Annotated in this window: 98 protein-coding genes and 2 pseudogenes (1 of these 100 running past the window's edge); 43 read left to right on the top strand and 57 right to left on the bottom strand. The window is 71.0% G+C overall.

Going from position 1 to position 115,343, the window contains the following annotated elements; genetic code table 11:
• Together BXA11_RS32510 and BXA11_RS32515 are read left to right on the top strand one after the other, a co-directional pair.
• Window positions 1-361, top strand: a 361-nt coding sequence (locus BXA11_RS32510; RefSeq protein ID WP_425293414.1) for a hypothetical protein, incomplete at its 5' end; no start/stop codon positions are given.
• Window positions 362-494: 133 nt separating this feature from the next.
• Window positions 495-2,165 (top strand): immunoglobulin-like domain-containing protein, encoded by a 1,671-nt coding sequence (locus BXA11_RS32515; protein ID WP_143734658.1) that lies wholly within the window; start codon window positions 495-497, stop codon window positions 2,163-2,165.
• 123 nt (window positions 2,166-2,288) lie between these two features.
• On the opposite strand, the gene BXA11_RS32520 is transcribed toward BXA11_RS32515, so the two are convergent.
• Window positions 2,289-3,743, bottom strand: a complete 1,455-nt coding sequence (locus BXA11_RS32520; RefSeq protein WP_076440737.1) for an arabinofuranosidase catalytic domain-containing protein — start codon at window positions 3,741-3,743, stop codon at window positions 2,289-2,291.
• Between the two features lie 812 nt (window positions 3,744-4,555).
• Here BXA11_RS32520 and BXA11_RS44970 point away from each other — a divergent pair.
• From BXA11_RS44970 to BXA11_RS32540, 4 genes are all read left to right on the top strand, one after another.
• The gene (locus tag BXA11_RS44970; protein ID WP_083744746.1) at window positions 4,556-6,184 is read left to right on the top strand and encodes a cellulose binding domain-containing protein; all 1,629 of its coding nucleotides are present in this window, start codon (window positions 4,556-4,558) and stop codon (window positions 6,182-6,184) included.
• 55 nt (window positions 6,185-6,239) lie between these two features.
• Window positions 6,240-7,703, top strand: coding sequence for an arabinofuranosidase catalytic domain-containing protein (locus tag BXA11_RS44975; RefSeq protein ID WP_076440739.1), 1,464 nt, complete (start codon window positions 6,240-6,242; stop codon window positions 7,701-7,703).
• A 151-nt stretch (window positions 7,704-7,854) separates the two neighbouring features.
• Window positions 7,855-8,433, top strand: coding sequence for a riboflavin biosynthesis intermediates N-glycosidase (locus BXA11_RS32535; protein ID WP_030512579.1), 579 nt, complete (start codon window positions 7,855-7,857; stop codon window positions 8,431-8,433).
• Window positions 8,430-8,930, top strand: a complete 501-nt coding sequence (locus BXA11_RS32540) for a GNAT family N-acetyltransferase (protein WP_083744747.1) — start codon at window positions 8,430-8,432, stop codon at window positions 8,928-8,930. Before BXA11_RS32535 ends, BXA11_RS32540 begins: the two co-directional genes overlap by 4 nt.
• 49 nt (window positions 8,931-8,979) lie before the next feature.
• On the opposite strand, the gene BXA11_RS32545 is transcribed toward BXA11_RS32540, so the two are convergent.
• The gene (locus tag BXA11_RS32545) at window positions 8,980-11,313 is read right to left on the bottom strand and encodes a beta-L-arabinofuranosidase domain-containing protein (protein ID WP_076440743.1); all 2,334 of its coding nucleotides are present in this window, start codon (window positions 11,311-11,313) and stop codon (window positions 8,980-8,982) included.
• 569 nt (window positions 11,314-11,882) lie between these two features.
• Here BXA11_RS32545 and BXA11_RS32550 point away from each other — a divergent pair.
• The 3 genes from BXA11_RS32550 (at window position 11,883) to BXA11_RS32560 (ending at window position 16,704) form a co-directional block, all read left to right on the top strand.
• A complete protein-coding gene (locus BXA11_RS32550; RefSeq protein ID WP_076440744.1) occupies window positions 11,883-13,481 on the top strand; it encodes a lectin in 1,599 nt (532 codons plus the stop codon).
• A 126-nt stretch (window positions 13,482-13,607) separates the two neighbouring features.
• Window positions 13,608-14,279, top strand: a complete 672-nt coding sequence (locus BXA11_RS32555) for a FadR/GntR family transcriptional regulator (protein ID WP_030510179.1) — start codon at window positions 13,608-13,610, stop codon at window positions 14,277-14,279.
• A gap of 283 nt (window positions 14,280-14,562) precedes the next feature.
• Window positions 14,563-16,704, top strand: a complete 2,142-nt coding sequence (locus BXA11_RS32560; protein ID WP_204053802.1) for a glycoside hydrolase family 44 protein — start codon at window positions 14,563-14,565, stop codon at window positions 16,702-16,704.
• A 45-nt stretch (window positions 16,705-16,749) separates the two neighbouring features.
• Here the strand turns inward: BXA11_RS32560 and BXA11_RS32565 are convergent, their stop codons facing one another.
• Entirely contained in the window at window positions 16,750-17,238 is a 489-nt protein-coding gene (locus BXA11_RS32565) for a hypothetical protein (RefSeq protein ID WP_143734659.1), read from the bottom strand.
• A 191-nt stretch (window positions 17,239-17,429) separates the two neighbouring features.
• On the opposite strand from BXA11_RS32565, the gene BXA11_RS32570 reads away from it, so the two are divergent.
• Together BXA11_RS32570 and BXA11_RS32575 are read left to right on the top strand one after the other, a co-directional pair.
• Window positions 17,430-18,770, top strand: a complete 1,341-nt coding sequence (locus tag BXA11_RS32570) for a M1 family metallopeptidase (protein ID WP_083744748.1) — start codon at window positions 17,430-17,432, stop codon at window positions 18,768-18,770.
• A gap of 38 nt (window positions 18,771-18,808) precedes the next feature.
• Window positions 18,809-19,330 (top strand): YbhB/YbcL family Raf kinase inhibitor-like protein, encoded by a 522-nt coding sequence (locus BXA11_RS32575; protein WP_204053803.1) that lies wholly within the window; start codon window positions 18,809-18,811, stop codon window positions 19,328-19,330.
• Between the two features lie 86 nt (window positions 19,331-19,416).
• Here the strand turns inward: BXA11_RS32575 and BXA11_RS32580 are convergent, their stop codons facing one another.
• The 8 genes from BXA11_RS32580 to BXA11_RS32615 form a co-directional block, all read right to left on the bottom strand.
• Window positions 19,417-20,412: a PDR/VanB family oxidoreductase gene (locus BXA11_RS32580; RefSeq protein ID WP_076440748.1), complete on the bottom strand. Its 996-nt coding sequence runs from the start codon at window positions 20,410-20,412 to the stop codon at window positions 19,417-19,419.
• Window positions 20,413-20,448: 36 nt separating this feature from the next.
• Window positions 20,449-20,670, bottom strand: a complete 222-nt coding sequence (locus BXA11_RS32585; RefSeq protein ID WP_030510185.1) for a hypothetical protein — start codon at window positions 20,668-20,670, stop codon at window positions 20,449-20,451.
• Complete coding sequence (locus BXA11_RS32590) at window positions 20,667-21,731, bottom strand: aromatic ring-hydroxylating dioxygenase subunit alpha (RefSeq protein ID WP_204053804.1); 1,065 nt, start codon at window positions 21,729-21,731, stop codon at window positions 20,667-20,669. The genes BXA11_RS32585 and BXA11_RS32590 overlap by 4 nt, the downstream gene beginning before the upstream one ends.
• Window positions 21,732-21,734: 3 nt before the next feature.
• Complete coding sequence (locus BXA11_RS32595) at window positions 21,735-23,270, bottom strand: acyl-CoA synthetase (protein WP_030510187.1); 1,536 nt, start codon at window positions 23,268-23,270, stop codon at window positions 21,735-21,737.
• Between the two features lie 16 nt (window positions 23,271-23,286).
• Entirely contained in the window at window positions 23,287-24,636 is a 1,350-nt protein-coding gene (locus tag BXA11_RS32600; RefSeq protein ID WP_081903801.1) for an MFS transporter, read from the bottom strand.
• 75 nt (window positions 24,637-24,711) lie between these two features.
• Entirely contained in the window at window positions 24,712-25,245 is a 534-nt protein-coding gene (locus BXA11_RS32605) for a hypothetical protein (protein WP_076440750.1), read from the bottom strand.
• A 34-nt stretch (window positions 25,246-25,279) separates the two neighbouring features.
• On the bottom strand, window positions 25,280-25,588 hold the full coding sequence (locus BXA11_RS32610; RefSeq protein WP_076440752.1) for a hypothetical protein: 309 nt from the start codon (window positions 25,586-25,588) through the stop codon (window positions 25,280-25,282).
• 50 nt (window positions 25,589-25,638) lie between these two features.
• Window positions 25,639-27,348: a SpoIIE family protein phosphatase gene (locus tag BXA11_RS32615; RefSeq protein WP_076440754.1), complete on the bottom strand. Its 1,710-nt coding sequence runs from the start codon at window positions 27,346-27,348 to the stop codon at window positions 25,639-25,641.
• A 953-nt stretch (window positions 27,349-28,301) separates the two neighbouring features.
• Here BXA11_RS32615 and BXA11_RS44980 point away from each other — a divergent pair.
• Window positions 28,302-28,484: pseudogene (locus tag BXA11_RS44980) on the top strand (DUF6444 domain-containing protein); the annotation flags it as partial.
• A 103-nt stretch (window positions 28,485-28,587) separates the two neighbouring features.
• Here BXA11_RS44980 and BXA11_RS32620 read toward each other — a convergent pair.
• From BXA11_RS32620 to BXA11_RS43455, 4 genes and pseudogenes are all read right to left on the bottom strand, one after another.
• A complete protein-coding gene (locus BXA11_RS32620; RefSeq protein WP_143734660.1) occupies window positions 28,588-28,950 on the bottom strand; it encodes an uL4 family ribosomal protein in 363 nt (120 codons plus the stop codon).
• Window positions 28,951-28,973: 23 nt separating this feature from the next.
• A pseudogene (locus tag BXA11_RS45950) lies at window positions 28,974-29,300 on the bottom strand (DUF8175 domain-containg protein); the annotation flags it as partial.
• The gene (locus BXA11_RS45505; protein ID WP_275409725.1) at window positions 29,297-29,422 is read right to left on the bottom strand and encodes a hypothetical protein; all 126 of its coding nucleotides are present in this window, start codon (window positions 29,420-29,422) and stop codon (window positions 29,297-29,299) included. The pseudogene BXA11_RS45950 and the gene BXA11_RS45505, both read right to left, overlap by 4 nt.
• Window positions 29,423-29,460: 38 nt before the next feature.
• Entirely contained in the window at window positions 29,461-29,598 is a 138-nt protein-coding gene (locus tag BXA11_RS43455; RefSeq protein WP_159454879.1) for a hypothetical protein, read from the bottom strand.
• A gap of 220 nt (window positions 29,599-29,818) precedes the next feature.
• Here BXA11_RS43455 and BXA11_RS32625 point away from each other — a divergent pair, with 220 nt between their 5' ends.
• Window positions 29,819-30,652 carry a PaaX family transcriptional regulator gene (locus BXA11_RS32625; protein WP_030510190.1) on the top strand — a complete coding sequence of 278 codons (834 nt, stop codon included), beginning with the start codon at window positions 29,819-29,821 and terminating at the stop codon, window positions 30,650-30,652.
• Between the two features lie 51 nt (window positions 30,653-30,703).
• Here BXA11_RS32625 and BXA11_RS32630 read toward each other — a convergent pair whose 3' ends face one another.
• Entirely contained in the window at window positions 30,704-32,089 is a 1,386-nt protein-coding gene (locus BXA11_RS32630) for an extracellular catalytic domain type 1 short-chain-length polyhydroxyalkanoate depolymerase (RefSeq protein ID WP_076440758.1), read from the bottom strand.
• 257 nt (window positions 32,090-32,346) lie between these two features.
• Here BXA11_RS32630 and BXA11_RS32635 point away from each other — a divergent pair, with 257 nt between their 5' ends.
• Window positions 32,347-32,814, top strand: coding sequence for a MarR family winged helix-turn-helix transcriptional regulator (locus BXA11_RS32635; RefSeq protein WP_076440760.1), 468 nt, complete (start codon window positions 32,347-32,349; stop codon window positions 32,812-32,814).
• An 8-nt stretch (window positions 32,815-32,822) separates the two neighbouring features.
• On the opposite strand, the gene BXA11_RS32640 is transcribed toward BXA11_RS32635, so the two are convergent.
• The 8 genes from BXA11_RS32640 to BXA11_RS32675 all read right to left on the bottom strand — a co-directional run bounded on the left by BXA11_RS32640 (window position 32,823) and on the right by BXA11_RS32675 (window position 42,680).
• Window positions 32,823-33,278 (bottom strand): GNAT family N-acetyltransferase, encoded by a 456-nt coding sequence (locus BXA11_RS32640; RefSeq protein ID WP_076440762.1) that lies wholly within the window; start codon window positions 33,276-33,278, stop codon window positions 32,823-32,825.
• Window positions 33,279-33,367: 89 nt separating this feature from the next.
• Window positions 33,368-34,660, bottom strand: coding sequence for an SGNH/GDSL hydrolase family protein (locus tag BXA11_RS32645; protein ID WP_076440764.1), 1,293 nt, complete (start codon window positions 34,658-34,660; stop codon window positions 33,368-33,370).
• Window positions 34,657-36,708, bottom strand: coding sequence for an alpha-glucuronidase family glycosyl hydrolase (locus BXA11_RS32650; RefSeq protein WP_204053805.1), 2,052 nt, complete (start codon window positions 36,706-36,708; stop codon window positions 34,657-34,659). The genes BXA11_RS32645 and BXA11_RS32650 overlap by 4 nt, the downstream gene beginning before the upstream one ends.
• A complete protein-coding gene (locus tag BXA11_RS42630) occupies window positions 36,705-37,460 on the bottom strand; it encodes a hypothetical protein (RefSeq protein WP_204053806.1) in 756 nt (251 codons plus the stop codon). The genes BXA11_RS32650 and BXA11_RS42630 overlap by 4 nt, the downstream gene beginning before the upstream one ends.
• Complete coding sequence (locus BXA11_RS32660; RefSeq protein ID WP_076440886.1) at window positions 37,457-39,013, bottom strand: GH39 family glycosyl hydrolase; 1,557 nt, start codon at window positions 39,011-39,013, stop codon at window positions 37,457-37,459. Before BXA11_RS32660 ends, BXA11_RS42630 begins: the two co-directional genes overlap by 4 nt.
• Before the next feature lie 70 nt (window positions 39,014-39,083).
• Entirely contained in the window at window positions 39,084-40,742 is a 1,659-nt protein-coding gene (locus BXA11_RS32665; RefSeq protein WP_076440766.1) for an ABC transporter substrate-binding protein, read from the bottom strand.
• A 76-nt stretch (window positions 40,743-40,818) separates the two neighbouring features.
• Window positions 40,819-41,691 (bottom strand): carbohydrate ABC transporter permease, encoded by an 873-nt coding sequence (locus BXA11_RS32670; protein WP_208865588.1) that lies wholly within the window; start codon window positions 41,689-41,691, stop codon window positions 40,819-40,821.
• Complete coding sequence (locus tag BXA11_RS32675; RefSeq protein WP_076440770.1) at window positions 41,688-42,680, bottom strand: ABC transporter permease; 993 nt, start codon at window positions 42,678-42,680, stop codon at window positions 41,688-41,690. Before BXA11_RS32675 ends, BXA11_RS32670 begins: the two co-directional genes overlap by 4 nt.
• Window positions 42,681-42,971: 291 nt before the next feature.
• Here BXA11_RS32675 and BXA11_RS32680 point away from each other — a divergent pair, with 291 nt between their 5' ends.
• Window positions 42,972-44,060 carry a LacI family DNA-binding transcriptional regulator gene (locus BXA11_RS32680; RefSeq protein ID WP_076440773.1) on the top strand — a complete coding sequence of 363 codons (1,089 nt, stop codon included), beginning with the start codon at window positions 42,972-42,974 and terminating at the stop codon, window positions 44,058-44,060.
• Here the strand turns inward: BXA11_RS32680 and BXA11_RS32685 are convergent.
• Genes BXA11_RS32685 through BXA11_RS32700 form a run of 4 tightly spaced genes read right to left on the bottom strand, consistent with a single transcriptional unit; the run spans window position 44,008 to window position 49,536 of the window.
• Window positions 44,008-46,038 (bottom strand): beta-galactosidase, encoded by a 2,031-nt coding sequence (locus BXA11_RS32685; protein ID WP_076440775.1) that lies wholly within the window; start codon window positions 46,036-46,038, stop codon window positions 44,008-44,010. The two genes, BXA11_RS32680 and BXA11_RS32685, sit on opposite strands and share 53 nt — an antisense overlap.
• A gap of 17 nt (window positions 46,039-46,055) precedes the next feature.
• On the bottom strand, window positions 46,056-47,372 hold the full coding sequence (locus BXA11_RS32690) for an MFS transporter (protein ID WP_204053807.1): 1,317 nt from the start codon (window positions 47,370-47,372) through the stop codon (window positions 46,056-46,058).
• Window positions 47,369-48,289 (bottom strand): polysaccharide deacetylase family protein, encoded by a 921-nt coding sequence (locus BXA11_RS32695; RefSeq protein WP_076440777.1) that lies wholly within the window; start codon window positions 48,287-48,289, stop codon window positions 47,369-47,371. Before BXA11_RS32695 ends, BXA11_RS32690 begins: the two co-directional genes overlap by 4 nt.
• Window positions 48,286-49,536 carry an ROK family transcriptional regulator gene (locus BXA11_RS32700; protein ID WP_159454880.1) on the bottom strand — a complete coding sequence of 417 codons (1,251 nt, stop codon included), beginning with the start codon at window positions 49,534-49,536 and terminating at the stop codon, window positions 48,286-48,288. Before BXA11_RS32700 ends, BXA11_RS32695 begins: the two co-directional genes overlap by 4 nt.
• A 124-nt stretch (window positions 49,537-49,660) precedes the next feature.
• Between BXA11_RS32700 and BXA11_RS32705 the strand changes: the two genes are divergently transcribed.
• The 3 genes from BXA11_RS32705 (at window position 49,661) to BXA11_RS32715 (ending at window position 53,629) form a co-directional block, all read left to right on the top strand.
• Entirely contained in the window at window positions 49,661-50,755 is a 1,095-nt protein-coding gene (locus BXA11_RS32705) for an ADP-ribosylglycohydrolase family protein (protein WP_083744750.1), read from the top strand.
• A gap of 227 nt (window positions 50,756-50,982) precedes the next feature.
• Entirely contained in the window at window positions 50,983-52,803 is a 1,821-nt protein-coding gene (locus BXA11_RS32710) for a DUF2075 domain-containing protein (RefSeq protein ID WP_239105110.1), read from the top strand.
• 55 nt (window positions 52,804-52,858) lie between these two features.
• Window positions 52,859-53,629 (top strand): phosphotransferase, encoded by a 771-nt coding sequence (locus BXA11_RS32715; RefSeq protein WP_204053808.1) that lies wholly within the window; start codon window positions 52,859-52,861, stop codon window positions 53,627-53,629.
• 24 nt (window positions 53,630-53,653) lie between these two features.
• Here the strand turns inward: BXA11_RS32715 and BXA11_RS32720 are convergent, their stop codons facing one another.
• Window positions 53,654-54,073: a MarR family winged helix-turn-helix transcriptional regulator gene (locus BXA11_RS32720; RefSeq protein ID WP_076440783.1), complete on the bottom strand. Its 420-nt coding sequence runs from the start codon at window positions 54,071-54,073 to the stop codon at window positions 53,654-53,656.
• 109 nt (window positions 54,074-54,182) lie between these two features.
• Between BXA11_RS32720 and BXA11_RS32725 the strand changes: the two genes are divergently transcribed.
• Entirely contained in the window at window positions 54,183-55,628 is a 1,446-nt protein-coding gene (locus tag BXA11_RS32725; RefSeq protein WP_030510214.1) for an MFS transporter, read from the top strand.
• A gap of 4 nt (window positions 55,629-55,632) precedes the next feature.
• On the opposite strand, the gene BXA11_RS32730 is transcribed toward BXA11_RS32725, so the two are convergent.
• Window positions 55,633-56,256, bottom strand: a complete 624-nt coding sequence (locus BXA11_RS32730) for an O-methyltransferase (protein ID WP_076440785.1) — start codon at window positions 56,254-56,256, stop codon at window positions 55,633-55,635.
• Between the two features lie 114 nt (window positions 56,257-56,370).
• Here BXA11_RS32730 and BXA11_RS32735 point away from each other — a divergent pair, with 114 nt between their 5' ends.
• The 4 genes from BXA11_RS32735 to BXA11_RS32750 are packed head-to-tail and all read left to right on the top strand — an operon-like array spanning window position 56,371 to window position 59,700.
• Window positions 56,371-57,558, top strand: a complete 1,188-nt coding sequence (locus BXA11_RS32735; RefSeq protein ID WP_076440787.1) for a thiolase family protein — start codon at window positions 56,371-56,373, stop codon at window positions 57,556-57,558.
• The gene (locus tag BXA11_RS32740) at window positions 57,555-58,232 is read left to right on the top strand and encodes a 3-oxoacid CoA-transferase subunit A (protein ID WP_076440789.1); all 678 of its coding nucleotides are present in this window, start codon (window positions 57,555-57,557) and stop codon (window positions 58,230-58,232) included. Before BXA11_RS32735 ends, BXA11_RS32740 begins: the two co-directional genes overlap by 4 nt.
• On the top strand, window positions 58,229-58,924 hold the full coding sequence (locus BXA11_RS32745; protein WP_076440791.1) for a 3-oxoacid CoA-transferase subunit B: 696 nt from the start codon (window positions 58,229-58,231) through the stop codon (window positions 58,922-58,924). The genes BXA11_RS32740 and BXA11_RS32745 overlap by 4 nt, the downstream gene beginning before the upstream one ends.
• A 29-nt stretch (window positions 58,925-58,953) precedes the next feature.
• The gene (locus tag BXA11_RS32750) at window positions 58,954-59,700 is read left to right on the top strand and encodes an SDR family NAD(P)-dependent oxidoreductase (RefSeq protein ID WP_076440793.1); all 747 of its coding nucleotides are present in this window, start codon (window positions 58,954-58,956) and stop codon (window positions 59,698-59,700) included.
• Between the two features lie 10 nt (window positions 59,701-59,710).
• On the opposite strand, the gene BXA11_RS32755 is transcribed toward BXA11_RS32750, so the two are convergent.
• From BXA11_RS32755 to BXA11_RS32765, 3 genes are all read right to left on the bottom strand, one after another.
• The gene (locus BXA11_RS32755) at window positions 59,711-60,130 is read right to left on the bottom strand and encodes a hypothetical protein (RefSeq protein ID WP_076440795.1); all 420 of its coding nucleotides are present in this window, start codon (window positions 60,128-60,130) and stop codon (window positions 59,711-59,713) included.
• Window positions 60,131-60,507: 377 nt separating this feature from the next.
• Window positions 60,508-61,029 carry a pyridoxamine 5'-phosphate oxidase family protein gene (locus BXA11_RS32760; RefSeq protein WP_076440797.1) on the bottom strand — a complete coding sequence of 174 codons (522 nt, stop codon included), beginning with the start codon at window positions 61,027-61,029 and terminating at the stop codon, window positions 60,508-60,510.
• 81 nt (window positions 61,030-61,110) lie between these two features.
• The gene (locus BXA11_RS32765; RefSeq protein ID WP_076440799.1) at window positions 61,111-61,740 is read right to left on the bottom strand and encodes a DedA family protein; all 630 of its coding nucleotides are present in this window, start codon (window positions 61,738-61,740) and stop codon (window positions 61,111-61,113) included.
• Between the two features lie 268 nt (window positions 61,741-62,008).
• Between BXA11_RS32765 and BXA11_RS32770 the strand changes: the two genes are divergently transcribed.
• The 4 genes from BXA11_RS32770 to BXA11_RS32785 all read left to right on the top strand — a co-directional run bounded on the left by BXA11_RS32770 (window position 62,009) and on the right by BXA11_RS32785 (window position 67,582).
• The gene (locus BXA11_RS32770; protein ID WP_076440801.1) at window positions 62,009-63,220 is read left to right on the top strand and encodes a cytochrome P450; all 1,212 of its coding nucleotides are present in this window, start codon (window positions 62,009-62,011) and stop codon (window positions 63,218-63,220) included.
• Window positions 63,221-63,260: 40 nt separating this feature from the next.
• A complete protein-coding gene (locus BXA11_RS32775; RefSeq protein ID WP_030510224.1) occupies window positions 63,261-63,461 on the top strand; it encodes a ferredoxin in 201 nt (66 codons plus the stop codon).
• A gap of 437 nt (window positions 63,462-63,898) precedes the next feature.
• The gene (locus BXA11_RS32780) at window positions 63,899-65,938 is read left to right on the top strand and encodes a beta-galactosidase (protein ID WP_076440803.1); all 2,040 of its coding nucleotides are present in this window, start codon (window positions 63,899-63,901) and stop codon (window positions 65,936-65,938) included.
• 15 nt (window positions 65,939-65,953) lie between these two features.
• Window positions 65,954-67,582 carry an FAD-dependent monooxygenase gene (locus BXA11_RS32785; RefSeq protein WP_275409726.1) on the top strand — a complete coding sequence of 543 codons (1,629 nt, stop codon included), beginning with the start codon at window positions 65,954-65,956 and terminating at the stop codon, window positions 67,580-67,582.
• 95 nt (window positions 67,583-67,677) lie between these two features.
• Here BXA11_RS32785 and BXA11_RS32790 read toward each other — a convergent pair whose 3' ends face one another.
• Window positions 67,678-68,358, bottom strand: a complete 681-nt coding sequence (locus tag BXA11_RS32790) for a maltokinase N-terminal cap-like domain-containing protein (protein WP_076440807.1) — start codon at window positions 68,356-68,358, stop codon at window positions 67,678-67,680.
• 174 nt (window positions 68,359-68,532) lie between these two features.
• Between BXA11_RS32790 and BXA11_RS32795 the strand changes: the two genes are divergently transcribed.
• Window positions 68,533-69,528, top strand: coding sequence for a hypothetical protein (locus tag BXA11_RS32795; protein WP_204053809.1), 996 nt, complete (start codon window positions 68,533-68,535; stop codon window positions 69,526-69,528).
• A gap of 30 nt (window positions 69,529-69,558) precedes the next feature.
• Here the strand turns inward: BXA11_RS32795 and BXA11_RS32800 are convergent, their stop codons facing one another.
• The 3 genes from BXA11_RS32800 to BXA11_RS32810 form a co-directional block, all read right to left on the bottom strand.
• Window positions 69,559-70,395: an SDR family oxidoreductase gene (locus BXA11_RS32800; protein WP_076440808.1), complete on the bottom strand. Its 837-nt coding sequence runs from the start codon at window positions 70,393-70,395 to the stop codon at window positions 69,559-69,561.
• Between the two features lie 13 nt (window positions 70,396-70,408).
• Entirely contained in the window at window positions 70,409-70,828 is a 420-nt protein-coding gene (locus BXA11_RS32805) for a hypothetical protein (RefSeq protein WP_143734662.1), read from the bottom strand.
• A 199-nt stretch (window positions 70,829-71,027) separates the two neighbouring features.
• Window positions 71,028-72,119 carry a ChaN family lipoprotein gene (locus tag BXA11_RS32810; RefSeq protein WP_143734663.1) on the bottom strand — a complete coding sequence of 364 codons (1,092 nt, stop codon included), beginning with the start codon at window positions 72,117-72,119 and terminating at the stop codon, window positions 71,028-71,030.
• Between the two features lie 217 nt (window positions 72,120-72,336).
• On the opposite strand from BXA11_RS32810, the gene BXA11_RS32815 reads away from it, so the two are divergent.
• Together BXA11_RS32815 and BXA11_RS32820 are read left to right on the top strand one after the other, a co-directional pair.
• Window positions 72,337-73,002, top strand: coding sequence for a response regulator transcription factor (locus BXA11_RS32815; RefSeq protein WP_076440814.1), 666 nt, complete (start codon window positions 72,337-72,339; stop codon window positions 73,000-73,002).
• Complete coding sequence (locus tag BXA11_RS32820; RefSeq protein ID WP_076440816.1) at window positions 72,999-74,105, top strand: sensor histidine kinase; 1,107 nt, start codon at window positions 72,999-73,001, stop codon at window positions 74,103-74,105. The genes BXA11_RS32815 and BXA11_RS32820 overlap by 4 nt, the downstream gene beginning before the upstream one ends.
• Window positions 74,106-74,200: 95 nt before the next feature.
• Here the strand turns inward: BXA11_RS32820 and BXA11_RS32825 are convergent, their stop codons facing one another.
• Window positions 74,201-74,803, bottom strand: a complete 603-nt coding sequence (locus BXA11_RS32825) for a dihydrofolate reductase family protein (protein ID WP_030510234.1) — start codon at window positions 74,801-74,803, stop codon at window positions 74,201-74,203.
• 42 nt (window positions 74,804-74,845) lie between these two features.
• On the opposite strand from BXA11_RS32825, the gene BXA11_RS45510 reads away from it, so the two are divergent.
• The 4 genes from BXA11_RS45510 (at window position 74,846) to BXA11_RS43460 (ending at window position 88,704) form a co-directional block, all read left to right on the top strand.
• Window positions 74,846-77,491: a helix-turn-helix transcriptional regulator gene (locus BXA11_RS45510; protein WP_143734664.1), complete on the top strand. Its 2,646-nt coding sequence runs from the start codon at window positions 74,846-74,848 to the stop codon at window positions 77,489-77,491.
• A 368-nt stretch (window positions 77,492-77,859) separates the two neighbouring features.
• On the top strand, window positions 77,860-81,570 hold the full coding sequence (locus tag BXA11_RS32835) for a laminin G domain-containing protein (RefSeq protein WP_204053810.1): 3,711 nt from the start codon (window positions 77,860-77,862) through the stop codon (window positions 81,568-81,570).
• Between the two features lie 101 nt (window positions 81,571-81,671).
• Window positions 81,672-88,142, top strand: a complete 6,471-nt coding sequence (locus tag BXA11_RS45515; RefSeq protein ID WP_083744752.1) for an RHS repeat-associated core domain-containing protein — start codon at window positions 81,672-81,674, stop codon at window positions 88,140-88,142.
• 31 nt (window positions 88,143-88,173) lie between these two features.
• The gene (locus BXA11_RS43460; RefSeq protein ID WP_076440824.1) at window positions 88,174-88,704 is read left to right on the top strand and encodes a hypothetical protein; all 531 of its coding nucleotides are present in this window, start codon (window positions 88,174-88,176) and stop codon (window positions 88,702-88,704) included.
• A 9-nt stretch (window positions 88,705-88,713) separates the two neighbouring features.
• Here the strand turns inward: BXA11_RS43460 and BXA11_RS32850 are convergent, their stop codons facing one another.
• The gene (locus tag BXA11_RS32850) at window positions 88,714-89,181 is read right to left on the bottom strand and encodes a MarR family winged helix-turn-helix transcriptional regulator (RefSeq protein WP_030510239.1); all 468 of its coding nucleotides are present in this window, start codon (window positions 89,179-89,181) and stop codon (window positions 88,714-88,716) included.
• Between the two features lie 89 nt (window positions 89,182-89,270).
• Here BXA11_RS32850 and BXA11_RS32855 point away from each other — a divergent pair, with 89 nt between their 5' ends.
• Genes BXA11_RS32855 through BXA11_RS32865 form a run of 3 tightly spaced genes read left to right on the top strand, consistent with a single transcriptional unit; the run spans window position 89,271 to window position 91,504 of the window.
• Window positions 89,271-89,831, top strand: a complete 561-nt coding sequence (locus BXA11_RS32855; protein ID WP_030510240.1) for an NADPH-dependent FMN reductase — start codon at window positions 89,271-89,273, stop codon at window positions 89,829-89,831.
• A gap of 33 nt (window positions 89,832-89,864) precedes the next feature.
• Window positions 89,865-90,629, top strand: coding sequence for an SDR family NAD(P)-dependent oxidoreductase (locus BXA11_RS32860; protein WP_076440826.1), 765 nt, complete (start codon window positions 89,865-89,867; stop codon window positions 90,627-90,629).
• A 41-nt stretch (window positions 90,630-90,670) separates the two neighbouring features.
• Window positions 90,671-91,504: a hypothetical protein gene (locus tag BXA11_RS32865; protein WP_143734665.1), complete on the top strand. Its 834-nt coding sequence runs from the start codon at window positions 90,671-90,673 to the stop codon at window positions 91,502-91,504.
• Between the two features lie 144 nt (window positions 91,505-91,648).
• Here the strand turns inward: BXA11_RS32865 and BXA11_RS32870 are convergent, their stop codons facing one another.
• From BXA11_RS32870 to BXA11_RS32900, 7 genes are all read right to left on the bottom strand, one after another.
• Window positions 91,649-92,173: an NADPH-dependent FMN reductase gene (locus BXA11_RS32870; RefSeq protein ID WP_076440830.1), complete on the bottom strand. Its 525-nt coding sequence runs from the start codon at window positions 92,171-92,173 to the stop codon at window positions 91,649-91,651.
• A gap of 115 nt (window positions 92,174-92,288) precedes the next feature.
• The gene (locus tag BXA11_RS32875) at window positions 92,289-92,822 is read right to left on the bottom strand and encodes a flavin reductase family protein (RefSeq protein ID WP_036407998.1); all 534 of its coding nucleotides are present in this window, start codon (window positions 92,820-92,822) and stop codon (window positions 92,289-92,291) included.
• Window positions 92,823-93,226: 404 nt separating this feature from the next.
• A complete protein-coding gene (locus BXA11_RS32880) occupies window positions 93,227-93,448 on the bottom strand; it encodes a hypothetical protein (protein ID WP_143734666.1) in 222 nt (73 codons plus the stop codon).
• A 99-nt stretch (window positions 93,449-93,547) separates the two neighbouring features.
• Window positions 93,548-94,150, bottom strand: coding sequence for a hypothetical protein (locus BXA11_RS32885; RefSeq protein ID WP_076440832.1), 603 nt, complete (start codon window positions 94,148-94,150; stop codon window positions 93,548-93,550).
• A 222-nt stretch (window positions 94,151-94,372) separates the two neighbouring features.
• Window positions 94,373-94,801: a hypothetical protein gene (locus BXA11_RS32890; protein WP_076440834.1), complete on the bottom strand. Its 429-nt coding sequence runs from the start codon at window positions 94,799-94,801 to the stop codon at window positions 94,373-94,375.
• A gap of 84 nt (window positions 94,802-94,885) precedes the next feature.
• A complete protein-coding gene (locus BXA11_RS32895; protein WP_083744753.1) occupies window positions 94,886-96,034 on the bottom strand; it encodes a sulfite oxidase in 1,149 nt (382 codons plus the stop codon).
• 21 nt (window positions 96,035-96,055) lie between these two features.
• Entirely contained in the window at window positions 96,056-97,372 is a 1,317-nt protein-coding gene (locus BXA11_RS32900) for a lanthionine synthetase LanC family protein (RefSeq protein WP_076440836.1), read from the bottom strand.
• 137 nt (window positions 97,373-97,509) lie between these two features.
• On the opposite strand from BXA11_RS32900, the gene BXA11_RS43740 reads away from it, so the two are divergent.
• Window positions 97,510-97,647 carry a hypothetical protein gene (locus BXA11_RS43740; protein ID WP_167769290.1) on the top strand — a complete coding sequence of 46 codons (138 nt, stop codon included), beginning with the start codon at window positions 97,510-97,512 and terminating at the stop codon, window positions 97,645-97,647.
• The gene (locus BXA11_RS32905) at window positions 97,647-98,753 is read left to right on the top strand and encodes a YeiH family protein (protein ID WP_076440838.1); all 1,107 of its coding nucleotides are present in this window, start codon (window positions 97,647-97,649) and stop codon (window positions 98,751-98,753) included. Before BXA11_RS43740 ends, BXA11_RS32905 begins: the two co-directional genes overlap by 1 nt.
• Here BXA11_RS32905 and BXA11_RS43465 read toward each other — a convergent pair.
• From BXA11_RS43465 to BXA11_RS32940, 8 genes are all read right to left on the bottom strand, one after another.
• On the bottom strand, window positions 98,746-98,916 hold the full coding sequence (locus BXA11_RS43465) for a hypothetical protein (protein ID WP_159454882.1): 171 nt from the start codon (window positions 98,914-98,916) through the stop codon (window positions 98,746-98,748). The genes BXA11_RS32905 and BXA11_RS43465 overlap by 8 nt on opposite strands.
• Window positions 98,913-101,675, bottom strand: coding sequence for a fumarate reductase/succinate dehydrogenase flavoprotein subunit (locus BXA11_RS32910; RefSeq protein ID WP_076440840.1), 2,763 nt, complete (start codon window positions 101,673-101,675; stop codon window positions 98,913-98,915). Before BXA11_RS32910 ends, BXA11_RS43465 begins: the two co-directional genes overlap by 4 nt.
• Window positions 101,676-102,473 carry an ABC transporter ATP-binding protein gene (locus tag BXA11_RS32915; RefSeq protein ID WP_076440842.1) on the bottom strand — a complete coding sequence of 266 codons (798 nt, stop codon included), beginning with the start codon at window positions 102,471-102,473 and terminating at the stop codon, window positions 101,676-101,678.
• Complete coding sequence (locus BXA11_RS32920) at window positions 102,470-103,357, bottom strand: ABC transporter permease (RefSeq protein ID WP_076440843.1); 888 nt, start codon at window positions 103,355-103,357, stop codon at window positions 102,470-102,472. The genes BXA11_RS32915 and BXA11_RS32920 overlap by 4 nt, the downstream gene beginning before the upstream one ends.
• Window positions 103,354-104,808: an ABC transporter substrate-binding protein gene (locus tag BXA11_RS32925; RefSeq protein WP_076440845.1), complete on the bottom strand. Its 1,455-nt coding sequence runs from the start codon at window positions 104,806-104,808 to the stop codon at window positions 103,354-103,356. Before BXA11_RS32925 ends, BXA11_RS32920 begins: the two co-directional genes overlap by 4 nt.
• A gap of 13 nt (window positions 104,809-104,821) precedes the next feature.
• Window positions 104,822-105,049, bottom strand: coding sequence for a ferredoxin family protein (locus tag BXA11_RS32930; protein WP_030510254.1), 228 nt, complete (start codon window positions 105,047-105,049; stop codon window positions 104,822-104,824).
• Window positions 105,033-105,782: a GntR family transcriptional regulator gene (locus BXA11_RS32935; RefSeq protein WP_036408000.1), complete on the bottom strand. Its 750-nt coding sequence runs from the start codon at window positions 105,780-105,782 to the stop codon at window positions 105,033-105,035. Before BXA11_RS32935 ends, BXA11_RS32930 begins: the two co-directional genes overlap by 17 nt.
• 167 nt (window positions 105,783-105,949) lie before the next feature.
• The gene (locus BXA11_RS32940; RefSeq protein ID WP_076440847.1) at window positions 105,950-106,525 is read right to left on the bottom strand and encodes a TetR/AcrR family transcriptional regulator; all 576 of its coding nucleotides are present in this window, start codon (window positions 106,523-106,525) and stop codon (window positions 105,950-105,952) included.
• 110 nt (window positions 106,526-106,635) lie between these two features.
• On the opposite strand from BXA11_RS32940, the gene BXA11_RS32945 reads away from it, so the two are divergent.
• Complete coding sequence (locus BXA11_RS32945; RefSeq protein WP_076440849.1) at window positions 106,636-108,834, top strand: glycoside hydrolase family 3 protein; 2,199 nt, start codon at window positions 106,636-106,638, stop codon at window positions 108,832-108,834.
• Window positions 108,835-108,948: 114 nt separating this feature from the next.
• On the opposite strand, the gene BXA11_RS32950 is transcribed toward BXA11_RS32945, so the two are convergent.
• Window positions 108,949-110,607, bottom strand: a complete 1,659-nt coding sequence (locus BXA11_RS32950) for a TIGR03767 family metallophosphoesterase (protein ID WP_076440851.1) — start codon at window positions 110,605-110,607, stop codon at window positions 108,949-108,951.
• A gap of 322 nt (window positions 110,608-110,929) precedes the next feature.
• Here BXA11_RS32950 and BXA11_RS32955 point away from each other — a divergent pair, with 322 nt between their 5' ends.
• Window positions 110,930-111,796: a hypothetical protein gene (locus tag BXA11_RS32955; protein WP_143734667.1), complete on the top strand. Its 867-nt coding sequence runs from the start codon at window positions 110,930-110,932 to the stop codon at window positions 111,794-111,796.
• Window positions 111,797-111,908: 112 nt separating this feature from the next.
• Here the strand turns inward: BXA11_RS32955 and BXA11_RS32960 are convergent, their stop codons facing one another.
• A complete protein-coding gene (locus tag BXA11_RS32960; protein ID WP_076440855.1) occupies window positions 111,909-113,261 on the bottom strand; it encodes a family 43 glycosylhydrolase in 1,353 nt (450 codons plus the stop codon).
• A gap of 456 nt (window positions 113,262-113,717) precedes the next feature.
• On the opposite strand from BXA11_RS32960, the gene BXA11_RS32965 reads away from it, so the two are divergent.
• A complete protein-coding gene (locus BXA11_RS32965; RefSeq protein ID WP_076440898.1) occupies window positions 113,718-114,614 on the top strand; it encodes an aminoglycoside phosphotransferase family protein in 897 nt (298 codons plus the stop codon).
• 53 nt (window positions 114,615-114,667) lie between these two features.
• On the opposite strand, the gene BXA11_RS32970 is transcribed toward BXA11_RS32965, so the two are convergent.
• Entirely contained in the window at window positions 114,668-115,018 is a 351-nt protein-coding gene (locus BXA11_RS32970; RefSeq protein WP_143734668.1) for a hypothetical protein, read from the bottom strand.
• A 262-nt stretch (window positions 115,019-115,280) separates the two neighbouring features.
• Between BXA11_RS32970 and BXA11_RS32975 the strand changes: the two genes are divergently transcribed.
• A protein-coding gene (locus BXA11_RS32975; RefSeq protein WP_204053812.1) for a haloacid dehalogenase type II crosses the window boundary here: on the top strand, window positions 115,281-115,343 show its 5' end (the start). It continues 714 nt past the right edge of the window; the window shows 63 of its 777 coding nt (coding positions 1-63); its start codon is at window positions 115,281-115,283; the stop codon falls past the right edge of the window.

Below are 115,343 nucleotides of genomic sequence, written 5' to 3' on the forward strand. Positions count from 1 at the left end.
CCTCACCTCCACCTTCGCCGGCGAAAACGGCTGGGACGACACCTCCGAAGCCAAAGCCCGCGAAATCATGCCCGGCGGCAGCCGCACCTTCACCGCACGCGTGACCGGCACCTGGCCCCTGGGACCCATCGGCACCACGATCATGGCCATCCCCTCCCCCGCCGGCAAACCCCTGCCCGGCGTCACCGCCGAACGCGTCGCCATCGACACCACCGTCTGGGCCATCCCCTGGCCCCAGCTCACCCTCCTCCTCCTGCTCGTCATCGCCGTCCTCACCCTCCGCCTCACCAGCATCCGACGCCGCCGCCGCATCGAAAAACTGATCATCCTCAACAGCCGCGGCACCCCCCTCGGAACCTGAACATCCGCCTGCCCAGGCGGACGGCGCATCTTCCACGGAGACTGGCAGTGGTGACGACAGACCGGCGGCGACGGCATGCCGCGGCGCCGACGACGGCGCTCGCGGCCGTGAGCCTGTGAGGGGAGACGCTCAGGTGGCACACGTGGAGGGCGCCGCGGCGGCCGGGCGCGCGGAGCAGGCCCTGGCGCAGATCGCGATTCCCGACGCCGACGACGTACGGGGGAACGTGACCCTGCCGACGACCGTGGCGACGACGCCGGACGCGGTGGTGCGGTGGACCTCGTCGAACCCGGACATCGTCTCGGACCAAGCGGACGGTGCGATCGCGGCGGGCGTGGTGAAGCGCCCACCGGCCGGGGCCGGCCCGGCCACGGTGACCCTGACGGCGCGCGTCACCGTCGACGCCGTCGAGGCGCGCCGAGCGTTCCTCCTGACGGTGCGGCCCGCGGTGAAGCTCGCCCCGTTCTCGCGGTATGGGATGGTGAACTTCGCCAGGTCGAACAGCCGCGCGGGGCAGCAGATCTACATGGCCACGAGCGTCGGCGACGACCCGACCCGGTGGGTGGCGGTCGACAACGGGCAGATGGTCCTCCAGTCCACCAAGGGCATGCACGCCGTGCGCGACCCGTCGATCGTCCGGTCGCCCGAGGGGGACATGTTCTACCTCGTCGCCACCGATCTGAACGTCGACGGCACGGCGTACGGGTGGAAGGGCTGGGACTGGGCGCAGAGCGACGCCAGTCGCTGCATCGAAATCTGGGAGTCGCGTGACCTGCGGACCTGGTCGGAGCAGCGGCACGTCCGGGTGGCCCCGGACGAGGCGGGGATGGCGTTCGCTCCCGAGGCGATCTGGGACGAGACGATCGGGGCCTACGTCGTCTACTGGACGTCGTCCATGTATCCACCCGGGACGTACTACACGTCTGACCGCGACGACCCGAACGGCCGCTATCCGCTGACGAGGAACCAGACCCTCTACGCCACGACGCGCGACTTCGTGACGTTCACTCCGGCGAAGGTGATGAGTGGCAGGCCCGGCCACGGGACGCTCGACGCCGTCATCATCCGGGACGACGCGGACGGGTCGTACCACCGGTTCGTCACCGACCGCGTCTCCACCGGCGTCGGGGTCACCGCGTACGTAGCCGGATGCGCCTCTGAGGACATCTACCAGGAGCGGGCGGCGTCCGTGCTCGCGCCGCCGGAGGACTGGGAGCTCGTCAGGGGCTGCATCACCCGAGACGCGATGAACACCACGTACGCCGAGGCGCCGATGGTCGTCAAGGCGAACCCCGGCGACGTACGCGGGAAGGGCTACTACCTGTGGGCGGACCAGATGTGGGCCGGCGCACCCGCGGGGAACTACATGGAGGAGCAGCTCAGCCCTTACTGGGGCAAGGACCTCGCGTCCGGCGAGTGGACGCCCGTCACCTGGGAGACGCCGGGCTACGCCCTCGCGGACGGAGTGATCCGCCACGGGCACGTCTTCGCGCTGACCCAGGCGGAGCACGCCGCCCTGCGCGGCGCGGACCTGTCGTCGGTTTCGGTGAGGACGCCGCCGGCCACAACCGTCTACGCCGTCGGTCAGTCCCTCGATCTGACCGGCCTCGTGGTCACGGCGGACTACACCGACGGCGTGAACGACGAGGTCCTGGCGGAGGGGTACGGCGGATACTCCGTGTCCGGATACGACCCGGCCGTCCCCGGGACGCAAACCGTGACGGTCTCCTACACGGTGACAGGCACGAGGAAGACCGCCTCGTTCCAGGTCCACGTCGTGGAAGCGTCCGGCCCGAAGCCTTAGGCCGCCGCGTCATCCTCGAACCGGCCATCCGGTCACGACCGGCCGCTCACCCCGGCCGCTCACCCCGGCCGGCCGTGACCGGCCGGGGTCCGCCGACTGCTCGAGCACCGCCCCGTTCTCGGATCAGCGGTAGCCGGCGGAGGTGACGTCGGCCTGGACCGCGTTCTCGGTCGCATCGGACGGGTAACCCGAGACGATGGCTCCCTCGTAGAAGGTGCCCTGGCTCAGGTTGGTGTTGGTGGCACAGCAGTCGCCGCCGCTGCCCAGGATGATCGCGCCCTGCTTCCTCATCGGGCTGTAGCCGCGGGGAAGCGCGCCGTCCCACAGCGTGGTCATCGCGCCGGACTGCGCGTTGCCGCCCTTGATGGCGAAGCGCGACGTGCCGTTGTTCTTCAACATCGCGGTGACGAACTTGCTGGTGAACGCCCTCTGGTTGGGGTTCCACGACTGGCTGCCACCGGGGTAGAGACCATATTCGAGGTCGGCCTGCACCCACGGGCCGGAGCCGGAGCAGCCGCCGAACCAGCAGCTCGTGCCGAAGTAGATGGCGTCCATCGCGCCGGCCCCGTCGGCCTTCCTGGTCGTCTCGCTGTTGCCGTAGTCGAAGCAGCAGCCGCTGTTGACGTGGGTGCCGCTGGTGATCATGTACATGCCCTCGGGCGCGCTGCCGGTCGGCACGCCGGTCAGGTGGCCGTCCCGCCAGTAGCTGTTGCCGGGCTTGATGTAGAGCGAGTAGGCCTTCCCGCCGCCGACCGTCAGCGACTCGGATGTCGCCGTCGCGGGGGTGTCCCTGCCGCCGGCACCGCCGGGTCCCTGGTAGGCGACGTCGTTGCCGTGCCCGGACTGGTCGTACACGACCGTGATGACGCAGGTGGTGCCGGCGCAGAAGGAGTCCTGCGCCGCCGCGTTGGCGATGCCGCCCGCGGTCAGCACGCCGATGTTCCTGGTCGCGTTGTCCGACGAGCGCCGCACCTGGTAGAGGTTGCCGCTGTAGGAGCGGAAGAGCGCCCGCGTCGTGCTGTGTGCGGCCACGCACGGCGTGCCCCCGGAGGCGTAGATGTCGCACGGCCTGCTCGCCACCGGTGTGGTTGACGGGCTGGCCGAAGGACTCGGGGAAGCGTTCGCGGAGGGACTCGCGGACGGGCTGGGGCTGGGCGAACCGGTGACGCCGCCGGTGCAGGTCACACCGTTCAGGGCGAAGCTCGACGGTGCCGGGTTGGAGCCGTTGAACGCTCCGTTGAACCCGAAGCTGGTGCTGCCGCCGCTGGGGATGGCGCCGTTGTAGGAGGCGTTGGTGACCGTGACCTGGGAGCCGGACTGGGTGTAGGTGCCGTTCCACAGCTGGGTGATGGTCTGCCCGGCGGAGAACGACCAGGTCAGCTTCCAGCCGTCGACCGGGTCACCGAGGTTGTCGATGCTCACGTTCGCGCCGAAGCCACCCGGCCACTGGTTCGTCACCGAGTAGTCCACGCGGCAGCCCGTGGCCGCATGCGCGGCGGGCGAGGTCAGCGCACCGACTGCGCCGGCCACGGCGACGAGCCCGATGGCAAGCCAGGGCCGCAGGCGAGGGACCTTCATCCGTACTCCCGGGGTTCGTTTCACGACTTGAATGCGGTCGGCGACAGCACGGGCGGCTCGGAGCTCTCGCGAGCGGGCGGAGAGGGCGGGTCGTGCTGTTAGCGCTAACAATCGATTGGCGGAGCCTGTCCTTCTCTGTCGGAGCATGTGTGGTGGTGGTGCGCCGGAGCAAATACGACGCGAGGGAGCCTCGTCAAGGGCCGCGCCTTCTCCGCGCCCGCCTTCGGACGGCCGGCGGCCCGCCCCACCTGCTCCCCATCACGGCGGGGGCCGGTCCCTCGTCAGGTTCGAGTGGTGAAATTTTCACCACCGTGCCGCCATAACGTTCTCGGCTTCGGAGGCCCGGTCGCAGACCGATAGAACGTTCTACGGCGGACTTGCGGAACGTTCATTATTCCTATCGCCGATCAACGCAGGCAGCGGGAACCGTCTCCCTCGTGCCTCAACGAAACTTTTTCGCGATGCCTTGACAGGTTTCGTCGAGGTTTCCACACTGAGTCCCGAAGCGGACTCCTGCCGGGGTCGGTGGTGCGCGGCAGGGTTCCCGGTTACGGCGCCGTGAGCGCCGCATCCGCGGAGGCGTCGGGCCGGCGAATTCACCAGATCCGGCTTTCGCTCTCGTGAACGTCGATGGAGCGCCGCCCGGCCTCAGTTCCCCGCGACCGGCATCACCGTGCGCGGCGTAGTCGCCGTGTCCCCCCTGGAGTGCGCATGAACACGTCCGCATGATCGCACCGCGTTGCCCGCGGCCACGCCCGAGCCCTTGATCCTCGTCATTCGCCATGCGTCCGTAGCTCACCAAAGGAGGATCCGTGCGGAAACTGGGAGTTCTACTCGCCGCGGTCGTTCTCGCAGGCGCCCCGATCGCCCTGCAGCACCCGGCCGACGCCCTGGAGAACGGCGTGGCCCGCACGCCGCCCATGGGCTGGAACAGCTGGAACACGTTCGGCTGCAACATCAACGAGACGTTGATCAAGCAGATGGCCGACACCATCGTCGGCTCCGGCCTGCGCGACCTGGGCTACACGTACGTCGTGGTCGACGACTGCTGGTTCAACCCCACCCGCGACTCCGCGGGGAACCTCCAGGGCAATCCCTCGCGATTCCCCAGCGGGATGAAGGCGCTCGGCGACTACCTGCATGCCAAGGGGCTGAAGTTCGGCATCTACCAGGTGCCGGTGGACAAGACCTGCGCGCAGTACTTCGGCGGCTACCCGGGCGCGACCGGCAGCCAGGGACACGAGGTCCAGGACGCCCGGCAGTTCGCCGCCTGGGGCGTGGACTACCTGAAGTACGACTGGTGCTCGCCCAACGGCAGCATCGACGACCAGGTCCGTACGTTCGCGAAGATGCGTGACGCGCTGGCGGCGACCGGGCGGCCGATCGTCTACAGCATCAACCCCAACAGCATCCACGCGAAGACGGGGCCGCAGCGCGACTGGGGCGACGTCGCCAACATGTGGCGGACGACCGAGGACATCACCAACAAGTGGGACACCGGTCAGACCAACGGCTATCCGATGGGCATCCAGAACATCGTCAACGTCACCGTCCCACTCGCGTCGTACGCGAGACCGGGAGCGTTCAACGACCCGGACATGATGGAGGTCGGCCGGGGCGGCATGACCGACACCGAGATGCGCAGTCACTTCGCCCTCTGGGCGATGATGGCCTCACCCCTGATCGCCGGAAACGACCTGCGCGGCATGGACTCGGCGACGGCGGCGATCCTGAAGAACCAGAACCTCATCGCCGTCAACCAGGACCCGCTCGGTCTCCAGGCCCGCCAGATCAGCAATGACGGGACCCGGCGCGTGCTGGCCAAGAAGCTCGCCAACGGCGACGTCGCGGTCGCCCTGTTCAACCAGGGCGGCAGCACCACCACGATCAGCACCACCGCGTCCGCGATCGGGCTGTCCGGCGGTTCCTTCACCCTGCGCGACGCGTGGACGAACGCCGTCAGCGGCAGCACCGGCACCATCTCGGCGAGTGTGCCGTCGCATGGCACCGTCGTCTATCGGGTCAGCGGCGGCACGACCCCCTCACCGACTCCCACGCCGTCGCCGTCCCTCACACCGTCGCCGTCCCCCACGCCGTCCCCCACGCCGTCCCCCACGCCGTCGCCGAGCGGGCGACCCGGCGGGTGCACGGCGACGTACCGGCTCGTCAACAACTGGGGCGGCGGCTTCCAGAGCGAGGTGACCGTCGGCAACACCGGATCGGCCGCGCTCAACGGCTGGACTGTGACGATGACCCTGGCCGGCGGGCAGACCGTCACGAGCCTGTGGAACGGCGTGAACACCGGCACCAGCGGCGCGATCACCGTCAGGAACGCCCCCTACAACGGCACCGTCGCCGGCAACGGGTCGACGACGTTCGGATTCACCGCCGAGGGCGACGGCTCGATCGCCCCCACCGGCGTGACCTGCACGAGCCCGTGACCGAGCGGGATGCCGTGACTCGCGAATCGGCCACTCACAGATTGGGGAGACACCTGTGCGACATGTCAGCTCCTTCCACCGGCGGTTGAGGCTGTCGGCCGCCGCCGTCGCCGCGCTGTTGACGGCCGGTGTCGGTGTGGCCGGTACGCACGCCGCGTCGGCGGCCGCGTCCGGATGCAAGGTGACCTATACGGTCACCAACCAGTGGCCGGGCGGCTTCGGCACGAACGTGAGCATCGACAACCTCGGTGACCCGGTCAACGGCTGGAAGCTGACCTGGTCGTTCTCCGCCGGGCAGACCATCACCCAGCTGTGGAACGGCACCTACACCCAGTCCGGCTCCCAGGTCACGGTCACCAACGCCTCCTACAACGGCGCCATCCCCAGCGGCGGCAGCACCAGCTTCGGGTTCAACGGAGCGTTCAACGGCTCCAACCCGGCACCGTCGAGCTTCGCCCTGAACGGTGTGACCTGCACCGGCGGCGTCACCTCCCCGTCGCCCGGCACCTCCCCCACCGCCTCCCCCAGCGTCTCGCCCTCCGCGTCTCCCTCGCCGCCGTCGTCCAGGCAGCCGTGTGACATCTACGCCGCGGGCGGCACGCCGTGCGTGGCGGCGCACAGCACGACCCGGGCCCTGTACGCGAACTACAACGGCTCGCTCTACCAGGTGCGCCGCTCCTCCGACAACACCACGCGCGACATCGGCGTGCTGAGCACGGGCAGCGCCGCCGACGCCGCCGCGCAGGACGCGTTCTGCGCGAGCACCACCTGCCTCATCACCAAGATCTACGACCAGTCCGGCCGGAACAACCACCTCACCCAGGCGCCTCCCGGCGGGTTCTCCGGCCCGGCCGCGGGCGGCTACGACAACCTCGCGACCGCCACCAAGGCGCCGACCACGGTCTACGGCCAGAAGGCGTACGGCGTCTACGTCGACCCCGGCGTCGGCTACCGCAACAACGCCACCAACGGCGTCGCCAGGGGCGACCAGCCGGAGGGCATGTACGCGGTCTTCGACGGCACCCACTACAACGGCGGCTGCTGCTTCGACTACGGCAACGCCGAGACCAACAGCCGCGACAACGGCAACGGCACGATGGAGGCCATCTACTTCGGCAACATCAAGGTCTGGGGCTACGGCACGGGCAACGGCCCCTGGGTCATGGCCGACCTGGAGAACGGCCTGTTCTCCGGGGTGAACCCCGGTTACAACGCCAACGACCCGAGCGTGAACCACCGCTACCTGACCGCCATCGTCAAGGGTGAGCCGAACCACTGGGCGATCCGGGCCGGCAACGCCCAGTCGGGCGGTCTGTCGACCTTCTACGACGGCAAGCGGCCCAACGCCTCGGGCTACAACCCGATGAAGAAGGAAGGCGCCATCATCCTCGGCATCGGCGGCGACAACAGCCACGGCTCCGCCGGCACCTTCTACGAAGGCGTCATGACGTCCGGCTACCCGACCGCGGCCACCGAGAACGAGGTGCAGGCCAACATCGTCGCCGCCGGATACAGGTAGACCGGCGACGACCACGAGGGATCGGGCCTCCCCCGGGCACAGCCCCGGGGGAGGCCCGCCGCCGGTTGGGCCGTCCGCGTCAGGCCGTCGCCTCGGGCGCGCGGGGCCTGCCGTAACTCGATGGCCGGAACGAGGCCGCCTGTGGGACGGTGTGGGCGTGTCCGAGCAGATATCGCCGCCTCGCACCGTGGAAGAGGCGATCGCCGCCGAGCAGGCGGGCCGTTCCCTGCGCTACCTGTACTTCTGGGGCCACCGGCCGGCCCGCGACGGCGGCGTCGGTCCCGGCTGCCTGTCACAGTGGTGGCCCGTCGCCTTCACCGAGGACGGCCACACCTTCGCCTCCGCCGAGCACTACATGATGGCGCACAAGGCCTGGCTGTTCGGCGACGCGCGGACCGCCGAACAGGTCCTCGCGGCCGGCCACCCGGCCGAGGCCAAGAAGCTCGGCCGGGCTGTACGCGGCTTCGACGAGCAGGTCTGGGTCACCCACCGGTTCGACATCGTGGTCCGCGGCAGCGTCGCCAAGTTCGGCCAGAACCCCGAGCTGTCGCGCTTCCTTCTCGCGACCGGACGCCGGGTCCTCGTGGAGGCCAGCCCACTCGACCGGATCTGGGGCATCGGCCTGGCCGCCGGCGACGAACGCGCCGCCTCCCCCTCGACCTGGCAGGGCCTCAACCTGCTCGGCTTCGCCCTGATGGCGGCGCGCGACGCGCTGGAGACCGGCGCGTGAGCGCGGACGCCTCCACCGCCCGGCCACGTCGCGCGGGCCGGCCCGCTCACGACACTGTGCCGCTCATCCGCCGCGCCGGGCCCGCTGACGCCGACGACGTCGCCGAGGTGTTCCTCGCCGCCCGGGCCGCGATGACCTACCTGCCCCGGCTGCACTCCGACGAGGAGACCCGGGCGTGGATCGCCGGCGTCATGCTCCCCTCGTCGCAGGTGTGGGTCGCCGACCTGCGCGGCCGGGTGGCCGGGTTCGCCGCCCTGCGCGGACAGTGGCTCGACCACCTCTACCTCGCGCCCGCCGCCCAGCGCGGCGGCATCGGGGGCACGCTGCTCGACCACGCCAAGAAGAGGCGCCCCCGCGGACTCGACCTGCATGTGTTCCAGCAGAACACGGGCGCCCGGCGGTTCTACGAGCGGCACGGCTTCACCCTCGTCGCGGAGGACGACGGCGGCGGCAACGAGGAGAACCTGCCCGACGCCCACTATCGCTGGCGGCCCTGACCATTGCCCGTCGACCTCCCGATCAAGGGCGCGGCCTGCCGGTCGGGTTCTAGCCGTTGGCCACCAATCGCCACCGGTTGTCGGCGGTTCCGTTGTCGGAGTCCTGGACGGCCTGGGCGCCGTTGGCGGTGGAGTTGTTCTGGATGGCGAGCAGCTTGCCGCTGTTCACGTTGCGGATCTTGTAGGTTCCGTCGCCGTTGTCGACCAGAGTCCACCGGTGGTCGGCGGTGCCGTTGTCGGACCACTGCAGGACGCGGGCACCGTCGGTGGTGGACATGTTCTCCACGCCCAGCACCTTGCCGCTGTTGACGTTGCGGAACCGCACGGCGTTGCCGTCGGTCACCATCACCCAGTTGTGGTCGGCGGTGCCGTTGTCGGTCCACTGCAGCGCGAGACCGCCGTCCGCGGTGGACATGTTCTGGATTCCGAGGACCAGGCCGCTGGCCGCGTTGACCAGCCGGTAGCTTCCCGTCCCGCCGTTGCCCTGCCCGCTGGTGCTCCAGTAGACGGTGTAGTTGTGGCCGTGCGCGTCGTAGAACGGGCCCAGGTTGACCGTCGAGCCGTTGGCCGTCGCCGTGAAGGCGAGCGCCGTGGTGCTGGTCCGGGTGATCGACCCGGTGTTCAGCGAGGGCAGCGCCGACAGCGAGGTGTTGCCGTAGTTGCCCGACAGCACGACCGGCCCGTACGTGACCGCCGCGACGTTGGCGTTGTCGTTGGCGGCCTTCACGATCACCCGCATGGGCAGCCGCACGGTGACGGTGTCGCCGGAGGTCCACGACCGGGTGAGGACGGCGTAGGTGCCGGGAGTGGTGGCCACGTTCTGCTGGGCGCCGTTCACGCTGATCGTGGCGCCGGAGGCCCACGACGGGATGCGGACGCGCATGGACCACGAGCCACCCACGTTGCCGGTGACCTGCAGCGTCGTGGTGTCGCTCGCCGGATAGGACGTCGTCTGGGTGACCGTGATGCCGCGCTGGGTCCAGTTCAGCGTCGACGGCATGAACAGGTTCACCGTCAGCGTGGTGCCGTTGTAGAAGTAGATGGAGTCCATCAGCCTCGTGTTGACCTCCACCCCCGTCCCCTGGCAGCACCAGAACGAGTTGTAGTCGGTGCTCCACGTGCCGCCGCCCCACGCCGGGCCCACGCCGCGGCGGCCGCCCGGCTTGAGCGGGGTGAAGTAGGTGACGTGCCCGTGGCCGTCGGACGGGTTCTGCGCACCGATGACGTGGTTGAGCAGCGCCTGCTCATAGAAGTCCACGTACGCGACCCGGTCGGGGTTGAGCGTCCACAGCTCGCGGGTCAGGTTGAGCATGTTGACGGTGTTGCAGTGCTCGCAGGTGTCGTTGGTGAGATACCCGGCGATCGCGTTGGGCGCCCGGAAGTGCTCGGCCTGGCTGTTGCCGCCGATCGCGTAGGTGTGCGCGCCGACGGTGATGTTCCAGGCGTTGGTGGCGATGTCGCGGTAGCGGGTCGTGCCGGTCGCCTTGTACTCGCGGGCCGCGCCGATCCACTTAGGCACCTGGGTGTTGGCGTGCAGGCCGTTCAGCTGGTCCTGGTTCGACGCCAGGGGGTTGAACACGGCGGCGTGGTCGAACCGCTGCGCGACGGTGAGCCAGCGCGCGTCGCCCGTCTGCTGGTAGATGTCGGTCAGCACCGCGTTCATGCCGCCGAATTCGGTTCCCAGCATGTTCTGCATCTGGCTGCTGCTCAGCCTGCTCGTCCGCCCGTCGACCCAGCCGGCGAGCGCCAGCAGCACGTCGCGCGCCTGGGTGCTGCCGATGAGGCGCCACACGTCAAGCAGGCCCGTCAGCGTCTTGTGGATGCAGTAGTACGGGACGTTGCCGTTGCTCAGCGTGCGGGCTTCGAGGGCGGTGAAGTCAGACTCGGGGAAGCCGGACAGGTATCCGGTGGTGAACCCGGCTGCGCCGTTGTTCGCCTGGCACTTGGCCAGTTCAGCGACCATTGCGGTGGCCTTGTCCCGGCAGGTGGTGTCGCCGAGCACGGCCCACGCCTGCGCCCATGCGGTGAGGAAGTGCCCCTGGACGTGGGTGCGGAACGGGAAGTTCGGGGCGTCCCACCCGCCGTTCGTCGCGGCGCCACCGGTGGACAGCCGGTGGTTGGCCCGGAAGTTGTACAGCAGCCGGTTGACGTCGACGTACTTGAGATAGGAGAGCGTGCGGTTCTGGTTGTCCAGCCATCGGCTCGTCGTCAGCCGCACCTGGCCCAGCTCGAACGGGTACGCCGAGACGCCGATGTCGGGCCGGGCCGGCGCGACCGCCGCTCCGGCCGCGGAGGCGCTGGCGACCTCTCCGACGGCGGAGGCCACGACGGCGACACCGGCGGCCTGGAACAGCCTGCGCCGGCTGAAGGATGAGGGCGACACCTGTCCTCCTGAACGTCTTCGCACTGTTAGCGTTAACAAAAGCACGCGTTCGCCATCCGGCGTCGGATGACGTCGAACGAGGCGCGGGACACCCGCGGAACCACCGGCGCGCCCCCGGTCATGGGAGCGTGCGGTGGGCGACGAAACCGCCGCCCACCACCGCTCCGACAGGAGACCACCCGGGCTCAGTGTGGGAAACCGTCACGAAAACTGTCAAGACCGGGCCGGAAAATTTCGCATGATCCTTGTGGACGGAAACTCTCCTGCCTGCGGCGATAGCGACGCTCTCTTAGCAACGTTTCGGAGAATGCCCCAGTTGTGGTGGCCTCGGCTGAAACTTTCAACGAAGCACGCGTCATGTGCGGATGACCGCGCCCGGTAAGGGCAGGCGGCGCGGCATCCGCCCGATTCCCGCGCCGGAGCGCTCTTGACGGAATCGGCGAGGTCGTATTTGCTCCGCCGCACACCCCCCGACAGCCGGCAGAAGGACCGACTCGGCGAGCGATGTTATCGATAACAGCAATCGGCTCACGCCGAGGGCGACGGGTCGGCCACGGACAAGGAGTCAGATGCGCAGGATCGTTGGATGGACGCTGGCGGCGGTGCTGGCCGCCGGGTCCCTGGTCGCGACAGGCGGCATGACGTCGCCGGCCGCCGCGTTGGACAACGGGCTCGCCCGTACGCCCCAGATGGGGTGGAACGACTGGAACAGTTTCGGCTGCAACGTCAACGAGAACCTCGTGCGGCAGACCGCGGACATCATGGTTTCCAGCGGCATGGCGGCGGCGGGCTACACGTACGTCAACATCGACGACTGCTGGTCGACCAAGAGCCGCAACGCCAACGGCGACCTGGTGCCCGACCCGCAGAAGTTCCCCAACGGGATGAAGGCCCTGGCCGACTACGTCCACTCGAAGGGACTGAAGCTCGGCATCTACTCGTCCGCGGGCACCACGACCTGCGCGGGCTATCCGGCCAGCCTGGGCTACGAGCGGCGGGACGCCGCCCTGTGGGCCTCCTGGGGCATCGACTACCTGAAGTACGACAACTGCGGCGACCACCAGGGCAAGAACGGGCAGCAGCGATACACGGCGATGCGTGACGCGCTCGCCGCCACCGGGCGTCCGATCCTGTTCAGCCTGTGCAACTGGGGCCAGGAGAGCGTCTGGACCTGGGGCATGCAGACCGGCAACTCCTGGCGCAACACGGGCGACATCCAGGCGAACTGGAACTCGGTCATGGGCATCCTCGACCAGCAGGTCGGGCTGGAGTCGTACTCGGGGCCGGGCGGCTGGAACGACCCCGACATGCTGGAGGTCGGCAACGGCTCGCTGACGGCGACCGAGGCCCGGGCGCACTTCAGCCTCTGGTCGCTGCTGAACGCGCCGCTCATCGCTGGCAACGACATCCGCTCGATGAGCGCCGAGACCCGCTCGATCCTCACCAACACCGAGGTCATCGCCGTCAACCAGGACTGGGGCGGCCGGCAGGGCCACAAGATCAGCGACAACGGCAACCTCGAGGTGTGGCGCAAGCCGATGGCGAACGGCTCGGTCGCCGTCGTGCTGCTCAACCGCGGCAGCGGCACGGCGACGGTGTCCACCAGTGCCTCCGCTCTCGGCCTCGGCGCCGCCGCCTCCTACTCCGTACGCGACCTGTGGGCGCACACGACCGGCTCCTCCTCGGGGACGATCAGCGCGTCGGTGCCCGCGCACGGGGCCGCCATGTACATCGTGAGCGGAGGAGGTCTGGTCACGCCGTCTCCCACGCCCACTCCCACCGGCGGAGGCGCGATCAAGGGCGTGGGGTCGGGCCGGTGCCTGGACGTCAGCGGCGTTTCGCAGGCCAACGGCGCCCAGGTGCAGCTGTGGGACTGCAACGGCCAGCCCAACCAGCAGTGGACGCCGAGCGCCTCGGGTGAGCTGCGGGTCTACGGCAACAAGTGCCTGGACGTGAACAACGCCGGCACCGCCGACGGCACCAACGTGATCATCTGGGACTGCAACGGGCAGAACAACCAGAAGTGGCGGCTCAACTCCGACGGCAGCATCACCGCCGTCGGCGCGAACAAGTGCCTGGACGCCTACAACGCCGGCACCGCCAACGGCACAAAGATCATCATCTGGTCCTGCAACGGCCAGTCCAACCAGCGCTGGACCCGCGTCTGACCGGACGTACCGTCGCCGGGGGCGCCCTCGCCGCGAGGGCGCCCCATCGGGGCGTCCTCCTCCTTTACACTGCTAGACATCCGATGTATGCGGCCTCGTTCGCGAGGAAACAGTGGAGGAGTCTCCGTGGCGGTCACGGACGCGGCGATCGACAGAATCAAGCAGATGATCACGTCGGGCGAGCTCGCTCCTGGCGATCGGCTGCCGAAGGAGGCCGACCTGGCCGAACGGCTCGGTCTGTCCCGCAACTCGCTGCGGGAGGCCGTCCGCGCCCTCGCACTGATCAACGTGCTCGACGTGCGGCAGGGCGACGGAACCTATGTCACCAGCCTGCAGCCCCACCTGCTCCTGGAGGCGATGTCGTTCGTGGTGGACTTCCACCGCGACGACACCGTGCTGCAGTTCCTGGAGGTGCGGCGGGTTCTGGAGCCCGCCGCCACCGCGATGGCCGCGATGAACATGTCCGACGAGGACGTCAAGGAGCTGCGCGCCATCCTCGACGCGCTGCCCGGCGAGCCCAGCGTCGAGGAACTGGTCGCCAACGACCTGCGGTTCCACCAGCACATCGCGGCGGGATCGGGCAACCCGGTGCTGTGCTCGCTGATCGACAGCCTCTCCGGGCCGACGACCCGGGCCCGGGTGTGGCGCGGCCTCACCCAGGAGGGAGCGCTCGACGACACCCGGGAGCAGCACGTGATGATCTGCGACGCCATCGCGGCCCGCAGGCCGGAAGTGGCCAGAGCCTGGGCCACGGTCCACGTGGCGGGCGTCGAGGAGTGGCTCCGCCGCACGCTCTGAAGCCGCCCCGGTCCCGGCTTCATCCGATCGCCGCCCCCGGAAACCGCGCGTACGGCCGCAGCACCGCCCGCTCCCGGCGCGTGAAACGCGGGTCCTCGTGAAACTTCCATCCGCGGCCGAGGGGGTGTGGCTGCTCAGCGCGTGCCCGCGGTGCTCCGGCGAACCGCGTTCTTGTTCCCCGCCCGCGTCTTGGCAAGCGTTGCCCTGGCCGCCTGACGGGTGCTCCCCTCGCATCCGGCGGCCTCAGGACTTCCACGACCCCCAGGGACCCGAGAGGAGACCAGTGCGAACGCGAACGCTCCCGATCGTCCTCACCGCGACACTCGCCCTGTCGATCGGCGCGGCCGGGCAGCTGCCCGCCCTCGCGGCGGCCGACGGCCCGGCGCTGACGGTGGACACCACCACCGGGCGGCACCCCATCAGCCCGTACATCTACGGCATGAACTTCGCCGACGAGGCGCTGGCCAAGGAACTGCGCCTCCCGGTGCGCAGGTGGGGCGGCAACGCGACGACCCGCTACAACTACCTGTACGACACCAGCAACCGCGCCTCCGACTGGTTCTTCGAGAACATCGCGGAGGACAACGAGGACCCGTCGGAGCTGCCGGACGGCTCCTCCGCCGACCGGTTCGTCGAGCAGGACCGGCGCACCGGCACCGACACCATCCTCACGGTCCCGCTGATCGGCTGGGTCCCCAAGGGCCGCGACGCCTCCTGTGGCTTCTCCGTCACCAAATACGGCGCGCAGCAGCAGACCGACCAGTGGCGTCCCGACTGCGGCAACGGCGTGAAGCCCGACGGCACGAAGATCACCGGCAACGACCCCCATGACACGAGCGTCGAGGCCGGCGCGGCGTACGTGAAGGACTGGATCGGCCACCTCACCGGCAGGTACGGCACGGCCGCGGGCGGCGGCGTGAAGTTCTACAACCTCGACAACGAGCCCGACATCTGGCACAGCACCCACCGGGACGTCCACCCCGAGGGCGCGAGCTCGGTCGAGCTGCGCGACAAGGCCTACCTCATCGGCGCCGCCGTGAAGGCTGCCGACCCCGGCGCGAAGACACTCGGCCCGGTCGGCTGGGGCTGGTCCTCCTGGGACTACTCCGGCCTCGACCAGGAGACCTGCGGCCGGACCAACTGCTGGTCGAACCCCCCGGACAAGGAGGTTCGCGGCGGCCTCCCGTTCACCACGTGGTATCTCCGGCAGATGAAGAACTACGAGGACGAGCACGGCCTGCGCGTCCTCGACTACTTCGACGAGCACTTCTACCCCCAGGCGTCCGGCATCGCCTTCGGCTCCGGCGGCGACCCGACGACCGACGCCCTGCGGCTGCGCTCCACCCGCGCGTTGTGGGACCCGTCCTACACGGACGAGAGCTGGATCAACACGCAGATCCGGCTCATCCCCCGGATGAAGGAACTGGTGGCCGCCGAGTATCCCGGCACCAAGACCGCGATCACCGAGTACAACTGGGGCGCCCTCGACCACATCAACGGCGCTCTGACGCAGGCCGACATCCTCGGCATCTTCGGCCGCGAGGGCCTCGACCTCGCCACCCTGTGGAGCCCGCCCACGGCCTCCCAGCCCGGCGCGTACGCCTTCCGGATGTATCTGAACTACGACGGCAAGGGCGGCCGGTTCGGCGAGACGGCCGTCGGCGCGACCAGCGCCGACCAGGGCAAGCTGGCGGTGTACGCCGCCGAGCGGGCCTCCGACAAGGCGCTCACGCTCGTGGTGGTGAACAAGACCGGCGACGACCTGACAAGCCAGGTCGCCGTCAAGGGACGCGACGGCGGCGCGACCGCGCAGGTCTACCGCTATGGGGCGGCCGACACGTCGGCCATCAGGCGCGACGCCGACGTGCAGGTCGGGGCCGGCGGCTTCACCGGCACGTTCCCGGCCAACTCGATCAGCACCATCGTGGTCCCCGCCGGCGCAGGGCCGTCGCCCTCTCCCTCTCCGAGCGCGTCTCCGAGTCCGTCCCCCAGCCCGTCTCCGAGCGCGTCGCCGAGTCCGTCCCCCAGCCCGTCGCCCTCTCCGAGCCACAGTCCGTCCCCGTCGCCCAGCCCCTCTCCCAGTTCCTCGCCGACGCCGCCCGCCGCCTGCACGGTGACGTACACGGTCACCAACCAGTGGCCCGGCGGCTTCCAGGCCGGGGTACGGATCGTCAACCGGGGAGCCGCGGCCGTGAAGGGCTGGAAGCTCGGCTGGACGTACGGCAACGGGCAGACCGTGACCCAGCTGTGGGACGGCTCCTACACCCAGAGCGGGTCGAAGGTGACGGTGACCAACGCCGCCTACAACGCCACGATCGCGGCGAACGGCGGCAGCGTGACCTTCGGTTTCCTCGGCGGCTACAACGGCGCCAACCCCGCGCCCAAGCAGTTCACGCTCAACGGCTCGCCCTGCGCGACGAGCTGACCCGATGACCCCGGTGCCGGCCTTCCCCGGCCGGCACCGCCGGAGTCAGTCCACCATCGCGCCCTTGTCCCGTCCGCACGCGCTGGAGTCGTTGTGCCGGGCGCAGGCCTTGACGAGGGTGAAATCACGCCAGACGGCCATCGGAGAGGCGACCTTCTGGCCGTCACGGGCCACCGGGAAGGGCCCGCACCGATGCCACGGCCCGCCACCCGGCGGCCAGACGTCGAGCCAGACCGCGTCACCCGGTCGCGTGCGGCCGGTGAGGGTGGCCCAGTAGTGCCACTCCCCGCGCGGGCCGGCGTCCCCGCGCCAGAGCGTGACGTTCGCCTCCCCCGCCCATTTCCCGCTCGCCGTCGAGTACACGGGCTTGACGTTGCGCACCGTCAAGGGGTCCGGCCGCGGCCAGTCACGGCAGTCGATCGGCCGATCGCCCGCGGGACCGGCGGGAACCGCACCGGACGACGAAGGAAAGGCCAGGAGCACGGTCGCGGCGACGATCGCCGTGGTGCTCCTGCCACGCCTGCTTCGAATCACCGGACGAGTATCGACGACGGTGCGCGACGGCACAATCACACACCGTTATCGGCTTCACGCGCGGCAGCCGGGCGAATTCTTGTCGCCACAGCCGCTATAACGGCCAAAAAGCAATCATTGACCGCCATTTGACAAAAAGTTACATTACGTCGGCAGATCGGGGGCCGGGCACTCGAAAGGAGACCCTCCTCATGGTGCGACGATTCCTGATCACCGCGGCGACGGCCGTGCTCGTCCTCGTCTGGGGCGTTCCACCGGCCGCTCACGCGGCGGACGGGACCAGGACGCCCGGATCGCCCTCCTACACCGTCACCCTGACGAGCAACGCCTCGGGCAGCACGTGGACGGGGCATGAGAGTGTCACCTTCGCCAACCCGTCGGCGGACCCCCTGCCGGAGGTCTACCTCCGCCTGTGGGACAACTACCACGGGGCATGCCCGTCCACACCGATCACCGTCACCAACGTGACCGGGGGCACGCCGTCCCCGCTGTCGGTCTCCTGCACCGCGATGAAGATCACGCTGCCCGCCCCGCTCGCCCAGAACCAGAGCGCCTCGATCGGGTTCGACCTCGGCATCGTCGTGCCCAGCGGCGCCGACCGCTTCGGGCGCGACGGCTCCTACAACTTCATCGGCAACGCGCTGCCGGTCCTGGCGGTCCGCGACGCGAGCGGCTGGCACCTCGATCCTTACAGCAACAACGGCGAGTCCTTCTACGCGCTCACCAGCGACTATTCGGTGACGCTCGACCACCCGTCGTCGCTGCTGGTGCCGGCGACCGGCACCTCCGCCGACACGCCGGGAACGTCCGGCCGCACGATCACCAAGGCGACCGCGAAGAACGTCCGCGAGTTCGCCTGGGCGGCCGGGCCGTTCGTGAAGACCACGAGCACCACCACGACGGGCGTCGTCGTCAACGTCTACCGGGTGAGCTCGATCAGCTCCGGCAGCGCGAGCTCGATGATGACCACCGCGAAGAACGCGCTCGTCGCCCATGCGGGACGGTTCGGCGCCTACCCGTACGGCGAGGCGGACGTGGTGCTGGACAACAACTTCTGGTTCGGCGGCATGGAGTATCCGGGCTTCGTGCTCGACGTGGTCAGCTCCACCGCGCTCGCCCACGAACTGGCCCACCAGTGGTGGTACGGAATCGTCGGCGACGACGAGTACACCAGCCCGTGGCTGGACGAGGCGTTCACCGACTACGCCACCGACCTCTACAACGGCGTCTCGGGCGCCAACTGCTGGAACAGGGTCTCCTGGCAGTCGTCCGCCGAGAAGATCAGCAACTCGATGGCCTACTGGGACGCCCATTCGAGCCGGTACGGCACCGTCGTCTACACCTACGGCAAGTGCGCGCTGCACGACCTGCGGCGCACGATCGGCACGACGGCGATGCAGAACCTGCTGCAGAACTACGCCGCCGCCCACTGGTACGGGGTCTCGACCACCGCGGACTTCAAGGCCGCGGCGCAGGCGGCCACCACCGTCGACCTGTCGTCCTTCTGGACCACGCACCGCATCGACGGCTGACCCCACCGGGGTCCGCTCCGGCCGCCTATCCTGAGCGCATGAAGATCGGCGAGCTGTCCGGCGGAGTCCTCATGGCGGTCGTCCTCGCGGGGTGCTCGGCCGGGAGCACCCCGTCCGCGGGCGCGCTGAAGGTGAGCAGCCCGGCCTTCACCGACGGCGCCGCGATCCCCGCGAAATACGCGTGCGCCCGGCAGGGAGGCGAGGACGTCACGCCCCCGCTGGCCTGGAGCGGCGTTCCCGAGTCCGCTCGCGAGCTGGCGATCGTGGTGGACGACCCGGACGCGCCCGGCGGGACGTACGTCCACTGGATCGTGACCGGCATCCCCGTCACCGAGACGGGCGTGCCCGAGGGCCGCGCCCCGGGGAGGGTCCTGCCGGGCAGCGACGGCATCGCCGCCTATGCCGGGCCCTGCCCGCCGAGCGGGATGCATCACTATCACTTCGTCGTGTACGCGCTGCGCGGCCCGATCACGCCGAGCGGAGACGCGGCAGCGGTCCACCAGCAGATCAAGAAGGCCGCGATCGGCTCGGGCGAGACCGTCGGCACCTGGAGCAGCTGACCGTCGCTCCTTGCCGCCTCCCGGAACGACGGCAAGGAACGACGGCAGGGAACGACGGCAGGGAACGACGACGGCTTCGGAGCGGGTCAGAGTTCGAGGACGAGGCGGGCGGAGCGGGCCCGCGACACGCAGATGAACATGACGTCCCCCGCCTCGCGCTCCTCCTCGGTGAGCAGGTCGTCGCGGTGGTCGGGAACGCCGGAGAGCACCGCCGTCTCACAGGTGCCGCAGGTGCCCTCGCGGCAGGACGACAGCACCGCGACCCCCGCCTCCTCGACCACCTCCAGGATCGAGCGGCCCTCCGGCACGGTCAGCGTCGTACCGGTCAGGGCCAGCTCCACCTCGAAGGCGCGCTCCACCGTGCCCGCCGTGGCGCCCTCTTCCGCGCCCTCCGCCGCACCCGCGCCGTTCCTGGCCGTGGGCACGAAGCGTTCGACCCGCAGCGCTCCCTTGGGCCAGGAGGCGCACCGTTCCTGCGCCGCCGCCAGCAGCGGCTCGGGTCCGCAGCAGTAGACGAGGGTGTCCGTACGCGGATCGCCGAGCAGCGCGTCGAGGTCGAGCAGGCCCGTCTCGTCCTGCGGGCACAGCTCCACCCGGCCCGGATGGTCCCGGGCGAGCCGGTCGGCGAACGCCATCGAGGCGCGGGTGCGCCCGCCGTACACCAGCCGCCAGTCGCACCCGCGCCGCGCCGCCTCCTCGACCATGGGCAGGATCGGGGTGATGCCGATGCCGCCGGCGACGAACAGGTAGCGGGATGACTCGCCGAGGCCGAAGCGGTTGCGGGGACCGCGCACCCCGATCGTGTCGCCCTCCGCGAGCCGGTCGTGCACGTACGCGGAGCCGCCCCGCCCGCCGGGCTCCCGGAGCACCGCCACCTGGAAGACCGAGGAGTCGCCGGGGTCGCCGCACAGCGAATACTGCCTGACCAGTCCCGGGCCGAGCAGCAGATCGAGGTGGGCGCCCGGCGTCCAGGCGGGCAGCGGGCCGCCGTCGGGACGGGCGAGGCTCAGGAGGACGACGCCCTCGGCGACGGGCGCCTTGCCCACCACCTTCACGTCGAGCTCCGGTTCCGTGACGGGCATGGTCGCCGGGGCTTCCTTTCTGGAGGATGTCGCGTCTCAGACGAGCGCGGCTGCCGGGGCCGGGGAGTCGTGCTCCGCCGGAGGGCGGGGCAGGTGGCCCTCCGGGTGGCCGAGCAGCCAGTCCCACAGGATCACCGGGTCCTCGAACTCGCGCTCCGCCCCGCAGAAGCAGGAGGCGTGCAGCCGGTCCGTCCCCGGCAGCCAGCGGATGCGGTAGACGGTGCGGCCGTCCCGCGCACCGGAGTCCCGTGCGCTCATCGAACGGCGGTCTGCGAGGCCGGCACGTCTCCGGCCATCCGGGCGAGGAGGCGGCGGGCGGCCAGGCCACCGGTGTCGATGTTCACCGACAGCTCCTGGTAGCGGTCCGGCTCCCGGGCGATGACCTCCTCCAGCGTGTTGAGCGCGGCCACGTCCTGCAGCACGACGGTGCGGTTGCTGTCCCGCAGGAAGTCGGAGACCTTCTCGTCGTCGAGTGCGAAGTCGCGCGCCACCGCCCAGAAGTCGTAGGTGGAGTTCTCCGTCGACGGGGTGATCGCGTACACGACCTCGACGTGGAACGCGTGCGAGTCCGTGCCGTCGGCGGCGGGCGGCGGCGACCCGACCGGCGCGATGCGGCTGTGCAGCAGATACAGGCACGGCGGGTGATACTCGATGTCCTGCCAGCGGGTGATCCGGCCCTTGATGCCGGTCGACTCGGCGTAGAACGGCGGGCAGGCCGCGTCGTCCATGTGGCGGCTGACGTAGACGATGCCCGCGTCCTCGTCGACCTCCGTCGTGATGGGGGTCTCGGCCACTTCGGGGGTGCCGATGTACCCGCCGTGCAGGTACGTCTCGTGGGACAGGTCGAGGAGGTTGTCCACGAGCAGGCCGTACCGCGCGTTGAGCGGCTCCATCCCGCACACCGTGGCGTAGTCGGGCGAGACCAGCCAGGGAGCGCGCGGGGGCAGCGTGTCGCCCGGCTCGCGGTCGCCGATCCACACCCAGACGAACGAGTCCTGCTCCACCACGGGGTAGGTGCGCAGCCGCGCGGTGCGCGGGATGCGCTGCTGGGCGGGCACGGCGACGCAGACGCCGTCCGGGCCGTAGGTGAAGCCGTGGTAGCCGCAGACCACACGGTCGCCGACCAGGTGGCTGGGCGATTCCGACAGGGGGAAGCGGCGGTGCACGCAACGGTCGGCCATCGCCACCGCCCGCCCGTCCTCGGTGCGCCAGAGCAGGATCGGCTCGTTCAGGATGGTGCGGCCGAGTTGACGCCGGCCCACCTCGTGGCCGTAGGCGGCCACGTACCACTGGTTGCGGGCGAATTCGGTGACGATCACAGGTCACTCCTCGGGGCCGGCGGTCAGTGGCCGCCGGCGCAGGTCAGGTTTGCGAATCTTGCCGGAACCGGTCTTGGGCAGCGCGTCGACGATATCGACGTAGACCGGGATCTTGTACTTCGCGAGCCGGGGGCGGAGGAAGTCCCGCAGCCCGCCGGGGGTGACGACCGCGCCGGGGCGCGGCACGACGAAGGCGCGGCCGACCTCGCCCCACGTGTCGTCGGGCACCCCGACCACGGCCGCCTCCGCCACGGCCGGGTGCTCGAAGAGCACGCCCTCCACCTCCGCCGGGTAGACGTTCTCTCCGCCGGAGATGTACATGTCCTTCACCCGGTCGACGACGTAGAGGTGGCCCTCGTCGTCCAGGGTGGCGACGTCGCCGGAGTGGAACCAGCCGCCCTCGGCCAGCGCGGCGGCGGTCGCCTCCGGATCGCGCCAGTAGCCGGGGGTGACGTTCGGCCCCTGCACGAGCACCTCGCCCGGCTCGCCGGGCGCCACGGGGGTGAGGTCGGGCCGGACCACGCGCACGTTGGCGAAGAACACCGGCACCCCGGCGGAGCCCACCTTGCGCACGCTCTCGCCCGCCTCCAGGAAGGTCGCGCCCGGCGAGGTCTCCGTCAACCCGTAGCCCTGGCAGAAGACCAGGCCGCGTTCCTGGTAGGCGCGGATCAGCGCGACCGGGATGGACGCGCCCCCGGACATCAGGGTGCGCAGCGAGGACAGGTCGGCGCCGGGCCACCGGGGCGACCCCGCCAGCGCGGCGAACATCGCGGTGACTCCGAACATCCAGGTGACCCGGTGCCTCTCGATGAGGTCGTAACACCGGTCCACGTCCCATGACGGCATGATGACCGAGATGCCGCCCTTGAGGAAGGTCGGCAGCAAAGTCTGATTCAGCGCCGCCACGTGGAACAGCGGCGCGCTGATCAGCGTGACCTCGGTGCTCGTCACGTCCACGCTGATCAGGACGTGGTAGCAGTTCCACACCAGGTTGGCGTGGCTGAGCATGGCGCCCTTCGGCCGCCCGGTGGTGCCGGAGGTGTAGAGGATGAGCGCGATGTCGTCGAGCGCCACCGGGGTGTCGATCGGCGTGGGGTCGCCCTGCGACAGCCACGTCTCGTAGTGCCGCTCCCCCTCCGCCGGGGACTCCAGCGCCACGACCGTGCGCAGACCCGGGAAGCCGGGGAGAGCACGGACCACCGCCGCGCATTCCGGCCCGTAGACGAGGACCGACGCGCCCGAGTGTTCGAGCATGTACGCGATCTCGGGCGCGGCAAGCCGGAAGTTCAGCGGGACGAAGATCCCGCCGAGCACGTGGGTGGCGAACATCGTCTCGGCGAAGGCGACATGGTTGGGGCCGAGGTAGGCGACCCTGTCCCCCGCCCGCACCCCGCCGTCACGCAGCCGCGACGCGAGCCTCGTCGTCCGCTCATGAACCTGCGCGTAGCTGAGCGGCCGGTCCGCGTAGACGAACGCGGTGCGGTCCGGGCTCATCTGGGCCCTGCGGGCCGGCCAGCCTCCCAGTCCGGCATTGCGCATGAACGGCACTCCTCGGTCAGGCGGAGGACGGTTCCGCCGTGTCGGCGACGCGACCGGACGCGGGCCCGCCGACGGCGACCGAGGTGAGGTCGTGACGGCTGGTCTCGCGCAGCGCCAGGATACAGATCACGGTCAGCAGACAGCAGGCCGCGATGATCACCGATATCGTCGTCGTCCCGCCTCCGGTCGAGGCGTCGAGCTGGGCGAACAGCAGCGGTGCGAGACCCGCCCCGAGCCCGGCGATCTGGTAGCCGAGCGAGGCTCCCGTGTAGCGGCTCCCGGTGGCGAACAGCTCGGTGTACAACGCCGCGAGCGGGCCGTACATCAGCGGGTGGACGATCGACTGGCCGATCACGAGCGCGACGGCGAGCACGGCCGTGCTGCCGGAGTCCACCATCGGGAAGAGCGCGAAGCCGAACGCCGCCATGAGCACCGCGCCCACGAGCACCACCGGCCGGCGCCCGACCTTGTCGGACAGCGCCGACCAGCCGACGATGCCCAGCACGGCCAGCGCGGACGAGAGCGTGAGCGCGTTCAGCACCGCCTGCCGGGGGAAGCCGGCGCGCACGCCGTACGCGATGAGATACGTGGTGAGGGTGCCCTGCGCCACGAAGGCGGACAGCCCGACGCCGACCCCGAGCAGGAGGGCCCTCGGGTGGTCGCGGAACACGTCCAGCAGCGGCAGCCGGGACGCCCGTTCCTTCGCGGCCTCGAACACCGGGGTCTCCTGGACCCGCAGCCGGACGAACAGGCCGACCGCCAGCAGCGCGATGCTGATCAGGAACGGCACCCGCCAGCCCCAGCTCAGGAACGCCTGCTCGTCCATGACGGCGGCCGTGCCGCTGAGCACCGCCGTGGACAGCACCATGCCGAAGGGGGCTCCCGCGTTGGTGAAGCTCGCCCACAGGCCACGCCTGCCGGTGGCGTGCTCGGCGGACATCAGCACCGCGCCGCCCCACTCGCCGCCGACGGCGATGCCCTGCAGCACCCGGAGCACGACGAGCGAGATCGGCGCGAGGCTGCCGATCTGCGCGTAGGTGGGGAGCAGGCCGATGAGGAAGCTCGCGACGCCCATCAGGGTCATGGTCAGGACGAGCATGCGCTTGCGTCCCAAGCGGTCGCCGTAGTGGCCGAAGATCACACCGCCGAGCGGCCTCGCCAGGTAGCCGGTGGCGAATGTGCCGAAACTGGCGACCGTCGCGGTGAGCGAGTCGAGGGAGGAGAAGAAGACCTTGTTGAAGACCACCGCCGACGCCGTGGCGTACAGCAGGAAGTCGTAGTACTCGATGACGCTGCCCAGGAAGCTGGAGGCCACCGCGCGGCGGAGCTGTATCGGGCTGGGGGGTGCGACTGACAGGTTCGGCATGACCGAGCTCCTCGTCCGGGAGCGAGCTGGACTCTCGCCTTCTCGTCCGGAGGTTAGGCAGATCTGTAACGGAGGTCAACACTTTGCCCAATATGGAACCGGACGGCCCGGGTCCGGGCGCATGCGTACCCGGCCCTCCGCCTTCCATTCCGGCCCACCCCGCCCGGCCGCCGCCCGCACAGGCCCCGTCGGGCGTACGGCGCGCTCAGCGCTGAACAGGCAATCGGCGCGGCGATGGGGATGCCGCCCGGTCCGCTGAGTTGGACCTGGCGGCTCACCCAGCCCTCGGCTCGGGTCGGAGCTGGTTTCCGCGCGCTGGACGAGCACCTCGCACAGCAGGCCGCCGAGCCTGGCGGCTTGGTCCAGGTCGGGGATGGCGGCGGAGGTGTCGGCGTGGCCGAGCTGGGCACCGAGCGCGGCCATGCCCTCGAGTGCCTCCTGCTGGGCGACGGCGAAGGTGGCGTACAGCTCCGGCGGGCCATGGTGTTCCCCGGCGCTCATGCCGAGGGCGATCGCGGTGAACGCATCGACCGCCGCTGTGGTCGAGCTGTTGTGGTCGGCGTCGCGCCGTTCGCCGAGGACGCGGTAGGCGTCGGTGACGGAGATCAAAACGGCTCCCTTTTTCTCGAGACGGGTTCGATGGTCAAGCTGGAGGCCAGCAGATGAAAGCCGGCCTCGGTGAGCAGCTCGCACGGGGTGGGGACGGCGGGCTCATCCAGCCGGCGGGCCACGTGATGCTGGTGCGGCCGGACGTCGCCGCGGCAAGGAACAGCGCCGACAGCAGGTCCTGGGCGGCCGGTCCCCACAGGTCCCGCTTGCCGGGGTCTTCGACGGTGAGCACGAAGTGCCCAGCCAGGCGGTGGGCGTCTTCGACCGTTGTCAGTGCCCGGAGGGGGTTCCACCACCAGCGTTGCGGCTGGTAGGTGATGGACTGCGGGTCGAACAGCCACACCGTGCCCCAACACCTTCAGTGATCTTCTAGCGCCGCGCAGTACCGCGGGATCAGCGGGCTGTTTCGGTGGCGGTGCGGGCGAGCAGCAGGGCGATGTCGTCCCGGGCGTGGGCGCCGAGGCTGACCAGCACGCTGTCGCACAGCTCGTCCAGTGATCGTGCGGGGCCGGCGGCCAGGGTGCGGGCGAGCCGGGACATGCCGGTGGTGATGTCCTGGCCGGGGTGCTCGATCAGCCCGTCGGTGTAGAGGGCCAGCACGCTGCCCGCGGGCAGGTCGATGTCGGTGGCCGGGTGGCGGCCCTGGCCCACGCCGAGCAGCACTCCGCCCGGCACGTCGATGAAGTCCACCCTGCCGTCGGGGTAGCGGAGGGCGGGCGGCAGGTGCCCGGCGCTGGTGAGGCGGCACCGCCGGGAGGCCGGGTCATACAGGGCGTACAGGCACGTGGCGCCGGTCTCCTCGCCGTGCCCGGAGACCACGCCGCTGAGCTGGGCCATGATCTCCTCCGGCGGGTGCCCGAGGCGGGCCAGGGCCGCGCTGGTGGTGCGGAGCTGGCCCATGAGAGCCGCAGCGTGGATGCTGTGGCCGGTCACATCCCCGACGACCAGCGCGGCCCGGCCGTCTTTCAGCGGGATGACGTCGAACCAGTCGCCGCCCACCTCCGCGGTCTGGCTGGCGGGCTGGTAGCGATGGGCGAGCTCCAGTCCTGGCACCTGCGGGATGTCCCGGGGCAGCAGGCTGCGCTGCAGGGTGACGGCCGTGGTGCGCTCGCGGGTGTACAGACGGGCGTTGTCGATGCACACCGCCGCCCGGGAGGCCAGGTTGCTGGCCAGCCGCACGTCGGCCTCACCGTACGGCTCGGGGTGTTCCGCCCGGCTGAACGTGGCCACCCCCAGCGTGACGCCGCGGGCGATCAGCGGCACCGCTATGAACGTGTGCACCCCCCGGGCGAGGAGGGCCTCCGCAATATCGGGCACGTGGGAGAACCGCCCGCCAACCTCGGCCCGGTTCCGCGCCAGGAGGGGCTTTCCCCGCAGGAGCACCGAGGAGGGCGGACCGGTGACCGGCGCGGGCACGGTGAACAGATCGCCCACTTTGTAGCCAACCTTGCCCCTGGTCTTGCTGGTGTCGCGCACCGCCACCCGGCGGAACCGCAGGGGGTCTGAGCCGGGGCGGGGAAGGTCTTCCCCCTGCAGCACCTGGTCGAGCAGGCCGACGGTGACGTGGTCGGCGAGCCCGGGCACGGCCAGGTCGGTGAGTTCTGCGGCCGTGCGGTAGATGTCGAGCGTGGTCCCGATCTGGTGACCGGCCCGTTCGAGCAGGTCATGAGCCTGCCGGAGCGATGTTGCCTGGCTGGTGATGTCCTTGAAAAAGCACAGCGTTCCCAGCACCTGGCCGCTTTCCGTCACCGGGTGCGCCGACCACAGAAGGACCCGGCGCTCGCCTGCCACGGACCGCTTCACGTGCACGTCGACCACGGGAACGCCCCTGTCTATCACCTGCTCGGCGAGGATGCGCTCGACCAAGGCCATGTCCATCTCCGCGTCGAACTCTGAAGGGAGGTGGCCGATGATCGCCTCGTCCGGAAGGCCGAACAGGCGGCGGAACGCCGCGTTGGTGCGTCTGGCGCGCAGTCCGCGGTCGCGGAAGACCAAGGCGGCTGGTGACTGGTCGAACAGCGCGTCCAGTTCGCGAAGGGAAACAGGGCCGGAATTAGAGAGCGACGATTCGGTAACGTCCCGTATGACATCGTGGCCGTTCATGGCGACTCGTTCCGCAGGTCCATCGGCACCGTCTTAATCCCCCGGGACATACAGTGATCAGTGCGAAAGTAGCGTTGAAATGCTCTTTTACCAGTCCATAACTCGGGCTCCGGTGGACGGTCACGGTGTGCCACCATGGTCAGCCCGGGCCTGTGCGCAAGCGTGTCCTGCTTTCAACTCGCCGCCCACCGCGCCTGCCGGTCAGCCGGAAACGCGACCAGGAGAGCACCGGAGATGACGTAGGGCAGCCTGTGCGCCACCAGTTGGAGAAGGCGGGGTAACCACTGTCGTCCATTCGGGGCCGGTCCCGGTCGTACCGCGAGGCCGTCACCGGCTCGGCCGGCAGGTGGCGGCCGGTGAGCACCGTGAGGTCCGTGGCGGACACTTCGATCGTCAGATGCGCCAGAAGCCCGCCACTCCGCCTGCAGAGCCCATCGCAGCGACCTGTCCGATCGGGCACGCCCCATCCCCGCAGAGCTCACATCTGCACGTTTAGGGCCATGCCTGCCGCGAGAGGTCTCTGTCATGTCCAGGCTCCCACCCACCACTGGTCGCTCTCGGAGGTTGAGTACGGCTGGCGGGTGGTTGCCGGTGAGCGCGGTGTCACGCGCCGCGTAGCCAGGTGTTCCTCGGCCAGCCGAATCAAGGCCCAACCGGCCTTCGCGTGAAGTGCAGGTATGCAGGCACCCACCGCCGGAGTGCGAATAGGACGATTTAGTCCAGTCTGCTGTGGTCTGGTCAGAGCTGTCAAGGCCACCAAGGGGACGGCGTGCAGACCCTTGTCAGGTGCTCCGCGCCGGTGGCCGGCGAGACGCCGTCGCCGTCACATCGTAAGAATTCATCAGGTCCCAGGCCTGGGGACGGCCAGGGCCTGATGCCGGCTGCGGGATGATCTTCGGGTGCTGCAGTCTGGGGTTGAGCGCCCGTCGTATGACGAGCTTGCCGCCCTGGTGGTGGAGTATGCGCGGACGATCGCCGAGTTACGCGCCGACAACGAGCGGATGAGGGTTCGGGTGGCCGAGCTGGAACCGCCACTGGGCCGGAACTCGGGTAACTCCTCGCTGCCGCCGTCGGCTGACACCTTCACCCGGCTGGCCAAGCCGCCCACTGCCAGGAGCGGACGTCGGCGCGGTGGTCAGCCGGGAGCGAGTGACGGTGGACTGGCCGTGGTGGAGCGGCCAGACATGATCGAGTTTCACCTGCCGCCTGGGTCCGCCGGCCACGAAGATGTCCACGCTGTCACCCCCGATCCGGGAACAGGATGTAGCCGGTCAGGTCGGTCACCGGGGCCGATGACCGCGTCCAGTCACCTCCGGGCCGGGGCGACCGCCCGCCAGTCTTCGTCCCGCCACACCATCTGCATCCGTGTCGAGATGCGCACGGTGCACCGCCACGGCCCGGCCCGGCCACGTCGACGATCGCAAGATCAGGCGTGTAGGCCTGCCGGCGAAACGCCTCCTCCACCACGTACGCCCGGCCGATCGGCACGCCCTCGGCGACGCCCGCCGCAGCGCCGGCACTGCCGTAGGAGGCGCGAACGGCCCGCAGCAGCGTCGGCCGGCCTGAGCCGGTGAACTGCTCGGCGATGGTCGGCTCGAACACCACAGGCCCCAGCGCGGGCTGGCCCGCATCCCCAGATGCAGCGCCGCCAGCAACGCCCCCGCTGGGCTGCGGGCGAAGCCGTACGCCCGGTCCCCGGTCACCGTGTGCGGGCCGTCGGAGGCGGAGTACGGCAGGCGCACCCCATGGAAGTCCGCCCACCGCCAGCCGCCGAGGTTCACCTCCGTGCCGGTGCCGGTGGGCTGTGCAAGCGCCGACGCGGCCGGTGTGCCAGCAGGTGAGGGTTTCCGGGTGGCCGGCAGCATGGCCAGAAGCACACCCGCCGCGATCAGCCCCGCGGTGACCCCGAGGAAGACGAGCAGCCTCCGGCGCTGCCGCACAGAAGGGCTCATCCGAAAATCGCCGTGATGATCGGCACGGCGACCGTGGCCAGCGACACCCCGAGCAGCACCTTGGGCAGTTCCGAAGCTCGCTCAGCCGCGTAGTGCGGCCGGCCGGACTGCCCGAGCGCCATCTTGCCGGCGCAAATCAGGATCCCGGCGACGCCGAGGATCAGGCATGCCCACTTACCCAGCCGAGCAACAGGTCGATCTTCGGCTGCAGTCCCGGCGGCACCTTCGGCGGCGTGTTGTTCACCACGTCGTGCGGCGCGACCGTGCCGATCGCGTCCTGCAGCGCATCCAGCCACATCAACGCCTCTCCCCACATTCATCGAGACCGTTCCGAACGCTCCCAGCAAGCCGCAGCGGCGTTGCACACCTCGCGACGGCGTCGAGGCGGGGGCAGGTTCGTGAATGCGGGCAGACGTGCACGACCCCGGCGGCCGGGGTCGGTCGCTGCCTGATGTAAGGCAGCAATATGACGACAGTCGAATATTTGCATAACATCTGAACCGGTCTACCCTGCTGCTGTGACCCTCGGCGGCGAAGACGACCAGACGGCGCCATCCCTGCGCCCGCAGTCCCTGATGTTCAGCTTCCTCGGCATCTACGTGCTGCATCGCGACCTCGCCGTCTACTCCGGGAGCGTCATCGACGTCTTCGCCCGCCTCGGCGTCTCCGAAGAGGCCGTACGGTCGACGCTCGCGCGGATGGTGAAGCGGAACCTGCTGACACGTCATCGGCAGGGACGGAAGGTGTATTTCGGGCTGACCCCGCATGCCGTGGAGGTCTTGGAGGACGGACGCAGGCGGGTGTGGGAGACCGGCGCGGTGAACCGCGACTGGGACGGCACGTGGACGCTCGTCGGCTTCTCGATCCCGGACAGCCGCCGCAGCACGCGGCACGACCTGCGGTCGCGGCTCATCTGGAACGGCTTCGGGCTGCTGCAGAGCGGGCTGTGGATCGCGCCGGGCGTCAAGGACGTCACCGACGTCCTCGCCTCCCTCGATCTGGGCGACCACGTGACCGTGCTGACCGCCAGGGCGTTCAAGCCGACCGAGGCGGCCGACCTCGTCGGGAAGGCGTTCGACATCGAGCAGATCGCCGCGCGCTACCGGGCGTTCCTCGCCCAGTGGGACGTCCCCCGGCCGTTCCCCGGCGCGCCCGACGACCTCGCGCGGCAGTTGCTGCTGCACACCGACTGGCTGCAGCTCGTCCGCCAGGATCCGCACCTGCCCGCCGAGCACCTGCCCCAGGACTGGCCGGCGATCCAGGCCGAGCAGACCTTCCAGACGCTCGCCCAGCGGTACGAGCCGCCCGCCGCCGAGCTGGCCGCCCCCCTCCTGGACATGCTGGTCGTCTGACGCCCGGCCGCGCCGCCCCCTGATGGCTCGTCGCGGCGCGGCCGGGACCGGTCAGGCGATCGTGCAGGCCGCGCCGTTGAGGGCGAAAGCGGCCGGTGCGGTGTTGCTGCCGCTGTAGGTGGCCTGGAAGCCGAAGTTCGTGCTGCCTCCGGCGGGGATGGCGGGGTTGTAGGAGACGTTGCGTGCGGTGACCTGGGCGCCGGACTGGGTCACGCCGGCGTTCCACGCGTTGGTGATCCGCTGGTTGCCCGGCCACGTCCAGGTGACGGTCCAGCCGTTCACGGGAGCGTTGCCGGTGTTCGTGATCGTGACGTCCGCCGTGAAGCCGTCGCTCCAGGAGTTGGGCCTGTACGTGATCCGGCAGGAGGCGCCCTGCTGCGGATTCGACGGGCTCGCGGACGGGCTCACGGACGGACTGACACTCGGACTCGCGGACGGGCTCGCGGACGGGCTGACGCTCGGACTCGGGCTCGGACTCGGGCTCGGGCTCGGGCTCGGGCTCGGGCTGCCGGTGAGACCGAAGAACTGGATGGCGACGGCCGCCATGCCGCCCATGGGGAGGCTGTGGCCCGCGCCCTGGATGGTGTAGGCCTCGACCTGCACCGTCCCCGAGGCGTCGGCGTAGCGGCGGCGGTTCCACCCGGACTGCGGCGTGTCCGTAGTGGTGGGCGTCTGGCTCAGGCCGTGGACGTTCGTCCACTGCTTGATCTCCTCGTCCAGCTCGGCGTAGGAGACCACGGTGTCACTGGTGCCGTGCCACAGCTGCATGCGCGGCCACGGTCCCCGGTAGCTCGGGTTCGCGTTGCGGACCGCGTCGCCCCACTGCTGCGCGGTCTTGCCCACGCACGGGGAGGAGTTGCCCGCCGGGTTGTAGGCCGCCTCGTTGGGGAAACACGTGAACGGCACGCCCATGAACGCCGCGCCCGCCTTGAACACCTCGGGATACAGGGCGAGCATGGCGTTGGTCATCATCGCGCCCGAGGAGGCGCCGGTCGCGAACACCCGGTTCGGGTCTCCGTGATACTGCTGCTCGACGTAGGTCACCATCGACATGAGCGACACCGGGTCGGTCTGGCCGCCGCGCACCTTGGACGCCTCGGACCAGTTGTCGAAGCAGTTCATCTTCTTCGAGGCCGACGGGTAGATCACGATGAAGCCGTACCGGTCGGCCAGCGACGCGAACTCGGTGGACGAGTAGAAGCCCGGCCCCGTTCCGCCGCACGTGTGCATGGCCAGCACGATCGGCGGGTTCTGCTGCACGCTGTTCGGGACGTACAGGTACATGCGCAGGTTGCCGGGGTTGGCGCCGAAACCGGTCACCTCGGTAAGCGTGGCCGCGGCGGCGGGGTGCGCGGACACCAGCACCGACGCCAGGGCCGCGGCGGCGCACAGGACCGCGGTGACGGCACCGGCGAACGCCGCGAGTAATCGCTTCATCCGCTCCTCCTTTTTGGATCAGCGGCGGTTCCTTCTTTTCCGTGTGCCTTTCCGCGCACGTCCCGGAATCGCCGTCCGCTCGGAAGTTGTGACGTCAGCCGGTATAGAAGGGGCGTCGGTCCGCAGTCAAGGCACGCCCGCGGGGGCCCCGGCGATCGAATAGCCGTTTCCGCTGCATATCAAGGTACTTTGTATCAATTTACTTGATACCCAAGCGCGAAACTTACATCCTGAAGATCGCGCGGTATGGTCGTCCGGTGACCGCCCGCCGCACCCGTCCCAACGCCCAGCCCGCCGCGCCCGCGGCGCGCCTGAGCTACCTGGTGTTCCGCCTGGAACGCCGCATCCGCGCCCGCCTGGACGACGCGCTCGCCAGGCACGGCGTCACCACGACCGAATACATGGCGCTCAGCGAACTGCGCACGCGCGACGGGGCGTCGTCGGCGGAGCTGGCCCGCATCGCCTTCGTCACGCCGCAGGCGATGAACCTCGTCATCCGCGACCTGGAACGGCGCGGCCTGATCCGCCGCGATCCGCACCCGGGCGGTGGCCGCACGCTGTGCGCCCGCCTCACTCCCGAGGGGGTGGCCGTGCTGCGGCGCTGCGACAGCTCGCTGGACGACATCGAAGCGGTCATGCTGGAGAAGGTCGACAACACCACGCGTGAGACCCTCAGAGACGGCCTCACCGTGTGCGCCCGGGCCCTTCGCTCCGACGCGTACTGACGACGTCGTCAGAGCGGCCTGGTCATGAACACGCTGTTCGGATCGGGCCGATAGTCGGCGAAGGGCTCGCAGTGCACGAACCCGAACTTCTCGTACAGCCGCCTGGCGGGCAGGAAGAAGTCGGCCGAGCCGGTCTCCAGGCTCAGCCGGATGAAGCCCATCCGCCGGGCCTCGGCGATGATGTGCTCCAGCAGCAGGGACGCGACCCCGCCGCGCTTGCGGGACGCCGCCGTGCGCATCGACTTCAGCTCGGCGTGCGCCGGGTCGAGCCTCTTGATCGCCCCGCAGCCCACGACGGTGTCACCGTCCATCACCGACCAGAACGTGACCTCGGGCGTGCGCAGGGCGTCGAGATCGAGGGCGTGCTTGCTCTCCAGCGGCGTGATGGACCGCATCTCCCCGACGTGTTCCCGCAGGAACTCGGCGATCTGCGGGCCGGACAGGTCGTCCTCGACGATTCTCATCGCGCTCGTTCATCCCGGGATGCTCGTGACGTCGGTGGTCGGTGCCGGTGGTCGGGGAACCACAGGCCGACGCCACTCTAGCCGCCGGGTCAGGCGAATCCGAAGCCGGGCGGCAGCGGCTCCCGCCGGAACAGGTGGGCCGGCACGGCGTCGGCGAGGGCCTGGTATCCCGCCGGGTTCAGGTGCAGGTGGTCGCCCACGTCGTACGCCGCGAGCAGCCGGCGGGGCTCGGCCGGGTCGCGGGCGGCGCGGTCGAAGTCGATCACCGCGTCGAACCGGCCGGCGGCGCGGATCCACTGGTTGACCGCCTGCCGGGCTCCCTCCCTGCAGCCCTGTGGGTCGTCGTAGGAGTCGTTGCCGCCGAACGGCGTCAGCGTCGCGCCGTACACGCGGATGTCCCGTGCGTGCGCCCGCGTGACGATCTGGTCGTAGGCGAAGATCAGGTCGTCGGCCACCTGCTTCTGCGCGGCCGGGCTCGCCTCGGCGGTGCCGATGTCGTTGACCCCCTCGAACAGGACCAGCCACGCCACGCCGCTGTGGGCGAGCACGTCGCGGTCCAGCCGGGCCAGCGCGTTGGGGCCAAGGCCGTCGTTGAGCACCCGGTTGCCGCCGGCCGCCTGGTTGAGCACCGCGACACCGTCCATGCCGTGCCTGGACCGCAGGCGGTCGAGCAGCCGGTCGGGCCAGCGGTCGTTGCCGTTGGTGGTCGAGCCCCGGCCGTCGGACAGCGAGTCGCCCACCACCGCCACCGCGGCGACCGAGGGCCCGGCCCACACCTCCACCCCGCCGAGGAAGTACCAGTGGTCCACCGCGGTCGCGCCGGGCAGGTCGGCGGCGTCGGCGTGGTCGCCGGCCAGCAGATGGGAGGTGGTCCGCGAACCCGGATGCGAGGTGATGCTCAGCGAGCGCTGGCCCTCGGCCAGATAGACCGTCACGGTGAGGTTCGACCCGGGCGGCACCTCGACCTCCATCGGGTCGGAGACGGCCTGCGCCCCGGCGGGGATCGTCACCGACGCGCGGCCGTGGAAGGTCACCGGCCGCACCGTCCCCGCCTGGACCGCGCTCACCCCCGCCCGCCCACCGGCCGGCAGCGCCAGGGTCGCCTTCGTGACGGGCAGCGCCGCACCGCCGAAGGCGTTCGTCACCCGCACCCGCAGCCGCCGCCCGCCCACCGAGACCCGGACCGTCTGCCGCACGGTGGTGTCGGCGAAAACCGCGGTGTCGGCGAAAACCCTGGCGTCGGCGAGAACAGCGGCGTCGCCGAGAACGGGATCGTCCCGGATGAACGGTGGAGGCGGCATGTTGTCCGGCTCGGTCAGCTGCGGCATCGCCGTCCAGGTGGGGACCCAGTGCCCGTCCGGCCCGAAAACAGGCGCCGTCATGGGATGCACCTCCCGTGCGCGTCGGGGACGCCCGACTTGCGGAAGAAGTAGGCGTTGATCTGGTCGCGCCACTCCTCCGCGCAGCGGACCTGCTCGTCGAGGAGGGCTTTCACCCGGTCGTGCAGGGACGGGTCGAACAGCCCGGCGGCCTCCTGCCATCGCCGCCTGGCCTCGGTCGCCTGCTCGGCGCCCGCGAAGTGCGTGTCGTAGATGTGCTGGATGACGGTCGACCCGCTGTGCAGCACGTGCCCGTACGGGACGTGGTGGAAGAACAGCAGCAGTTCGTCGGGACAGTCGGCGAGCGACTCGTACACCTCCGACCACGGCGGCGGATACTGGCCGGTGAAGCCGGTGCCGGTGGCCCGGGTGCGGTCCACGCCGACGCCGTCCCGGTCGGCGAAGTGATAGGTGCCCCACGGCGTGTACTCGTATCCGTCCACGTCGGGCCCGTAGTGGTGGCCGGGACGGACCATGAACCCGACGCCCAGCGGGGCCGTGTACCGCTCGTAGGTGCGCCAGGAGTCGTCCATGATCTCGTGCAGGGTGCGCCGCAACCGATCGGTCGCTCCGCTCGCCGCAGGCTCCGCGTCCCCGGTCGCCGCCGGCAGGAAGGTGAGGTCGATCCACTCGTCGAGGATCGCCGCCGGGTCCAGCCGCGGCTCCCAGGCCAGGCGGCCGAAGGCGTACAGGTTGGCCTGGGCGAGCGGGTGACCGGTCCAGTAGGGGTCGTCCCCCACGTTGGAGACCCCCACCAGATCGCCGCCGCCGACGAGCTCCGCCACGTCGGCCCCGCCGTCTCCCCAGGGGCGGAAGCCGAGCACGTCTCGCCACATCGGGGCGAGGTAGCAGACGTGCCGCTGCTGGCCGGTGTACTCCTGCGTCACCTGCAGTTCCACGGCCAGGCGGGTGGCGGGCATGGCCGCGACGACCGGCGACACCGGCTCGCGCGCCTGGAAGTCGATCGGGCCGTGCTTCACCTGGAGGATCACGTTGTCGCGGAACCGCCCGTCGAGCGGCGCGAAGTGGTCGTACGCGGCGCGGGCCCGGTCGGTGGACCGGTCGCGCCAGTCCTGCCGGTGGTTGTAGACGAAGGCCCGCCAGTGCACGACCCCGCCGTACGGCGCCAGCGCCTCGGCCAGCAGGTTCGCGCCGTCGGCGTGGTCGCGCCCGTACGCGAACGGGCCGGGCTGCCCCTCCGAGTCGGCCTTCACCACATATCCGCCGAAGTCGGGAATCGTCTCGTAGACCCGTTCGGTGACGTCCGCCCACCAGGTGCGCACGTCCTCGTCCAGCGGGTCGGCGGTCGGCCGCCCCCCGAGGACGACGGGCGAGGCGAAGTTCACCGACAGGTGGACCCTGATCCCGTACGGCCGGAACACGTCCGCGAGCGCGGCGACGTCGCCGAGCCGGTCCGTCAGCAGGTGGGCCTCGGTGGCGTGCACGTTGACGTTGTTCACGGAGATCGCGTTCACGCCGCAGGCGGCCAGCAGCCGCGCGTAGGCCCGCACCCGGGCCAGCTCACCGCGGGGGGCTCCGTCGCGCCAGAAGACGGACCCGCCCGCGTAGCCGCGTTCGACCTGGCCCATCACGGGATGCACGTCGACGTTGTCCCAGTGGTCGAGCATGCGCCGCCGCGTCGCCGGCCGATGGTGCTCGGCCGGTCGCTCCGCGGCGAACGCCCGCTCACCGAGCCGTACGACGTGGAACAGGCCGTAGAGCAGCCCGGCGGGCTCGTCGGCGAGCACGACCGTGGCGCCGTCCCTGCGGGCGAGCACGTACCCCTCGTCGCCGAGCGCGGAATCGGGACGGACCGCGCCCGCGACGCCCGGCGGGACCTCGGCGGTCGTGAGCGCGAGCACGAGGTCGTACGGCTCGCTGCCGGCGTCGCGGCGCACGCGTCCGCCGTATCGGGCGCAGGCCTGCGCCACCTCGTCGTGCACGGTCCCGGCGAGGAGCCCGTCGCCGAGCACGAGCGTGCGGCGTGCGCCGATCGCCCGGAACGCCTCCGACGGCAGCCACGCGGGGTGGACGGGATCGGGAATCGTCACGAGGCCGCCTCCGGGGAAACGCCCCGCGCGGCTTCGGCGTGCGCGGCATCGCCTTGCGCGGCGCCGCCTTGCAGGGTGAACTTCTCCGTGACCTCGGCGATCAGCGGCCGGCTGTTCAGCAGCAGCGCTGACGCGAACACCGAGCCGAGCAGCGTCAGCGCGGCCTCGGTGGCGACCAGCGTGACGCCGCCCGCGACGACGACGAGGCAGGCGTTGCCGAGCGCGACGCGGGGCGTGGAGAACAGGAAGTAGGCCGCCAGGCGGGCGACGTCCCTGGCACGGAACGCGAACAGCGATGTGATCACGAGCGCGTTCGCGCCCCAGAGGGCCGACGCGAGCGCGACGACGACGAGCAGGGCCGCCCACCAGCCCGGCACCCCGGCGGCGCCGAAGTTGGCGAGCGTCGTCCCGAGGACGGTCAGCCACGCCAGCCACGGCACGTAGAGCGTGAGCACGCCGCGCACGTTCATCCGGTAGCCACGCCAGAACGCGGACGCCGGGTGGAGGTCGGTCAGGTCCAGCCTGCGGCGGTGCAGCGCGTACAGCGCGGCCGACAGCGCCGGACCGGCCGGAAGCGCGCAGACCGCGGCCAGCGGGACGTTCGCGGCGTCGCGGTCGAGCAGGACGAGCCCGAGGAGGCCGGGCAGGGTGGTGGCCAGGACCAGGAGCTCGACCACGAGCAGGGTGTAGACCAGCGCGGAGGCGCGCGAGAGCGGTCCCTGGCCGAACCGCCGGATCGTCGTCTCGGTCATGACGCGGCCTCCCCATCCGAGGCGAGCGCGTCCAGGCCGAGCAGGCGGCGCTCGTCCTGCCCATGCTCCCAGGGCGGGGTCTCGTCGGCCACGGGCGTGATCTCCAGCAGCGTGACCTCGTGGCGGTCGAGGGTGATGTCCAGGCGGACGCGCCCGTCGTCGATCGGCAGGCTGCGGTGGGCGCGGACCGGCTCGGCCGCCTCCCTGAGCGCGTCGAGCTGCCGGGGCCGGGGCGAGGCCGGCCGGCCCATCTCGCACCACGCCCTCCAGGCGTTGCCCTTCTCCTCGCTCACCGACGAGCGCAGCAGGAAGGCCCGGCCGGACGGGGAGCCGACCGGGATCGACAGCCGCAGGGTGTGCGCGTCGGCCGGCGCGCCCCCGGTGACGTCCACCGGCGCCCAGGCCAGCACGGTGACCCGGCCGGTGTCGTCCCGGGTGACCAGGTGGTCCGGTCCGCGCGCCAGGACCTCCTCGCCCATGCGGGCCATGAAGGCGTACAGGTGATAGGTCGGCTTCTTGATCTGGCGGTGGGTCAGCAGGCCGAAGCCGCCGTGGAACAACGAAGGCGGCACTCCCACCTCCTCGAACATGTCGCTGAAGGTCCAGTAGGAGAAGGAGTCCGCCAGGTCTCCCCCGGCGGCCAGCACCGGCGCGAGGTACGCGGCGTGGAAGGCCGTGTCGTGGATCGGGTTGTCGGGCCGGTAGGAGGAGTTGAACTCGGTGATGTGCACGGGCAGGTCCGCGAGCGGGCCGCCCCGCAGCTGCCGCCGGGGCAAGGCGAACTGCTCCAGCAGCCGCGACGGCGGGGCCAGCGTCTGGCGCACGCCGAACGGCACGTGCCGGGCCGGGCCGGAGGTGTAGGCGTGCCTGCTGACGAAGTCGATCGGCAGGGACCGTTCGGCGACGAAGTCGGCGAAGCGCACCAGCCAGTCGTCGGAGCCGGGAGAGATGGCCGGCCCGCCCACCTGCAGCGAGGCGTCGACGTCCTTGATCGTGTTCGCGGTCACCTCGTAGAGCCGCTGGTAGGCGGCCTCGTCGGCGTCGAGCCAGAACTCCTTGAGGTTGGGCTCGTTCCACACCTCGATCGGCCAGGTGCGCACCTGGTCGAGTCCGTACCGGTCGACCAGGTGGGTCACCGTGGCCCGCACCAGCGCGGCCCACTCGTGCCAGTCGCGGGGCGGGGTGATGTTGCCCCGCCACCAGAACACGGTCTGGTCGCCGGACGCGAGCCCTGAGGGCATGAAACCCAGCTCGACGAACGGCGCGATCCCGAGGTCGAGGTAGGCGTCGATCACCTGGTCCACGTAGGTGAACACGTGCCGCACGTGCCGTCTCCCCCCGTGGTCGTACGGCCGGTGGACGCCCACCCCGTCGCTCAGCAGCCCGTGCCCCCGGATGTGCCGGAAGCCGATCTCCCGCTGCACCAGCGCCAGCGACTCCTGGTAGTCCCGGCGCAGGGCCAGGTCGAACCGGCCGGTGCCGACGCAGAACCGCCAGGCGTCCGTCAGCCGGCTCGGGCTCTCGTCCGGGATACCGGGGACAAGGTCGCGCATCATCGTCCTTCGCTCGCCGTTTGGAACAGCACGCGCCGGCCGTGGGTCGGGCACGGCCGGCACGGGCCGGTCAGCCGTGCTCCTTCTTGTAGCGCTCGTACGCGCCGTTGACGAGGTTGACGTAGGACGTCATGTTCTTCGCCTCGAGTTCCTTGACGTAGGCGTCCCACTCGTCGAAGCTCCGCTTGCCGAGGATGAACTCGAGCGTGTTCTGGGTGGCGTGGTCCTTCAGCGGGGTCTGCCACAGCGCGGCCTGCTCGCGCTCCTCGTCGCTGAGCGGGCTCGGCGGCTTCGGCGGCAGGGCCTGCCTGGCGTTCATCGTCTTCTGCCATTCGATCTCCTCCTCGGAGAAGGTCGACTGGAGCAGTTCGGTGCTGCCGCCGTAGGCGAACACGCCGTTGGAGAAGCCGAAGTCCTTCTGCAGATGCTTGGGCGCGCCGGCGTTGAGGCCGACGAAGTCGACGTCCTTCGCCAGCTGATACTTGCCGGAGGCGTCCTTGGTGTAGGTGGTCCCCTCGACGCCCCACTTGGCGAACACCTGGCCCTCGTCGGAGTACCAGAGCCAGTCGATGAACTGCATCATCGCGACGAAGTTCTTGCTGTCGCGGGCCTTCTTGGAGATCATGATGCCGTTCTCCAGCCGGCTGTCGTTGGCATCGGCCTTGACCGGCCCCTGGGGCCCGATGGGCACCGGGATCTTGATGAGCTTCGCCTTCGGGTTGGCCTTCTCCAGCGGCGGGCGATACTCGTTCACCAGCGTCTGGGCGTTGCCGCTGATCACGAAGGACTTGCCGGACGCCAGCTTCTGGATCGCCTGGTCGTCCTGCTGCGTGAAGCTCTCCGGGTCGAGCAGCTTCTCCTCGACCAGCGTGTGGAGGAACTGCAGCATCTGCTTGTACTGGTCCATGGCGCCGGTGAAGGCGAACTTCTGCGCGTTGGGATCCCACGTGATGCCGGTCGTGAAGCCCCAGCCGCCGCGTGCGCCGCTGCCCAGGCCGAAGACCTGGTTCAGCATGGCGCCGCCCGGCGTGGGGATGCCCCATCGGTCGGAGTAGGGATAGGAGTCGGGATACTCCTTCTTCATCGCCTTGAGCATGTTGTGCACGTCGTCCCAGGTCTGCGGGATCTCCAGCCCGAGCTTGTCGAGGATGTCGCTGCGCACCACGAGCGTGTAGTCCGTCCAGTAGTCCTCGTGGAGGCCGGGGAGCAGGTAGAAACGGCCGTCCGCCTGCCGGAGCGTGTCAAGGTCGGGCTGCAGGTTCCACTTGGCGATCTTCTCCTTGAAGTTCGGCATCAGGTCGAGATAGTCGCTGACCGGCAGGACGCTGCCCGAGGCGACGAAGGGGGTCTCCTGGCCGGGGTAGGTCTTCGGAATGATCATCGGGGCGTCGCCCGCGCCGATCATCAGGCTGCGCTTGTTCTCGTAGTCGCTCAGCGGCACCACATTCGGCTGCAGCGTCACGTTGGTCCGCTTGGTCAGCTCAGACCAGAACAGCCAGTCGTTCTTGATCGGATAGAACGGGTGGTTGTTGTAGAGGATGCTGAACGTGAGCGGAGCGGCGGCCTTGAACGGCTTGCCGACGCCGTAGTCGGCCATCGCGCCGTCCCGGTTCGCCGCGAAGTCGTCACCGGTCTTCTTGGCGCCGGAGTCGCCGTCGGTGCTGCACGCGGCGAGCGCGAGGAAGGCTCCAACGGCGACCATCGCCTGACGCCGGTTGATCTCATGCATGAAAGGGGGGTCCTTTCCCTGGTGAAATGAGCTGGGGAAACGGGCTGAGCGAATGCGTAATGAGAGGTCCGGCGTGTTATCCCTTCACCGCGCCGAGCATGACGCCCTTGACGAAGTACCGCTGGACGAAGGGGTAGACCACCAGGATCGGGATGACCGTGAGCACCATCGTCACGGACTTGATGTTGGTGGCCACGGTCATGTCGGTGGCGTCGGCGCCGACGGACGTGCCCGTGGTGGCGCCGGCGATGAGGTTGCGCAGGTAGACGGTCACCGGGAACAGGTCGTTCTGGCTCATGTAGAGGAAGGCCGCGAACCACGAGTTCCAGAACGACACGGCGTAGAACAGCACCATCGTCGCGAGGACCGCCTTCGACAGCGGCAGCACGATCCGGAACAGGATGCCGTAGGTGTTCATGCCGTCGATCGCCGCGGCCTCCTCCAGCTCGACCGGAAGGCCTTCGAAGAACGCCTTCATCACCAGGAGGTTGAAGACGCTGATCGCGTTCGGCAGCACGATGGCCCAGATGCTGTCCTTCAGCCCGAGGCTGGAGATGAGGATGTAGTTGGGGATGAGCCCGCCCGTGAAGAACATCGTGAAGACCGCGATTCCGATGAGGAACGTCCGGCCCTTCAGGTGCTTCTTCGACAGCACGTACGCGTAGCACGTGGTCATGACCATCGCGATGGCCGTGGCGACGACCGTGTAGACCACCGTGTTGCGATAGTTGGTCCAGAACGTCGGGTCGGAGGCCACAAACTCGTACGTACGGAAGGTGAACCCGACGGGGACGAGGTTGACCTTGCCGGCGCGGATGGCGAACTCGTCGCTGAGCGACCGGGCGACGATGTTGACGAAGGGGTACAGGGTCACGACCACGACGGCGGTCAGGATGATCGTGTTGACGACCCGGAACACCCGGTAGCCCCGGGTCCTGTCGACGGTCACCACAGGCTCGTCCCCACCGTGCGCCGGGAGATCAGGTTCGCCGACATGACCAGGGCCAGCCCGATCACGGCCTCGAACAGGCCGATCGCCGCGGCGTAGCTGAAGCTGTTGGAGACGATGCCCATCCGGTAGAGGTACGTGGAGATCACGTCGGCGGTGGGATACGTCAGCGGGTTGTAGAGCAGCAGGATCTTCTCGAAGCCCACGGCCATGAACGTGCCGATGTTGAGGATCAGCAGGGTCATCGCGGTCGGCCGGATGCCGGGGAGGGTCACGTGCCAGATCTGCCGCCAGCGGCTCGCGCCGTCGATCCTGGCCGCCTCGTACAACTGCTCGTCGATGGTCGTGAGCGCGGCGAGGTAGATGATGGTCCCCCAGCCGACCGTCTGCCACATCTCAGAGGAGACGTAGATCGTCCGGAACCATCCCGCCTCCTGCAGGAATGCGACGGGCTCGTTGCCGGCCGCGCGCAGGAGCTGGTTGACCGGTCCGTCCACCGACAGCATCTCCATGACCAGCCCGGCCACGATCACCATCGACAGGAAGTGCGGCAGGTAGGACACCGACTGGACGAACCGCTTGATCTTCCGGCCGCGCAGCTCGTTGATCAGCAGGGCGAGCACGATCGGCGTCGGGAAGCAGAACAGCAGGGTCAGCGCGCCGATGACCACGGTGTTGGTGAACACCTGCCAGAACGACGGGTCGTTCAGGAACATCTTCACGTAGCGCAGGCCGACCCATTCCTCGCCGAGCACGCTGCCGCCGGGCTGGAACTTCCGGAAGGCGATGACGTTACCGATCATCGGCAGATACCGGAAGATCACGAAGAACAGCAGCGGAAGGATCGCCAGCGAGTAGAGCTGCCAATCACGGCGCAGCGCCTGGCGCCAGGTGCGGCGCGGCGGGCGCTGCGCCCGGGCGGGATCGGGCCTCGCCCGCCGGGGATCCCCGGTGTCCGGCGACGCGTCGATCGCCCTGGTGGTACTCATCCCGTGCCTCCGGTGCCATCGGAACGGATCCATGGCGGCGCGTGCGGCCGCCGATAGGGGCGGCTTCGCGCACTCCGTCCCGAAAAGTGGCACGGCAGCGCGAACCGAAAGTTTCGAAAGTTCTCGTTAATATTGCGGAAATATAGGACCCGGACATGGGTGCGTCAAGAGGGCAGTCAATCGTTGACATTCTCCCCCAACGCACCCCAATACCGCCAGGATCTCGGTGTATCTCTGCGCTTTCCGGTGGTAGAGTTTCGCGAAACTTTCGGAGAAACGACGAGCGGACAGATGACCAGCGCCTCCCCCGCCCGCGATCCACGCCCTGCCACGATCGCGTCCATCGCCGAAGAGCTCGGCGTCTCGGTGACCACGGTCTCCAAGGTCCTCAACGGACGGCCCGACGTCGCGCCCGACACACGGGAACGCGTCGAGGCCGGCCTCGCGCGGCACCAGTACCGCCGCCGTTCCAAGCGGCGCACGCTCAAGGGGCAGATCGACCTCGTCTTCCACGAGTTGAACTCCATGTGGTCGATGGAGATCATCCGCGGCGTCGACGCCGTCGCCGCCGCCGCGCGGATCGAGGTCGTCCTGTCCCAGCTGAACGGGGCGCACCTGCCACCGGATGAGTGGCTGGACGGCGTGCTCGACCATCGGCCACTCGGCGTGCTGTTCGTCATGTCCAGGCCGTCTCAGTCGCAGCAGCAGAAGCTGCGGCGGGCGCAGGTCCCGTTCGTCGTCGTCGACACCGACGGCGAGATCGCCGAGTCCGTGCCCGTGGTCGGCTCGAACAACTGGGACGGCGGCCTGCTCGCCACCCGTCATCTCCTGGAGCTGGGCCACCGCCGCATCGCGGTCGTCTCCGGCCCCAAGGACGTGATGTGCAGCAGGGCACGGGTCGCCGGCTTCCGGGTCGCCCACGACGAGGCGGGGCTCGCCGTCGACCCCGACCTCGTCAGGTACGGCAACTTCTACGTCGACGCCGGCTACGAGCACTCGATGGACCTGCTGTCGCGCCCGGACCGGCCGACCGCGATCTTCGCGGGGTCGGACCTGCAGGCGCTCGGCGTCCTGCGCGCGGCCCGGCGGCTCGGCCTCGACGTCCCCGGGGACCTGTCGGTGGTCGGCTACGACAACGTGCCCGTCGCCGGCTGGGTCGAGCCCGCTCTGACCACCGTTGGCCAGCCGCTGCGCGACATGGCGACGGTCGCGACCCAGATGCTGCTCGACCTGGCCCGCGGCGTGGAGCCTGCCACGAGCCGGATCGACCTCGCGAACGAGCTCGTGGTCCGCGAGAGTACCGCGCCGCCGGGGAGCCGGGCCGCGGTCACGCCCGCCGCGCCCGGCGCACGACCGCGGCTCCGAGGGGAGGCACGGTGACCTCCCCCGACGCCGGGAGGCCGGTGAGAAGGTCCGTGCCGTCGCCCTCCACGGGTACGGCGACGGACGCCTCCGCGTCGTGGTTGAGGAGGAAGAGGTATTCGTGCCGCTCGTCCTCGCGGACCGTGCACTCCAGGTGGGCGGGGAGGCCGTCGAAGCGGTTCTCCACGCCCGCCGTCCTCAGCTCGCCGATCAGCACCCGGTCGAAGGCGTCCTGTTCCAGGAGGGTGGCGAAGTAGACGACCCGGCCGGCGCCGAATTCGTTGGCGACGACCGCGGCGCGTCCCTTGAGCAGGCCGTCCGCGTAGGTCGCCAGCGCCGTCCCGGTTTCGAGGTGGATGTCCTCGCGCCACCAGTCCGCCGTCGCCGTGTGCCCGTCGGCGAAATCGACGGTGAACCGCTCGCCGGGCCGCGCCGGCCAGTATTCGTCGATCTTCGCGCCGATGAGGCGGCGGAACGCGCCCGGGTAACCGTCCGGGCGGACGCGGTTGCACGCGTCGACCACGCCTGAGAAGAAGGACATGACGACGGTCCCGCCGCTGCGGGCGAACTCGGTGACGGCGGCGGCGCCCTCGTCGTCGACGAGATACGCGTTGGGCACGACCAGCACCTTGTACGGCGACAGGTCGCTCCGGGTGGACACGACGTCGACCGCGTAATGGTGCTCCCACAGCGGCCGGTAGTGCCGCATGACGGTGTCGACGTAGCTGAAGTCGTTGCGGGGCAGGCCCCACAGCTCCTCCAGCCCCCACCAGTTGTTCCAGTCGAACAGGACCGCGACCTCGGCCCGCGTGGTCGTCCCCGCCACCGGCGCGAGCAGCCCGGCCTCGCGGCCGAGCGCGGCGACCTCGCGGAAGGTGCGCGACCCCGGGCCGGAGTGCGGCAGCATCGCCGAGTGGAAGCGTTCGTGCCCGCCGCGGCCGGCCCGCCACTGGAAGAACATGACGGAGTCGGCCCCGCGAGAGACCGCCTGGAGCGAGCCGAGCCGCATCCGGCCGGGCTCCTTGACCACGTTGAGCCTCCACTGGCTGACCGCGCTCGCCGCCTGCTCCATCAGCAGCCACGGCCGCCCGCCCTTGAGCGACCGGAACAGGTCGAACTGGAAGGCCGACGACACGTGCGCGTCCGGGTCGGCGGGGTCGGGGTAGATGTCCAGGGCCGCCGCGTCCTCCTCCGGGGCCCAGCGCCAGTAGTCGGCGTGCCGGTAGAAGCGCATGAAGTTGGTGACGATCGGGATGTCGTCGCGGAAGGAGCGGACGATGTCGCGCTCGGCGACGAAACACTCCAGCAGGGCGTCCGAGGTGAAGCGCTTGAAGTCCAGGATGCGGCTGGGGTTCATCCAGGTACGCGGCACGGCCGGCGCCTCGACCTGATCCCAGTCGGTGTAGACCTGCCCCCAGAAGCGGGTGGTCCATACCTCGTTGAGGGTCTCCAGGTCGCCGTACCTGCGCCGGAGCCAGCGGCGGAAACCGGCCGAGGCGGCCTCGTTGTAGGCGGTCGGGCCGTACTCGTTGCTGATGTGCCACATCGCCAGGGCGGGGTGGAAGGAGTAGCGCTCCGCCAGCCGCCTGGTGATGTTCGCCGCGTGCTCCCGGTAGATCGGGGACGAGGGGTCGTAGTGCAGGCGGTTGCCGAAGCCGAACCGCTCGCCGTCGGCCATGACGGGGAGGACCTCGGGGTGCCGGTGGGTCAGCCACGCGGGCGGCGCGGCGGTGGGGGTGGCCAGGTTGACCGCGATGCCGTTCTCGTGGAGCAGGTCCATGACCTCGTCGAGCCAGCCGAACTCGTATTCTCCGGGCTCCGGTTCGAGCGAGGCCCACGCGAAGACGCCGAGCGACACGAGGTTCACCCCCGCCTCGCGCATGAGCCGGACGTCCTCCCGCCACACGCCCGGGTCCCACTGCTCGGGGTTGTAGTCCCCGCCGTACGCCAGGCCGCCGACACGGTCTCTGAAGGCGCGCATGCGAGGGTCTGTCATCAGCAGGCTCCTGGTCTTTAGCGGTGAGCGCCGGTCTCGTCGCGCGGGCGGGTGCCCGAGCGCAGCGGGTAGAGAAGGAAGCAGCCGAAGGCCAGCGCCAGCACCACCAGGGGCACCGCGCCCATCATCAGCCGGACGCCGGTCACGACGGAGTCCGGCTGCACCGCGGCCCCGTTGTGGTAGCCCGATCGGGACAGCACGACCGTGATGATCACGGCCTGGAGGGACACCGCCCACCGGACGATGAACCCGTTCATGCCGAAGTACATCCCCTCACGACGGGTGCCCGTCCTGCGCTCGTCGTCGTCGATGACCTCGGCGAGCAGGATCTCCAGGAGCACGAGCATGCCCGCGATCCCGACGCCGATCGCGGCCCCGGTCACCGCCGCGAGCAGGAGGCTCCCGACGAGCAGGAACGGCACGAGCGCCCCGCCGTACACGACGATCGCGACGAGGACGGCGCGGCGCGGGCCGATCCGCGTGGTGACCCGGCTCCACACGTAGACCATCGGGATCGCGACGACGAACACCGCGCCCAGGACGACGGTGTTGGCGGAGTCGGCCTCGCCCAGGGCGTACTTGGTGAAGAACGGGATCCCCGCCTGCAGCAGGGCGAAGGTGAGCTGCAGCAGGAAGCTGCCCGTGACGTACGTGACGAAGGCGCGGTTGGCGAGCGTGTAGCGGAGCGCGGCGAGGAACCCGAAGCTCTCACGCTCCGCGTGCACCCGCTCGGTCGAGCCGCGCAGCGACAGCGCGAAGAAGGCCAGCGCCACGACGCCGAAGGACACGCCCATGGCGGCCCATCCGATGGCGCCGTACAGCAGGGGCGCCGCGGCGACGCCGACGATCATGCTGACGATGGCGAACATCTGCCGCCACGACGCGGCGCGGGCCCGTTCCGCGATGGTGGTGAACATCTCGGGGAACAGCGCCACGTAGTTCAGGACCACGACGACGAACAGCACGTCGTAGACGAGGACCACGACCAGGAAGTACCAGAACCTCGCGGTCGCGCCGTCCACGAGCGGGATCCAGATCATGGTGAAGGCCGCGGCCAGCGGCGCCATGCCGATCGCGATGTACGGCACCCGCCTGCCCCAGCGCGTGCGGGTCCGATCGGAGACGTGCCCCACGAGCGGGTTGAGCACCGCGTTGACGATGCCGTGGATCACCATGGCGACGCCGATGAGCGACGGGTCGACGCCCAGGTGGTCGACGTAGTAGAAGGTGGCGAAGGTCGCGAACGCCTGGCTGAGCAGGTTGACCGACAGGTTGCCCGATCCGTAGGCCAGCATCTGCCCGCGCCGCACCGGACCCTCCGAGCCGCGCGTCACCAAGCCCTCCGGGCCGCGCCGGACCGGGCCCTCTGGGCGGTGCGGAGATCCGACCAGCCGATGAGGCGGACGCCCTCCTCCGCGATGGCGCGGCGGACCTCCGGATCGGTGAACAGCCGCAGCTCCATGCCGCGTTTGGCGTGATGCGGCATGATCTGCCGGAGTTCGCCGTCGTCCTCGAACGGGTGGATGTAGATCTCGGTCACGCCGGGGCGCAGCGTCCGGATCAGCCCGATCATGTCGCTTCTGACGCTCTCGTACGTCTCCCCCTCGGCCAGTTCGAAGGGCAGCGTCCACAGCCGGTCGAGGATCACCACGCCCGCCGCGTCCGCGGCCTCGGCCCTCGCCTGCGCGAACGGCTCCAGCTCCTCCGGCAGGCCCATGCCGTCAAGGGTCCTGGGCAGCCGGAACGGCAGGCCGTGCTCCGCGCACGCCTTGAAGACGACGTCGAGGAAGTCACGGCCGGTCGCCAGGCCGTACAGGCTGCCCATGTGGTTGTCGGCGTGCGACGGGTCGAGGCCGAGAGCGACGGCCCTGCGGATCTGCGCGTCGATCTCCGCCCGGACCTCCTCGGGGTCGGCCCGCTCCTCGACCGTCCGGCTGTCGGCGGGGAAGTATCCGGCCTCGTCCACGAGCGAGGACACCGCGCGGTCGCGGGTCACCGGTCCCCACCGGTATCCCTCCCACTCGCTGGTGAACGTCAGGTGGACGCCCACGTCGTAACCGCCCGCGACAGCCGTACGGACCGCGTCGGGGGCCCACGGGCACGGCGTCATGACGGTCGCCGAGCTGATCGCGCGGGCGGCGAGCAGCGAGGTGATGCCCGCGTTGGCCGCCCGGCACATGCCGTAGTCGTCGGCGTTCACTATCAGCAGCCGGTCGTCCGGCCCGGCTCCGAGCCGTCGCGCGAGGTTCACGTGATGTCCCCTTTCCCTGCCCCGGCGAGGTCCGTGTCGTACGGTCCGCCGGTCGCGACGTCGTACGGTCCCCCGGCTGCCGTCTCGTGTGGCCGCCCGCCCACGGCGGCGGCGAAGGCGCGTTCCCGCGCACGATGGCGGGCGAGCCACGACGCGCCCCGCAGCACCGGATCCCCGGGAACGCCGCTCGCGACGATCCTGATCGGGAGCGGCGCGGCGTCCCTCGCCAGGTGGCGGCGGATGCGGCCCAGCAGCAGGTCGGCGCTGGCGCCGAACGCGCCGCCGAGCACGAACAGCTCCGGCTCGATCACGAGGGCGACCGACGCCGCGACGTGGGCGATCCTGCGGGCGGTCGCGTCGACCACGGCGAGTGCCCTCTCGTCACCGGCCCTGGCGCTGTCGAAGATCTCCCGCGTGGACGGGCTGCCCTCGATGCCGGCCCGCCTGGCCTGTTCGGCGATGCGGCGGGCGCCGAGCACCTCGGTGCCGAGCTCGGTCGCGGGGTGGGGCAGGAATGCGACCTCGCCCGCTCCCCCGGCGAAGCCCCGGTGGAGCCGGCCGCCCAGCACGATCCCGGCGCCGAGCCCGACCCCGACGCCGAGCAGGACGAAGTCGGCGACGCCGGCGCACGCGCCGAACCGCTGCTCGGCGACGGCGGCGAGGTTGACGTCGTTCTCCAGCAGCAGGGGCACGGGCAGGTCGCGCTCGATCGCCTCGGCCAGGCCGCGGCCCCCCTGCGGCAGCCCGTAGGCCCGCCTCACGGTGCGGCCGTCGCGCGCCACGACCGCCGGGACGCCGACGACGGCCTGACCGACGGCGCCCGGTTCGGTCCCGGCGCGTCCGGCGCACTCGGCGGCGAGTGCGGCCACCGCCGCCGCCGTGTCGGCCACCCTGCGGCGCGGCGCCCGGGTCTCCGCCTGGGCGAGCGTCTCCCCCACCGCGTCGACGAGTACGGCGCGGATGCGCAGGTGGCCGATGTCGACGCCGAGCGCGAGCGCGCAGCGGGGGGCGATCCGGTAGAGGGTCGCGGCGGGCCCGCGACGAGTGGTGTCGGCGCCCGCCTCCTCCACGGCCCCGCGTGCGACGAGCTCGCGCAGCGCCTGGGCGACGGTGGTCTTGGACAGGCCGGTGGCCCTGGTGATCTCCGGCCGGCCGAGCGGCCCCTCACGGTCGATGACGTCGAGCACCGCGCGGGCGTTGATCGACCAGAGCAGGCCCTGCGGCCCGGCCAGGTAGTTCGCGCTCACGCTCACCTCGCGTCCCGGCCCGAGTAGGTCGGAAACTTTCCTACTCGGAGTGAGCCGTTTCTATCCGATCGGCGGCCCCGCGACAAGACCGCTACGGTTCATAAAAGGCAGAGAGGGGATCATCGTGAGCAATGCCGCAACGGGCGACGTTCCATTCGGGGCACGGGTACGCGGCTGCCTGCTCGGCGGGGCCGTCGGCGACGCCCTCGGCGCACCCGTGGAGTTCGACTCGATCGCCGCCATCCGCCGCAACCACGGCGAGGCGGGCCTGACCGACCTCGCGCCCGACTGGCGCGGCGAGACCGGCCTGGTCACCGACGACACGCAGATGACGCTGTTCACCGTCGAAGGGCTGATCCGCGCCGACGTGCGCGTCAGGGAGAGGGGCATCGGCGGGGGTGAGGTGCAGGTGGTGCGCCACGCCTACCTGCGCTGGCTCGACACCCAGGAGCACCGCGTGCCGCCGCCCGCCGACGGCCTCGTCCGCACCGGCCGGCTCCGCGAGCAGACCTGGCTCTACTCCCGCCGCGCCCCCGGCAACGCCTGCGTGTCCGGGCTGCGCGCCGACCTCGGTTCGCTCGCCGCCTCCGGCACGCCCGGGCCGGTCAACCCCGGCTCGAAGGGCTGCGGCACCGTCATGCGCTCCGCACCGTTCGGGCTGGCCGTCCGCGACCCGCAGGCCGCCTTCACGCTCGCGGCCGGCTGCGCCCAGATCACGCACGGGCATCCCACCGGTTATCTGGCGGCCGGCGCCTTCGCCGCGCTGATCTGCCTCCTGGCCCAGGGCGCGCCGCTCCCGGCGGCCGTACGGGACACTCTCGGCCTGCTCGCCGAGCGGCCCGCGCACGAGGAGACCACCGCCGCGATCGAGGCGGCGGTCGCCCTGGCCGGAACGGCGGAGCCGACGCCCGAGACGGTGGAGACGCTCGGCGGCGGGTGGGTGGCCGAGGAGGCCCTCGCCATCGCGGTCTACTGCGCGCTGGCGAGCGGCGACGACATCGAGCGGGCCCTGCTGCTGGCGGTCAACCACTCCGGCGACAGCGACTCCACCGGCTCCCTCTGCGGCAACCTCCTCGGCACGGTGCACGGCGACGCGGCTCTTCCCGGGCGCTGGGTGTCCCGGCTGGAGGGCAGGGACACCCTCATCGAACTCGCCGACGACTTCACCACCCAGTTCACCGGCGGCCGTCTCGACCGCGACAAGTACCCCGGCTGCTGACCCCGCCCCGATCCGGCCCGAACGGCATGAGACACACGCATCACCGGATCATGCCGCATGGAACGGTGTAATCTTCCCGGCGTACCGGTGATGCGGCCCGACGGGCTTCCGTTCTTACGCCTGAGAACGGACATGCCCCCATACCGCACGAGTCTTTCGTGCTGCCTGGGGGTTGGTCCGTGGCCGTTGTCCGGCATTCCGCGGAAGGTCTGCTTCAGCTCGCGTCGGTGCCGGAGAGGGTGCTCAGCGAGGTGATCGCCGAGCAGCTTCGCATCACTCAGGGCGTCAATCCCGGCAGGAGCGAGCGGAGGTCATGGGACCGCAGCCTGCCCGTTCTCGCCCGTGACCTCGTCGAGGCCGGGCTCGGCGGCGTCGAGATGCTGCTGGAATACCAGTTACCGCTCACCAGCAAGCGGGCCGACGTGATCCTCGCCGGCGTCGACCGGCACAGCGGCGACGACACGTACGTCGTCGTGGAGCTCAAGCAGTGGAGCCACGCCGAGCTGTACGAGGACGACGCCGACCTCGTTCTCGTCCCCGGCATGGGCAGCCATCCCAAACTCCACCCGGTCCTGCAGGTGCACGGCTACTGCGACTACCTCGCCGACTTCGTCGGCGCCCTGGAGCACCGCCGTCATGCCGTACGCGGCGTCGCGTACCTGCACAACGCGAACGACCTCGACATCCACGACCTCTACGACCGCGTGGAGGACGAGCGGACCCGCCTGTTCAGCCAGAGCCGTCGTGGGCAGTTCGTCGACTACCTCCGGACGCAGTTCGCGCCCGAACCCGGTGCGCGCGCCGCCGACAGGCTGCTGGCGTCGGCGATCCGGCCCTCCAAGCAACTGCTGAAGGTGGCCGCGGCCGAGATCAAGCATCGGGACCGTTTCGTCCTGCTGGACCAGCAGCGCCTGGCGTACGGAATCGTGCTGCACGCGGTGGAGAAGGCACGGGCAGCCGACTCCAAGGAAGTCGTCATCGTCACCGGCGGTCCCGGGTCGGGCAAGAGCGTCATCGCCCTGTCGCTCCTCGGCGAACTCGCCGAGCGCGGCTATCCCGCACACCACGCCACCGGGTCGCGATCCTTCACCGAGACCATGCGCCGCCACGTGGCCAGGGGATCCACGCGCACGAAGGCGATGTTCAAGTACTTCAACAACTTCATGACCGCCAAGCCCAACGACCTCGACGTACTGATCTGCGACGAGGCCCACCGGATCCGCGAGACGTCGGCCAACCGCTTCACCAAGGCCGTCGAACGAACGGGGCGGTCCCAGCTCGACGAGCTGATGAGCGCCGCCCGCGTTCCCGTCTTCCTCCTCGACGAACACCAGGTGGTGCGGCCGGGCGAGACCGGGACCGTCGCCGACATCAGGGCGCACGCACAGGCCCGCGGCCTGACCGTGCAGCAGGTGGATCTCGACGCCCAGTTCCGCTGCGGCGGCAGCCGGGCGTACGAGGAGTGGGTGCTGCGGCTGCTCGGCCTGAACGGTGAGGATCCCGCGCCGTGGACCGGCGACCCCCACTTCGAGGTCACCCTCGCCGACTCTCCGTACGAGCTGGAAGGACTGCTGCGGGGGAGGCTGAACGACGGTTACTCGGCCCGGATGACGGCCGGTTACTGCTGGCGGTGGAGCGACCCCGACGGCGACCGCCTCGTCTCCGACGTGCGGATCGACGGCTGGTCCAAGCCGTGGAACGTCAAAGGCGACCGCGCCGTCGGCGACGCCCCTCCCAGCGCGCTGTGGGCCACCATGCCGGGCGGCTTCGAACAGGTCGGCTGCGTGTACACCGCCCAGGGCTTCGAGTACGACTGGAACGGCGTCGTGCTCGGCCCTGACCTCGTCTACCGGGACGGCCGTCTGGTCACCGTGCGCGGCGCCAGCAAGGACCCGGCTCTGACGAAGAAGTCCGTGACGGACGAGCAGGCCGACCGGCTCATCCGCAACACCTACAAGGTGCTGCTCACCCGCGGCATGATCGGCACGGCTGTCCACTCCGTCGACGCCCGGACGCAGGACTTCCTCGCCACCCTGCTTGACCGATGAGGCGTCCCGGCGCACGGGTTCCGCCCGCGGGGCGCTGAACGCAATCATGGGACGCGTGATCGAGGAGCGACGTCTTCCCGGCGGGAACACGAATGGGGCGGTCCGGGTCGGCGACACGGTCCGGCGTGTCCCCGGGCCCTGGACGCCTGCCGTGCACGCGCTGCTCCGGCATCTGGAGGAGGCCGGTTTCGACGGGGCCCCGCGGGCCCGAGGCTTCGACGACCGGGGCCGGGAGGTCCTCTCGTATCTTGCGGGAGAGGTGGTCGGAACCGCGCGGCCGTGGCCCGCCTGGGTGCATGGTGACGACGCGCTCCGTCAGGTGGCCGGCTGGCTGCGTGACTTCCACGCCGCGGTGGCGGACTTCGTCCCCCCGCCTGACGCGGTCTGGCGCGAGGGAGGGACCTGGCGGCCCGGCCTGGTCGTCGGCCACAACGACGCGGCGCCGTACAACGCGGCGTGGGCCGACGGGCGTCTCATCGGCTTCTTCGACTGGGACTTCGCCGGTCCGGTCACCCCGGAGTGGGACCTCGCCTTCACCGCCTTCTCCTGGGTGCCGCTCCACGCCCGCCATGTCGTGGCGGCGGACGGGTTCACCGCGTTCGCCGAGCGGCCCCGGAGGCTGCGGCTGTTCCTCGACGCCTACGGCTGGGACGGCCCGGCCGAGCGGTTCCTCGGGGTCGTCCGCCAGCGGGTCAATGCCTCCGCCGACGGCATCCGGCGTCTCGCGGCGGCCGGCGACCCGGCGTACCGGAAGTTGGTCGACCGCGGCGTCGACAGGTCATTGGACACCGCGGTCGAGGAACTGGCCGGCTTCGCCGCCGAGTGAGACAGACGCCTGCGAATCGACTGGTCAGGGACGGGGCCAGGGCCGTCCGGCGAGGCGTTCGATGTCGGTGTTGAAGCGTCTCAGGTAGGCGAGGAAAGCCACGACGTCCTCGGCGGTCCAGTCGGCGAGCACCTTCTCCAGGCCGAGGATGTTCTTCTCGCGCTGCTCGCCGAGCCACCGCTCGCCTTTCCCGGTCAGGCGGAACTTGCGGGCGATGCCGCCGTCGGGGTCGGGGATGCGTTCCACCAGTCCGGCGCCGAGCAGGGCCGAGGTGTGCCGGTTGAGGGTGGACACGTCCAGCCCGAAGGCGTCGCTGAGCTGGCCGATCGACATAGGGCCGGTGATGTGGATGCGGCTGAGCAGCAGGTAGGCGCTGCGATCGACGTGCCGGTGCCGCCCGAGGAGCATGGTCTCGAACTCGATGAGATGCGTGGGCTTGTCCATGCCGGTTTCCTTCTCGTACAGATATGTGCACCCTACACGAATTGTGCATGTAACACATGGTGTGTATGGTGCACATCGTTTTTGATTATCGACCCGAGGGAGAACCCCCGTGGGAGGCTCCACGTCCGCCGCTCGCCCCGGCGGCATCGTCAGCGTGATGGCGGTGGCCGGCATCGTCGCCTCGCTGATGCAGACCCTGGTGGTGCCGCTGATCGGCGAGCTGCCGAATCTGCTGCGCACCACCGCGTCGAACGCCTCATGGGTGATCACCGTCACCCTGCTCGCGGGAGCGGTCACGACCCCGGTCACCGGCCGGCTCGGCGACCTGTACGGCAAGCGCCGCATGATGCTGGTCTGCTCGGTGCCGTTGATCGCGGGGTGTGTCGTCTGTGCGTTGGCGGGCTCCCTCATCCCGATGATCGTCGGTAGGGGTCTGCAGGGCATGGGCATGGGCTTGATCCCGCTGGGCATCAGCGCCCTGCGCGACCTGCTGCCGCCCGAGCGGCTCGGTCCCTCCATCGCGCTGCTGAGCTCGTCGATGGGGATCGGCGGCGCGCTCGGCCTGCCGATCGCGGCGGCGGTCGCCGAGTACGCGAGCTGGCGGATGCTGTTCTGGGGCTCCGCGGGGCTGAGCGTGCTGGTCGCGGTGCTGATCTGGCTCCTGGTGCCGGCCACGCCCGCGCGGGCTTCCGGCCGGATCGACGTCGCCGGCGTGCTCGGTCTGAGCACGGGGCTGGTGTGCCTGCTGCTGGGCGTCTCCAAGGGCGCCGACTGGGGCTGGACGAGCGGCACCACACTTGGCCTGCTCGCCGCCGCGCTGGTCGTGCTCCTGCTGTGGGGCTGGTGGGAGCTGCGTGTCAGTGACCCGCTGGTCGATCTGCGCGTCACCGCGCGGCGGCAGGTGCTGCTGACCAACCTGGCATCGATCGTGGTCGGCATCTCGATGTACGCCCAGGCGCTGATCGTCATGCAGATCCTGCAGCTCCCCGCCGCCACCGGTTACGGCCTGGGCCAGTCGATGCTGGCGGCCGGCCTGTGGATGGCCCCTTCCGGACTGGTGATGATGGCCGTCTCGCCGCTGGGCGCCCGCCTGTCGGCCGCCCGCGGCCCCAAGGTCACGCTGATCGCCGGCAGCCTGGTCATGGCGCTCGGGTACGGCTCGTCGACGGCCCTGCTGGGCTCCACCTGGGGGCTGCTGGTCGTCACCTGCGTGTGCAGCATGGGCGTCGGCCTGGCCTACGGGGCGATGCCCGCGCTGATCATGGGCGCGGTCCCCCGTTCCGAGACCGCCGCCGCCAACAGCTTCAACACGCTGATGCGCTCCATCGGCACCACGGTCTCGGCCGCGGTCATCGGCGTCGTCCTGTCACAGATGACCATCCGGCTGGGCGGGCACGTCCTGCCGTCGGAGGGCGGTTTCCGCGCCGGGATGCTGATCGGCTGCGCCGCCGCCCTCGTCGCCGCCGCCGTGACCACGGCGCTCCCCGCACGACCGGCGGGCCGTACGTCCGGACACGACGTCCCCGCCGAGCCCGTCACCGCCGCGAAGCCCTGACCCGTCACTGATCGGCCGCGCCGGGCGTATCGCCGAAACGGCGCGTGGCCACGAGCGCGGCCAGGTCCGGCGCGAGCCGGATCTCCGCCGCGTCCAGCCCCGGGTGGCCGAGCCAGTGCATCCGGGCCTGGTCGACGGCGCCGTCGAACCGCGGCGGCCAGTGCCGGGCCGGGGTCAGGTCGTCGATGACCAGCGTCCCTCCCGGCTTCAGCAGCCGGTGCGGATCGGCCGGCTGCTCACCGCTCTTGCCCTGGCCGCCGCCGTCGAGCACGAGCAGGTCGTACGGCCCGTCCCGATGGATCTCCCGCCAGTCGCCGCGGATCACCGAGACCTGCGGGTGATCGACGAAGACCCGGGCGGCCAGGGACGCTCGGCGTGCGTCGCGTTCGACGCTGACCAGCCGTGCCCCGGGCCGGGCGCCCGAGGCCAGCCACGCCAGGCCCACCCCGCATCCGGTGCCGGTTTCCCCGATCGTCTCGGCGCCGCCCGCCAAGGCGTACAGCAGGCGCCCCTGTTCCGGCCGGCAGGAGGGCGCGAAGCCCGCCTGCCGGGCCGCCAGGACCGCACGCATGACCAGCGGAGGCAACCCCGTGAGGCCGGCGTATGCCGCCGTGCCGTCGATCGACATCGCCCCAGGCTAGGCCGACCGTGGACGCCCCGGCCAGGCCCCGGCGGCATCGACTATGCTCGTTGTGTTCGCAAAATGAACCGGCGTTCGCATAGCGAACAAGAAGGGAACGTCATGGGTTCGGCCTTCGTCTACGCCGCGGCGCGCACGCCGTTCGGCAGGTTCAACGGCGCGCTCGCGGACGTCCGCCCGGACGACCTGGCGGCCACGGCGTTGCGCGGCGTCCTGGCAAAGCTTCCCCGGCTGGATCCGGCGGAGATCGGCGACGTGGTGTGGGGCAACGCCAACGGCGCGGGTGAGGACAACCGCAACGTGGGCCGGATGGCCGTGCTGCTGGCCGGGCTTCCGGTGACCGTACCGGCCACCACGGTGAACCGGCTGTGCGGGTCGAGCCTGGACGCCGCCATGATCGGCTCACGGACCGTCGAGAGCGGTGACGCCGACGTCGTCGTCATCGGTGGCGTGGAGTCGATGACCCGGGCGCCGTGGGTGCTCCCCAAGCCCTCCCGGGCCTACCCCGCCGGGGACGTGACCGCGGTCTCCACCACGCTCGGCTGGCGGCTGGTGAACCCGCGCATGCCGAAGGAGTGGACGGTCTCCCTCGGCGAGGCCAACGAGCAGCTCGGCGAGAGGTTCGGCGTCTCGCGCGAACGGCAGGACGCCTTCGCCGCGCGATCCCACGTGCTGGCCGACGCGGCCTGGAACGACGGCTTCTACGACGACCTGGTCGTCCCGGTCGAGGGCGCCGGCCTGACGCGTGATGAGGGGATCAGGCCCGGCACGACGCCGGAGATCCTCGCCGGGCTGAAGCCGGCCTTCCGCCCCGACGGCGCCATCACCGCCGGCAACGCCTCCCCGCTGAACGACGGCGCATCCGCGGTCGTGCTCGGCTCGCAGGCCGCCGCGGACCGGATCGGCGCCGGCCCGATCGCCCGCGTCGCCGGTCGCGGGGCCTGCGCGCTCGAACCCCAGATGTTCGGGTACGCGCCGGTCGAGGCCGCCAACCAGGCTCTGCGCCGGGCCGGCATCGGCTGGGACGACGTCGGCGCCGTCGAGCTGAACGAGGCGTTCGCCGTGCAGTCGCTCGTGTGCCTCGACGCCTGGAAGGTCGATCCCTCGATCGTCAACACCAGGGGCGGCGCCATCGCCATCGGTCATCCCCTCGGCGCCTCCGGCGGCCGCGTCCTCGGCACGCTCGCCCACGTGCTGCGCGAACGGCGCGAGCGGTGGGGCGTGGCCGCGATCTGCATCGGCGTCGGCCAGGGCCTGGCCGTCGTGCTCGAGAACGTGAGCGCGTCATGACCGCCGTGCTCACCGACCCCGAAGAGGCGGTCGCGGGCATCGCGGACGGCTCCACCGTCCTGATCGGCGGCTTCGGGATGGCCGGGATGCCCGTCCAGCTCATCGACGCGCTGATCCGGCAGGGCGCGACGGACCTGACCGTGGTCAGCAACAACGCGGGCAACGGCGACACCGGCCTCGCGGCGCTGCTCGCCGCCGGGCGGGTACGCAAGATGATCTGCTCGTTCCCGCGCCAGAGCGACTCGTGGGTCTTCGACGGCCTCTACCGCGCCGGGAAGATCGAGCTGGAGGTCGTCCCGCAGGGCACCCTCGCCGAGCGCATGCGCGCGGCCGGGGCCGGCATCGGCGCCTTCTACTGCCCCACCGGGGTCGGCACGCCGCTGGCCGAGGGCAAGGAGACGCGCACCATCGACGGCCGCGACTACGTGCTGGAGTATCCGATCAAGGGCGACGTCGCCCTCGTCGGCGCCCACGCCGGCGACCGGATGGGCAACCTCGTCTACCGCAAGACCGCGCGCAACTTCGGGCCCGTCATGGCGACCGCCGCGACGCTGACGATCGCGCAGGTGCACCACGTCGTCGAGACCGGCGAGCTGGACCCCGAGGCCGTGGTCACCCCCTGCATCTACGTCGACCGGATCCTGGACCTGAGCGCGACGGAGGCGACGCCGTGAAAACCACCGTGAAAACCACCGTGAAGACCGTCGAACACCTCGGCCGCGGCCCGCTCGGCCGCGACGAACTCGCCGCCCTCGTCGCGCGGGACATCCCGCCCGGGTCCTTCGTGAACCTCGGCATCGGCCAGCCGACGACGGTCGCCGACCACCTCCCGGCCGGCTCCGGGGTCGTATTGCACACCGAGAACGGCATGCTCGGCATGGGGCCCGCCGCCCGCGGCGACGACATCGACCCCGATCTGACCAACGCCGGCAAGGTGCCCGTCACCGAGCTGCCGGGCGCCTCCTACTTCCACCACGCCGACTCCTTCGCGATGATGCGCGGCGGTCACCTCGACGTGTGCGTGCTCGGCGCCTTCCAGGTCTCCGAACGCGGCGACCTGGCCAACTGGCACACCGGCGCCCCCGACGCCATCCCCGCCGTCGGCGGCGCGATGGATCTGGCGACCGGCGCCAAGCAGGTGTTCGTCATGATGACGCTGTTCACCAAGGAGGGCACGCCCAAGCTCGTCCCCGAGTGCACCTATCCGCTCACCGGGCTGGCCTGCGTGAGCCGCGTCTACACCGACCTCGGCGTCTTCCACATCGGCCCCCACGGCGTCACCGTGGTCGAGACGTACGGCACCAGCGTGGCCGATCTCGCCTCCCGGCTGGAGGTGGCCGTACGCCCCCTGGGCCAGGAGGAATGACCGGACGAAAGGGACGATAGTCTCCCCCTGTGAGTGAGCGAGCAGTCCTTGTCACCGGTGCCTCGCGCGGGATCGGACGGGCGATCGCGCTGGCCTTCGCCGCCGCCGGCGACCGCGTCGCGATCCATCACCGCGGCTCCCCCGACCTGGCCGAACGGCTCCGTGCCGAGCTGCCGGGGCAGGGCCACGCCATCGTCCAGGCGGACGTCGCCGATCCCGCCGACGCGCGGCGCATGGTCGAGGAGACGGCGGCCGCCCTCGGGGGCATCGACGTCCTGGTCAACAACGCCGGGATCTTCTTGCACCACCCGATCATGGAGACCTCCTACGAGGAGTGGCAGACGGTGTGGCGCGAGACGCTGGCCGTCAACCTCGTGGGACCGGCCAACGTCATCTGGAACGCCGTACGGCACATGACTCCGGGCGGCAGGATCGTCAACGTCTCGTCGCGCGGCGCCTTCCGCGGGGAACCGAACAGCCCCGCCTACGGAGCCGGCAAGGCGGGCCTGAACGCCCTGGGCCAGTCGCTCGCCATCGCCCTGGCGCCTCTGGGCATCGCCGTGGCGACGGTGGCGCCCGGCTTCGTCGAGACCGACATGACCAACGAGCATCTCAAGGCGCCGCGAGGCGACGAGATCCGCGCCCAGAGCCCGTTCGGGAGAGTGGCGAGGCCCGAGGAGATCGCGGCCGCCGTCCTGTATCTGGCGTCGCCGGAGGCCGAGTGGGCCAGCGGCACGATCGTCGACCTGAACGGCGCCTCCTACCTGCGCAGCTGAGCCGCGGCGGTCACTTCGGCGCCGAGTATTTGACCAGGACCTTCTCCAGCCTGCTCACGACCGGTTGCCAGGTCGGAGGCAGGGTGTAGCGGGTGGCCCGGTGTCCCTTGTAGGCCAGCCGGTAGGCGATGAAGTCGGCCCCCGGCGGCCGGGACTGCGAGCGCCCGAGCCGCAGGTGCTTGAGCGAGCCGCGCAGGCCGCGCCATTCCGCCGCGGTCAGACATCTGCGGACCGTGGGACCGGTGCGGCGGCTCAGCACGGTGCAGCCGTCCGTGTAGACGGCCACCCGGTTGCGCAGCCCGGCGAACCCGCCCTCCTCCCGCAACTCCACGAGCAGCTTCCTGTGTGCCGTGGCCGCCTCGGCGGGAGCGGTCACGGCCAGCACGGACAGGGCCGCCAGCGGCGGCAGCGCGACGCGCGAAATCCTCATGCCCTCTATGACGGATCACGACGCCCTTCGGCTCACCGGCAGCGTCCGGATGTAGGGCAGCCGACGCCGGGCAGGCGGCTCGGAGTCTTCGAGCCGAAAGGTGGCGACCGTGTCCGCTGCAACCGAACAGGACGTCATCGACCTGCTGCCGGCGCAGCGCAACCCGATCAAGGCCATGTTGGCGGAGGTCGCCGCCGCACGAGGCGAGCGCAAGCGCGCCCCACCCCGGCGCCGGCGAGTCCGCGACCGCCAACATGCTGGCCGGCCCGCCGGTGGCCGTGTTCGACAAGATCCGAGACACCGTGCGGGACTGGCGACAGTCGAACAGGGACTGACCCGCGTCGCTCGATCGAGGGTGAGCGCCTGCCGTCTCCCCTCTAGACGCGTTCGAGGCGGCGGACTCCCTGCCCGGGGCGCCAGAGGTCCATGACCATGGCGGATCTCTCGATCCGGGTCAGCACGACCTCGCGGATGTCGGCGATGAAGAAGTGGGACTCGCTGAAAGCGTCGGGACCGAAGCCGCGCGCGGCCAGCATCGGCGCGATCCGGTCGCGATCGGTGACCTCGGCCGCGTATCCGGACAGCTTCGTGTCACCTCCCGATGAACCGGCAGAATCGGCGGAACCAGCGGAATCGGCGGAATCGGCGGCGCCGAGGAGAACCGGAGGGCCGTGCAGCGCGAAGCGCGGATCACGCCGCAGGTCCCGGGCCTTCAGCGCGCCGGGCATCGACCCGAACCACAGTTCGTCGCCGACGACGTAGGCCTCGATGCCGCTGACCCGCGGCGAACCGTCCTTGCGCAGTGTCGCGATGGTCTTGTGCTTGTGCGACTCGAACGACTCCCTGACCCGGGTGGCGAACTCCGGTGCGGATTCGGCGACTTCACGCCAGCTGGCCATGTGGTGCGGAACCTCCGTACGACCGTGGATGAGCGGTCAGCCTGCCAGACGGGACCGACAAAACAGCCACGCCGAACAAGCTCAGCCGCCGGGGTTCTCGCGCTGGCAGGAACCCCTGCGGTGCCGCCGGACGCGCCACACGACCAGAGCGGTCACGACGAGCGTGGCGAGAACGGCCGCGACCACACCGCCGACGGCCGACTGCACCTGCTTGTACGCCGCTCCGGCGAAGAAGCCCAGGAAGGTGTACCCGGCTCCCCAGAGCACCCCGCCCAGGACGTTGAACAGGAAGAACCGCCGATAGCTCATGCGCGAGACCCCGGCCAGGGTCGGCATCATGGCGCGGAGGAACGCGGCGAACCGCGCGAAGAACACCGCCTGAGGGCCCCACCGGCGCATCAGCGCCCGCGCCCTGTCCACGCGGTCGCGGCGGCGGCGCAGAACCCGTACGCCGAGGACGCCGGGGCCGAGGCGGCGGCCGATGAAGTAGCCCGCGCTGTCGCCGGCTATCGCGGCCAGCGTCACCACGAGCGCCAGCCAGTACACCGACAGCCTGCCCTGGCCGGCGAGCACGCCGCCCAGCACTGCGGCCGTCTCCCCCGGCACGACGAACCCCACGAACAGCGCGTCCTCGGCGAAGACCAGCGCCGCCACGACCGCGTAGAGCACCGTGCCCGGCAGGCTCCAGAGCCAGTTGATGATCGAGTCCACCCGTCCTCCATGCGCCTCCCCGTTGTCGTGTCCCCGGGGCGCGCGCTTACGCGCGGCGCACGGCCGAGCCTGGTTCGCCCGGGGTTCTCGCCGCCCCGCCCGCACGAAACGCCCGCCCGAAACGCCCGCCCCCAGACCCTCGGGAGTTTGCCTGCAGACGGGCATCGGCACGACCGGTCTTCATGCTTGCCCGGGCATACGTGATGGGCGCCGTCATTGCGGCCAGCCGTCCTTCCGGCGGCCGACCATCGATAAGAGGAGATTCCGGATGAGTGTCAACGAGCAGGCCCTGAGCTACCCGATTCCCAACGACGCGGCGCTGGACCCGCCCGCGGAGTGGGCCGAGCTGCGCACCCGATGCCCGGTGACCCACGTCACGCTGCCCAGCGGCGACCGGGCGACGCTGCTGACCCGCTACGAGGACGTCAAGCAGGTGCTGGCCGACCCGCGCTTCACCCGGCAGCTCACCGCACCCGACGCGGCCCGGCTGTCGGCGGACGGCAGCGGGGTGTTCAGCAGCGAGATGGCGACGATCATCCCCGACAGCGGCGAGGAGCACCAGCACTGGCGGCGCCTGGTCGGCAGGTGGTTCACCGCCAAGCGCATGAACGCCCTGCGGCCCGCCATGATCCGGATCGCCGACGATCTCATCGACGACATGGTCAAGCGCGGCGCGCCGAGCGACCTCAGGGCGAGCCTCGGCTTCCCGCTGCCGGTGTACGTGATCTGCGACATGCTCGGCGTGCCTGCCGCCGACCGGGACCGGTTCTCCTACTGGTCCGACACGCTGCTCAGCCTGACCCGGTACGGCAAGGCCGAGATCGAGGTCGCCCAGGGTGAGTTCTTCCAGTACATGTCCGACCTCGTCGCGACCAAGCGCGCCGAGCCCGGTGACGACCTGATGAGTGAGATGATCACGGCCGGCGGTCCGGAAGACGGCGGGCTGTCCGACATACAGATCCTGGTCACCGGCATGGCGCTGCTGGTCGCCGGGCACGAGACCACCGCCAACATGATCGGCAAGATGGTCTCCATGCTGCTCGCCGACCGCACCCGGTGGGAGCGGCTGCTGGCCGACCCGGCGCTGATCCGCACCGCGGTGGAGGAGTCGCTGCGTCTCGACGCCAACTCCGGCTTCGGCCTGCCCCGCTACCTCAACGCGGAGACCGAGGTCAGCGGCACGGTCCTGCCCCGCGGCACGACCGTGGTGTGCAGCATGGCCGCCGCCAACCGCGACGAGACCGCGTTCGAGAACGCCGGCGAGATGGACCTGACCCGCAGCCCGAACCCCCACCTGGCCTTCGGCTCCGGCGCGCACTCCTGCCTGGGGCAGGCGCTGGCCCGCACCGAGCTGCAGGTCGTCCTGGAGGCGCTGCTGCGCAGGCTGCCGACGCTGGAACTGGCCGTGCCGGTGGAGGAGCTGGAACGCGTGGAGGGGCTGGCCGTCGGCGGGCTGCGCGAGGTCCCGGTCCGCTGGTGATCTCCGGCCACGAAGCCCGATCGGCAAGGAGGACATGGACATGAAGGTCATCGTCGACGAGGCGAAGTGCTGCGGCGCCGGGCAGTGCGTGCTGATCGCGCCGGAGGTGTTCGACCAGCGTGACGAGGACGGCATCGTCGTCCTGCTGGAGCCCGAGCCCGCCGGGGACCGGCACACCGCGGTCCGCGAGGCCGCCGCCGTCTGCCCCGCCGCCGCCATCCAGTTGGACGAGGACGCCTGAGTCCCCGCGGACGTCGCGCGTGGACGGGGAGGGGCTGCCAGGGCCGGTCTCGCGATAAGCAGTGGCGGTCCCTCCCTCGTGGCGTGAGGTCCTGCAGCACCCGCCCCACCCCGCGGAACGGCCAAGCGGCGGGAGGTTGAGGAGAGACCGGCATGAGCGACAGGACCGCGCTCAGCTACCGCATGAAGGCGTACGAGAACGTCACCAGAAGTGTGCTGCCGCGCCGGGCGTGCCATGGTTCACGGCAGAACCCGCCGGATGGCTCGCCGCCGTCATCCCCGCCATGCCGTCGCTGACCACCGGGAGAACGCAATGACCCCGGGCAGCCGATCTCCCCGGCCGACGAACGGGCCCTCCACGTCGGCCAGGCCCGCACCGCCGCCGCTCCCCGGTCCCGGCGATGGAAGACCACGTGACCGTCGTTCGAAGGAGTCGCTGTGAACGCTGACCGGCACCGTTGGGTGCGCTGGCCGTCCGGCCCCGGACGGGCCCGCCTGGGGTTCGGGGCGGACTACAACCCCGAGCAGTGGCCCCGTGAGGTCTGGGACGAGGACATGCGCGCGATGCGGGCGGGCGGGGTCAACATCGTCTCCTTGGCGATCTTCTCGTGGGCGCGGATCCAGCCGAGCGAGGACGTCTGGGACTTCGACTGGCTCGACGAGGCGATGGACCTGCTGCACGCCCACGGCATCGCGGTCGACCTGGCCACGGCGACGGCCTCGCCGCCGCCGTGGCTGAGCGCGAAGCACCCGGAGATCCTCCCCGTGGACCGGAACGGCCACACGGTGTGGCCGGGGGCGCGGCAGCACTGGCGGCCGACCTCGCCGGTCTTCCGGGAGCACGCGCTGCGGCTGGCCCGGGCCCTCGCCGAGCGCTACGGCGGCCACCCCGCCCTCGCCGCCTGGCACATCTCCAACGAACTCGGCTGTCACAACGTCTACGACTTCTCCGACGACGCCGCGGCCGCCTTCCGCGCGTGGCTGCGGGCACGGTACGGCACGCTCGACGAGCTGAACCGCGCCTGGGCGACCTCGTTCTGGTCCCAGCGCTACAGCGACTGGTCGCAGATCCTGCCGCCGCGCACGGCGGCCTCCTACCCCAATCCCACCCAGCAACTGGACTTCAAGCGGTTCTCCTCCGACGCGCTGAAGGACCACCTGCGCGCGGAACGGGACGTCCTGCGCGCGCTGACGCCGGACGTCCCCGTGACCACGAACTTCATGGTCATGGGTGAGACCAAGGGCATGGACTACGCCGACTGGGCGGGCGAGGTCGACTTCGTCTCCAACGACCACTACCTGCTGACCGGCCCGCAGGCGCAGGACGAGCTGTCCTTCTCGGCCAACCTCACCGGCTCGCTCGCCGGCGGCCGGCCCTGGTATCTGATGGAGCACTCCACCAGCGCGGTCAACTGGCAGCCGGTCAATCTGGCGAAGAGGCCCGGCGGCATGGCCCGCGACTCGCTCACCCACGTCGGGTACGGCGCCGACGCGGTCTGCTTCTTCCAGTGGCGGCAGTCGGCGGGCGGGGCCGAGAAGTACCACTCGGCGATGGTCCCCCACGCCGGCGTCGACAGCGACGTGTTCCGGTCGGTCGCCGGCCTGGGCGCCACGCTGGCCGCCCTCGCGCCGGTCGCGGGCACCCGGCGGCTGCGCGCCCCCGTGGCGATCGCGTTCGACTGGGACTCGTGGTGGGCCGGCGAGCTGGACTCCCACCCCACCTCGCTGCTGCGCTACCGCCAGGAGGCCCTCGACTGGTACACCACGTTCCTCGACGCGGGCGTCCGGGCGGACGTGGTCGACGTGGACGACGACCTCAGCGGCTACCGGCTGCTCGTGGCCCCGATCCTGCACGTCGTGCCGGCCGCTCTGGCCCGGCGGCTGGAGGGCTACGTCGCCTCCGGCGGGCACCTCGTCACCACCTACTTCTCGGGCATCGTCGACGAGGACGACCACGTGTGGCTCGGCGGCTACCCCGGGGCCCTGCGGGACCTGCTCGGCATCCGCATCGAGGAGTTCGGCCCCCTGCCGGACGGCGAGGCCGTCGACCTCGACCTCGGCGTGACCGGCACGCTGTGGACCGACCGGATCGACGTCACCGACCCGGCGACCGAGGTCGTGGCGACGTACAAGACCGGCGACCACGCGGGCCGCCCCGCCGTCACGACGCGCCGTACGGGAGCGGGCTCGGCATCGTACGTCTCCACCCGCCTCGGCCCGGAGGGCCTGGGGGCCGTCCTTCCTCACCTGCTGGACGTCGCGGAGGTCTCCTCGGAGCTGCCGCCCGAAGCCCGCGGGCTCGTGGACGTCGCCGTCCGCACCGACGGAACGGACGACTACTGGTTCCTGATCAACCGCACCGACCGGCGCGTCGACCTGTCCGCGATCCCCGGCGATCCCCTCCACGGCCCCGCCCTGGCCGCGGACACGACCCTGGCCGCACGGCAGGTCCGCGTCCTGCGGCGGCCCCGCGCATAACGGGGTCCTCACCGGCTGGCGCCCCCCCGTCCACCGGGAGAGGATGACGGGGCGACGAGGGTCGGGCGCTGCACGCGCGGTCCACCGTCCTCGCACCGAAGATCACGGTCAGCGGATCGTTCTCGGGAGAGGCGCATGGGAGAGGTCGTCATCGTCGGAGGCGGCCCCACCGGGCTGTGGCTCGCGGCGGAGTTACGTCTCGCGGGGGTCGAGGTCACGGTCCTGGAGAGGCGGGCGGAACGTGACCCGCACTCCAAGGGATTCACCATTCACCCCCGCACGATGGAGCTGTGGGCGTCGCGCGGCGTCGGCGAGGCGTTCGTCGCGCAGGGCACGCGGGTGCCGGACTCGCATTTCGGTCTCCTCGACCACCGGATGGACTACGGGACGCTCGACACCCCCTTCCCGTACGTCCTCCTGCTCGCGCAGCCGAAGGTCGAGGAACTGATGGAGGACCACGCCCGCGACCTGGGGGTGGACATCCGGCGCGGGCACGCCTTCACCGCGTTGACCCAGGAGAAGGATCGGATCGTGGTGCGGGCCGAGGGCCCCGCCGGGCCCTCCACCATGGAGACGGCGTTCCTGGTCGGCTGCGACGGAGCGGGCAGCGCGGTCCGCCCGGCCGCCGGGATCGGCTTTCCGGGAACCGCCTCCACGGCGTACGCCTGGGTCGCCGACGTGACGCTCGACGACCCTCCGGCGGTGCCGTACTTCCAGAAGACCAACGCGGCCGGGCAGGTGCTGGTCGTGCCCATCGGGCCCGGCCTCCATCGAGTGGCCGGCGTCGACGGCACCGGCGTTCTCGGCGACGAGGACCGGCCGGCGGAGAAGGAACTGCGCGCCTGGCTCGTGGCCGTCGCCGGCACCGACTTCGGCCTGCACGACCCCGTCTGGGTGTCCGGCACCGGATCCGCCTCGTGCCTCGCCGACCGATACCGCGACGGGCAGGTTCTCCTGGCCGGAGACGCCGCCCACCGCCTGTTCCCCGCCGGGGGCATGGGCTTGAACGCCGGCGTGCAGGACGCGTGGAACCTCGGCTGGAAGCTCGCCGCCACCGTGCGGGGATGGGCTCCCGACGGGCTGCTCGACAGCTACCACGCGGAACGGCACCCGGTCGGCGCGGCCACGCTGCGCCTGACCCGCGGGCAGACCGCGCTCATGACGACGTTCACGCCCGAGAATCTGGCCCTGCGGTCGGTCCTGGACGACGCCATCGCGCGTGTGCCGGAATTCTCCCGCTTCCTGGCCGAGCAGGTCTCCGGCATCGGCGTGGCGTACGGAAGCGACGCGGGTGATCATCCGCTCGTGGGGACACGGGCCCCGGACCTGCCGCTGTCCGGCGGGCCGGGGCTGTTCGCGCTGCTCACCCCCGGGCGCTACGTGCTGCTCGACTTCACAGGAGCGGGCCGCGCCCTCCCCGGCCGGATGGCCGCGTCCCCCGCGCCTCCCCTGCCGCCGGGTCTCGTCGTGTGCGCGGGCGCGCCGGTCGAGTCCAGGGCCGAGTGGCGGCGGGTGCGTGCCGCGCTGATCCGTCCGGACGGGCACGTCGCCTGGGCCTCGGAGGAGAGCGACGAGACGGCCCTGCGGTCCGCGGCGGCCACGGCGCTGGCCGCCACGACACGCGTCAGAACGCCGGGCTCCTGACGGCCTCACCTTCGGCGGTCGGTGGTCACGACGGCGACGACACCGCCGCGGGCGGGGGCGTCACCCGACGGGCGGACGGCTCGTCGGAGACCTGGTCAGCGGGGCGCGTCCGTGACGACGACGTACACGCCGCGGACCTCGGTTTCGTCGGGCAGCCGCCAACCGGCCGTGACATGCCCCCGGGTCCCCGCGACGTCCGTCTCGCCGGGCCGCAGGACGCGGGTGACGCGCAGGGTCAGCCGTCCGCTCCCGGCGCCGTCCGCTGAACCGTCCAGGGCGTCCACGACGACGTCGGTGGCGTGCGGCGCCTCGGCCACTGCGGTCAGCCGGATCGGGCCCGGCACCGCGGCTCCCGTGAAGCTCGCGACGACCGTGGGGTCGGGAGTGTCGCTCACGCTCTGGGCCTGCGGCTCGGCGTCGCCCTGGATCAGGGCGTGGAGTTGTGCGACGAGAACCGGATCGTGGGTGCCGTCATAGACCCACCGCTGTCCCAGGACGCCGTGCTCCGGCGTCCCGATGAGGGCGTGATCGGCTTCCTCCAGCGGCGCCCCACGGTAGGTGAGCGGCACGTGATAGGAGACCGGCCGGTCGCCGGACACGTCGGTGACCACCATGAAGTCGATCCCGACCTCGCCCCGCGGGTCGTCGAGGCGGAAGCCCCCGGCCCTCGTCAGCTCCGGCCGCCCCTCGCCTTCGTACCAGGGCTGGGTGGGAAGCCACGCGGTGAGCAGCTCCAGTTTGCTGGGCGTCAGCGTGGTGCGATGGATGACAGCCATACCGTGAAGCCCCTTCGTCGGCGTCCCGTCACCGTTCTCCCCGGCGCGACCGCGCGGGGCGGATCATCGTCTCACACAGCCCGCGGCGGCTCTTCGCCCCCTCCCCCGCGCGGGGGAGGCGGATGGTTCCCCCGGGGGAGGCGGACGCCGGCGCCCGCCGGAAGCATCTCGACCGTGAACACGGATGAGACACGAACGGTGGGGGACACCGCGACACCGGTCGAGACGGACCAGGTCGGTGCCGGATGGACCGCGGCGCGCGTGGTGGCCGGCTACGGCGCCGCACTGTCGCTGTCGCTCTATCTCGCGGTGAAGGTCGTCTGGGTGGTGGCGGCGCTGCTCGGCCACGCGCCGTCCACCTTCACCGACGGCGACTGGGTCCTGTTGAACGGGGTCACCGTCGCCATGTCGGTCGTCGGCATCGCTTTGGGGCTGGTCCTCGCGCAACGACGGGGCCGCCGCGTCCCGGCGCCGCCGCTGGTCTTCTTCGCCTGGATGGGGGCAGGATTCCTCGTACCGATGATCCCCTACATGCTGTTCAGCGCCGTCCTCGGAGGCGGCGCGGGAGGCGGCGACTCCGGCGGCGGCGATGCCGCCCCATCGTGGGAGATGGTGTTCATCGGTATCGGATTCGCGGGCATGGCTCTGGGACTGGCCATAGCGCTCCCCATCTACATGCGGGAACGGTGGCCGGCCGCGTTCCTCGGACGCGTCGGTGACCGCCCTCCCCTGCCCCTCGGCCGATCCGGTCTGCGAGCTCTGCACATCCTGGTCGCGGCACTGGCCCTCCTATGGACGTACTGGACGGCGGGCGGAACGCTCGGCATCACCCCCGCGCACCGCGACCTGATGGACGTCAACGGACGGCTGCTCACCGGCAACTCCGCGCTCTGGGCCGTCATCGGCGCCGCCGCGATCCGCGTGATCGCCACGGGGCGGCCGAGGATGCCCCTGTGGATCCCTACGGCGTTGGCCTTCACATCGTCGGGTTCGCTGTTCGCGTGGGCGGCGTGGAAGCTCCTGTGGGCCCTCCTCCGGCCGGGTGGCTACGCGGCCGCCGAATATCCGGCCGTTTCCGTCGTCCAGCACGGGCTGGGCATCACGGCAGGAATCGTGATGCTGGCCGCGCTGCTCAAGGCCGCGCGGACGCGCCGGGGCGGGGTCGGGTGACCCACGCCCCGGCGGCCCGCCGTGGAAGTGCTACCCCGTGAAGTCCGCGACGTGGTCGCGGACCCAGGTGGCGAAGGTGCGGGGAGCGTGGCCGGTGACCTGTTCGACGGTGCCGGTCAGGGGCACGGGGCGGCCGTCATTGGCCCGCCAGTAGTCGAGGAGGGCGTCCGCGTAAGGACCGGGGATGTAGCCGGCCGTCTCCTGTTTCCATTCCTCCGGGGTGACGTGGCCGACGGCGATCGCCCGGCCGGTGATCTCGGCGAGCAGGCCGATCTGTTCGCTGAACGTGAGGCTCTGCGGGCCGGTCAGGTGGAGGCGCCGGCCCTGGTGGGACGGGACGGTGAGCACGGTGAAGGCCACTTCGGCGAGGTCGCGTTCGTGGATGGGGTCGGTGTGGGAGCCCGGGTAGGGCAGGCTCACCGGGCGTCCGGCCTTGATGGGCCAGGCCCAGGCGCCCGCGTTGCCGGCGAAGGAACCGGGGCGCAGGATCGTGGTGGTGAGCGGTGCGGCGAGCAGCGCGGTCTCGACGTCGAGATGGGCCTTGGCCAGCGGATCGCCGGCCGCGCCGGGAGCCAGCACGGCGGCGGACGACAGCAGGACGACGTGCTCGACCCCCGCGGTGACGGCGGCGTCGGCGAACTCGGCGACGTGCGAAGCCTCGGCGTACAGGAAGACCTCGCTGACTCCGGCGAGAGCGGCCGGGAAGGTGCCGGGATCCCGCAGGTTGCAGGTGACGGCCGTGACGCCGTCCGGCACTCGCAGCCGTCCGGGGTCGCTGGACGCCACGCGTACGGGGCGACCGGCCTGAAGCAGCAGGGTCAGCAGGGCGTTGGCGACCGCGCCGCGGCCTCCGGTGACGAGAATCATGGAAATACTCCGGTTACGGGTACGAATGTGCGGATGCCTTCCGGAAGCGCGGAAGGCTCAGTGAGCGAGTGCTCCCCGGCGCGGACGCAGCGGGATGCCCGTCAGGACACGCCGCGGTGAGGGCCAGGACGAGGAGCAGGCCGGGCAGAATTCCGCTCATACCGACGATTCCCACGGCGAACAGCAGCACGCCGATCGAGACGACGACGCGCCCGTGGGAGGCGATGCGGCTGCGGACCGGCATCGAGGTGGCGATGATGCCATGCGTGTAGCTCGCGCCGAGCCAGGGAGCCGGCGACCAGGAGGCGCCGAGGTCCCGCATGATGGTGGGGGCGGCCACGTTGGCCACCGTGGTGCTCAGCAGATCGAGTACGCCGACGGCGACCACGAGCAGGAAGATCGCCCACACGCGTGGAGACTGGGTTGAGGACATGGCGAGGCAGACTCTCCACTGAGAGTTCCGGACAGCCTTTACTGAGGCTGCCGTGCCGGCCGGATGTCCCGACGCGCTCGTGAGCGAGCGCTGCACCTTACGATCAAGAAATTACCACGAACCCTACGCAACCGGAGAACCCGGTCGACAGGCAGATCCAACCCGAGCCGCCCCTGGGGTGAATCCGTGCTTCTCGATGTCAGTGACCGCGGTTGGCGGCGCAGCTCCCGGGAGGTGGCGCGGGCAAAGCGATCGGCTGCTGCTGCCGGTACTGTTCCAGGTCGATGAGGTTCCCGTTGATCGCGTCGCGCCTCTGAAGTTCCGCCCAGTACACCGGGTCGAGGAAGATCGCGGGGTTCCACAGCGACTGCGTCAGGTCCGTCAGTTGGCCCAGGTACAGCACAGCGTCGGCCAGCTTTCCCAAGGGGACGCCGCACAGCCGCGGGGCGTCCATGAACTGTCCCGCGTCGGTGGATTCCAGCCAGGTGCCTGAGCACGGGATCACGGCGCGCCGTGGACAGGTCACCAGGCGGGGATGGCTACCGGCCACGATCACGTAGACGTGCCGGCCGGTCTGTTCCTCGATCAGCGGGACTCCGTGGTCGGCGTTCTGCCCTGGCTCCGGCGAGTGCATCACGTGCCCGCTGCCGTAGCAGATCAGTGCCCGGCGTTTCTTGGCGAGCACTTCCCGTTTCACCACTGACGCCATGTGGGCGTCACGTTGGGCGAGAAAGGCATCCACTTGGTCTTGGGTGGTGATACGGGACCAGTCGATCGGCGGATCCCCGAGCAGCACCCGGATCCTTCGCTCCGCAGGCAGCGTCCAGTTGACGGCGCGGACCGTCCGGAAGAACTGTTCACGGATCGGCTGGTCGCCGGTGGCCCCGGGCGACTGCGTGGTGTTCCGCCAGACCTGCCGCAACACTTGGTCGTCGACAGCCGCCCCGGCAACGAACCGGTCGACGATCGGCTGATACAACGCGTTGCCGAACTCGACGACGATGTCGTCGACCACCTGCGGCAACCGCGGATCTGCGAGCAGCATCTGCTGCGCGTCACCGTGTTCCTGCTGACCGTGTGACTCACCGATCGCAACGAGCCGGTGGCGCTCGAAGGCCGCGAGCACCGCCTGGTTGAGGTCCCGTGTGGCCGCGTCGGCCCTGCCCGCCGAACTGGTCGTCAGCAGTCCGCCGGCCCTGCCCGCCGAACTGGTCGTCGACAGTCCGCCGGCTGCCGTACTGGCACCGGTGAGGGCGAGGAACCTACGCCGCGTCAACCGTGGATCTCTCACGTCTGGTCCTTTCCGAATGGCGATTTCGCTCGTGTGACGGGCACCGTGCTCACGGGTCGTGTCTCTCGTGGACGCCTTTCCGGGATGGTTGTACGGCACGGCCGGTGTCGGCCGGGTGTCAGCGGCTGACACCCGCCCGACACCGGATCCCTGACATCGTGAGCAGTGCGGTCGCGGCCTGCCGAACGCGGCACCACCAACGAGAAGGAGGACGGTCGTGCGAGTTCTGGTCGTCGAAGACTTCGAGGTTCTGGCGAGGGCGATCGGGACCGGATTGCGCCGCGAGGGCATGGCGGTGGACGTCGTTCTCGACGGCGACGACGCTCTGGCCCACCTGGCCGGCACCCGATACGACGTGGTGGTGCTGGACCGCGACCTGCCCGGCACACCCGGCGACGACGTGTGCCGTGACATCGCCGCCGGTGGCGCCGGGTCGCGGGTGCTGATGCTCACCGCCGCAGGCACCGTGCGAGACAGGGTCGAGGGCCTGGGTTTGGGCGCCGACGACTACCTGCCCAAGCCGTTCGACTTCACCGAGCTCGTGGCCCGCGTGCGCGCGCTGGGACGCCGCTCGGCGCCCGCCGTGCCTCCGGTCCTCCAGGCAGAAGATCTGACCCTGGACCCGAGCCGGCGGGTGGCCTTTCGTGGCGGACGGCGCTTGGAGCTCACCCCGAAGGAGTTCGCCCTGTTGGAATGCCTGCTCGCTGCCGGTGACCGGGTTGTGTCCACGGAGCAGTTGCTGGAACGGGTCTGGGACGAGGCCGCCAACCCGTTCACCACGGCCGTAAAGACGACGGTGCGCCGGTTGCGGGCCAAACTCGGCGAACCGCCGGTGATCGAAACCGTCCGTGAGGGCGGCTACCGGATCGGAGTCCCGCGATGAATCCCGCATTGGACCCAACGGTGACCGGCCCCGCCCGGCACCACCTGCGCCGGCCGTCCCTACGCGCGCAGCTCACGACGCTGTACGCCGGCCTGGTTCTGGCCGTCGTCGTCCCGATGCTGCTGCTCGCCGGCTTCCTCTTCGGGAGAGACCGGATCCGCGTCCGGGCCGGGGACGCCGTCCCTCCGCCCGACACGGCCACCCAGCAGGTCGATGCCGCGCTCGCGATCACCGCGATCACCGTCGTGGTCCTCACCGTGCCGATCGCGTGGTGGCTGGCCGGGCGCTTCCTCCGCCCGCTGCGCGCCATGACCGTGACCGCCCAGGAGATTTCAGCCACCAACCTCAACCGGCGGCTCGGCCTGCGCGGCCCGGACGACGAGCTGACCAAGCTGGGGCGCACCCTCGACGACCTGTTCGAGCGGTTGGACTCCTCGTTCGCGGCGCAGCGCCACTTCGTGGCCAACGCCTCGCATGAGCTGCGCACCCCGCTGGCCGGTCAGCGCACCGTACTCCAGGTCGCGCTCGCCGACCCCGACGCGAGCGAGGCCAGCCTGCGAGCCGCGTGCGAGGAAGCACTCGGTCTCGGCGAACGGCAGGAACGGTTGATCGACGCCCTGCTCACGCTGGCGGAAGGACAGAAGGGCATCGAGCACTGGGAAGTGGTCGACTTGGCTGACGTCACCAAGGGGCTGCTGCTGTCGCGCCGTGCGGAGGCCGTCCGGCGAACCATCACGGTCCAGGCGTCGCTGGATCCAGCACCGATCAGCGGTGACCCCGACCTGCTCGCGAGCATGATCGGCAACCTGGTCGACAACGCACTCCACCACAACGTTCCCGACGGACACGTCACCATCGCCACCGAACTCACGAATGGCTGCGCCCGCCTATCGGTCGGCAACACCGGCCCGGCGATCCGATCGCAGGACCTACGCCGGCTTTTCCAACCGTTCCAGCGACTCGGTACCCAACGAACCCACACCGCCGACGGCCACGGACTGGGCCTGGTCATCGTGCAGGCCGTCGCCGAAGCACACGGCGCGCAGCTGACGGCCCATCCCCGCCCCGGGGGCGGCTTGGACGTGACAATACTGTTCGGCTGAGTCCACCCGGCCGGCGCCTCCTGCCCCTCACCGCCGGGGACGACGCGCTGCCGCCCGGCCCGCGGTTCCCGGGGGCCACCTGCTGACCGGCAGGCTCAGTCGCCGTCGCGGACCTTGTCGTACAGCAGGCACAGCGCCCCGCTCGCGGCCTGCGCGACGGAGACGGGCCGCCAGCCGGTGGCGGGAAGGCCGTCGGCGAACAGCCGGGGCCCGTCGCCGACCAGCTCGGGCGCGAGCGTGATGCTCAGCCGGTCGAGCTCTCCGGCCCGCAGCAGGGCCTGGATGACGCTGGTGCTGGCCAGCACGATGATGTCGCCGCCGTCCTGCTGCCGCAGCTCCTTCACGACCTCGGCGGGACCGGCGGCGACGATGCGGGAGTTCTGCCACGCGGTCTCGGTGAGCGTGGTGGAGAAGACGACCTTCTCCACGGTGTTCAGCCACTGGGCGAAGGCCCGGTCACGGGGGTCGGCCGACTCGTCCTCGGCCACCGCGGGCCAGAAGCCACCGAAGCCCTGGTAGTTCTTGCGGCCCAGCAGCGCGGTGGTGGCCCCGGAGGTGACCTTCACCATGTGGTCGCGGGCGCCGTCGCTGACGGCGTGGGGGACGATCCAGCCCATGTCGTACTCGCCGCCGGGGCCGTGGATCCGGCCGTCGAGGGAGAGGGTGATGTTGCCGATAACGGTGCGGTTCGTTGTCATGAGGCGAGTCTTGCCGGGGCGGCAGTGGCTAACATCGGCCAGATGGCCGATATGCCAGATGCGGGCCTGGCCGACAACGGCGCTCCGCCGCCGGAGCTGACCTCGTTCGCCGGCCGCCGGGCCGAGTTGCACATGATCGGGCAGGCCCTGGGCGAGGCCCGGCTGGTCACCCTGACCGGCGCGGGAGGCTGCGGCAAGACCCGGCTGGCGGCCCGGCTCGCCGGGCGGCCGGCGCGTCCGCCGCGCGACGGCGTGTGGTGGGTGGATCTCGCGCAGGAGACCGACCCGGCGGCGGTGCCGCGCCTCGTCGCGACGGTCCTGCGGGTGCTCCTGGCCGGCGACTCGGACGAGACCGCCGCCCTGTCCAGGCAGCTGCGCGAGCGGGAGCTGCTCCTGGTGCTGGACAACTGCGAGCACCTGCTGGACGGCGTCGCCGGCGTGGTCGCGGGCCTGCTGCGCCACTGCCCGCACGTCACCGTCCTGGCGACCAGCCGGGAGCCGCTCGGCCTGCCCGGCGAGATGGTCTGGCGGGTCCCGCCCCTGGACGCGAACGACGCGGTCGCCCTCTTCCTCGATCGGGGCCACGACGTGCCGCGCACCGAGGAGGCGCTGACCGCGGTGCGCGACATCTGCGCCCGGCTCGACGGCATCCCTCTCGCGCTGGAGCTGGCCGCCGCCTGGACCGGCACGCTGACGCCTCAGGAGATCGGCGCCGAGCTGGACGACCGGTTCTCGATCCTGGTCGCCGGCCACCAGGGGGCTCCGCCGCGGCACCGTACGCTGGCGGCGTCCATGGCCTGGAGCCACGACCTGCTTCAGGAGCGCGACCAGGTGCTGTTCCGCCGGCTGGGCGTGTTCGAGCCGGGCTTCACCCTCGCCGTCGCCGAGGGCGTGCTGGACGGCCATGGCCGTGTGGAGTTGCTCACGGGCCTGCGCCGGCTGATCGACAAGTCGCTGCTGCTGGCCGAGACCCGCATGGGCGTCACCCGCTACCGGATGCTGTCCTCGGTCAGGCGGTACGCGTGGGAGCGGCTCGCCGAGGCGGGTGAGCTGACCGCCGTACGCGACCGCCACCTGGCCGTCTTCCTGGCCCTGGTCCGGGAGGCCGCCCCGCTGCTGGACAGCGACAAGGACACCTGGCGGGCCACGATGCGCGAGGAGTATCCCAACCTGCGCGCGGCGCTCGAATGGGGTCTGTCCGGCGACCGCCCGGATCAGGCTCGCCGCCTGGCGGCCGGGCTGGCCTGGCTGTGGCACCTGGAAGGCCGGCTCGGGGAGGGCCTGGGACTGCTCCGGCTGGCGGCCGAGCGGGGCGCCGGCGAGCACAGCGCGCTGCAGGCCCGGGTCCTCACCGGTCTCGCGCTCGTCGCCGACACTACGCACCCGGCCGGGCTGGAGTTCGACGCGGCCGACGCCGCCCGTGCCATGGCGCTCGACCACGGCGATCTGCGCACCGCCTGCCTGGCGGGGTCTCTCAGCGCCATCGGCTTGCTGCTCACCTCTCCTGACGAGGCGCGGGTGCGGGCCGCCGCCGTCCACGAGGAGGCCGTCGCGGCCGGCGACGCCTTCGTCGCCGACGCCGCTCAGGTCCTGGTCGGCCTGGTCCACCACATGAGGGAGGAGCATCGCCAGGCGCTGGCGGAGCTGGAGACGCCGGTCCGCGGCCTGCTGCGGCGGGGCGACCGCGGCGTGGCGGCGCTGGCGCTCGGCCTGATGGCCCTCGGCAACGCCTGTCTCGGCGAGCTGCACCGGGCCAGAGCACTGGCGGAGCAGGCGGTCGAGGTCGCCGCCCCTCTCGCCGACTACCACCGTGCCGGCACGGCGCGCGCCGTCCTCGCCGGTGTGTGCCATCTGCAAGGCGACGACAAGGCCGCCGAGCTCGCCCTTGACCCGGTCATCCGGCTGGTGGACCAGGCGCCCTCGGCTCCCTTCGTGCCGAGGCTCGCGTTGACGATCGGGCGGCTCTGCCTGAGCAGGCGCGAACCGGTGCGGGCGGCCGAATGGTTCAGGAGCGAGACGGCCTGGCGCGGCGGCGAGCAGCCGGACGAGCTGCTGACCCCGGAGACCCGCATCGCCCTGGCGGCGGCGCTGCGGCAGGGCGGCGACCCGGAGGGCGCGGCCCGCGCCTGCGCGGCCGGCCTCGATGCCGCCGAGGCTCTGGGGATGCCGCGCCTGATCGCCGAAGCTCTGGAGCAGCAGGCGTTCCTCGACGAGGCGCGCGCCGTCGCTCTGCATCTGGAGGCCCTGCGCCTGCGCGCCGCCAACGGCCTCCGCCTGGCCTGCGTGGACAGTCTCGAGGCCCTGGCAGCGCTGGCCGACGCCACCACCGGCGCCCGGATCATGGGCGCGTGCGATCGGGCCAGGGAGGAGCTCGGCTACCCCCGGCCGCATCGGCCGAGCGTCCCGTCCGATCCGGAGGGCCGCCGGATGGAGCTGGAGGAGGCCATCGCCTTCACCCGCCGCGCGCACGGCGGACGCCGCCGTCCCGCCTCCGGCTGGGCCAGCCTCACCCCCGCGGAGCAGGAGGTCGTACGGCTGGCCGTGGCGGGCCTGTCCAACCCCGAAATCGGTGACCGGCTGTTCATGAGCCGCAGCACGGTCAAGACCCATCTGGCGCACGTGTACGCGAAGCTCGGCGTGGCGAACCGCACCGAGCTGGCGGCGCTGCGCCGCGAACACGACCACTGAGACACCGGCCGGCGGCCCGCGACGCGGACACGCGGGCCGGCCGGGCCGCCGCGCGCCCCGTCACTCATCGTGAGTGCCTGCTCTCCATAGCACGACATCCATCGCGGAGGTCTGGCACACCGACGCACATCGCGTGCTTCGCAGTGTCAACTTGTCTGACTTACCGACCTAATATCACTTATTTTCCCTTTATGTGGAGAACATGACTTAACTCCTCAATGGGCGAAAAGATTTCGTTGACAGGCGGTTACGGTAAACGTTTAATGTGGGCGATCTTGCGGATTTCGTACGGGAGATAACCCATGTTTAGGCTTCCCGGACTGCGGAGTTGGCGTGCGCTCACTGCCGTGGTCGTGGCGGGTGTACTGGTGGGAACCGGGGCACCCCCGGCCGCGATGGCGGCACAGGAAGGTCGGACGGGATCCGACACGGGCCTGCTGGACGGCTGGCAGCAGGCACTGAAGCGCGCGGCCGAGATCCGGGAACCGGTCGAGGTGACCGACGCTCGGACCGAGTTCACCACCACATATGCCAATCCGGACGGCGAGTCGTTCCGGCTTGAGCAGTCCACCGCCCCCGTCCGGGTCAAGGGAGCGGACGGGGCGTGGGTGTCACCCGACGCGACGCTGGAGCGGCGCGCCGACGGAAGCGTGGGGCCGGTCGCGGCCGCCGTGGGCGTCTCCTTCTCCGGAGGCGGCGACGGCGGGAACCTCGTCACCATGAACCGCGACGGCCGGACCCTCGCGCTGGGCTGGCCGGGAACCCTGCCGGAGCCGGTGCTGGACGGCCCGAACGCCACCTACCCGGACGTGCTGCCGGACGTCGACCTCAGGATGACCGCGACGACCGAGGGCTTCCGGCAGGTTCTGATCGTCAAGACTCCGCAGGCCGCGGACAACCCCGCGCTCGCGAAGATCCGGTACGCCGTGAAGTCGTCCGGGCTCAAGGTGGAGCAGACCGCGGACGGCGGCATGTCCGCGACCGACGGCAACGCCACCGAGGTCTTCACCTCGCCCCCCGCCGCGATGTGGGACTCCACCGGGGACCCCGCGGCAGGGCAGCCCGGAACGGCCGGCGCCCCCGCCGCGCCGTCCTCCTCGGCCCCGTCCTCCCCGGCCCCGTCGGCCGCCTCCACCTCGTCCGCGAAGGGCGGCGCTCCCCAGGGCGCGCCCGCGGACGGCTCGCCGGAGCCGGCGTCACCCCCTTCGGAAGGTTCTCCGGCCGAGGGGCAGGCCGCCGACGGTCCCGCTCCCGGAGCGGGGCACGCCGAGCTGCCGATCGAGGTCGGCAAGGACACGCTCACCCTCGTGCCCGACGCCGGCCTGCTGCGCCAGAAGGACGAGTCGGCCTATCCCGTCTACATCGACCCGACCGTGACCTGGGGGGAGACCGACCGGACGCTGCTGCGCTCGGACGGCTACAAGTCGTACAACTGGGGCAACGGCAGCAACAACCAGGGCGAGGGCGTCGGCCACTGCGGCACCTGGAACGGCTACTACTGCGGGCCCGGATACACCCAGCGGCTGTACTTCCAGTTCTCCCCCGCGAGCCTCAAGGGCAAGCAGGTGCTGAGCGCGGCGTTCCGCGTCACCGAGCCCTGGGCGTTCCAGTGCAGCCCCCGCTGGGTGGACCTCGTCCGTACGAACAACTTCACCTCGTCCACCACCTGGTCGGGCCGCCCCAAGGAGCTCGACTGGATGGTGGACCGCAACGTGTCGGCCGGCCGCGGCTCGGCGTGCGATCCCGACGAGCCGGCCGCGCCGATCGAGTTCAAGGACAACCCCGACGAGACGAACGAGAACCTGACCCCGACCGTGAAGGACTTCGCGGCGGGCAAGTTCTCCAAGCTCACGCTGGAGCTGCGCGCGCACGACGAGGGCGACACCTCCGCCTGGAAGCGGTTCAGGAACGACGCCGTGCTCGTCGTCGACTACGTGGGCATGCCCGGGGTGCCGACCGGGGTCGGCCTCGTCACCGGCTCGGGCACCGTCTGCGAGACCAAGGAGTCGGCGCCCGCGGTCGTCTCCGACCCCACCCCCACCATGGCGAACACGCCCCAGACCCTCGCGGGCGGCGAGTCCGGCGCGATGCTGCGGGGCGCGTTCTACGTGCAGAAGAAGAACGCCGACGGCACCTGGACGCAGGCCTTCTCCACCATCGAGCGGCCGACGACCGGACACGTGGGCGACAACGTCAAGGTGACCGCCGACGCCCCGACGCTGTCGGAGGGCGTGCTCTACCGCTACGACTCGTGGACGCGCTCCTACTACAGCAACTACACCAAGTGGCTGGCCGGGACCAGCAGCTACCTGAGCGCCGGCTGGTGCTACTTCAAGGTCGACCCGACCGCGCCCAAGGCGCCGGTGGTCACGCTCGGCGCGCCGTACACCGCCTGCACCGCCACGAGCTGCGCACCGGCCGGCGGTCCGGGGCAGAGCACGACCGTCTCCTTCGGCCCGGCGTCCGGCGACGCCAACAACGTCGCCTACCAGTACCGCGCGTCCACGAGCTCGACCTGGTCGTCCGACGTCACGGGCGCCACGGCGAAAGCAGTGATCACTCCCCCGGCCGCCGGGACGTACAGCCTGTACGTGCGGGCCAAGGACAACGTCGGCAGATACGGCGCGACCACGGTCGTCGACTTCCTGGTCGCCGCGGGCGCGGGCCCGGTCGGCAGGTGGCACTTCGACGAGGGCTCCGGCGTCGCCGTCGACCGGGGCAGCGGGCATCACGACGCCACGCTCTCCGGCGGCGCCGTACGGGACGCCCGGGGACGCCGCGGCGAGGTCTGGTACGACGACGCCGGCACGGCACTGGACACCCCGAAGGTCGACCAGGGGTTGGGCCTGAACGGCACGTCGGCGTACGCCGCGACGTCCGGGCCCGTCCTGGAGACCCGGTCGGCCTACACGGTCTCCGCCTGGGTGCGGCTGGACAAGGTGAGCGACGACGGCATCGTGCTGTCGCAGGACGGCTCGGGCGGCTACAGCCCCTTCCTGCTCTGGCACGAGAAGGACTACGGCGCCTTCTGCTTCGGTGTGAAGGAGAAGGACGAGGCGACGGGCAAGGCCTACTTCGGGGTCTGCGGCAAGAACGGCACGTCCAGGGCGAACGTCTGGACCCACCTGGCCGGCACCTACGACCCGGCGACGCAGAAGCTCAGCTTCTACGTCAACGGCGTGCCGCAGGGCACCGCGACCGTCTCCGGCCTGTGGTCGGCCACCGGGCCGTTCGAGATCGGCCGCTACAAGTGGGCCAACGTCTTCCAGTTCTACTTCCCCGGCTCGATCGACGAGGTCGCCGCCTGGCAGCGGGTCCTGACCCCTGAGGAGGTCGCGACGGAGGCGCGGTCGGAGTCGCCGGCGTCCGGCCGCAACGACGTCGAGCTGGTGGCCGACTGGGACCCTGCGGGCGTCGCGGGGACGCAGGTGCCCGACTCGCTGTCGGGGTACGGCCGGGCGCTGGCGCTGGCCGGCGGCGCGTCGCTGGACGGCGAGGGCCTGGTGCTCGACGGCGTGGACGACGCCGCCACCACCGCGGGCCCGGTCGTGGACGACCTGGGCTCGTTCACGGTCACCGCGAAGGTCGAGCTCGGCCGGGACAAGATCCTGGAGAAGCCGATCGGGACCGTCGGCCAGGTGGCCGGGCAGCGCACCGCCGACGGGTCGTCGTGGGGCCTGTGGTTCGAGCTGACCGGCAAGGAGACGCAGCTCGACGACGACGGCAACGAGGTCAGCGTCCCGGTCGGCTTCTGGCGCTTCGGCCGGGTCGGCAAGGACGGCACGAAGACCTGGGTGAGCTCCGACACGCCTGCCAGCCTGGACAGCCCGGTCCGCCTGACCGGCGTGTACGACGCCCTGGCGGCGAACGGGCGCGTGGTGCGGCTCTACGTGGGCCACGAGCAGAACGACCTCGACATGGCCTACACCGCCGTGCCCGGGTCGGGCGACTTCGCGGCCGGCAAGGGCTTCAGCGCGACCTCCTGGGGTCACTTCCTCCCCGCGAGGATCACCGATCTGCGGCTGTGGGCGGGCGCCATGGCCGATTCCGACCAGATGGACGCCGTCATCGGCGACTGACGGAGTCCGGGGACCGGCGAGCCGCCGGTCCCCGCGGCTCCCCCGCATCTTCCCCCGGCTGGTCCGCGGGTTCTCTCGTTTCCTCTCGAGGAGGTTGGGTCATGCGACGGCCCGGAATACGTGCTGCCCTGGTGGCCGCGCTGGCGGTGGTGATCTCGTTACCCGTCGGGGTGACGGCGGCCTCGGCCGCCGCTGTCTCCGCGGAACAGGGCCCGCCCGGCGCCCCTCCCGTGCAGAAGCAACGGTCCAGCAAGGTCAGGGCGATGGACGCGAGCGGGGCGAAGGAGGCCAGGGAGCGGGTCGCCGCGTCCAGGGCACGCAACGACGCCGCCGCCGACCGGGCCGCCAAGGAGCGCGAGGCCGCCCGGTGGCCGAGCGCCGCCGAGGCCGACGTGCCGATCGGCGGCGCGCGGAGCGTCAGCGTGGGCGGGCTCCCGGTGAGCCTGGACAGCGCCGCCTCTGACAGTGCGGCGCCGGCCGCCACCCAGGCCACCGCCCAGGCCACGGACCAAGCCACCACTCAGGCCACGGATCAGGCCGTCCCCGGCACCGCGGACTCCCCGGAGGCGCAGGCCGCCGGTTCGCGGACGGCCCGCGTGCGGGTGCTCGACCGCGCCGCCGCCGAAGCGGCCGGCGTGGACGGCGTGCTGCTGACCGCATCGGCGCAGGCCCCCGGCACCGCGACGCTGAGCGTCGGCTACGCCGCCTTCGCCTCCGCGTACGGCGGCGGGTGGAGCGGCCGGCTGCGCCTGGTCCGGCTGCCCGCCTGTGCCGCGACCACCCCGGAGCGGGAGGAGTGCCGCACGCGGACCCCGCTGGACACCGGCAACTCGGCCACGACGCAGACCCTCTCGGCGCCGGTCACGTTCGACGCCGCGCCGGCCGTGCTGGCCCTGACCGCAGACACCCCCGGTGAGGGAGGCGAGGCGGCCGACGGCAGCGGCAACTACGCCGCCACCCCGCTCGCCGCGTCGTCCACGTGGCAGGCGGGCGGCAACTCCGGCTCCTTCACCTGGTCCTACCCGATCGCCCCGGTGGAGCCGGCGGCGGGACCGGCGCCCGCGCTCGACCTGTCGTACGACTCGGGCAGCGTGGACGGGCGCACCTCCACCACCAACAACCAGGGCACCTCGATCGGCGAGGGCTTCGACACCGCCGCCACCTCCTACATCGACCGCCAGTTCGGCAACTGCGACGAGGACGGCCACGACAAGCAGTACGACCTGTGCTGGAAGTACGACAACGCCTCGCTCGTCCTCAACGGCAAGTCCACCGAGCTGGTCAAGGACGACACCAGCGGCAAGTGGCGGCTGAAGAACGACGACGCCTCCACGGTCACCCACTCCACGGGCGCCGACAACGGCGACGACGACGGCGAGTACTGGACCGTCGTCACCGGCGACGGCACCAAGTACGTCTTCGGCCTGAACAAGCTGAGCGGCGCGGGCAGCCAGCGAACCAACTCGGTGTTCACGGTCCCCGTCTACGGCGACGACTCCGGTGAGCCCGGTTACAGCAAGGGCGACGCCTTCGCCGACCGCTCCGTCACCCAGGCGTGGCGGTGGAACCTCGACTACGCCGAGGACACCCACGGCAACGCCATGACGTACTGGTACACGGCGGAGACCAACTACTACCGGAAGAACAAGTCGGCCACCGCGGCCACCTCCTACATCCGCGGCGGCTACCTCGACAAGATCCTCTACGGGCAGCGGTCCGACACGCTGTTCACCGTGGACGCGCCCTACAAGGTCGCCTTCTCCTACGCCGAGCGCTGCACGGCCTCCGACTGCGGCAGTCTCACCAAGGACACCGCCGAGAACTGGCCCGACGTCCCCTTCGACGCCATCTGCAAGAAGGACGCCGACAAGGACGACTGCCACGCCGAGAGCCCGGCCTTCTTCAGCCGCAAGCGCCTGGTGAAGATCGAGACGAGCGTCCTGTCCGGCACCGCGTACAAGCCGGTCGACTCCTGGGCGTTCACGCAGAAGTACCTGGACGGCGGCGACATCGGCAGCTCCGCCGACCAGACGCTGTCGCTGATGTCGATCGTGCGGACGGGCTCCGCCGCCGACACGCCGATGACGCTCGACCCCGTCTCGTTCACCTACGCCATGCGGCCCAACCGGGTCGCCGGCGGCACCCAGCCGGGCGGCGGCAACATTCTGCCTTTGACCAGGCCGCGCATCGAGACGGTCACCTCGGAGACCGGCGCGATCACCACGGTCAGCTACAACGAGCCCGAATGCGTGCGCGGCTCCACCATGCCGAAGGGCGAGGACGACAACGCGCTGTCCTGCTATCCGCAGTTCTGGCACATCAACGGCGCCACCGACGCCTCGATCGACTGGTTCAACAAATACCGCGTGCTCGCGGTGAACATCGCCGACCCGGCGGGGTACAACCCGCTCGTCGAGTACGCCTACGAGTACTCCGCGCCCGGCTGGCGCTACAACGACAGCCCGTTCACCCCCTCCGACGAGCGCACCTGGTCGCTGTGGCGGGGCTATCAGAAGGTCACCACGTACGTCGGCGACGCCGACGGCACCCGCACCAAGACGGTGTCGGTCTACCTGCAGGGCATGAACGGCGACCGGCTGCTCAAGTCCACCAGCCCGAGGACGGTCGACCCCGACAAGCGGCGCGCCGCAACCGTGCCGGGCCTCGACATCGCCGGTCTCGACGTGCCCGACCTCACCGACTCCGAGCAGTACGCCGGCTTCACCCGCGAGGAGGTCACCTACGACGGGTCGAACCCGGTCGACGTGACCGTCAACGACCCCTGGTCGGCGAAGACCGCCACCCAGCACAAGTCGTACGCCGACACCGAGGCCTACTACGTGCGCATGGGCAAGACGTCGGAGCACACCTACCTGACCGTCCCCAAGACCTGGCGCACCGTCACCACCTCCACGACGTACGACTCGTACGGCATGGCGGTCAGTCAGGACAGCACGGGCGACACCGCGAAGAGCGGCGACGAGACCTGCACCCGCACCTGGTACGCCCGCGACGACGCCAAGGGCCTGAACTCGCTGGTCTCCCGCACCCGCGTGGTCGGCCGCGCCTGCTCGGTGAAGGAGGCCGACCTGTCGCTGCCCGCCGACTCCGCCACCCCTGGCGACGTGCTGTCCGACACGGCCACCGTGTACGACAACACCGCCGCGACCGGGTGGTCGGCGAGCCAGAAGCCGGTGAAGGGCGACGCCACGTGGGTGGGACGGGCCACCGGCTATCCGTCGGCCGTCACCGGCGACGACCGCCCGCCGACCGGCTGGCAGCGCACCGGGTCGACCACCTACGACACGCTGGGCCGGCCGCTGACCGTGACCGACGCGGGCGGCAACCCCACCACCACGGCGTACACGCCGACCGGCGCCGGGGTGCTCACGAAGACGGTGGAGACCAACGCCAAGCAGCAGAAGGCGACGACGTTCCTCGACGGGACGCGCGGCCTTCCGGTGCGCACCTACGATCCGAACAACGGCAAGACCGAGCAGACCTACGACGCCCTCGGCAGGCTGACCGGCGTGTGGCTGCCCGACCGCAGCAAGGACGGCGGGCAGACCCCCACCTACGCCTACTCCTACGTGTACGAGCGGGGCAAGGCGCCCGCCATCGGCACCTCGACCGTCAAGTCGTCCACCACGGCCAGCTGGTCGTACGAGATCTTCGACTCGCTGCTGCGGCCCATGCAGACGCAGAAGCCGACCCCGAACGGCGGGCGGCTGCTGACCGACACCCGTTACGACTCGCGCGGCCTCGCCTACGAGACCTACGCCGACATCTTCGACTCCAAGCAGACGCCGAACGCCACCTATACCCGGGAGGAGTACGGCGAGGCGCCCAAGCAGGCGAACCTCGTCTTCGACGGCGCCGGCCGGCAGATCCGCAGCACGTTCCTGTCGTACGGCGTGGAGAAGTGGACGACCACCACGACCTACACCGGCGACTCCACCGCCGTCAGCGCGCCGACCGGCGGCACGGCGACCCGGACCATCACCGACGCGCTCGACCGCACGGTCGAACGGCGCGAGTACAACTCACCCTCCCCCGCCGACACCCAGTACGGCGCGCTGACCTCCAGCGGGTACACCTCCACGTCCTTCACCTACCGCGCCGACGACAAGGAACTGACCGTCACCGCTCCCGACGGCGCGAAGTGGTCCTACGCCTACGACCTGTTCGCCAGGCAGACCGGCATCGGCGACCCCGACAAGGGCGCGAGCACCGTCCGCTACACCGCGCTCGACCAGACCGACACCGTCACCGGCGCGAACGGCACGGTCCTGCTGTACGGCTACGACGAGCTCGGCCGCAAGACCGGGCTCTGGTCGGGGTCGCGCACCGACGCGAACAAGCTGGCCGCCTGGACGTACGACACCGTGGCCAAGGGCCAGCTCACCTCGTCCACCAGTTACGACGGCGGCGTCTCCGGCAAGGCGTACACGAAGAAGGTCCTGGCGTACGACGGCCAGTATCGCGCCACCAGCACCGAGATCGACATCGACCCGAACGACCCGATGGTCCTGTCCGGAGCGGCGAAGACCAGCTACACCTTCGGCAGCGACTACAACCTCGACGGCACGCTGAAGAGCTCCACCGAGCCCGCGGCCGGCGCTCTGGCCGAGGAGAGGATCAGCCTCACCTACACGCCGACCGGGCAGGTGACCGGGCTGACCGGCACCACCGACTACCTGCAGAAGGCCGACTACAACGCGCTCGGCCAGCCCCTGCAGTTCACCCTCGGCCTGTCGGGGGCCACGGAGGCCAAGAAGACCTTCCTCAACAACACCTACGAGGAGGGGACCGACCGGCTGAAGCGGTCCTTCGTCACCACCCAGTCCACGCCGGTGAAGCCGCAGGATCTGGCCTACCACTACGACGACGCGGGCAACGTCACCGAGATCGCCGACACCCCCACACAGGACGGCGCGGGACAGAACGACATCCAGTGCTTCACCTATGACGGGCAGCGGCGGCTGACCGAGGCGTGGACGCCAGCCACCGACGACTGCACCGGCAAGACGCTGGGCGGCGCCGCGCCGTACCGGACGGCCTACACCTACAACGCCTCGGGCCTGCGGGCGACGGAGACGCGCTACAGCGGCTCCACCGCCACCACCTCGACGTACTGCTACGGCGACACCGCCAAGCGGCACGCCCTCACCGCGATCGTGACGGGCTCCTGCACGGGCGCGTCTGCCACCTACTCCTACGACAAGTCCGGCAACACGACCGGGCGCAACGGCCAGGTGCTGACCTGGGACGCGCAGGGCCGCATCGCGACCCTCACCCAGGGCACGCAGAAGACCGCCTACCTGTACGACGCCGACGGCGGGCTGCTGATCCGCCGGGCGGTGGGCGACGGGGAGAGCGTGCTCTACCTCGGCGCCACCGAGATCCACTCGAAGAAGACCGGCAGCGCGGTCACGAACTGGGCCAGCCGCTTCTACGCCTCGGACACGCAGGTGATCGCGGTGCGCACCACTCAGGGCGGGAAGAACGCGGTCTCCTTCCTCGCCGGCGACCAGCACGGCACCTCCTCGCTGTCGGTCGACGCGGCCGGTCAGGCGATCAGCAAGCGCTTCACCACCCCGTTCGGCGCGCCGCGCGGGAACACGGTCGGCGGCGCGTGGCCCGACGACAAGGGGTTCCTCGGCAAGCCCGCCGACGCCACCACCGGGCTCACCTACGTCGGAGCCCGCATGTACGACCCGGTGGTCGGCAGGTTCCTGAGCGTGGACCCGGTGCTGTCCACCGGCCAGGCCCAGTCGCTCAACGGCTACTCGTACGGGAACAACAGCCCCGTCACGTTCAGCGACCCGACGGGCGAGGAGGTCGGCTCGCGGCCCAACTCCTGCCAGTACGACCTCAAGTACTGCGACAAGGAGACGCAGGCGGACGTCGGGTACGACCCGAAGACGGGCAAGGTCGACCCCGACAAGGGCGCCGAGCATCGGAAGAACAAGAAGAAGAAGAGCCGGCCGGTGCCGAGCCCGTCCCCGGGCCCGGCACCGAAGGCGCCGCCCGGCGGATGCTTCTGCCACTCGAACGGGATCAACCTGTTCAAGGCCCTGCTCATCCACCCGTTCCACTGGGGCAACAACACGAACGGCGCCAACGAGCTGGCCCTGAGCTACCACACGATGTTCAGCGACGGATCCTGTGAGCGCCGCGCCCTGCAGTACGTCTGCTACAACGGCTCCCCCGGAGGCGACCAGCCGATGACGGTCGGGGACGTCCACTTCTACCCGTACTCGAAGAAGGACTTCGAGAACCGGCTGCGGGACGAGAAGCAGCGCCGGGACGACATCGCGCGGGTCGCCGGGCGGGAGACGGCCGACAAGTATGGGCCCAACCTCGAAAAGCACGAGGCGGTCCACTCGGAGCAGTGGGCGAGCTACAGCACCGCCACCGCCTACATCGCGGCGTACGGCTACCAGTCCTTCAAATCCCAGCGGGAGACCGGAAGTCCCGCGGCGACCAATTCCTTCGAGGTGGGGGCCAACCTGTGGTGGGGCAGCTACACGAACTGGCGGCCGCTCGAGTACCGCCTGCCGGGGACCTAGGCTCGGAGGCAGCCGAAGGGAGAGGGAGACGATGACGCGTGGAAGAAGGCCGGGGCGCGGGCGCACCGCCGTCGCGCTGGCCGCTCTGGCCTTCTTCGGCGCGGCGTGCGACTCCACCGCGCCCGCGCCCAAGGGCGTCCTCGCCGTCGAGCGCGCCGAGGACGGCGGGGTCAGGCTGCTGCTCGGCGGCTGCCCCGGCTACGTCGCCAGCGACTTCTCGGTGCTTGAGGACACCGACGACGACGGCGAGCTCGTCACCTGGAGCGTGCACAACGGCGGCTGGACCGGGTCGGTGAACGAGATTCGGCTCTTCCAGCCGCCGCCCGAAGGCTGGCGGTCCGCCGACGACAGCCTCACCGCGCTGCAGGAGGGCGTCCCCTACATCGCCACCGTCAACGGCACCGCCGGCGACCTGAGCCTGCGGAGCAGGGTGCCGTTCACCACGGCCGACCTGGCGGGTCTCGGCCGCGGGCAGGTGCTGGCGTGGGCGGGAGGCGAGGAGACCGTGAAGACGAGCAGGGACGCCTTCCTGCGCGCCGACCCGGACCGCTGCCACCCGTGACCCGTCACGTCAGGCGCTGCTCGCCACGTTCTGGATGGCACGGGCGAGGCGGGCGAGATCGACGCCCTCGAGGTGGTCGAGGAAGTGCCGGCGCACGCTGGCCAGGTTGCTCGGCCACGCCTGTTCCAGGCGGGCGAGACCGGCGTCGGTGAGGACCGCGTTGAACCCGCGGGCGTCGTCGTCGCACCTGACCCGGTCGACCAGGCCCTGCCGCTCCAGGACGGAGACGATGCGCGTCATCCCACTCAGGGAGAGCTCGCAGGCGACCGCGAGCTCCCCCATCCTCATCCGCCGCTGCGGCGCCTCCGACAGCCGCATCAGGGCGATCCACTCGATGAGCGGCATCTGGTGTTCACGCACCATGTCGGCGTCGATGGCGCGGGGCAGCGCGTAGATCAGGCGAGGCAGCGCGCGGATCAACGCCTCCTCCTCGGAGGTCAGCGGCTGCGCCGGCGGCACCGGCTGCGATGTGGTCATGGCCACATTCTACTTGCTTGCTTCACAAACGAAGTACCTCATATGGTTTCTTCGCGAAGCAATCATTTCTCGCGGAAGTGGAGATCGTCATGACCAGAATCGGGATCATCCTCGGCAGCACCCGCCCCGGACGCAACGGGGAGGCCGTCGCCCGCTGGGTGCACCAGGTCGCCGGGCAGCGGACCGACGCGGAGTTCGAGCTTGTGGACCTGCTCGACTACAAGCTCCCGCACCTCGATGAGGCGCTGCCGCCGTCGTTGGGCCAGTACAGCCAGCCGCACACCATGGCGTGGGCCGACAAGATCGCGTCGTTCGACGGGTTCGTCATGGTGACGCCCGAATACAACCACTCGACGTCGGGCGCACTGAAGAACGCCATCGACTTCCTGTACGGCGAGTGGAACAACAAGGCCGTCGGCTTCGTCAGCTACGGCTCGGTCGGCGGCACCCGGGCGGTGGAACACCTGCGCCTGATCGCCGGCGAGCTCCAGATGGCCGACGTGCGGGCTCAGGTGGCGCTGTCGCTCTTCACCGACTTCAAGGACTTCAGCGTGTTCACGCCCAACGAATTCCAGCGTGACTCGCTCACCGCGATGTTGGACCAGGTCGTGGCGTGGAGCACGGCGCTCGCGCCGCTGCGCGCCCGCTGAGTTCGCGCCGACTCGGGGATCAGGAGGAACTCCGTGGGAACGCTTGACGGCAAGGTGGTGCTGATCACCGGCACCGCCGGAGGTCAGGGCCGGGTCGCATCGCTGACCTTCGCGCGGGAGGGCGCGAAGGTCGTCGGGTGCGACATCCAGGTCGACGCCAACAACGAGACGGTGGAACTCGTCCGCCGCGCCGGCGGTGACATGACGGGCATCGCGCCCGTCGACCTCACCGATCCGGAGCAGGCGCGGCAGCTGGTCGAGGACGCCGTGGCGGCCTACGGCGGGCTCGACGTCGTCTACAACAACGCGGCCAGGCCGCGCTTCGGGCCGGTGCCGGACTTCTCGGTGGAGGACTGGCGGATGACCATCGCCAGCGAACTCGACAATCCCTTCTTCGTGTCGAAGTTCGCATGGCCGCACCTGGTCCGGCGGGGTGGCGGCGTCATCATCAACGTCGCGTCCATGGCCGGCATGATCGCCGGTGAGGTCCCGCCGATGGTCGCGCACAGCGCGGCGAACGCCGGGGTCATCGGCATGACCCGGCAGTTCGCGCTCGAAGGCGCGCGCCACGGGATCCGCGCGGTGGCGATCAGCCCCGGGCCGATCCTCACCCCGGCCAGCGACCGCGACCTCGGCAACAACAAGGCGGCCAGGGACGCGATAACCCGCAAGACGCTCCTCAAGCGTTTCGGCCGGCCAGAGGAGATCGTCGAGCTGGCGGCCTTCCTCGCCTCCGACCGGGCGGCGTACATCACGGGCGCCAACTACGCGGTCGACGGCGGCGCGACCGCCTGGTAGCCGCTCGCCTCCCCTGACGCCCGGCCGCCCGGCGTCAGGGGATGGGCGGCGCCTCACCGAGAACAGGTAATCTGCCGACGACCTCGCGCCTCCGACGAGCCGAGGAATCCGGCTTCGGGAGTGAATGCATGAGGCGCTCGGTGATTTCCGCGGGTGTGGTTGCGGCGTTCCTGGTCTCCTGGCCGGCCGGTCCGGCCGAGGCTCGGACGGCCGATCCCCTGGCCGCTTTCACAGCGCAGGTGGCGGCCAAGCGTTGGGTGAAGGTGAGCGAGGTGCACCGGGTTCACATACGGAAGGAACTCTTCGAGACGTCCGATATTCGTGGTGCCGTGCGGCTCGGCGGGGCGGGGTTGACCGCGTACGACCTCACCGTCAAGACCAAACAGCTCGGGGGGCAGCTGCGGTTGCTCGCCGCAGGTGGGTACACGTACCAGTCGGGAAGGCCGATCCAGAAAATGTTGCCGGACGGGAAGACCTGGTGGAAGGAGCGGTTCACGGCCAGTGACCGCAACCCGTTCTCCTCGGTTCCGCCGGTTTTCGAGCCGGCTACGTACAAGGCGCTGCTGGCCACCACGACCAAGCGGACCGGCGGTGTTTATCAGGGCGCCATCACCGTGGGCACGCTGTACAAGGCCTCGCCGTCCCTGCGCGCGCAGCCTGACATGAAGCCCTCCCGGCGAGAGGCCGCACTGAAGGTCCACTGGCGGTTGTGGACAGACCGGAAGGGCCTGCCGACCCGGTTCTACACGACCTTCGCCGACCCGGACTACCCGACGGGAGCGATGATCGCCCGCACCGACATGCGTCTCTCGTCATGGGGAACCAAGGTCCGGCTCACCCTTCCCGGCACGAAGGTCACCTACCAGCGGAGCTGATATGCACTGGTAGCGGCATCGGCCGGGACGGGGCCGGGACCGCGGAGAAGGCCGGGGCGAGCGCCGCCAGGGTGGCCGGTCCTGCCCGGCTCGCGGGACCGGAGGCGTCGGCGGGGCATGCACACGCGGGGGCGTGGGTGCTCGTCACGTCGTCGCGCTCCTTTCCAGTGCCGCGGTCACCTGCGCGGCGACGCGATCCGTCCAGTCGGCGAGGACCCGGTCAAGGTCGGGGATCTCGGCCTCCAGCAGGGCCAGGCCGGGAGTGGGCACGAGCGCGCCCAGCTCGACCAGCACGGGACGCAGGTGCAGCTCGACGGCCAGGGCGTGCCGGGGGGATCCCATGACCAGCAGCGGCAGCGCCACCGTTTCGGTCAGCGCGCCGCCGGGGAGGCGGTCGAGGAACGCCTTGAGCAGGCCCGTGTAGGTGGCCTTGTAGGTGGGGCTGGCCACCAGGAGCACCTGCGCTCCGGCGACCAGTTCCAGCGCCACCTCCACGGTCGGCGAGGGCCCGGGGGTGAACAGGTGCGGCCCGATCGCGGACAGGTCCACGACCTCGGGCGGCGCCTCGTGCCCGATCCGGCGCCCTACCGCCTCGGCCGCCGCCACGGCCGCGAGGTGGGTCCGGGAACCGCCGCGCGGATTGCCGACAAGCACCACGAGAGAGCTCACGAGGCCACCGCCTCGTGCGGCTCGGCGTGTCCGGTGTCCGCGCCGGAAAGCGTACGAATGGTCAACAGACGGTCCTCCAGATCGGAACGGGCGTTCGTGCGAAGCGGGTGGGCGATCACGGGTGGGCGATGAACCGGCCGAAGCGGCCCTGGTGGTACAGGAGCGGACGCCCCGGCCCGCGCACCTCGGCCTGGGTGACCAGCCCCACGACGAGGACGTGGTCGCCCACACCGACCCGCTCGTACGGCAGGCAGATCAGATGCGCGGACACGTCCTCGATCAGGGGCGCCCCGAGCGGCCCCGGACGCCATCGGGTGGGCTCGGCGAACCGGTCGATGCCCTTGCGGGCGAACCGGGCGGCGAGATCGGCCTGGTCGCTGGCCAGGACGTTGACGGCGAAGTGGTCCGCCGCGCGCAGCGACGGCCAGGTGGTGGACGACTGGTCCACGTAGAAGGAGACGAGGGGCGGGTCCAGGCTGACCGAGGAGAACGAGGTCGCGGTCAACCCCACCGGCACTCCCCCGCTCCGCGCGGTGACCACGACGACTCCCGCCGCGTGCACCGCGAGCGCGCGCCTGTAGGCGTCGGCGTCCAGCCCGCGCTTGTGGTCGTCGGCGTCGAGGCCGGGGCCGAGCAGAGTCTCCGTCATGGCAAACCTCCGGAAGGTCGCAAGCTGCTCTGGAAGTCGATCCCGCCCGCCGGGGGCAGTACGGCACGCGGGATCAGGGATTCGGATGGAGGCGTGACCTACGTGACGTGGTCGCGCACGGCTCGCGAGGAGAGGCGGCCAACGCTCTGGGCCGGCCCCTCATCGGCACGAAGACGACGGAAGTTTCACGATCAACGACACTGCGCGCTGGCGACGTGGCCGTAGTCCACGCTCGAACGCCGGGTCAGACGAACGCCCTGGCTCATACCACCGAACGTACGATCACTCGGGAGGAAAGTCAATATTTCCTACTAGCTTTGCAGGAAAATCTCGCGATCAGGGCTTCACTGGACAACCAGCAGAAAGACAGGAGCCCGCCGTACCTGGACGTGAGCCCGGCTGGTTCAGGCGCTTTCGCGGCGCCGCCAGCGTGCCAGGATGCGCTGGTCCTGCTCGGCCTCGTCCCCATGCCACAGCTCGGCTTCCCGTTGGGCGTAGGGCAGCCAGTGCGGGTATTCCGGGTCGTCCGGGCGAATCTCGCGGGTGCCGTCGACTTTGGTGCCGTCGGGCAGGGTGGTCGCGGCCGGCACGCGGAGCACACCGCCGGGAAGCATTATCACGCTCATCGCCGCGCCTCTCCGTTCAACAGCCGAGACCATGGCCGTTCGGCCAGCATAACCGCAACGTTTGCCCGCTTACCATCACTGGCCATTCCCCGGTCGCTGTCATCCGATGCCGTAGCGGCCCGACAGCCAGTGATAGGCGCGTTCGGCCGACGCCTCGTCGCCGCCGAAAAGCCGGATCAGGCGGGTGACCTTCCTGATGAGCGTGCATGCAAAGGCCTCGGCGAACAACTCGCCGGCATCTTCCCGGTAGGGCCGCATCAGGCGGTCTCGGCAGCTGTCCTGCAGGTGCTGCCAGAACTCCTCGCGTGAGGGGTCTCCGTCCATGTGATCGCAGGCATGCCCCAACTCGTGGCCACACACGCTGACGCTGGTCGACGGGACGGTACCGATCCCGATGCGGCGGGCGTTGGGATCGTAGACCCCCGGAGTCAGGTCCCAGGAGGCGTCCTGGACGGGCAGTCGCAGGCTCCGTAAGGACTCGAACCCGGGCAGGTCCGGCACCGAGCCGTAGCCCAGGCAGATGCCTCCGGTGAGGTGGGCCGCCAGGCGGACCGCAAGGGCGTGGGGCACCGCGGCCAGTGTCATCACGGCGAGGAGCAGCTCGGCGTCGGGAAAGGTGTCCGGGCCCCAGCCCCGTGTCAGCCGCTTCTCCAGGGGCCCGACGTGAATCCACCCGGGGCGTCCCCGATTTTGGCCGGCCAACCGCGAACCCTTCGCCTTCCGCTGAAAGATCAGAGGCAAACTCTAGCCAGGGTCCGGGCGACGGGGGACGGCTTCACCATGATGGCCGGGCCGGGACCGCGGGGGCACGGGGTTCTGTGCGCCTACACATTCCCAAGGCGGGGCCAGGCAGCCCGACCGATAGATCCGGGGTAGAGGATCGCGGTCATGCCGTGGTTCCCGCCGCCCGGCGTGATGACCGTGTCAGCGGCTGCTGAGCCCGGTCTCGTCCGGCAGGGCGCCGACAGTGACGACCAACTCGTCCGCCAGGTTGAGGACGCGCACCCGGCCGTGATCGAACTCCAGCAGAAGCCCGATATCCGCATCGAGGTGTCGATCCACGATGTACCTCACCGCTTGGATCGATTGGCCGAGGAAACCGCTCATGGGGAAGGCCGGCGGGGCGGGAGCGACGACGACCCGGCCGCACTCGTCCATGTCGTAGTCACCGTGTGGTCGATGAAGGGTCAGCTCGATCGAGTCGTCCGGCGCTGTATGGAAGCGGACGGGGCCCAGGCCGCTCACGTGAAGCCACATGTGCACCAGCGAGGGCTCGTCATCGCTTGGGTGCTCGTGCAACGACAGCGTCACCTTTTCAAGCCGCCGGCCGACGAGCTCGTCAGCGGAGATCACCCCGTCATGGTGCCATGGCCGTCCAGGCGGACGTCCCCCGTTCCGTCGACCGCTGGGAGGATCGGCCAGACCACCGCGACCGGGTCAGGTGACGACGACGGGGTGGCGCACCACCGCGTCGAAGCGGTAGCCGAGCAGGTTGTACGCCGCGCGGTCGGGCTGCACGGCGCCCGTCTCGTCGGCGGCCCGGGCGAGCAGCCGGAGGTTCCCCGCCTCGCGCGGGGTCCAGGGAAGGGTCCAGCGGACCCAGCCGCGCGGGTGGCGGTCGTCGCGCAGGCGGGCCGGCCGCCACGAAACGCCCTCGTCCTCGCTGACCTCCACCCGGACCACACGTCCGTGGCCCGACCACGAACGGCCGCGCAGCAGATGCTCGCGCCCCGCCTCGAAGCGGGCCGGCCAGGGCAGTTCGAAGGCGCTCTTGACCCCCATCCGGGTCAGCGGCGGGCCGCCCCCGGGCGGGTGGCCGGGGCCGTGCATGCGGTACAGCCGCGTGCTCCACGGCGACTCCAGCCGCTCCGCCGACACCTCGATGTCCCCCAGCCACTTGATCGAGGCGGCGCCCACCCAGCCCGGCACCACCAGCCGGGCCGGGTGGCCGTGGTCGGGCGGCAGCGGCCGCCCGTTCATCTCGTAGGCCACCAGCACGTCGTCCAGCGCCTTGGCCACGGGAAGCGGGCGTCGCACCCTCCCCAGGTTCTCCCCCGCTTCGACGTAGTCGGCGTCGAGCCCGCGCGGCATGAGCGCGACGGCCCTGTCGCTCATCCCCGCCCGCTCCAGGAGCGTCGCGAGCCGCACGCCGCGCCAGCGCGCCACCCCCACCGCGCCCAGCCGCCAGGGAGTGCCCGGCGCCTCCTGGTACTGCTGCTCGCCGTACAGGCGGCGCCCGTTGCCCGCGCACTCGATGAACGCGGTCAGGGTCTCGGCCGGCATGCCGAGGAGGTCCCGGTAGGTGAACGCGACCGGCCCGCCGCGCAGCGCGTCGCCCCACAGCGTGAGCCGCCAGGTGGCCGCGTCGATCAGCGGCGTCGCCGTGTGGTTGCGGACGAAGAACAGGTCGTCCGGCGTCAGGTAGTCCTCGCCGCGCAGCGCCTCCCAGCGGGTCTCCGCGTTCGTGCCGTGCACGGCGAACAGGCGGGGCGGCAGGGGCTTGCGGATGCCGGGCGGGGGTGCCGCCTCCGGCGCCGTACGCCGTGTGCCGCGCCTTACTCCAGGGCCGTCCTCTGTGGAAGTCATGCGCCTCCTCACCTGCCGCGGTCAGCCGGCCGGCCTCCGCAGGGCGACGGCCGGCATGGGAATGGGCGGGAAGGGGTTGTCGGGCAGCAGGATCACGCGGCGCGGCCGGTCCGCCTGTCCCGCCGCGTCCAGGTGCAGCAGGGCCGCCCCTATCCCCGCCGCCCCGGTCAGGTAGCCGGTGTCGGCCGTCACCTCGCCGGGGCGCTGCCGCCGGTACGCCTGATACCAGCGGTATCCCCGGTCGTCGTAGCCGGTCGCCCTGCCGATCAGGTGGTCGGCGAGCCTGCGGGCGAACTCCAGGTGCTCCTGCTCCCCCGTCGCCGCCCACAGCCCCACGTACAGTTCGATCAGCCCGGCGGTGCCGCAGCACTGGCAGGCGACGTTCCACAGGCCCGCGGTCTGCCGGAAGGGCGCGCCGGACTCCCTGACGCCCCTGGCCAGCCGCCTCACCCACTCCAGGTCGGCGCCGTCGCCGCTCACCCGATACAGCTCGTAGAACATGCGCGCAATCCCGGCGGAGCCGGAGCAGTAGCCCAGGTGATCGGTGACGGTCACGCTCTCCCCTGTCAGGACCGCGGCGGTCCGGACGAGGCCCGCGCCGCGGCGTGCCGCGTCGAGGAACGCCTCCTCGCCCGTCGCGCTGTACAGGCGGGCGAGCAGGAAGGCCGTCCCCGCCGTGCCGGCCAGGAAGCCGGGCGGGGCCGCCTCCGCTGACACGGCCGGGCACGCCGCGCGCCGCTCCCGGGGCGCGGTCAGCCGCGCGATCCGCCGTCCCGCCTCGACGGCCATCTCCTCGTAGGCCGGCACGCCGAGCGCCGCCGCGGCGCGCAGCAGCCCCAGCACGACGCCGCCGTCACCGCGCAGCGTGACATCTCCCGACCAGCCGATGCCGCCGTCGTCGAACGCGCGGGCGCTCCTGACGATCCTGTCGGCCGCCGCGACCGCCGCGCTCTCGAAACGCTCCTCGCCGAGCGCCCAGCCGGCCTCGGTCAGCGCGAGGACGACACCGGCGAGGCCGTGATGGAGCGACACGTCGGCCTGCCGCCGCCAGGTCGACGCGAGGTAGCGGGCCCCCGCGCGGGCGTCCTCCAGGTAGGCCTCGTGCCCGGTCCCCGCGGCGAGCTCCAGGAAGAACAGCACGATCCCGGCCGCGCCGGAGTGGAGGGAGGCGGGCTCCCCGGGCATCGCCCGACGGCCGTGCGGGTCGGGGTTGGCCCGCCATCGCCTGCCACCCTCGTCGTCGACCGCGGCCGTACGGATCCACCGCCCTGCCATGATGGCGGCCGTCAGCGGAGTCTCTGCGCGCTCACCGGATGAGCGGATCGGGTCCGGGCCCATGGACTCCACTATCCCACAAACCTGGTAGGTAATAGCAACTATCTACTCCATCCTTTCCTGTATTTCCTATTGACTTACTAGGTATGAGCGTCTCACAGTCGAGCCGAGCACTCGCACTCCCGAGAAAGGCGTCCGGCGTGAGCAACGAACACCCCCCGACCGTCGCCGAACACACCCGTGCCGCGTTCAACGAGGACTGGGCCGCCACCATCGTCGGCCTCGTCCTCCTCGTGCTGGTCATCACCGGCGTGATCCCGACGGGGCTGGTGCCGTGATGAGCAGCGAAGCCGCCGCCCCCACCGCGACGAGGGCCACGGCGTGGCAGTGGCCCGCCCTGGGCGTCCTCACCGTCCTCGTCCTCGCCGCCGGCACCAGAGCCCTGGAGAAGGGCGTGCCCGAGTGGTTCGCGGGATCCGACCTGGCCAAGGCGATCGAGTATCCCGTCTACGCGATCGTCCTCGGCCTGCTCGGCAACGCGGTGCTCACCGCGACCGGGCTGCGCGACCGCCTGGCCGCCGGCTTCCGCACCGAGTTCTTCATCAAGACCGGCCTCGTGCTCCTCGGGGCGTCGATCAACCTGAAGGTGATCGTCACGGCGGCCGGTCCCGCGATCGTCCAGGGCATCGTGCTGATCAGCGCGGTGTTCCTGTTCACCTGGTGGCTCGGCGGCCGCCTCGGCCTGGACGACAAACTCCGGGCGCTGCTGTCGGCCGCGGTGTCCATCTGCGGCGTCAGCGCCGCCATCGCGGCGGCGGGAGCCGTACAGGCCAGGCGCGAGCAGCTCGCCTACAGCGCGAGCCTGGTGATCGCGTTCGCCCTGCCGTCCATCTTCGTCCTTCCGGCACTGGCCTCGGCCCTGGGACTGAGCCCGGAGGTGGCCGGCGCCTGGATCGGCGGCAACATCGACACCACGGCCGCGGTGACCGCGGCCGGCGCCCTCGCCGGAGAGAACGCGCTGGCCGTCGCCACCATCGTGAAAGTCACCCAGAACGCCCTGATCGGCGTCGTGGTCGTCTTGCTGACCGCCTGGTTCGCCTTCAGGATCGAGCGCCGTCCCGGCGCCGAGCGGCCGGGCGCGGGCGAGCTGTGGCGGCGGTTCCCGAAGTTCGTGCTCGGCTTCGTGGCGGCCTCGGTGGTGACCACGTGGTATCTCACCACGGTCGGCGCGGCCGAGGGCAAGGCGGTCGTCGGCGTCGCCAACGACCTGCGCACCTGGTTCCTCATCCTGGCCTTCGTCAGCATCGGCCTGGAGTTCCGAGTGGCCTCGCTCCGGGAGGCGGGCTGGCGTCCGATCGCCGTCTTCGCCGCCGCCACCGTGGCCAACGTGCTGCTGGCACTGGGGCTCGCCACGGTCCTGTTCAGCGGCTTCACCGTCACCTGAGCCACCGGCCCAACCATCCGAGCACGCCGCCCTCGCCCTCCTCCGGCGCCGCGTCGTCGTCCGGCAGGTCGTACCAGTGCGTGTCCCCAGGAAAGAGGTCCGGCGGCGTGCCGGGCTCGCGAATCGCACTGTGCTCATCGATTCGCTCGCTGCGCTCACTCATGACGCCGCTCCTGCCGGGACCGCGCTGGAACCTTCCGCCGCCGCGGTCCGGGCGGCGTCCAGCGCCCTGCGGGCGTAGGCCCGGACGTCGGCGTCGGAGTCGCCGAGAGCGGCGTGCAGGGCCGCGGCGACCTCGGGCCGGGCCGCCCACCCGGACAGCGAGAGGACCGCGGCCTTGCGCACGTCGAGGTGCGGATCGGCCAGCGCCGCCACCAGCGGCCCCACCGCCTGGGCAGGGTCGGCGGCGGCCAGTCCCCGCGCCGCCCCGACCCGCACCTGCCAGGCCGGGTCCGCCAGAGCCCGTACGGCCGTCTCCGCGAGGCCCGGCTCCCTATGGGCGGCCTGGCCGATCCCGGAGAACGCCTCCAGGGCCGCCGCCCGGACGAGCGGGTCGGAGTCCGCGGCGAGCCGCGCGACGGCGGGGGCGCCGTCCGGCAGGCCGATGACGCCCAGCCCTCTGGCCGCCCAGACGCGGACCTCCCGGTCCCGGTCGCCGGCGGCGAGCGCCACCCGCTCCGCGTCGTCGAGCGCGACCAGCCCCCTGACCGCCTCGATCCGCACCCGGGTGTCGGCGTCGCCGAGCGCCGCCTCGAACAACGCGGCGTCACCGAGGCGCAGCGCCCGCAGGACGTCGAGAACCGCCGCCCGGACGACCGGGTCCGCCGCTCCGCCCTGTCCTTCTCCGGTGTAGCCGACGAGCGCGCGGAGCGACGCCCCGAACTCGGCGGTCGCGGGCAGCACCTCGACGAGCTCGCGCAGCCCGGTGGCGGCCGCGCGCCGCACCGTGCCGTGCGGGTCGGCGAGGGCCCGGATGAGCGCGGACTCCACCCCACGGGGCGCGGTCTCGGTCAGCGTCGCGACCGCCGCCCTGCGGACCTTGGGATCGATGTCCTCCAGGTAAGGGGTGATCTGGTTCAGCGCCGGCTCACCGTCGGCGAGCCGCAGGAGTTCGAGGATGCGCGGCGAACGCCCGATCGCCTCCACCGCGAGCCGGCCGCCCGCCCTGCGCCGCGCCGGCCCCGCCGTGCCGTACGCGCCGAGCAGGACGGGCTCGGCCTGGCGGGGTACGAAGCCCTCGACGGGCACGAGGTAGGGCTCGACCGGGCGCTTGACGAACTCCATAGCCCCGGCGGGGTTCTTGCGCAGGTTGAGGTGGTAGAGCCACTCGTCGTCGTCCCTGCGGGGCAGGTCGGCGCGATCGTGGTAGAGGCCCCACCTGCTCTCGGTACGCAGCAGCGAGGACCTGGCGGCCATCTCGGCGCAGTCCCTGATGAACGTCACCTCGGCGCAGCGCATCAGCTCGTGCGGGGTCCTGGCGCCCATCGCCGCGATCTCGTCGCGCATCCGCTCGAACGTCTCCAGCGCGATGTCCAGCTTCCTCGCGGTCTTCGGCGGGGCGACGTAGTCGTTGACGAACCTGCGCAGCTTGTATTCGACCTGCTGCTGCGGCGGGCCGTCGGGGTGGCGCAGCGGGCGGTAGATCAGCTCGTGCGCGTCGGCGATCTGGTCATCCGGCAGGCCGTCCGGCGTGCGGTGGTGCTCGGCGGCGTGGGCCCCCGCGAGGTCGCCGAACACGAACGCCCCGATCATGTAGTTGTGCGGCACGCAGGCCAGGTCGCCCGCGGCGTACAGGCCGGGGACCGTGGTGGCGCCGTTCTCGTCCACCCAGACGCCCGAGGCCGAGTGACCGCCGCACAGGCCGATCTCCGAGATGTGCATCTCGACGTCGTGGGTGCGGTAGTCGTGCCCGCGTCCCGCGTGGAAGGTGCCCCGGGTGGGGCGCTCGGTGGTGTGCAGGATGTTCTCCAGCGCGGTGAGCGTCTCGTCCGGCAGGTGACTGGTCTTGAGGTAGATCGGGCCGCGGGCCGAGGCGATCTCCCCGGCCACCTCGGCCATCATCTGGCCCGACCAGTAGTCGCAGTCGACGAACCGCTCCCCCTCGGCGTTGACCTGGTAGCCGCCGAAGGGGTTGGCGACGTACGCGCAGGCCGGGCCGTTGTAGTCCTTGATCAGCGGGTTGATCTGGAAGCACTCGATGCCGCTGAGCTCCGCGCCCGCGTGGTAGGCCATCGCGTACCCGTCCCCGGCGTTGGTCGGGTTCTCGTAGGTGCCGTAGAGGTAGCCGCTGGCGGGCAGGCCGAGCCGCCCGCAGGCGCCGGTGGCGAGGATCACGGCCCCGGCGGCGACCGTGACGAAGGCGCCCGATCGGGTGTCGAACCCGGCGACGCCGACCGCACGGCCCTCACTGGTCAGCACGCGGACCGGCATCACCCGGTTCTCGATGCGCACCTTCTCGCGGATGTCACGGCGGCGCAGCACGCGGTAGAGCACCTTCTTGACATCTTTGCCCTCCGGCATGGGCAGGACGTAGCTGCCCGAGCGGTGGACCCGGCGCACCGCGTACTCACCGTGCTCGTTCTTCTCGAACTTCACGCCGTAGCGCTCCAGCCTGCGGACCATGTCGTAGCCGCGGGTGGCCGTCTGGTAGACCGTGCGCTGGTTGACCACCCCGTCGTTGGCCCTGGTGATCTCGGCGACGTAGTCCTCGGGGGTGGCCTTGCCGGGGATGACCGCGTTGTTCACGCCGTCCATGCCCATCGCCAGCGCGCCGCTGTGCCGTACGTGCGCCTTCTCCAGCAGGATGACGTCGGCGCCGCGCTCGGCGGCGGTGATCGCGGCCATGGTCCCGGCGGTGCCGCCGCCGACCACCAGGACCTCGCATGCCAGATGTGTGCGGTCCGCCGGGGCAGGGATGTCCATTCAGAGCTCCTCGATGATGCGGGCGCGCAGCCCGGTGCGGTCGATGTCGGGGGTGCGCGGGTCCGGCACGCGCAGGACAGTGCCGATGCCGCCGTGTTCGCCGCGCTGTCCGCCGCGCTGTCCGCCGGGCTGCCGGCCGCGCTGCCCGAGCACGACGACGCGGTCGGCGAGCAGCAGCGCCTCGTCCACGTCGTGGGTGACGAAGACGACCGTGGCGAGGGTGTCGCGGAGCACGTCCAGCAGCAGGCGCTGCATCCCGGCCCGGGTCTGCGCGTCCAGCGCGCCGAACGGCTCGTCCATGAGCACCGCGCGCGGCGCGCCCGCCAGCGACCTGGCGAGCTGCACCCGCTGCCGCATGCCGCCGGACAGTTCCCGGGGCAGGCGGTCCTCCCAGCCGGCGAGGCCGACGCGGGCGATCCAGCTCTCGGCGGCCGTCCTGCGCTCCCGCTTCGGCACGCCGCGGATGCGCAGCGGCAGCTCGACGTTGCGCAGGACCGTGCGCCAGGGCAGCAGCGCGTCGTCCTGGAAGACCATGGCGCGGTCGGGCGATGGCCCGGTGACCGGCACGCCCTCGGCCAGGACCCGGCCCGCGTGCGGCGCCAGCAGTCCGGCGATCGCCCGCAGGACGGTGGACTTGCCCGAACCGGACGGGCCGACGATCACCAGGACCTCGCCGGGGGCGATGTCGAGGCACAGGTCCTCCAGCACGGCGTGCCGCCCGTAACCGAGGGACACACCCTCCAGCCGGACGGCGAGCCCGGCGTCCACCTGCGGGGCCGCTGCGACGGAAGCGCTCATCGGACGTTCCCTCCCGCGCCCCGGTCACCACGGGGCAGCCATCGGGTCAGGCGCCGGCCGAGCAGTTCGATCGAGGCCGACGCGACCCAGCCGAGCACGCCGATCGACGCCATGCCGACGAGCACCGCCGGATAGTCGACCACCGTGTAGGCATGCCAGGTGCGGTAGCCGACGCCGAACTCCCCGGAGATCATCTCGGCGGAGATCACGCAGATCCAGGCGACGCCCATGCCGACGGACAGCCCGCCGAAGACGCCCGGCAGTGTGCCCGGGAGCACGACGTTCCACAGCACGTGCGCGCGCCCGCCGCCCATCGTGCGGACCGCGTCCTCCCACAGCGTCGGCAGGGCCCGTACGGCGTGCCGCGTGCTCACCATGATCGGGAAGAACGCCGCGGCGAACGTGATGAACACGATGCCCTGCTCGTCGGTGGGGAACACCAGGATCGCGATCGGGACGAGGGCGATCGCCGGGATCGGCCGGACGACCTCGACGGGCGGCAGCAGCACGTCGCCGGCCCATCGCGACCGCGCGACCAGGACGCCAAGGGCGATGCCGGCCACGGCCGCCAGCGCGAACCCGGTGAGGATGCGGATCAGGCTCTGGGCCAGGTCGAGGTAGTAGATCCGGGTGCCGAGCTGCCGGCCGAGCTCCGCCGCGACCTCGGCGGGCGAGGGCAGGCGGTCGAACCGCAGCCCGACGCGGGCGTCCGCGGTCGTCAGCCACTGCCACACCGCGACGACGGCCGCCAGGGAGGCCAGCCTGACCGCCCACCTGCGCAGGCCTGCCGCCGTTCTCGTCCGGCCCGTCGCCGTGCCGGCGTCCGCGCTCTCGACTGCGGGGGCACCGGAGCCGATCGTCGCCTCCAACGCCGGAGTGCTCATCGCGACGCACCTCCTGCTGCCGCCTTCGGCTCCCCCGCCGCCGCCTTCGGCTCCTCCGCCGCGGCCTTCAGCGCCTCGTCGTAGCCGACGACTCGCGCCCGGGGGTGCTCCTTCACGTACGCCTGCGCACCGTCCCGGGTGGTGAAGGGCGCGAACCGCTCGTCGTCGTCCACCGAGGGGTCGAGCACCCAGACCGACTTGTCCGCGAACCAGTGCGTCCCGGTGGCCGCGTCGGGTACGTAGGCGGCCCGCACGGCCCTGCCGCCCGCGGTGGCGGCGGCGATCTGACGCAGCAGGCAGGTGGGGGTGGCCGCGGGGCGCAGCCGGTCCTCCCCGGCGAGCCAGAGCTCGCCCGCCTTCGCCGGGTCGCTCACGGCGGTCCCGCAGGCCTCGTCGGTCCCGGTGATCCTCGCCGCGTTGACGGTGCTCGCGGTGCCGGCGTCGTAGGAGGCGCCGTACGCCTTCCTGATGAAGGAGTCGTTCGCGAACGTCGTCACGTCGACGTCGGTGAAGTCGGCGCCGATGATCTTCAGGTACTTCTCGTCGTGCCGCAGGGCGGCCAGCAGTTGCGGCTTCACGGTCACGTCGAACGAGGCGATGCCGTCGCGGCCGTTGTAGAGGTAGACCACCTCGGGCGGCAGTCCGGTGGCCTCGGCGACCGCCTCGGCCGCCTCCACCGGATGCTCGTGGAGGTAGTTCGTCGCGTCGATCTGGGCCTGGAGGAACGCCTGGAGCACGTCGGGGTGCTCCTTGGCGTACGCCTGCCGTACGACCACGCCGTGGAACGTCGGCTCGCCGAGCGCGGAGCCGTCGTAGACGAGCCGGGCCTGGTCCTTGAAGACGAGCAGTCCCGGCCAGGCCACGAACTGGGCGTATCCCTGCACGTTGCCCGACTGCAGCGCGGACGCGCCGACCGGCGGCTGCTGGTTCACGACCTCGACGTCGGTGGCGGGGTCGAGCCCGGCCCGCTCCAGCGCCTGGACGAGGGTGCCGTGCCCGGCCGACCCCGAGCTGGCCGAGACCTTCTTCCCCTTCAGGCCGGCCAGTGTCTCCACGTCCGACGACGGGGGCACGACGACCGCGTTCAGCCCGCCGCGCAGGTTGTAGCCGGTCACCGAGACGAGCTCGGTCCGCGCGGAGGGCACGCCCTGGGTGCGGGAGGCGTTGATGAGGAGCGGGTAGTCACCCATCGACCCGATGTCGATCTTCCCGGCCACCATCTTGGCGGTGATCGGGGCGCCGGTGTCGTAGTCCTGCCACTCGACCCGGTATCTGCCGCCGAGGCGCTTTTCGAGGTAGCCGAGGTCGCGCAGCAGGGTCCCGGCCGTGACCGTGTTGATGGTCTTCGACTGGTATCCGACGACGACCGTCTGCCTGCCGTCGTCGGCGCCGGCGGACACGGAGCACCCGGCCGCGGCCAGCAGCGCCACGGCGGCGAAGAGCTTACGCATGGGGGGTGTCCTTCTATCGGAGCAGGTAGGGGATGTTCACCGTGACCGCGTCCGCGGGGCATCGGTCGGCGCAGGGGCCGCAGTACCAGCACTCGTCCACGTGCATGTACGCCTTGCCGCTGACCTCGTGGATGGCCAGCGAGTCGAGCGGGCACACGTCCACGCACAACGTGCACCCCTCGATGCACAGCGACTCGTCGATCGTGACGGGCACGTCGGCGCGGCTATTGACCAGGGTCATCGGTGTTCCTCCAGAGATGGCCACGCATGGTGAGGCGGTCGCCGCGGAACCGGACGAACTCCAGGTCCACCGGGCGGCCGTCGGACAGGTGGGTGAGGCGCTCGACCATCAGCAGCGCCGCGCCGGACGGCGCGTCGAGGACGGCCGCGGTGTGGGCGTCGGCGTTCACGGCCTCGATCGTCAGCTCCGCCACGCCGAGCGGCTGGCCGGCGACCTCTTCCAGCAGCACGAACACGTCGTTGTGCACGAGGTCGGCGTCGAAGAGCGGCTCCCCCATCTCGCGGACGAGATAGGTCAGGTCGAGCGAGAGCGGCAGCCCGTTGAGCCTGCGCAGCCGCTCCACGTAGACGACGGACTCGCCGGGCGGCAGGCCGAGCCGCCCCCGTACGGCGGCCGGAGGCGGGATGAGCCCCATCGCCCGGACCTCGTTGGTGACCTCTCCGTGCTCACGGAGGGTCTCGGCGAGGCCGAGCAGCCGGTGCAGGCCGTGCGGGTACTTCTCCGCGGCCACCGTGGTGCCGACTCCCGGGCACCGCTCGATGAGGCCCTCGTCACGCAGCAGGTCCAGGGCGTCCCTGATCGTGTTGCGCGAGGTCCCGAACTCCTGCGCGAGGGCGGACTCCAGCGGCAGGTGACCACCGCCGAATCCGCCGTGCACGACCTCCCGCCGCAGCAGGTCGGCGACCTGACGGGCCCTGTCCGCCCGGCGCCGTCTCGCGTCCGCCAACTCCATGAGGCAAAAGGCTACTCTTCCGGTAGGAATAGCGGAATAACGGCGCGATTACGCCACTCGGAAAGGTCGTCGAACGCGCTCGACCTGCGGCTTCCTGCCGATACCGCCGACAACCGCCACCCTCGCGTACGCGCCGACGACCCCCGGGAAGGTCAGCCCGCGACGATTCAGGCGGCGAAGAAGCGGTCGGCGAAGGCCTCCCACTGGGCGAGGAAGTCGATGCCGTCGTCGCGCAGCCAGTTGAGCTGCAGGCCGTCGAGGAAGGCGAGCAGGTCCACGGCGGCCGCACCCGGATGGGGATGCCAGGCCAGCAGGTAGCGCTCCAGCATGGCCCGGCCCTCGCGGAGCCGCGTACGGAAATAGGCGTGCGCGGGATGTGCGGGGTCCAGCGCCTCGGCCGACAGCACGGTGTACAGCTGCACGAGCGAGCGCTGCGCGAGGTTGCGGCGGACGAATCCCGACATGACGGCTCGGGCGGTGGCCGCGTCGGGCGCCGGTTCCAGCGTGCCGACCACGCTCGTGAGGTCGAGCGTGTCCCGGCGTTCGAGGACCGCGATGAGCAGCTCCTCGCGGGAGTGGAAGTGATGCAGCAGCCCCGCCTTGGTCATGCCGCAGGCCGCCGCGAACGCCTCAAGGGTGACGCCCTTGAACCCGGAGGCGGCGATCAGCTCGGTGGCCGCCTGGAGGATCTCCTCCCGGCGCTCGGCGAGCGGCAGCCGGCGCCGTCCCGGTGCGGGGGTCATGCCGTCCTGGCTCCTGCGAGACGGGGGGTTGATTCGATCACGATACCAGCCTAGGTTATCTACCGTTTGGTAGATAGCGCTGTCGCGCCTGTTCAGAGAGTTGTGTGCGCATGTCGACGCCCTCTTCTCCGACCCCCTTCTCCGACGCCGTCGCCGCAGTGCGTGCCGGGCGGCCCCTGGACGAGGCGGTCGACGAGCTGTTGTCGCAGCTGACCCGGGAAGAACGCCTGTGGCTGCTGGACGGTGACCTGCCGTTCTGGCAGGGCATGGCCGACATGATGACCAACGGGTACAACCTCACCCCCTACCCGATGGGCCGCGTCGAACGGCTGGGCATCCCCGGCCTGTTGTTCTCCGACGGCCCCCGCGGCGTCGTGATGGGTGAGTCGACCGCGTTCCCCGTCTCCATGGCCCGCGGCGCCACCTGGGACGTCGAACTCGAAGAGCGCGTCGGCACCGCCATCGGGCTCGAACTGCGCGCCCAGGGCGCCAACTTCTTCGGCGGCGTGTGCGTCAACCTCCCCCGCCACCCCGCCTGGGGGCGGGGCCAGGAGACGTACGGCGAGGACCCGATGCTGCTCGGCGAGTTCGGCGCGGCGCTCACCCGCGGCGTGCAGCGCAACGCCATGGCCGTCGTCAAGCACTACGCGCTCAACAGCATGGAGAACGCCCGCTTCTCGGTCGACGTCACCGCCGACGAGGCCGCCCTGCACGAGGTCTACCTGGCGCACTTCCGCAGGATCGTCGAAGAGGGCGTGTCGGGCGTCATGACCGCCTACAACTCCGTCAACGGCGAGTGGGCCGGGCAGAACGAGCACCTGATGGAAGGCGTGCTCCGCAGCATGTGGGGCTTCGAGGGCGTCACCGTCTCCGACTTCATCTGGGGCCTGCGCGACGCCGCCGCCTCGCTGCGCGCCGGGCTCGACGTGGAGGAGCCCTTCCGCCAGCAGCGCGCCGAGCACCTGCCCGCCGACCTGGAGTCGGGCCGGGCGAGCTGGGACGACGTCGACCGGGCGGCCCGCCGCATCCTCGCCACCCAGCTGCGCCACTACGCCGCCCTCACCGAGCCCGAGCCCCCGCTCGACGTGGTGTTCAGCTCCGAGCACCGCGCGCTGGCGCGCGAGGTCGCCGCCCGCGCCATGGTGCTGCTCAAGAACGACCCGGTGGGCGAGACGCCTCTGCTCCCCCTGCAGCGGGACGCCCTCACCTCCCTGGCGGTCGTCGGACGCCTCGCGGACGTGGCCAACACCGGCGACAACGGCTCCTCCGACGTACGCGCCCCGGAGGTGATCACCGCGCTGCGCGGCCTGACCGAGGCGCTCCCGCAGGCCCGGATCACCCACGTGGCCGACGACGACCCGGCCGCTGCCGCCGCCGCGGCCGCTCAGGCCGACGTCGCGGTCGTCGTCGCGGGCTACACCGCCGCCGACGAGGGCGAGTGGATCGGCGGGGACGTGCTGACCGATCCCGAGCTGCTGGCGCTGTTCCCGCCTCCCGGCGACGACCCCGCGGGACAGTCGTTCGCGGCCTTCATGGCCCAGCCCGGCGCGGTGGACTCCATCAGCGGGGGAAGCGCCGGCGGCGACCGCGCGAGCCTGCGGCTCCGGCCCGTCGACGCCGAAATCATCCGGGCCGTGGCGGCGGCCAACCCGCGCACCGTCGTGGTGATCGTCACCGCGGGGGCCGTCATCACCGAGGAGTGGCGCGACGCCGTACCGGCCGTGCTGGTCTCCTGGTACTCCGGCTGCGAGGGAGGCCGGGCTCTGGCCGACGTGCTGCTGGGCGAGGTCGACGCCGCCGGACGGCTGCCGTACTCGATCCCGGTCGCCGAGGAGCACCTGCCGCACTTCGACCGCGACGCCACCGCCATCACCTACGACAAGTGGTTCGGACAGCGGCTGCTGGACCGGGACGGCCACACGCCGGCCTTCCCGCTCGGGTTCGGGCTGTCCTACACCGGCTTCGCCCTTACCGACCTTTCCGTCAGCGCTCCCGACGGCGACGCCTTCACGGGCGTCGTGACCGTGACCAACACCGGCTCGCGCGCGGGCCGCCACGTCGTGCAGCTCTACGGACGGCCCACCGGGATCGACGCGGCCGCCGACGACTTCCCCACCCGGGTCCTGCTCGGCTTCGCCACCGTCGACCTCCCGGCCGGGGCGTCGGCCCGGGTCACCGTGCCCGCATCGACCAGGCCCCTGCTGAGGTGGACGCCCACCGGCTTCGTCCCCGCCGCGCCGTCGGCCGAGATCGAAGCCGCCTCCTACGCGGGCGATCCCGGCGCCGCCGTTTCGACGCTCACGCTGTGACGGCGGCGGCCGGCGCCGCCGCGACCGACGGGTGCGGCCGGACCGGCCGCACCCGTCATGCCGAGACGACCGGCCTGCCACCTCCGCGCACGCCAGGTGACCGCGGGCGCGCCGTCAGCGCTTCTTCAGCAGAAGCTCGGCGTTGCGGTCACCGGGCAGGCCCGCCAGCCCGCCCCGGAGACCGGGTGAGTTGAACGAGAGCTCCCGATAGAGCGCGGCCAGGCCGCTCTGCGACAGGTCGGTGAAGTCGGTGCGGTGCGGCGCGGCCGACTCCACCAGCGTGGTGAACAGGGACAGCGTCCCATCGTGGTTGTCGGCCAGCTCGACGACCCTCGCCAGCTGCGGGTAGTCGACGTGGGAGGCGGTGGAGATCTCCCAGAAGCCGTCATGCGGGACGATCCTGTTGAGGTGGGAGTGACCGTTGATCCACGCGGCCACGTTGCGGTGCTTCCTCAGCACCGCCAGCAGCTCCTGCCCGCCGTGGCGCTTCTCGTGCGGGCGGGCCGGATCGGGGGCGAGGTTGGTCATGGCCCAGCTCGGGTGGTGGCTGAAGATCAGCGCGATGTCGTCGGCGTGCATCTTCAGGGTCCGCTCCAGCCAGGCCAGCTGCCGGGTGCCGACCGATCCGCGGTAGTCGCCGCCGCGGTCGGTGGTGTCCAGGCTGATGCCGACGACCCCGTCGGCGATCCGGAAGGAGTAGTCCAGGCGGCCGCTGTCGAGGTTGTCCCGGGTGTAGCCGTGGCCGACCGGTCCCGAGCCGGTGTACGCCGGGTCGAGATGAGCGGCGACGTAGGCGTGCGGGCTCACGGGGGCGCGGCGCTCGTCGGGGGTGACCGTGCGGGTCTTGCTCCTGTGGTGCTTCCAGGCGGCACGCAGGCCGGCACCCGTGGGGTCGCCCCGGCGTAGTGCCCGGTAGACGGCGCCGGCCTCGGAGGCGGGCAGGGCGAACAGCTTGCGCGAGCCGGTGGCGAGGTCGGCGAAGAAGCCGCCGGCCGCGGAATAGGCGCCGCCGAACAGCTGGTCGTGGTTGCCGATGGTGGAATACCACGGCACGGCCAGGCCGGGGCTGCTCACCTCGCGGGTGGCAGCCTCAAGGAAGCCCTCCAGGTGAGGGAACCCCACCCGCTTGTCGACGTCGCGCACGCCGGACTCGGGCTGCCAGTAGAGGCCCAGGCCGGAGCCCTGCACGCCCTCGTACGCGCCCGGGTCGCCGGTGTTGGGGGTGAAGCGCCCGCCGGTCATGGCGGTGAGGAACCACTCCAGCTCGATCCGGGAGTTGTTGTCGGTGTTGTCGCCGGTGGTCATGACGAAGCCGATCGGCGCCCGGGTGGCCGGGCCGTACCGCAGGCTGTTGACCTGCTCGATCAACGAGACGGCTCCGACGGCGGTCAGCGCCTCCTGCGGACGCCAGGAGCCCATGTCCGCGGCGCGCAGGAACTCGTAACGCTGCGGGCTCTGCACGTCGGTGATGTGCAGGTCGGTGAACTGGACGAAGCAGGCCAGCGCCGTGCGGCGTCCGGCCCTGTCCTTCTTGGCCCTGGCCAGTTCTGTGCGTGTCACCCGCCGCCAGCCGGGGCCGTCGGACAGCCGGCGGTATCCGCCGGCGCCGTGCGGTCTCGCGACGGTGTGGACCGTCGTCATCAGCGTGGCGGCCGACGGTGTCACGGTCGAGGAGGCGGCCTGAGTGGAGGACAGTGCGAAGTCCAGCGCGACCCCGGTGGCGGTCGTTCCGGAGGCGAGGAGGAAGGCGCGGCGGCTGAGGGCGGGATCCATGATGCTCCCCGGTGGCGGCGAGGCGAACGTCCACCGGGAATGTTTGACAGCGGGAATGACCGCCGCCCTAACACGGCTGAAACGCTGTCCGGCCATATGTGGCCGAGAAACAGCCGTATGGGAGTTGGACGCCTGGTGGCAGCGGGCCGGTAGCCTGCCGCTTTCCCGCCGTTCGAGTTTCCCGCCGTTCGAGAAGAGCGCGGACCCGGGTTCACGACACCGCGGCCCGGCCGAGGAGCGTGATCCGGAGGCGAACAGCTGACAACCGATCTTGCTCGTGCCACGTCTCCTGTAGGTCCCTACGTCACATCAGGAGTCGGCGTTGCGTATCCCTGCCGTGGTCTCGGTCGTCTTCGCGGGTTGCCTGGCGCTGGCGAGCCCGCCGGCCCACGCCGCCCCGCTCAGCATGGAGCGGAGCCTGCGCGTGGTCGCCGAGGTCGTGGAGTACGAGTGCACCACCGATGACAATGCGGCGGAGAAGCAGGACGTCAAGATCAACATTGAGCTGACCATGCCGGACGACGCCATCGCGGGCGAGCAGATGTCGATCGGCTGGCGCGGAACGTACGCCACGGGCAGCGAACTGCGGGCACCCACCGACGGACTCGGCACCGTCAAGGTGTACGCCTACGCGGCATTCACCGGGATCGAGAACCTGACATCCGCCACCGGTGTGAGCGAGCCCGTGAGCGTCGCCGCCGGGCAGATCATTCCACTGCCGCAGACCGGACTCACCTTGAAGACGACCTCGCCCAACGCGGGCACGGCGACGGTGCGTCCGGCCGCCGTCAACATCGGGCCCTCGCCCACCGCGCCGATGATCCAGTGCGAGGTGCGGGATGCCACGACCCTGACCACCTACACCCTGACCGTGGCCCAGGACGCCCAGACGAGCCCCACTCCCTCTCCGGACGGCGCCGTCGCCGGCCCCAAGCCGACCCGCACCGTCACGGCCACCGTGACGGCCTCCGAGTCGGACGCCGAATCGGACGCCGGATCGGACGAAGACGGCCTTGAGCGGGATGCGGGGGCGGCCCAGGAGGTGGACACGACCCCGGTGGGCGGGGCCGCGACCGGAGGCGGTGGCGAGGCCGGGCCGGACGGGCGGATGTACGTGCTCACCGGCCTTGCGATCACCCTCGCCGCCTGCGCCGGACTCCTGCTGCGCCGTCGTCTCCGGTCACGGTGAGCGGGCCGGTTCCCGCGACGCGTACGTCCCGCCAGGTCAGGCCGGCCGCGACCGGGCCGGGCGGCAGCCGCCGGCGTACGGTCGCCACATCCAGCAGGCGGCGCGGGGGTGGTCAGCCCTTGCTGTGCCCCGGGTTCCGGCGCGCGACGTACAGGCGGTTGCCCTGGGGGCCGGTCCACTCCAGCCGTACGACGCCGGGCACGGCGGCCTCGCCGATGCGCGACGGGTCGGCCCAGTAGCCGACGTTGGGGTTGCGGAAGAACGTCGCCCACAACTGGCCGCTGCGATCCACGAAGATGTTGTTGTGGCCGGCGCCGACGCCCAGGGTCCACCGCTTGGAGTAGGGCCCCTCGAACCTGTCCGCGACGGCGATGATCGCGTCGTACTGGTACTGCACGCGGCCGGCGGCGGCCGTGTCGTAGGCGTAGCGGGTGCTGCCGTCGGACTGGACCGACGACCGGTCCCACGCCGCGTGGACGAGGTAGTACTTGCCGCCGTACTTGAACACGTACGCGCCTTCGAGATACGGCTCGGGCGCGTAGGGCGTCTGCTGGAACTGCGGCAGGTTCGTCGTCGGGATGATGTCCTCCATGTCATCCCGGAACTTCGCGTACAGGTTGTTGTGCAGCACGAGCCACGCCGCGTCGCCCTCGCTGAACAGGCCGCCGTCGATGTGGTGGTAGGCGCCGGGCTTGATGAAGGCGGGCCCGCCGATGAAGGAGTCGCCGAAGGGCTTGTCGTGGTTGCCCTGGATCAGCCGGTAGGGGCCCTCCACCCCGCCCTCGCTCACGAGCATGAACGAGCCGACCTTCTGGGAGTGGTCGCCCATGCACGCGACGATGTACCACTTGCCGCGGAAGTAGTGCACCTCGGGCGCCCACGCGTTGCCGCGCTTGCCGAACTGGTCGTCGTACCAGTACTCCTGCCAGGGAGCCACCACCGTGCGCCCGGGCCGGTTCTCGCCCACGAACTCGGGCGACCACACCTTGCCCTTCTCGGCGTCCGGCCGGATGCCGGTGGTGTCGGCCAGCTTCCACGGCCCGTGCAGGGATGTGGCCGTCCACACGAAGATGCCGTCGTTCCACGGGCCTGCCGCCGCGAGCCCGGGCACCCGGGTGGTGCCGGTGGCGACGTAGATCGGACGACCGCCGACGTCGAAGCAGTTGACGTAGGTGTCCCGCATCCAGACCCGGCCGAGCTCCTCGTCGCGGGGGCGCAGCTCCAGCGGGAGGATGAAGGAGTTGTCGTCACGCGGCCACAGGTCCTCGCGCGTGTCCGCCAGGCCGTAGGGCGCGGGCTCGGGCCAGTTCGACGGGTATCGCCCCTTCGGCGCGCCCCCGTTCGGCAACTCCTTCGGGTCCGCGTGCGCGGCGGTCGCGGGCAGCGCCGCCGCTCCCAGCAAGCCCGCGACACCGGCCAGCACGGACCGCCGGCCCACGTACAACCCGTTATCGGCACCGGTCATCAGTAGCGTCCTCCTTTTCACGCAGTCCACGCAGTCGACGCAGTCCACACGGTCCACACAGAACGTGGGCGCCCTGCCGGGAGGACACGGTAGTAAGACTCATTCCGACAGTGAACAGACGACAAAAAGGTTCTCGACGGGCCGGATCGGGCCCGGATCCGCCGGGCATTCTCCCTGCCTCGCACCGGCACTTCCTGCCGCCGTGGACGCGAAGCCGAGAAGGCGCCGCGTCCGCGACCCCGGCGATACTCCGCCCGAAATCGAAATTCGATTTTCCATCCCGGAGCGCGGAACACAAAAGCGAAAAAGCCGCCGTGCGACAACCGAAGAATCGCCCTCCATGCCGGTTCTCCTTTTTCCCGGCGCCGCCTGCCGTACGGCCCGATCAGCCGTCGCGGGGGCCTGAAAACCGGTTGCGGGGCAGGAGCGAAACGCGGAACCCTCACCGGCGTGAAGATGCATGCCGACCAGCTGACGGTGTCACCGGAGACCGTGCGCGCCCTGGTGGACGAACAGTTCCCGCAGTGGCGGGGCCTGCCCGTCACCAGCGTCGCCTCCCATGGGACGGTCAACGCCATCTTCCGCGTCGGCGACCGCCTCACGGCCCGGTTCCCCCTGCAGCCGGGGCCGGTCGACGTGACGCGGCGCTGGCTGGAGTCCGAAGCGGAGGCGGCCCGCGAGCTGGCGGCCGGCACCCGCTTTCCCACGCCCGAGCCGGTCGCGCTCGGTGAGCCCGGAGCGGGATATCCGCTTCCGTGGTCGGTGCAGACGTGGCTGCCCGGCACCGTGGCGATTGACGAGGACCCGGGCGAGTCGGCCGCGTTCGCCCACGACCTCGCCGATCTCATCACCGACCTGCGCGCGGCCGGCACGCGTGGCCGTACGTTCTCCGGCAAGGGCCGGGGAGGCGACCTCAGGTCCCACGACTCGTGGATGGAGACCTGCTTCGAGCGCAGCGAAGGACTGCTGGACGTTCCCCGGCTGCGCCGGATGTGGGGGACGTTCCGGAGTCTGCCGCGCGAAGCGGCCGACGTGATGACCCACGGTGATCTCATTCCCGGCAACGTGCTCGTGTCCGACGGCCGGCTGGCCGGGATTCTCGACGGCGGCGGGTTCGGGCCGGCCGATCCCGCCCTCGATCTCGTGAGCGCCTGGCATCTGCTGGAGGCGGGGCCGCGCCAGGTGCTCCGTCTCGACCTGGGATGCGACGACCTCGAGTGGGAGCGCGGCAAGGCCTGGGCCTTCGCACAGGCGATGGGGGTCGTGTGGTACTACCTGGAGACCAACCCGGTCATGAGCCGCATGGGCCGGCGCACCCTGGAGCGCATCCTCGCGGACGACGGGCCTGCCTGAGCCCGCGCCCCGCGCCCTGCCTTGCTACTGGACGCCGCGATCGGAGCCAGGGCTCAGCCGCGGGTGACGCTGACGCCGCCGAAGACGCTGTAGTTGCGGACGCGGACGACACGGCCGGAGGCGCCCGGCGTTCCCGGCTCCACGGTGCGGCCGCCGAACAGGCTGACGCCCTCGACCTCCACCATGACGTCGGCGGGCACCCGCAGCCGCACGCCGCCCACGATCGACACCTTCGTCACCGAGGTGACCTCCACGATCCGCGCGTCGCTCAGGTCGAGGTCGGCTCCCCCGACGGAAGTGACGACGACCGTGTCCGCGGGCATGCTCCCCGGCCCCCTGCGCTTCAGGCCGCCGATGAGGGAGATGTGCCAGTCCGTACGCTGCGATGATGTCGTGTTCGTCATGACCTTCACGGTACGGATCGGCCGATGCGGCGATAAGTGCCGCGCGTCGCGTCTTGACCCGTGACACCTGTCATATCCGCAGCTCAGCCGCCAGCAGGCCGGGAAGAAGCCGGGAAGGTCCTCCAAGCCTCCCGGCCACGAGCCGCCGCGACCTCCGCCTCCGGCCCCACGGGAACCATCAGCGGAGACGACACGCTCCCCTGGCCACCAGGAGCGAGTGATTCGCGGGGCAGACGCGGTTACTCGCCGTGGGTGGGTACACGTGGGGAATGACCTGGTGGAATGCGTGGTCATGGCCGGTGACCACAATGGGGCCGCGCCGATG

This window comes from Microbispora rosea (genome assembly GCF_900156315.1).
In the GTDB taxonomy this organism is placed as follows: domain Bacteria; phylum Actinomycetota; class Actinomycetes; order Streptosporangiales; family Streptosporangiaceae; genus Microbispora; species Microbispora rosea.

Bases quoted from the DNA above. Each gene is read 5' to 3' on its own strand.
- BXA11_RS32520 (WP_076440737.1), bottom strand. From the start codon at position 3,743: ATGAAGGTCCCTCGCCTGCGGCCCTGGCTTGCCATCGGGCTCGTCGCC.
- BXA11_RS32550 (WP_076440744.1), top strand. From the start codon at position 11,883: ATGCGCAGGATCGTTGGATGGACGCTGGCGGCGGTGCTGGCCGCCGGG.
- BXA11_RS32570 (WP_083744748.1), top strand. From the start codon at position 17,430: ATGGTGCGACGATTCCTGATCACCGCGGCGACGGCCGTGCTCGTCCTC.
- BXA11_RS32575 (WP_204053803.1), top strand. From the start codon at position 18,809: ATGAAGATCGGCGAGCTGTCCGGCGGAGTCCTCATGGCGGTCGTCCTC.
- BXA11_RS32580 (WP_076440748.1), bottom strand. From the start codon at position 20,412: ATGCCCGTCACGGAACCGGAGCTCGACGTGAAGGTGGTGGGCAAGGCG.
- BXA11_RS32585 (WP_030510185.1), bottom strand. From the start codon at position 20,670: ATGAGCGCACGGGACTCCGGTGCGCGGGACGGCCGCACCGTCTACCGC.
- BXA11_RS32595 (WP_030510187.1), bottom strand. From the start codon at position 23,270: ATGCGCAATGCCGGACTGGGAGGCTGGCCGGCCCGCAGGGCCCAGATG.
- BXA11_RS32600 (WP_081903801.1), bottom strand. From the start codon at position 24,636: ATGCCGAACCTGTCAGTCGCACCCCCCAGCCCGATACAGCTCCGCCGC.
- BXA11_RS32615 (WP_076440754.1), bottom strand. From the start codon at position 27,348: ATGAACGGCCACGATGTCATACGGGACGTTACCGAATCGTCGCTCTCT.
- BXA11_RS45505 (WP_275409725.1), bottom strand. From the start codon at position 29,422: ATGGCGCTCGGGCAGTCCGGCCGGCCGCACTACGCGGCTGAGCGAGCT.
- BXA11_RS43455 (WP_159454879.1), bottom strand. From the start codon at position 29,598: ATGTGGCTGGATGCGCTGCAGGACGCGATCGGCACGGTCGCGCCGCAC.
- BXA11_RS32630 (WP_076440758.1), bottom strand. From the start codon at position 32,089: ATGAAGCGATTACTCGCGGCGTTCGCCGGTGCCGTCACCGCGGTCCTG.
- BXA11_RS32640 (WP_076440762.1), bottom strand. From the start codon at position 33,278: ATGAGAATCGTCGAGGACGACCTGTCCGGCCCGCAGATCGCCGAGTTC.
- BXA11_RS32645 (WP_076440764.1), bottom strand. From the start codon at position 34,660: ATGACGGCGCCTGTTTTCGGGCCGGACGGGCACTGGGTCCCCACCTGG.
- BXA11_RS42630 (WP_204053806.1), bottom strand. From the start codon at position 37,460: ATGACCGAGACGACGATCCGGCGGTTCGGCCAGGGACCGCTCTCGCGC.
- BXA11_RS32660 (WP_076440886.1), bottom strand. From the start codon at position 39,013: ATGCGCGACCTTGTCCCCGGTATCCCGGACGAGAGCCCGAGCCGGCTG.
- BXA11_RS32665 (WP_076440766.1), bottom strand. From the start codon at position 40,742: ATGCATGAGATCAACCGGCGTCAGGCGATGGTCGCCGTTGGAGCCTTC.
- BXA11_RS32675 (WP_076440770.1), bottom strand. From the start codon at position 42,680: ATGAGTACCACCAGGGCGATCGACGCGTCGCCGGACACCGGGGATCCC.
- BXA11_RS32680 (WP_076440773.1), top strand. From the start codon at position 42,972: ATGACCAGCGCCTCCCCCGCCCGCGATCCACGCCCTGCCACGATCGCG.
- BXA11_RS32685 (WP_076440775.1), bottom strand. From the start codon at position 46,038: ATGACAGACCCTCGCATGCGCGCCTTCAGAGACCGTGTCGGCGGCCTG.
- BXA11_RS32720 (WP_076440783.1), bottom strand. From the start codon at position 54,073: ATGGACAAGCCCACGCATCTCATCGAGTTCGAGACCATGCTCCTCGGG.
- BXA11_RS32730 (WP_076440785.1), bottom strand. From the start codon at position 56,256: ATGTCGATCGACGGCACGGCGGCATACGCCGGCCTCACGGGGTTGCCT.
- BXA11_RS32735 (WP_076440787.1), top strand. From the start codon at position 56,371: ATGGGTTCGGCCTTCGTCTACGCCGCGGCGCGCACGCCGTTCGGCAGG.
- BXA11_RS32740 (WP_076440789.1), top strand. From the start codon at position 57,555: ATGACCGCCGTGCTCACCGACCCCGAAGAGGCGGTCGCGGGCATCGCG.
- BXA11_RS32755 (WP_076440795.1), bottom strand. From the start codon at position 60,130: ATGAGGATTTCGCGCGTCGCGCTGCCGCCGCTGGCGGCCCTGTCCGTG.
- BXA11_RS32760 (WP_076440797.1), bottom strand. From the start codon at position 61,029: ATGGCCAGCTGGCGTGAAGTCGCCGAATCCGCACCGGAGTTCGCCACC.
- BXA11_RS32770 (WP_076440801.1), top strand. From the start codon at position 62,009: ATGAGTGTCAACGAGCAGGCCCTGAGCTACCCGATTCCCAACGACGCG.
- BXA11_RS32775 (WP_030510224.1), top strand. From the start codon at position 63,261: ATGAAGGTCATCGTCGACGAGGCGAAGTGCTGCGGCGCCGGGCAGTGC.
- BXA11_RS32790 (WP_076440807.1), bottom strand. From the start codon at position 68,358: ATGGCTGTCATCCATCGCACCACGCTGACGCCCAGCAAACTGGAGCTG.
- BXA11_RS32800 (WP_076440808.1), bottom strand. From the start codon at position 70,395: ATGATTCTCGTCACCGGAGGCCGCGGCGCGGTCGCCAACGCCCTGCTG.
- BXA11_RS32805 (WP_143734662.1), bottom strand. From the start codon at position 70,828: ATGTCCTCAACCCAGTCTCCACGCGTGTGGGCGATCTTCCTGCTCGTG.
- BXA11_RS32820 (WP_076440816.1), top strand. From the start codon at position 72,999: ATGAATCCCGCATTGGACCCAACGGTGACCGGCCCCGCCCGGCACCAC.
- BXA11_RS32825 (WP_030510234.1), bottom strand. From the start codon at position 74,803: ATGACAACGAACCGCACCGTTATCGGCAACATCACCCTCTCCCTCGAC.
- BXA11_RS45510 (WP_143734664.1), top strand. From the start codon at position 74,846: ATGGCCGATATGCCAGATGCGGGCCTGGCCGACAACGGCGCTCCGCCG.
- BXA11_RS45515 (WP_083744752.1), top strand. From the start codon at position 81,672: ATGCGACGGCCCGGAATACGTGCTGCCCTGGTGGCCGCGCTGGCGGTG.
- BXA11_RS43460 (WP_076440824.1), top strand. From the start codon at position 88,174: ATGACGCGTGGAAGAAGGCCGGGGCGCGGGCGCACCGCCGTCGCGCTG.
- BXA11_RS32850 (WP_030510239.1), bottom strand. From the start codon at position 89,181: ATGACCACATCGCAGCCGGTGCCGCCGGCGCAGCCGCTGACCTCCGAG.
- BXA11_RS32855 (WP_030510240.1), top strand. From the start codon at position 89,271: ATGACCAGAATCGGGATCATCCTCGGCAGCACCCGCCCCGGACGCAAC.
- BXA11_RS32865 (WP_143734665.1), top strand. From the start codon at position 90,671: ATGGGCGGCGCCTCACCGAGAACAGGTAATCTGCCGACGACCTCGCGC.
- BXA11_RS32875 (WP_036407998.1), bottom strand. From the start codon at position 92,822: ATGACGGAGACTCTGCTCGGCCCCGGCCTCGACGCCGACGACCACAAG.
- BXA11_RS32880 (WP_143734666.1), bottom strand. From the start codon at position 93,448: ATGAGCGTGATAATGCTTCCCGGCGGTGTGCTCCGCGTGCCGGCCGCG.
- BXA11_RS32895 (WP_083744753.1), bottom strand. From the start codon at position 96,034: ATGACTTCCACAGAGGACGGCCCTGGAGTAAGGCGCGGCACACGGCGT.
- BXA11_RS32900 (WP_076440836.1), bottom strand. From the start codon at position 97,372: ATGGGCCCGGACCCGATCCGCTCATCCGGTGAGCGCGCAGAGACTCCG.
- BXA11_RS32905 (WP_076440838.1), top strand. From the start codon at position 97,647: ATGAGCAGCGAAGCCGCCGCCCCCACCGCGACGAGGGCCACGGCGTGG.
- BXA11_RS43465 (WP_159454882.1), bottom strand. From the start codon at position 98,916: ATGAGTGAGCGCAGCGAGCGAATCGATGAGCACAGTGCGATTCGCGAG.
- BXA11_RS32910 (WP_076440840.1), bottom strand. From the start codon at position 101,675: ATGGACATCCCTGCCCCGGCGGACCGCACACATCTGGCATGCGAGGTC.
- BXA11_RS32915 (WP_076440842.1), bottom strand. From the start codon at position 102,473: ATGAGCGCTTCCGTCGCAGCGGCCCCGCAGGTGGACGCCGGGCTCGCC.
- BXA11_RS32920 (WP_076440843.1), bottom strand. From the start codon at position 103,357: ATGAGCACTCCGGCGTTGGAGGCGACGATCGGCTCCGGTGCCCCCGCA.
- BXA11_RS32925 (WP_076440845.1), bottom strand. From the start codon at position 104,808: ATGCGTAAGCTCTTCGCCGCCGTGGCGCTGCTGGCCGCGGCCGGGTGC.
- BXA11_RS32930 (WP_030510254.1), bottom strand. From the start codon at position 105,049: ATGACCCTGGTCAATAGCCGCGCCGACGTGCCCGTCACGATCGACGAG.
- BXA11_RS32935 (WP_036408000.1), bottom strand. From the start codon at position 105,782: ATGGAGTTGGCGGACGCGAGACGGCGCCGGGCGGACAGGGCCCGTCAG.
- BXA11_RS32940 (WP_076440847.1), bottom strand. From the start codon at position 106,525: ATGACCCCCGCACCGGGACGGCGCCGGCTGCCGCTCGCCGAGCGCCGG.
- BXA11_RS32945 (WP_076440849.1), top strand. From the start codon at position 106,636: ATGTCGACGCCCTCTTCTCCGACCCCCTTCTCCGACGCCGTCGCCGCA.
- BXA11_RS32950 (WP_076440851.1), bottom strand. From the start codon at position 110,607: ATGGATCCCGCCCTCAGCCGCCGCGCCTTCCTCCTCGCCTCCGGAACG.
- BXA11_RS32960 (WP_076440855.1), bottom strand. From the start codon at position 113,261: ATGACCGGTGCCGATAACGGGTTGTACGTGGGCCGGCGGTCCGTGCTG.
- BXA11_RS32965 (WP_076440898.1), top strand. From the start codon at position 113,718: ATGCATGCCGACCAGCTGACGGTGTCACCGGAGACCGTGCGCGCCCTG.
- BXA11_RS32970 (WP_143734668.1), bottom strand. From the start codon at position 115,018: ATGACGAACACGACATCATCGCAGCGTACGGACTGGCACATCTCCCTC.